Origin of the sequence: Microbacterium sp. NPDC078428 (assembly GCF_044542535.1) — a bacterium.
GTDB classification, from domain to species: Bacteria; Actinomycetota; Actinomycetes; order Actinomycetales; family Microbacteriaceae; genus Microbacterium; species Microbacterium limosum.
Genome location: NZ_JBITUP010000003.1, coordinates 338,390 through 436,628, shown reverse-complemented (window position 1 = coordinate 436,628; position 98,239 = coordinate 338,390). Strand labels below are relative to the sequence as shown.

At 70.9% G+C, this 98,239-nt stretch carries 82 protein-coding genes, 3 tRNA genes, 1 other RNA gene and 3 pseudogenes (1 of these 89 only partly in view); 57 read left to right on the top strand and 32 right to left on the bottom strand.

Annotation, left to right across the window (positions count from 1 at the left end; translation table 11 throughout):
- Nucleotides 1-704: 704 nt before the first annotated feature.
- Nucleotides 705-1,016: a putative quinol monooxygenase gene (locus ACIGCK_RS08465; protein ID WP_003941073.1), complete on the bottom strand. Its 312-nt coding sequence runs from the start codon at nt 1,014-1,016 to the stop codon at nt 705-707.
- 107 nt (nt 1,017-1,123) lie between these two features.
- Here ACIGCK_RS08465 and ACIGCK_RS08460 point away from each other — a divergent pair, with 107 nt between their 5' ends.
- From ACIGCK_RS08460 to ACIGCK_RS08445, 4 genes and pseudogenes are all read left to right on the top strand, one after another.
- A complete protein-coding gene (locus ACIGCK_RS08460; RefSeq protein WP_396665297.1) occupies nt 1,124-2,065 on the top strand; it encodes a GlxA family transcriptional regulator in 942 nt (313 codons plus the stop codon).
- A gap of 197 nt (nt 2,066-2,262) precedes the next feature.
- A pseudogene (locus tag ACIGCK_RS08455) lies at nt 2,263-3,575 on the top strand (ISL3 family transposase).
- Nucleotides 3,576-3,689: 114 nt separating this feature from the next.
- Nucleotides 3,690-5,519, top strand: a complete 1,830-nt coding sequence (nhaA, locus tag ACIGCK_RS08450; protein WP_396665315.1) for a Na+/H+ antiporter NhaA — start codon at nt 3,690-3,692, stop codon at nt 5,517-5,519.
- Nucleotides 5,516-5,962, top strand: coding sequence for an MFS transporter (locus ACIGCK_RS08445; protein WP_396665314.1), 447 nt, complete (start codon nt 5,516-5,518; stop codon nt 5,960-5,962). The genes nhaA and ACIGCK_RS08445 overlap by 4 nt, the downstream gene beginning before the upstream one ends.
- A 297-nt stretch (nt 5,963-6,259) precedes the next feature.
- Here ACIGCK_RS08445 and ACIGCK_RS08440 read toward each other — a convergent pair.
- Together ACIGCK_RS08440 and ACIGCK_RS08435 are read right to left on the bottom strand one after the other, a co-directional pair.
- Nucleotides 6,260-7,545 (bottom strand): IS3 family transposase gene (locus ACIGCK_RS08440; RefSeq protein ID WP_396665296.1). Its coding sequence is split into 2 segments (ribosomal slippage): nt 6,260-7,272 and nt 7,272-7,545, totalling 1,287 coding nucleotides; the frame shifts between segments, so codons are not numbered across the junction.
- A gap of 60 nt (nt 7,546-7,605) precedes the next feature.
- Nucleotides 7,606-7,815, bottom strand: a pseudogene (locus ACIGCK_RS08435) (integrase core domain-containing protein); the annotation flags it as partial.
- Nucleotides 7,816-8,080: 265 nt separating this feature from the next.
- On the opposite strand from ACIGCK_RS08435, the gene ACIGCK_RS08430 reads away from it, so the two are divergent.
- From ACIGCK_RS08430 to ACIGCK_RS08420, 3 genes and pseudogenes are all read left to right on the top strand, one after another.
- The gene (locus tag ACIGCK_RS08430; RefSeq protein ID WP_396665295.1) at nt 8,081-8,539 is read left to right on the top strand and encodes a hypothetical protein; all 459 of its coding nucleotides are present in this window, start codon (nt 8,081-8,083) and stop codon (nt 8,537-8,539) included.
- 112 nt (nt 8,540-8,651) lie between these two features.
- Nucleotides 8,652-9,244 (top strand): annotated as a pseudogene (locus tag ACIGCK_RS08425) (DUF305 domain-containing protein).
- Between the two features lie 73 nt (nt 9,245-9,317).
- Nucleotides 9,318-9,941 carry a CueP family metal-binding protein gene (locus tag ACIGCK_RS08420; RefSeq protein WP_396665294.1) on the top strand — a complete coding sequence of 208 codons (624 nt, stop codon included), beginning with the start codon at nt 9,318-9,320 and terminating at the stop codon, nt 9,939-9,941.
- Nucleotides 9,942-10,005: 64 nt separating this feature from the next.
- Here the strand turns inward: ACIGCK_RS08420 and ACIGCK_RS08415 are convergent, their stop codons facing one another.
- Genes ACIGCK_RS08415 through ACIGCK_RS08395 form a run of 5 tightly spaced genes read right to left on the bottom strand, consistent with a single transcriptional unit; the run spans nt 10,006 to nt 20,577 of the window.
- Nucleotides 10,006-10,407, bottom strand: a complete 402-nt coding sequence (locus tag ACIGCK_RS08415; RefSeq protein WP_396665292.1) for a type VI secretion system tube protein Hcp — start codon at nt 10,405-10,407, stop codon at nt 10,006-10,008.
- A gap of 27 nt (nt 10,408-10,434) precedes the next feature.
- On the bottom strand, nt 10,435-11,982 hold the full coding sequence (locus tag ACIGCK_RS08410) for a hypothetical protein (RefSeq protein ID WP_396665291.1): 1,548 nt from the start codon (nt 11,980-11,982) through the stop codon (nt 10,435-10,437).
- The gene (locus ACIGCK_RS08405) at nt 11,979-15,668 is read right to left on the bottom strand and encodes a hypothetical protein (RefSeq protein ID WP_396665290.1); all 3,690 of its coding nucleotides are present in this window, start codon (nt 15,666-15,668) and stop codon (nt 11,979-11,981) included. The genes ACIGCK_RS08410 and ACIGCK_RS08405 overlap by 4 nt, the downstream gene beginning before the upstream one ends.
- Nucleotides 15,665-18,280, bottom strand: coding sequence for a hypothetical protein (locus ACIGCK_RS08400; protein ID WP_396665288.1), 2,616 nt, complete (start codon nt 18,278-18,280; stop codon nt 15,665-15,667). Before ACIGCK_RS08400 ends, ACIGCK_RS08405 begins: the two co-directional genes overlap by 4 nt.
- 2 nt (nt 18,281-18,282) lie before the next feature.
- Entirely contained in the window at nt 18,283-20,577 is a 2,295-nt protein-coding gene (locus ACIGCK_RS08395; protein WP_396665286.1) for a DUF6603 domain-containing protein, read from the bottom strand.
- Between the two features lie 215 nt (nt 20,578-20,792).
- Here ACIGCK_RS08395 and ACIGCK_RS08390 point away from each other — a divergent pair, with 215 nt between their 5' ends.
- From ACIGCK_RS08390 to ACIGCK_RS08345, 10 genes are all read left to right on the top strand, one after another.
- Nucleotides 20,793-21,572 carry an IclR family transcriptional regulator gene (locus ACIGCK_RS08390; RefSeq protein WP_396665284.1) on the top strand — a complete coding sequence of 260 codons (780 nt, stop codon included), beginning with the start codon at nt 20,793-20,795 and terminating at the stop codon, nt 21,570-21,572.
- 145 nt (nt 21,573-21,717) lie between these two features.
- Nucleotides 21,718-22,725 carry a thiamine pyrophosphate-dependent dehydrogenase E1 component subunit alpha gene (locus ACIGCK_RS08385; protein WP_396665282.1) on the top strand — a complete coding sequence of 336 codons (1,008 nt, stop codon included), beginning with the start codon at nt 21,718-21,720 and terminating at the stop codon, nt 22,723-22,725.
- Nucleotides 22,722-23,780 (top strand): alpha-ketoacid dehydrogenase subunit beta, encoded by a 1,059-nt coding sequence (locus tag ACIGCK_RS08380; protein WP_396665280.1) that lies wholly within the window; start codon nt 22,722-22,724, stop codon nt 23,778-23,780. Before ACIGCK_RS08385 ends, ACIGCK_RS08380 begins: the two co-directional genes overlap by 4 nt.
- Nucleotides 23,777-24,010: a biotin/lipoyl-containing protein gene (locus ACIGCK_RS08375; RefSeq protein ID WP_396665278.1), complete on the top strand. Its 234-nt coding sequence runs from the start codon at nt 23,777-23,779 to the stop codon at nt 24,008-24,010. The genes ACIGCK_RS08380 and ACIGCK_RS08375 overlap by 4 nt, the downstream gene beginning before the upstream one ends.
- The gene (locus tag ACIGCK_RS08370) at nt 24,007-24,735 is read left to right on the top strand and encodes a biotin/lipoate A/B protein ligase family protein (RefSeq protein ID WP_396665276.1); all 729 of its coding nucleotides are present in this window, start codon (nt 24,007-24,009) and stop codon (nt 24,733-24,735) included. The genes ACIGCK_RS08375 and ACIGCK_RS08370 overlap by 4 nt, the downstream gene beginning before the upstream one ends.
- Before the next feature lie 125 nt (nt 24,736-24,860).
- On the top strand, nt 24,861-25,505 hold the full coding sequence (pdxH, locus tag ACIGCK_RS08365) for a pyridoxamine 5'-phosphate oxidase (protein WP_396665275.1): 645 nt from the start codon (nt 24,861-24,863) through the stop codon (nt 25,503-25,505).
- Nucleotides 25,478-26,089 (top strand): hypothetical protein, encoded by a 612-nt coding sequence (locus tag ACIGCK_RS08360; protein WP_396665273.1) that lies wholly within the window; start codon nt 25,478-25,480, stop codon nt 26,087-26,089. Before pdxH ends, ACIGCK_RS08360 begins: the two co-directional genes overlap by 28 nt.
- On the top strand, nt 26,086-27,630 hold the full coding sequence (locus ACIGCK_RS08355; RefSeq protein ID WP_396665271.1) for a polysaccharide deacetylase family protein: 1,545 nt from the start codon (nt 26,086-26,088) through the stop codon (nt 27,628-27,630). The genes ACIGCK_RS08360 and ACIGCK_RS08355 overlap by 4 nt, the downstream gene beginning before the upstream one ends.
- Before the next feature lie 33 nt (nt 27,631-27,663).
- The gene (locus tag ACIGCK_RS08350; RefSeq protein ID WP_396665270.1) at nt 27,664-28,749 is read left to right on the top strand and encodes a putative zinc-binding metallopeptidase; all 1,086 of its coding nucleotides are present in this window, start codon (nt 27,664-27,666) and stop codon (nt 28,747-28,749) included.
- Complete coding sequence (locus ACIGCK_RS08345) at nt 28,746-29,972, top strand: glycoside hydrolase family 3 N-terminal domain-containing protein (RefSeq protein WP_396665268.1); 1,227 nt, start codon at nt 28,746-28,748, stop codon at nt 29,970-29,972. Before ACIGCK_RS08350 ends, ACIGCK_RS08345 begins: the two co-directional genes overlap by 4 nt.
- Before the next feature lie 58 nt (nt 29,973-30,030).
- Here the strand turns inward: ACIGCK_RS08345 and ACIGCK_RS08340 are convergent, their stop codons facing one another.
- The 3 genes from ACIGCK_RS08340 to ACIGCK_RS08330 are packed head-to-tail and all read right to left on the bottom strand — an operon-like array spanning nt 30,031 to nt 32,543.
- Nucleotides 30,031-30,741: an SOS response-associated peptidase gene (locus ACIGCK_RS08340; protein WP_330171749.1), complete on the bottom strand. Its 711-nt coding sequence runs from the start codon at nt 30,739-30,741 to the stop codon at nt 30,031-30,033.
- A gap of 54 nt (nt 30,742-30,795) precedes the next feature.
- Nucleotides 30,796-31,860 carry a phosphatase domain-containing protein gene (locus tag ACIGCK_RS08335; RefSeq protein WP_330171750.1) on the bottom strand — a complete coding sequence of 355 codons (1,065 nt, stop codon included), beginning with the start codon at nt 31,858-31,860 and terminating at the stop codon, nt 30,796-30,798.
- Between the two features lie 5 nt (nt 31,861-31,865).
- Complete coding sequence (locus ACIGCK_RS08330) at nt 31,866-32,543, bottom strand: DedA family protein (protein WP_396665266.1); 678 nt, start codon at nt 32,541-32,543, stop codon at nt 31,866-31,868.
- Nucleotides 32,544-32,586: 43 nt separating this feature from the next.
- Between ACIGCK_RS08330 and pabB the strand changes: the two genes are divergently transcribed.
- From pabB to holA, 5 genes are all read left to right on the top strand, one after another.
- Nucleotides 32,587-33,891, top strand: coding sequence for an aminodeoxychorismate synthase component I (pabB, locus tag ACIGCK_RS08325; protein WP_396665265.1), 1,305 nt, complete (start codon nt 32,587-32,589; stop codon nt 33,889-33,891).
- A 69-nt stretch (nt 33,892-33,960) separates the two neighbouring features.
- Nucleotides 33,961-36,552, top strand: coding sequence for a leucine--tRNA ligase (gene leuS, locus ACIGCK_RS08320; RefSeq protein ID WP_396665263.1), 2,592 nt, complete (start codon nt 33,961-33,963; stop codon nt 36,550-36,552).
- Nucleotides 36,553-36,641: 89 nt separating this feature from the next.
- Nucleotides 36,642-37,253: a ComEA family DNA-binding protein gene (locus tag ACIGCK_RS08315; protein WP_330171754.1), complete on the top strand. Its 612-nt coding sequence runs from the start codon at nt 36,642-36,644 to the stop codon at nt 37,251-37,253.
- Nucleotides 37,250-39,610: a ComEC/Rec2 family competence protein gene (locus tag ACIGCK_RS08310; protein ID WP_396665261.1), complete on the top strand. Its 2,361-nt coding sequence runs from the start codon at nt 37,250-37,252 to the stop codon at nt 39,608-39,610. Before ACIGCK_RS08315 ends, ACIGCK_RS08310 begins: the two co-directional genes overlap by 4 nt.
- 9 nt (nt 39,611-39,619) lie before the next feature.
- Nucleotides 39,620-40,657, top strand: a complete 1,038-nt coding sequence (gene holA / locus ACIGCK_RS08305) for a DNA polymerase III subunit delta (protein WP_396665260.1) — start codon at nt 39,620-39,622, stop codon at nt 40,655-40,657.
- A 92-nt stretch (nt 40,658-40,749) separates the two neighbouring features.
- Here holA and rpsT read toward each other — a convergent pair whose 3' ends face one another.
- Nucleotides 40,750-41,010, bottom strand: coding sequence for a 30S ribosomal protein S20 (gene rpsT / locus ACIGCK_RS08300; protein ID WP_330171757.1), 261 nt, complete (start codon nt 41,008-41,010; stop codon nt 40,750-40,752).
- 111 nt (nt 41,011-41,121) lie between these two features.
- Complete coding sequence (locus ACIGCK_RS08295) at nt 41,122-41,865, bottom strand: alpha/beta fold hydrolase (RefSeq protein ID WP_396665258.1); 744 nt, start codon at nt 41,863-41,865, stop codon at nt 41,122-41,124.
- Between the two features lie 170 nt (nt 41,866-42,035).
- Here ACIGCK_RS08295 and lepA point away from each other — a divergent pair, with 170 nt between their 5' ends.
- From lepA to leuA, 12 genes are all read left to right on the top strand, one after another.
- Nucleotides 42,036-43,883: a translation elongation factor 4 gene (gene lepA / locus ACIGCK_RS08290; RefSeq protein WP_396665256.1), complete on the top strand. Its 1,848-nt coding sequence runs from the start codon at nt 42,036-42,038 to the stop codon at nt 43,881-43,883.
- A gap of 10 nt (nt 43,884-43,893) precedes the next feature.
- Nucleotides 43,894-44,541: a DUF1990 family protein gene (locus ACIGCK_RS08285; RefSeq protein WP_396665255.1), complete on the top strand. Its 648-nt coding sequence runs from the start codon at nt 43,894-43,896 to the stop codon at nt 44,539-44,541.
- 2 nt (nt 44,542-44,543) lie between these two features.
- A complete protein-coding gene (gene hemW, locus ACIGCK_RS08280) occupies nt 44,544-45,761 on the top strand; it encodes a radical SAM family heme chaperone HemW (protein ID WP_396665254.1) in 1,218 nt (405 codons plus the stop codon).
- Between the two features lie 83 nt (nt 45,762-45,844).
- On the top strand, nt 45,845-46,885 hold the full coding sequence (gene hrcA / locus ACIGCK_RS08275) for a heat-inducible transcriptional repressor HrcA (protein ID WP_396665252.1): 1,041 nt from the start codon (nt 45,845-45,847) through the stop codon (nt 46,883-46,885).
- Between the two features lie 43 nt (nt 46,886-46,928).
- The gene (gene dnaJ, locus ACIGCK_RS08270) at nt 46,929-48,041 is read left to right on the top strand and encodes a molecular chaperone DnaJ (protein ID WP_396665251.1); all 1,113 of its coding nucleotides are present in this window, start codon (nt 46,929-46,931) and stop codon (nt 48,039-48,041) included.
- Nucleotides 48,041-48,778 (top strand): 16S rRNA (uracil(1498)-N(3))-methyltransferase, encoded by a 738-nt coding sequence (locus tag ACIGCK_RS08265; protein ID WP_396665249.1) that lies wholly within the window; start codon nt 48,041-48,043, stop codon nt 48,776-48,778. Before dnaJ ends, ACIGCK_RS08265 begins: the two co-directional genes overlap by 1 nt.
- A 23-nt stretch (nt 48,779-48,801) precedes the next feature.
- Nucleotides 48,802-49,152, top strand: a complete 351-nt coding sequence (locus ACIGCK_RS08260) for a histidine triad nucleotide-binding protein (RefSeq protein WP_396665247.1) — start codon at nt 48,802-48,804, stop codon at nt 49,150-49,152.
- Between the two features lie 52 nt (nt 49,153-49,204).
- Nucleotides 49,205-50,233 carry a PhoH family protein gene (locus ACIGCK_RS08255; RefSeq protein WP_396665313.1) on the top strand — a complete coding sequence of 343 codons (1,029 nt, stop codon included), beginning with the start codon at nt 49,205-49,207 and terminating at the stop codon, nt 50,231-50,233.
- Entirely contained in the window at nt 50,230-50,700 is a 471-nt protein-coding gene (ybeY, locus tag ACIGCK_RS08250; protein ID WP_330171766.1) for an rRNA maturation RNase YbeY, read from the top strand. Before ACIGCK_RS08255 ends, ybeY begins: the two co-directional genes overlap by 4 nt.
- Nucleotides 50,697-52,040 carry a hemolysin family protein gene (locus tag ACIGCK_RS08245; protein ID WP_330171767.1) on the top strand — a complete coding sequence of 448 codons (1,344 nt, stop codon included), beginning with the start codon at nt 50,697-50,699 and terminating at the stop codon, nt 52,038-52,040. The genes ybeY and ACIGCK_RS08245 overlap by 4 nt, the downstream gene beginning before the upstream one ends.
- A complete protein-coding gene (era, locus tag ACIGCK_RS08240; protein WP_396665246.1) occupies nt 52,037-52,936 on the top strand; it encodes a GTPase Era in 900 nt (299 codons plus the stop codon). Before ACIGCK_RS08245 ends, era begins: the two co-directional genes overlap by 4 nt.
- A 200-nt stretch (nt 52,937-53,136) precedes the next feature.
- Complete coding sequence (gene leuA, locus ACIGCK_RS08235) at nt 53,137-54,897, top strand: 2-isopropylmalate synthase (RefSeq protein WP_396665245.1); 1,761 nt, start codon at nt 53,137-53,139, stop codon at nt 54,895-54,897.
- Nucleotides 54,898-55,047: 150 nt separating this feature from the next.
- Here leuA and ACIGCK_RS08230 read toward each other — a convergent pair whose 3' ends face one another.
- Entirely contained in the window at nt 55,048-55,734 is a 687-nt protein-coding gene (locus tag ACIGCK_RS08230) for a trimeric intracellular cation channel family protein (RefSeq protein ID WP_396665243.1), read from the bottom strand.
- Between the two features lie 36 nt (nt 55,735-55,770).
- On the opposite strand from ACIGCK_RS08230, the gene recO reads away from it, so the two are divergent.
- From recO to ACIGCK_RS08215, 3 genes are read left to right on the top strand one after another with little or no spacing between them, the layout of a single operon-like run.
- A complete protein-coding gene (gene recO, locus ACIGCK_RS08225; protein ID WP_396665241.1) occupies nt 55,771-56,499 on the top strand; it encodes a DNA repair protein RecO in 729 nt (242 codons plus the stop codon).
- Nucleotides 56,496-57,326, top strand: a complete 831-nt coding sequence (locus ACIGCK_RS08220) for an isoprenyl transferase (protein WP_396665239.1) — start codon at nt 56,496-56,498, stop codon at nt 57,324-57,326. Before recO ends, ACIGCK_RS08220 begins: the two co-directional genes overlap by 4 nt.
- A gap of 43 nt (nt 57,327-57,369) precedes the next feature.
- Nucleotides 57,370-58,053, top strand: coding sequence for a DsbA family protein (locus ACIGCK_RS08215; RefSeq protein WP_396665238.1), 684 nt, complete (start codon nt 57,370-57,372; stop codon nt 58,051-58,053).
- A gap of 4 nt (nt 58,054-58,057) precedes the next feature.
- Here the strand turns inward: ACIGCK_RS08215 and ACIGCK_RS08210 are convergent, their stop codons facing one another.
- On the bottom strand, nt 58,058-58,561 hold the full coding sequence (locus tag ACIGCK_RS08210) for a glutathione peroxidase (protein ID WP_396665236.1): 504 nt from the start codon (nt 58,559-58,561) through the stop codon (nt 58,058-58,060).
- 70 nt (nt 58,562-58,631) lie between these two features.
- On the opposite strand from ACIGCK_RS08210, the gene dusB reads away from it, so the two are divergent.
- The 5 genes from dusB to ACIGCK_RS08185 all read left to right on the top strand — a co-directional run bounded on the left by dusB (nt 58,632) and on the right by ACIGCK_RS08185 (nt 63,944).
- Nucleotides 58,632-59,786 carry a tRNA dihydrouridine synthase DusB gene (gene dusB / locus ACIGCK_RS08205; RefSeq protein ID WP_396665234.1) on the top strand — a complete coding sequence of 385 codons (1,155 nt, stop codon included), beginning with the start codon at nt 58,632-58,634 and terminating at the stop codon, nt 59,784-59,786.
- Entirely contained in the window at nt 59,731-61,107 is a 1,377-nt protein-coding gene (locus ACIGCK_RS08200; RefSeq protein ID WP_396665232.1) for a deoxyguanosinetriphosphate triphosphohydrolase, read from the top strand. Before dusB ends, ACIGCK_RS08200 begins: the two co-directional genes overlap by 56 nt.
- Nucleotides 61,107-62,978, top strand: coding sequence for a DNA primase (gene dnaG, locus ACIGCK_RS08195; RefSeq protein WP_330171777.1), 1,872 nt, complete (start codon nt 61,107-61,109; stop codon nt 62,976-62,978). The genes ACIGCK_RS08200 and dnaG overlap by 1 nt, the downstream gene beginning before the upstream one ends.
- A 52-nt stretch (nt 62,979-63,030) precedes the next feature.
- A complete protein-coding gene (locus ACIGCK_RS08190) occupies nt 63,031-63,816 on the top strand; it encodes an ATP-binding cassette domain-containing protein (protein ID WP_396665229.1) in 786 nt (261 codons plus the stop codon).
- A gap of 55 nt (nt 63,817-63,871) precedes the next feature.
- Nucleotides 63,872-63,944: transfer RNA gene (locus tag ACIGCK_RS08185), tRNA-Asn, on the top strand.
- Between the two features lie 101 nt (nt 63,945-64,045).
- Here the strand turns inward: ACIGCK_RS08185 and ACIGCK_RS08180 are convergent.
- Both ACIGCK_RS08180 and def read right to left on the bottom strand, forming a co-directional pair.
- Nucleotides 64,046-64,375, bottom strand: coding sequence for a tryptophan synthase subunit alpha (locus tag ACIGCK_RS08180; RefSeq protein ID WP_330171779.1), 330 nt, complete (start codon nt 64,373-64,375; stop codon nt 64,046-64,048).
- Between the two features lie 37 nt (nt 64,376-64,412).
- Nucleotides 64,413-64,979, bottom strand: a complete 567-nt coding sequence (def, locus tag ACIGCK_RS08175) for a peptide deformylase (protein WP_330171780.1) — start codon at nt 64,977-64,979, stop codon at nt 64,413-64,415.
- A 43-nt stretch (nt 64,980-65,022) separates the two neighbouring features.
- Between def and ACIGCK_RS08170 the strand changes: the two genes are divergently transcribed.
- Nucleotides 65,023-66,018: a DMT family transporter gene (locus tag ACIGCK_RS08170; protein WP_330172001.1), complete on the top strand. Its 996-nt coding sequence runs from the start codon at nt 65,023-65,025 to the stop codon at nt 66,016-66,018.
- A 66-nt stretch (nt 66,019-66,084) separates the two neighbouring features.
- On the opposite strand, the gene ACIGCK_RS08165 is transcribed toward ACIGCK_RS08170, so the two are convergent.
- Together ACIGCK_RS08165 and ACIGCK_RS08160 are read right to left on the bottom strand one after the other, a co-directional pair.
- Nucleotides 66,085-66,161, bottom strand: a tRNA-Ile gene (locus tag ACIGCK_RS08165).
- A 51-nt stretch (nt 66,162-66,212) separates the two neighbouring features.
- Entirely contained in the window at nt 66,213-68,213 is a 2,001-nt protein-coding gene (locus tag ACIGCK_RS08160) for a DUF262 domain-containing protein (RefSeq protein WP_330171781.1), read from the bottom strand.
- Nucleotides 68,214-68,469: 256 nt separating this feature from the next.
- Between ACIGCK_RS08160 and ACIGCK_RS08155 the strand changes: the two genes are divergently transcribed.
- Both ACIGCK_RS08155 and ACIGCK_RS08150 read left to right on the top strand, forming a co-directional pair.
- Nucleotides 68,470-69,243, top strand: a complete 774-nt coding sequence (locus ACIGCK_RS08155; RefSeq protein WP_396665226.1) for a hypothetical protein — start codon at nt 68,470-68,472, stop codon at nt 69,241-69,243.
- Nucleotides 69,244-69,438: 195 nt separating this feature from the next.
- Nucleotides 69,439-69,942 carry a DUF3145 domain-containing protein gene (locus tag ACIGCK_RS08150; RefSeq protein ID WP_396665224.1) on the top strand — a complete coding sequence of 168 codons (504 nt, stop codon included), beginning with the start codon at nt 69,439-69,441 and terminating at the stop codon, nt 69,940-69,942.
- A gap of 39 nt (nt 69,943-69,981) precedes the next feature.
- On the opposite strand, the gene ACIGCK_RS08145 is transcribed toward ACIGCK_RS08150, so the two are convergent.
- The 6 genes from ACIGCK_RS08145 to aceE are packed head-to-tail and all read right to left on the bottom strand — an operon-like array spanning nt 69,982 to nt 77,562.
- Nucleotides 69,982-71,220 carry a beta-ketoacyl-[acyl-carrier-protein] synthase family protein gene (locus tag ACIGCK_RS08145; RefSeq protein WP_396665222.1) on the bottom strand — a complete coding sequence of 413 codons (1,239 nt, stop codon included), beginning with the start codon at nt 71,218-71,220 and terminating at the stop codon, nt 69,982-69,984.
- 60 nt (nt 71,221-71,280) lie between these two features.
- The gene (locus ACIGCK_RS08140; RefSeq protein ID WP_330171785.1) at nt 71,281-71,529 is read right to left on the bottom strand and encodes an acyl carrier protein; all 249 of its coding nucleotides are present in this window, start codon (nt 71,527-71,529) and stop codon (nt 71,281-71,283) included.
- Nucleotides 71,530-71,589: 60 nt separating this feature from the next.
- On the bottom strand, nt 71,590-72,615 hold the full coding sequence (locus tag ACIGCK_RS08135) for a beta-ketoacyl-ACP synthase III (RefSeq protein ID WP_396665221.1): 1,026 nt from the start codon (nt 72,613-72,615) through the stop codon (nt 71,590-71,592).
- Nucleotides 72,612-73,544 (bottom strand): ACP S-malonyltransferase, encoded by a 933-nt coding sequence (locus ACIGCK_RS08130; protein WP_396665219.1) that lies wholly within the window; start codon nt 73,542-73,544, stop codon nt 72,612-72,614. Before ACIGCK_RS08130 ends, ACIGCK_RS08135 begins: the two co-directional genes overlap by 4 nt.
- Nucleotides 73,545-73,585: 41 nt before the next feature.
- On the bottom strand, nt 73,586-74,827 hold the full coding sequence (locus ACIGCK_RS08125) for a helix-turn-helix domain-containing protein (RefSeq protein ID WP_330171788.1): 1,242 nt from the start codon (nt 74,825-74,827) through the stop codon (nt 73,586-73,588).
- 8 nt (nt 74,828-74,835) lie between these two features.
- On the bottom strand, nt 74,836-77,562 hold the full coding sequence (aceE, locus tag ACIGCK_RS08120; protein WP_396665217.1) for a pyruvate dehydrogenase (acetyl-transferring), homodimeric type: 2,727 nt from the start codon (nt 77,560-77,562) through the stop codon (nt 74,836-74,838).
- Between the two features lie 148 nt (nt 77,563-77,710).
- Here aceE and ACIGCK_RS08115 point away from each other — a divergent pair.
- The 5 genes from ACIGCK_RS08115 to rnpB all read left to right on the top strand — a co-directional run bounded on the left by ACIGCK_RS08115 (nt 77,711) and on the right by rnpB (nt 81,109).
- Nucleotides 77,711-77,783, top strand: a tRNA-Val gene (locus ACIGCK_RS08115).
- A gap of 1 nt (nt 77,784) precedes the next feature.
- Nucleotides 77,785-78,516, top strand: a complete 732-nt coding sequence (locus ACIGCK_RS08110; RefSeq protein ID WP_330171790.1) for a C4-type zinc ribbon domain-containing protein — start codon at nt 77,785-77,787, stop codon at nt 78,514-78,516.
- Nucleotides 78,513-78,998 (top strand): reverse transcriptase-like protein, encoded by a 486-nt coding sequence (locus ACIGCK_RS08105; protein ID WP_396665215.1) that lies wholly within the window; start codon nt 78,513-78,515, stop codon nt 78,996-78,998. Before ACIGCK_RS08110 ends, ACIGCK_RS08105 begins: the two co-directional genes overlap by 4 nt.
- Nucleotides 78,979-80,715 carry a bifunctional 3'-5' exonuclease/DNA polymerase gene (locus ACIGCK_RS08100; protein WP_396665214.1) on the top strand — a complete coding sequence of 579 codons (1,737 nt, stop codon included), beginning with the start codon at nt 78,979-78,981 and terminating at the stop codon, nt 80,713-80,715. Before ACIGCK_RS08105 ends, ACIGCK_RS08100 begins: the two co-directional genes overlap by 20 nt.
- A 35-nt stretch (nt 80,716-80,750) precedes the next feature.
- Nucleotides 80,751-81,109, top strand: an RNA gene (gene rnpB / locus ACIGCK_RS08095) — RNase P RNA component class A.
- 56 nt (nt 81,110-81,165) lie between these two features.
- Here rnpB and ppgK read toward each other — a convergent pair.
- Complete coding sequence (ppgK, locus tag ACIGCK_RS08090) at nt 81,166-81,921, bottom strand: polyphosphate--glucose phosphotransferase (RefSeq protein ID WP_396665213.1); 756 nt, start codon at nt 81,919-81,921, stop codon at nt 81,166-81,168.
- Between the two features lie 72 nt (nt 81,922-81,993).
- Here ppgK and ACIGCK_RS08085 point away from each other — a divergent pair, with 72 nt between their 5' ends.
- The 3 genes from ACIGCK_RS08085 to ACIGCK_RS08075 are packed head-to-tail and all read left to right on the top strand — an operon-like array spanning nt 81,994 to nt 86,602.
- Complete coding sequence (locus ACIGCK_RS08085) at nt 81,994-82,218, top strand: SPOR domain-containing protein (protein WP_330171794.1); 225 nt, start codon at nt 81,994-81,996, stop codon at nt 82,216-82,218.
- A gap of 35 nt (nt 82,219-82,253) precedes the next feature.
- The gene (gene glnA / locus ACIGCK_RS08080) at nt 82,254-83,591 is read left to right on the top strand and encodes a type I glutamate--ammonia ligase (protein WP_330171795.1); all 1,338 of its coding nucleotides are present in this window, start codon (nt 82,254-82,256) and stop codon (nt 83,589-83,591) included.
- 11 nt (nt 83,592-83,602) lie between these two features.
- Nucleotides 83,603-86,602, top strand: coding sequence for a bifunctional [glutamine synthetase] adenylyltransferase/[glutamine synthetase]-adenylyl-L-tyrosine phosphorylase (locus ACIGCK_RS08075; protein WP_396665210.1), 3,000 nt, complete (start codon nt 83,603-83,605; stop codon nt 86,600-86,602).
- A gap of 30 nt (nt 86,603-86,632) precedes the next feature.
- Here the strand turns inward: ACIGCK_RS08075 and ACIGCK_RS08070 are convergent, their stop codons facing one another.
- On the bottom strand, nt 86,633-87,217 hold the full coding sequence (locus ACIGCK_RS08070; RefSeq protein WP_396665208.1) for a carboxymuconolactone decarboxylase family protein: 585 nt from the start codon (nt 87,215-87,217) through the stop codon (nt 86,633-86,635).
- A gap of 145 nt (nt 87,218-87,362) precedes the next feature.
- On the opposite strand from ACIGCK_RS08070, the gene ACIGCK_RS08065 reads away from it, so the two are divergent.
- The gene (locus ACIGCK_RS08065) at nt 87,363-89,060 is read left to right on the top strand and encodes a CocE/NonD family hydrolase (RefSeq protein ID WP_396665207.1); all 1,698 of its coding nucleotides are present in this window, start codon (nt 87,363-87,365) and stop codon (nt 89,058-89,060) included.
- A 62-nt stretch (nt 89,061-89,122) separates the two neighbouring features.
- Here ACIGCK_RS08065 and glnA (ACIGCK_RS08060) read toward each other — a convergent pair whose 3' ends face one another.
- Complete coding sequence (glnA, locus tag ACIGCK_RS08060) at nt 89,123-90,547, bottom strand: type I glutamate--ammonia ligase (RefSeq protein WP_396665205.1); 1,425 nt, start codon at nt 90,545-90,547, stop codon at nt 89,123-89,125.
- Nucleotides 90,548-90,682: 135 nt separating this feature from the next.
- Between glnA (ACIGCK_RS08060) and ACIGCK_RS08055 the strand changes: the two genes are divergently transcribed.
- On the top strand, nt 90,683-91,078 hold the full coding sequence (locus ACIGCK_RS08055; protein ID WP_396665204.1) for an RDD family protein: 396 nt from the start codon (nt 90,683-90,685) through the stop codon (nt 91,076-91,078).
- A gap of 1 nt (nt 91,079) precedes the next feature.
- Here ACIGCK_RS08055 and ACIGCK_RS08050 read toward each other — a convergent pair whose 3' ends face one another.
- Nucleotides 91,080-91,790, bottom strand: a complete 711-nt coding sequence (locus tag ACIGCK_RS08050) for a DUF4191 family protein (RefSeq protein ID WP_396665203.1) — start codon at nt 91,788-91,790, stop codon at nt 91,080-91,082.
- A 133-nt stretch (nt 91,791-91,923) separates the two neighbouring features.
- Between ACIGCK_RS08050 and ACIGCK_RS08045 the strand changes: the two genes are divergently transcribed.
- Complete coding sequence (locus ACIGCK_RS08045; RefSeq protein ID WP_396665201.1) at nt 91,924-93,243, top strand: hypothetical protein; 1,320 nt, start codon at nt 91,924-91,926, stop codon at nt 93,241-93,243.
- A 7-nt stretch (nt 93,244-93,250) separates the two neighbouring features.
- On the opposite strand, the gene sucB is transcribed toward ACIGCK_RS08045, so the two are convergent.
- The 3 genes from sucB to ACIGCK_RS08030 form a co-directional block, all read right to left on the bottom strand.
- Complete coding sequence (gene sucB / locus ACIGCK_RS08040; protein WP_396665199.1) at nt 93,251-95,023, bottom strand: 2-oxoglutarate dehydrogenase, E2 component, dihydrolipoamide succinyltransferase; 1,773 nt, start codon at nt 95,021-95,023, stop codon at nt 93,251-93,253.
- A 63-nt stretch (nt 95,024-95,086) separates the two neighbouring features.
- Nucleotides 95,087-96,460 (bottom strand): dihydrolipoyl dehydrogenase, encoded by a 1,374-nt coding sequence (lpdA, locus tag ACIGCK_RS08035; protein WP_396665198.1) that lies wholly within the window; start codon nt 96,458-96,460, stop codon nt 95,087-95,089.
- Nucleotides 96,457-97,914 carry a leucyl aminopeptidase gene (locus ACIGCK_RS08030; RefSeq protein WP_396665197.1) on the bottom strand — a complete coding sequence of 486 codons (1,458 nt, stop codon included), beginning with the start codon at nt 97,912-97,914 and terminating at the stop codon, nt 96,457-96,459. Before ACIGCK_RS08030 ends, lpdA begins: the two co-directional genes overlap by 4 nt.
- Before the next feature lie 106 nt (nt 97,915-98,020).
- Here ACIGCK_RS08030 and ACIGCK_RS08025 point away from each other — a divergent pair, with 106 nt between their 5' ends.
- Nucleotides 98,021-98,239: the start of a proteasome assembly chaperone family protein gene (locus tag ACIGCK_RS08025; RefSeq protein ID WP_396665195.1), read on the top strand. It continues 714 nt past the right edge of the window; only the first 219 of its 933 coding nucleotides appear in the window; it begins with the start codon at nt 98,021-98,023; the stop codon falls past the right edge of the window.

Genomic DNA, 98,239 nt, shown 5'->3' with positions numbered 1-98,239 from the left:
TCGTGATCTCGACACGCGCACCCATCGACAACTCACTTCCCATGCCCCGAGCGTCACCATTTCGCGGGCAATCTCAAATGAGGCACCGAGGGCGTTTCGCGGGCACTTTACGTGAGTCTCGTCGTCGTCTGTTCGGTTCTGGTGGTCGCGCGATACGCTGGCCTCACGGCTCTGCCCGACACCGACGTCGCTCTCCTCTGCGACGGACCCCCTCGCCCGCTGAGCGCTCGCGGCCGGCATCCTGTCCGTGTGCCGGTAGGCCTCGCTCCGCTTGGCAACGCGGCGGGGCGTTGTGTCGCGACCTGGCGTGCGAGGTGTCAACGGTGCGCCGGCGCAGTGATCGTTGTGTGCGCAGCGAGATGTTCCACGTCGCACGCGGCGCGCACGAACGCAACGGCCCCGGAACGCCAACGACCCGTCATCGCTGCGACGCGCAACGCGTCTCCCGTCACGGCCACGGATCGCAGCCAAGACCCGCCCGCAGCGCCTAGCGGGACGGAGGGCAAGTTGCCACAGTTGCGCTGCCATGGAACCGCGCTGGCTCTCTCGATGGCCACCGGTGAACCAGTGCCGCTCCAGGCTTGCGCCTGGTGTTGGCTGGCCTCCGCGTGATCGGCCCGTCGGGGATCGTCAACGTGGTACGGGTGTCGAGGCGGTCGGGTCCTCCGGCTCGGCGGGGCGCGATCGTCTCGTGCGTTGGCGGACTACGGGAGCTTGGACGCGAGGACGTCGGCCGCCAGGATCTCGGGTGCTGCGCCGAGGAGGTGCTGGTTGGCCATCAGGGCTGCGACGATGGCGCCGTTGGCGTGGGCGTCGCGAGCGGCCTCGTCGGGAAATGCATCGAAGATCCAGAAGGTGTCGGCGTGGGTCCTGACCGCGAACCAGACAATCGTTCCTACTTCTTCGTTGGCGAGTGCGACAGCGCCGGCGAGCAGATCGGCGAGCGCGTCGTGCTGTCCATCGGCCGCGACGATCTTGGCGACGAAGGCATACGGAAGTGATGCGGGTGTGGACATGAGGGACTCTCCTTGAGGTCGGGGTTCTTCGTGGGACGAGTTCAGCGTATGACGGACAAGGGCCGGTGGGGAGTGGCGTATACGGCAGTATTGCTATTGTTTACGTCATGCGTATCGGACTGATCGTGATCGACGGCTGCTTCGGTTCGGCTATCGCGTCGATCATCGACATCGTGCGGGTGGCGGACGGAGCCCGCGGCGATGTCGACCCGCGGATCGACCCGATCGAACTCGCCATCCTCGGACCGAAACGGCGAGTGACCACGACGGCATCGATGACCCTGTCGGTGGACCACCCGCTGTCGGAGTCCGGAGAGTTCGACGTGGTCGTCGTCCCTGCGCTTGGAACCCTTACGGCCGCCGCTACCAACGACGCCCTCCAGAGCCGAGATGTTCGTTCGGTCATCGCCTCGCTCGGGCGCCTCAACGAGGCGACCACCCGGATCGCCGCGGCGTGCACCGGCGTGTTCGCCGTCGCCGAGACCGGACGGATGCATCATCGGCGGGCGACGACCAGCTGGTTCCTGGGGCCGGAGTTCCTGAAGCGCTATCCGACCGTCGCCCTCGATCTCGACACCATGGTCGTGGTCGACGGGAACCTCGTCACCGCCGGCGCCGCCTTCGCCCACATCGACCTCGCGCTCTCACTCGTGCGATCGATCAGCCCCGACCTGGCCCAACATGTCGCCAAGCTCCTCATCATCGACGAGCGCCCGTCGCAGGCGGCCTTCGTCGCCTACGAACATCTCCGGCACGAGGACCCGATCGTCGTCGAGTTCGAACGCTTCGTGCGCGCCCGCCTGGACGAACCGTTCAACGTGGCCTTCGTCGCGCAGTGGCTCGGCACCAGTCGGCGCACCCTCGAACGACGAGTCCGTGCGGCGCTCAACCTCACTCCGCTCGGCTTCGTCCAACGGCTTCGCATCGAACGAGCTCGGCACCTCTCAGCAACCACGGACCTCACCTCCGCCGAGATCGCGCTACGGGTCGGCTACGCGAACGCCGAGACTCTGCGCTCCCTCCTGCGCAGGGAGCGACGCCGTTCCTGACCTATCGCCATGCCTTAGAACCACCTCTCAGCACGTCGCGTCGACGCTCCTGCGTCGCCCCCGAACGACCCACTCGACACGCCCGCAGCACAGGCCATGCGACGTGTCCCGGCTTCCCGGACGGTCGGGGTTGGGTGGCTGTGATGTCGCTGTGTTCTCGTCGAGAGGATCAGCAGACCCGATCAGGGGCGATTGGGATGAGACGCGAAGGCGCTACCTTCGCGACCCCTGACCTGGCCACGTTCTGCCGCCTCGACGAGCTCGGCCTAGAAGTGGTCGGGCAGCGCCTCTAGCCGGATCGGACGATGTTGGAGTGCCGGCTGACAGAGGCCGACCCGTGGTGCCGGGGCTGCGGCGCCGAGGGCGTGCCGCGAGGCACGGTGACGCGCCGGTTGGCGCACGAGCCTTTCGGTCACCGGCCGACGACGCTGCTGCTGCGCGTGCGCCGCTACCGCTGCTCACCGTGCGGGCGCACTGGCGCCAAGACAGCACGGCGTCGTCGGCGACGCGAGCGAAGCTGTCGCGGGGTGGGCTGCAGTGGGCGCTGGAGGGGATCGTGATCGATCACCTCTCGATGGCTCGCGTCGCGGCCGGGCTGGGCGTGGCCTGGCGCACGGCCAACGATGCGGTGTTGGCCGAGGGGCGGCGGCTGCTGATCGACGACCCGGCACGGCTGGAGGGCGTGACGCCGCTCGGCGTTGACGAGCACGTCTGGCGCCACACCAGGCACGGCGACAACGACGTGACCGTCATCATGGACCTCACCCCGACCCGCGAGAAGACCGGCCCGGCACGCCTGCTCGATAGGGCTCCTGCCGCTCGAAGCAGGCGTTCAAGACGTGGCTCTCGGCCCGCACGAAAGCATGGAGGGACGCGCTCACGGTGGTGGCGATGGATGGCTTCGCCGGTTTCAAGACCGCCGCCGCGGAAGAGGTGCCGGACGCGGTCGCGGACATGGATCCGTTCCACGTCGTCCGCCTCGCCGGCGACGCTGGACGACTGCCGTAGGCGCGTGCAGCAGCACATCCACGGCCATCGTGGCCGCAAGGGCGATCCGCTCTACGGCGCCCGCCGCACCCTGCACACCGAGATGTGCTTCCTCACCGAACGGCAAGGCGCGCGACTGGACGCGCTGTTCGCCGACGAACGGCATGGCGCGGTCGAGGTCACGTGGGAGTTCTATCAGCGGCTCGTGACCGCCTACCGCGAGCCCGACAGAGTCAAGGGGAAGCAGCTCATGCAGGCGCTCATCGACGCCATCGGCTCGCGCGTCCCGCAAGCGCTCAAGGAGATCGGCAAACTCGGGCGGACACTGAAACGACGAGCCACCGACGTGCTCGCCTACTTCGACCGGCCCGGCACTTCGAACGGCCCGACCGAGGCGATCAACGGCCGCCTCGAGCACCCCCGCGGCTCCGCCCTCGGCTTCCGCAACCTCACCAACTACATCGCCCGATCTCTCCTCGAAACCGGAGGATTCAGACCACTGCTACACCCTCAAATGCGATGAGCCCCATAACCCGCTTCGTCTCCATTCCGCCTTGCGCGCTGCACGATTCAACAAGTCTCGCCGCCGGGCGCTGCCCTTAGGTCCCGATATGCTTCCCGCATGACGAATGGGCCGATGGAACGGCGCACTAGTTGGCGAATGATTCGCACGGAGTCGGGTTCGGCTCTGCTCTTGGTCGTCGTCGCAGCGGTCGCCTTGCTCTGGGCGAACTCGCCACTCTCCGAGGCCTACTTCGGGCTGTGGGATGTCGAGATCGGGTTCGATGTCGGCGAGTTCGGACTGCACATGAACCTACACCACTGGATCAACGACGGCCTCATGGTGGTCTTCTTCTTCGTCGTTGGCCTCGAGGTGCGACAGGAGTTCGCGCATGGGTCGCTCCGAGACGCCAGCCGCGCGCGTCTCGCGTTGATCGCCGGCGTCGCCGGCGTGGCACTGCCCGCAGTTTTCTACATCCTGATCGTGGCCGCCGCGGGCGGCGACGGGCTCGGTGGATGGGGCGCGGTGGTCGGTACCGACACCGCGTTCCTGTTGGGTGCCCTCGCGCTCGTCGGCCCGAAACTCTCCGGCCAGTTGCGGGTGTTCCTACTCACCCTCACCGTCGTCGATGACTTCCTCGCCGTCTCCGTCATCGGCATTGTCTACAGCGACGAGATCCGGCTCGTTCCGCTGCTGATCGCAGTTGCCTGCGTCGCCGGGTTGTGGCTTCTGGGTCGTTCGCGGCAATGGAGCGCCACACCGTACGTGCTGATTGTCATTGTGCTCTGGTTCGCGACCGTTGATTCCGGAGTCCACGCCTCCCTCGCGGGCATGGTCGCAGGACTCCTTATCCCCGCCTACCCGACGCGTCGGCACAAGGTGGTCGCGGCTCGTCAGCTGTTCCGCGACTTCTGGCAGTCGCCGAGCGCGGCATCGGCCCGTGCAGTCGATCGAGGCTTGGCGCTAGGTATCTCGGTAAATGAACGCATGCACGAGGTCTTGCGCATGCCGACCGCGCTCGTCATCGTCCCGATCTTCGCGCTCGCGAACGCTGGCGTCGACCTGCGCGGCGGCGTGCTCGTTGATTCCTTCCAGTCCTCCGTGACGTGGGGAGTCATCGTGGGTCTCGTGCTCGGCAAACTTCTCGGCATCGGTCTCGCCACCTTCGTCGCTGTGAAGCTTGGAGCCGGTCGGCTACCCGAAGGTGTCGGGATGGGCAGCGTGTTTGGCGGCGCGGCGCTTTCGGGGATCGGGTTCACCGTGTCGCTCCTGGTGATCGGCCTCGCGTTCGGCTCGACGTCCGACCTGGGTCGGCAAGCGACCGTCGGAGTGTTGGTCGCGATGGTGCTCGCTACCGCGCTTGGTTGGCTGATTTTCCGGGTTGCTGCGAAACGCTGGGGAGAGGAGACGGCAGATCTGCCGATGGTGCTCACACCACCCGTTGATCCTGAAGTTGACCACATCCGCGGACCAGAGGACGCCCAGCTCACGCTCGTCGAGTACATCGACTTCGAATGCCCCTATTGCGCGCACGCAACGGGTTCCTGGGAGGACCTTCGCAGCCGGTTCGGGGACGATCTCCGGTATGTCGTTCGCCAGCTGCCACATCACCCTCACGGCCCCATAGCCGCACGAGCGTCGGAGGCGGCATCGAATCAGGGGATGTTCTGGCCGTGGCTGGACTTCGTCTTCACGCGGCAAGATGCGCTCGAGCGCGAAGATCTGATCCGCTACGCCGAAGAGCTGGGCCTGGATGTCGCCCAGTTCACGGCTGACCTCGATAGTGCCGCCGTACGTGCCCGTGTGGAGCGGGATCTCGAAAGCGCCGATGCAAGCGGGGCGCACGCCACCCCGACGTTCTTCGTAGACGGCCGACGGTTGCTGGGAGGCTACGACGCTCGAACGCTCACCTCAGCCCTCGAAGCTAGCCGCCGAGGCACACGAACCCAGGAAGTGCGCTCCTGAGTCGTCAGGCGTCGCGGGGCGCGTCGGTACACCTGCCCGAGCGAACAAGAACACCCGGTGGCAGCGCGCTCGTCGCCCTCGACAGCGCTGGCGCGGGAATGTACCTCCCCGTTGCGGCACTCTTCCTCATCCAAGTTCGCGGATTCTCGGTTGCGGACGCGGGCCTCGCATTGGGCATCGGGGCAGGCGTCGGACTGCTGTTCCCGGTGCTCGCCGCGACGCTGGTCGACCGAGTTGGCCCTCGCAGGGTGATCGGCACCGGACAGTTGCTCCGAGCCATCGCGATGCTCGTCTACCTACTCGTACCCGGTTGGCCCCGGGGCGATTGCCGGGAGCGCGATCTGCGCCGCCGGGATGCAGCTGCACTACGGATCGCTATACGCCTTCCTGACAGCATCGCGTCCCAGCGACGGCTCTCACGATGCGCAGTCCGCTCGCGTTGAGATGGTGCGTTCGGCTGGCTACGGTGCTGGCGCGCTCCCTGCCGTGCTGCTGGCCTGGGACCCCGCCATGTCGCCTTGGCTGCTGGCGGTCAGACTCGTCACGTCGAGGATGGCAGCCATACTTGTGTTCACGATGCGGATGCCGCCGCACACGCCATCTCGCTCGGTGAAGGCTACGTCCGCCGCACCAGGAGTGCTACGGAACCGCCCGTTTCTCGGGCTCATCCTTCTGGGCTTTCTCGTTACCCTGGTGATGGAGTTCTTCCCGGTTGAAGCGCCCCAGGTTTCTTGCCGCTCCTATGCGGGTTGCGGCTCTCGGTTGAGAGTCGCGTAGTGGGCTTGCTCGAACTCGGCGGGTGGGACGTAGCCGAGGCTCGAGTGAAGCCTACGAGTGTTGTACCAGTCGACCCAGCCGGCGGTCGCGAACTCGACGTCGCTGAGGGTCCGATAGGGGCCGTCGTGGAACACGGTGGTGCGGATGCACTCGGCCTTGTAGAGCCCGTTGATCGTCTCCATGAGCGCGTTGTCGAGCGCGTCGCCCACGGACCCGATCGACGGGGCGATGCCGTCGAGCGCGAGCTTGTCGGTGTAGGCGAGCGAGACGTACTGAGACCCCGCGTCCGAATGTGCTCGCAGTTGATCCGGTTGAATGGGGTGGCCTTGCCGGCCGCGTTCCCAGAGCGCCATGCGCAGCGGGATCATCACGAGCTCGACGTGCTTGGTGGTCTGTGCATGCCAGGCCACGATGCGCTGCGAGTAGACGTCGACGATGAACGCGACGTACACCCAGCCGGCCCAGGTGCGGCAGTACGTGAAGTCCATCACCCAGGTGTGATCCGGCGTGGGGGCGGTGAAGTCGCGGTTCAGCAGGTCGCCGGCCCGGACCCCGTCCTTCGCGGGAATCGTGGTGCGGATGCCCTTGTCGCGGCGGATACCCGACAGGCCGAGCACGCGCATGGCCCGGTCGACCGCGCCGCGCGACGCGGCCGGGATCGTGGTGCGGCGGATTAGGGCGGTCATCTTCCGCCGCCCGTAGAGTCCTTCCGGGGTCAGCACCCGACGTTCACGCCCGCCAACCTGGACGATGGTCCAGGCGGCCTCACGGACGGCATCGACGACTCGAGCGTCCGACACGGTGCGCGCCGCGACGAGGCCTTGCCGGTGGGCTCGGTAGGTGCGCGCGGCGATCTGGCAGCCCTGCTCGCGCAGGACCCGGCAGATCGACTCGACCGCGTGACCCTCAGCTCTCATCGTGTCGATGAAGCCCAGCATCAACGGTTGCGGGGGTCGAGTTCCCCCACGAAGAAAGTCGTCGCCGCACGAAGGATCGCGACGTCTTCCCGGAGTCGCGCGTTCTCGGCCTTGAGCCGCTTGATCTCAGCGTGCTCACCCGACGTGACGCCGTCGCGGGTGCCGTCGTCGATATCGGCTTGCAGCACCCACCGCCGCACGGACTCGTGGCCGACTCCGACCTGGCGGGCGACGGCCGCTGACGCGGCCGTGAGCGACGGGTACTCCGACCGGTGCTCCCGCACCAGCCGCACCGCCCGGTCACGCAGCGCGGGATCGATCTTCTTCGGCATGACATACATCCTTCCAACTCAAAAGGATGCGGCATCAAACCTGGGGCGCTTCAGCCCGGCGGGAGCGGCTTTCGGAGCTGCGGCGTAGGCCGCGGCGGGGGTGGTGCCGCGGGCGCGATGGGGGCGGGTGGTGTTGTAGTGGTCCCGGAACTGGTCGAGCTGCCCCTGCAGCTCGGGGATGGTGAGTGCGCGGGGCCGGACGCCCAGCCAGCGCTTGAGGGTCTGATGGAACCGCTCGATCTTTCCTTGCGTCTGCGGGTGGTTCTGTCGGACACACCCTCCTTGCGGGCAGCCTCCGCAACGGTCAGCTCGCCCGCGAGCACCGCGAGCACGATCCTGGTCTTCTTCTCCGGCGGAATCACCGGCGGTCCGGGCATCACGGCCTCCTTCAGCTCAGCCGTTCAAGCCTCCCTCAAACAGCAGTGCCAGAACCGTGACACGGGACACTCGGCGGGACACGGAGGCGGTCGATCTCGGCCGAGCCGATCACTCTCGCCGTCGGCGGACGCACATCGGGGCCGGTAGACTGCGGTGTATGGCGGAGACGGCGGCAACGCGATCCGGGAAAGGTCTTCAGGGCTTCCTCCGGCGCGTCGTGCTCGGAGGGCTGCTAGTGGCAGCGGTCGTCATCGGGCTGCTGGCCATGCATACGTTGAACCTGCACGGCACCGCGGCAGCCCACGCGCCCGCCGTGATCTCGGTCTCTACAAGCGCCGCCGCGGGCGCTCATCACGGCGCGGCAGGCACGCATGAGTCCAGCGGCACTGCCAGTGATCCCGGTGGTACATGTATGGATTGCGGGGCCGGCACCCATCTGGGCATGGCGATGGCATGCGTGCTCGCACTACTGCTCGTCCTTCTCATCCTGGTGCCACCTCGACTTCTGCCCGGATGGATGCACACCGCACCCCGGCCGTTGCTCGTGGCGCGGTCCATCGACCGGCTGCTGCCTCGGGCGCCGTCGCCGCACGTTCTCTGCATCAGTCGCACGTGATGGGGCGGTGAACCCGGCGCGCACCAGCGCCGACGGTTCCCCCTCACTCATTCACGCGGTGCCCTCTCAGGTGTCGCGCCAGTGAAGCGACTGTTGATACTGGAGAACACTCATGAAGTTTCGTACCGCGGCGACCGCCGCACTCGCCCTCATCGCTGCGCTGGTCCTGGCCGGATGCTCGGCCGGAAGCGACGACGAGGGCTCGATGCCGGGCATGGACCACGGCTCGTCCGCGCAGGCAGCCGATGCCAACGACGCGGACGTGAAGTTCGCCTCGATAATGATCGTCCACCACGAGCAGGCCATCGAGATGAGCGACATTGTCCTCGCCAAGGAGGATGTCAACCCCGAGGTGGTCGAACTGGCCGAGGCGATCAAGGCCGCCCAGGGACCTGAGATCGAACAGCTCCAGGGCTGGCTGGACGCCTGGGGCGTCGACCCGAGGAACAGCAGATGGACGGCATGGACCACGGCGACGGCATGATGACCGAGGACGACCTGACCGCCCTCGAATCGGCCGACGGCCCCGAGGCATCGCATCTGTGTCTGGAACAGATGATCGCCCACCACGAGGGAGCGGTAGAGATGGCCCAGACGCAGGTCGATAACGGCAGCAACCCCGACGCCATCGAGCTCGCGCAGACCATCATCGACGCGCAGAACACCGAGATCCAACAGATGCAGGACCTCCTGGCGACCCTCTGATCGACCATCCGGGTCGGTGCCGCGGCGAGAGCGCCCGGCACCGACCCATCCGACACTCCTGAAGGATCACACCATGCCCCACCCCACCACGCCCCGGCGGCGGAAACTGATCGTCGCCGCCACCGCGACGCTCGCCGCCACGCTCGTTCTCGCCGGATGTGCCACCGCGTCCTCGCCCGAACCCGCGTCGACCTCGACCAACAGTCATGCCGTCGACAGCGACTTCCTGGCAGCTCACGATCTGGCAGGTCTCGATACCCCGGAGGTCATCGAGCGGCTCGACACGATGCCCGTCGCCGACCGGCCCGCTGATCTGATCGCATCCGTGCAGCCTGATGCGCTCGTGCTCACCGACGACCAGGAGCGCGAGACACAGCTGCCGATGCCCAAAGACAAGGTATACATCTCAGTTGCTCCCTACCGGGAGCAGACCCATGACTGCTACTTCCACAGCCTGACCACCTGCCTCGGTGAACTCGCCAACACGAAAGTCCAGGTCACCCTCACCAGCGAAGACGGAGACGTGCTCCTCGACGAAGTGCGGCAGACCTACGACAACGGGTTCGTCGGCATCTGGGCGCCACGCGGCATCGAGGCAACGCTGACGATCGAGCACGAGGGTCAGACGGGAACCGCGACCATCTCTACGATGAACGAAGACGATCCGACATGTATTACGACCTTGCAGCTAACCTGACTCGTCCTCGACGGCACCTTGCGGCTCATCGCCAGCACCGAGTTTCGCCTGCTCCCACGCGGAACTAAGCCGCTCGAACCTCTGCCAGGTGTTCGGTTTGAGTCCGCCCGTGTCCACCATAATTCCCGGTCAAAAGCCGAATCTTCGCTCCCTGATCAGGGAGCTTGGACGTCACGACCCGCGGAACCGCCTGCTGCGGCCTCACCTCTGTGCGCGCCCCCCGATCGAGACGGATGCTGCGGGCACAGGCATCGAACAGCTTCGGCGTCGCCTTGTCCAAGCGCAGCGCCAGTGCGATATCCGCGATGGTCGGCTTGCCGACGCGCCCCGCGCCTGCACCCTGACCGGCGAGGGTGGTGTTCGACACCGCCCAGCTCCAGCTGAGGACGTCGATCGCACCCGGATGCCGGTCGCCCACGACCTCGCCCGGGATCGAGGGGATGGAGAGGAACTGGTCATCGGCCATGGCCGGCTTCCCTTCGCTCGATGGCGGTCACGGGTTCGGCTCCGATTTCGGCGCCTCCACCATCACGTCCCAGCGCAGGTGCGAGACCGGCGGGCCGGCCGCCGGCGCTGCGCTGCGCTCGATCCAGAGCACGGGCGCGCCGTTCGTGTCGCGGGCGAGGCGCGCGCGGCGCTGCACCCGCACGCCCGCGCTCGGAATGGCCCGGAGGTCGAGCTCGTGACCGCTGCCCGCACCCGTCCCCGAGGGGCCGCCCAGCAGTCGCGACACCGGTCCCGGCCGCGGCACCGGCACGGATCCGGTGAGGTCCGCGAGGATCGCCTGCCGCCAGACCTCCTCGGTCGCGCCGGCGCCCGGTTGTTCGCGCGTGTAGGGATGCCAGTGCGCTGGCAGGGTCGTCATCGGCGTGTAGTGGAACCGGCGCGTGCCGGTGCGCGTCGCCTGCGCGATCGCTTCGCCGGTGGTCGTGTCGGCGAGCAGCTCGGCGCCGTCAGCGCGCAGCTCGGCCGCCCACGCCAGGTTGGCGTCCTCGTCGACGCCGATCACGATGTCGTCGAGCACCGGGCCGCTGTGCGCCGCCACCGCGACCGGCCAGACCACGAGATCCGTCGCCGCGAGGTTTTCGACGGAGTACAGCGACCACTCGGCGGGTGGCGGTGCCGCGAGGTCGTGTTCGTCGCCGAACGAATCGGTCACGCGCACCACCGAGCCGAGGCTCGCGAGCACACCGGCGGTGGGGGGCGCGATGCCGTTCTCCGGATCGGATGCCGCGGGCACGGGGAAGACGAACCAGTCCTCGGCATCCGCGACCGCGAGGTCTGACAGGAGCATGGTCGCCAGGTGCGACCGATCGGGGGCGAACGCGCCGAGATCGACCGCCACATCCTCGATCTGCCACCAGCGGGGATGCGGCGCCCCGGGGAAGGTGAGCCGCGTCGGCACCACCTCCGCAGCCGCCGGCGGCTTCCCCACGGCGGCGGGGAGGATCGGTGCCGTCCCGGCCTCGACGCTGAACCAGTCGACGTCGCCGCCCCGGTGCTCGCGCACGTCGAGCCCGGTGTCGCCTGCGGAGAAGCTCGCGGTGTACGACAGGTCGCGCCGCGAGAAGCGGTCCGGCGGCGGGGACGGAACCCCCAAGTCGCGCCAGACGGCGTGCCCGGCGAGGACGCCGGCGACGAACACGGCCCGGCCGTCCACGTCGCCGGCGAGGTCCTCGTACGGGGCGGGAAGCGCCCCGAACCGGAATCCGTCGAGCTCATTCGCCCCGAGGAGCGGTGCGATGACGCGGCCCGCGCGTGCGCGCCGCCCGATCGTCCACCAGTCGCCGGGCTCGGCTTCGATGAGCGCCTCACCGGGCACCACGGTCGGGTCGAGATGCGGCCGGGTCGTGTCGTAGCTCAACGGCACCTGTTGCGGCGTGAGGGTCACCCGCACCGGCGACGAGGCATCCTCGCCCTGGAACTCGCCCAGCTCCCACTGGCGGGCGAGGAACCACACCGGGTCTGCCACCTCGGCGCGGAGCCCGAGCTCGGGGTCGGTGCGGCCGGGTTCGAGCCATGCTCGGCGGAGGTTCGTCATGACGGCCACCCCTGCCTGATGTCGACGGGCGCCTCCGCCTGCACGATCGGGGAGGGTGTCGCCCACGGCAGCCCGTCGCGGTCGGTGGGGCGCGCGGCGCGCGCAAGGGTGAGTCGTCGCACCTGCATCACGACGCGCAGCAGAGCCTCGCCCTCGAGGGCGAGGCCGGTGTCGGGCGGCACGGCGACGAGCACCGCATTCGGCGCGCGGGTCTTCGGGGCGTTGAAGCCGAACGCCGCCTGCGTCACATGGTGCTGCGACGGCACCGAGTCGGCCCAGCGGTCGAGGAGCGCGACGCCCACGGAGCCCGGACCACCCGTCACCTCGGGCCCGTAGGCGATGTGGACGGGGCCCGCCGTGCCCCACGGTTCGCCGGCCGGAGCGAGGATCGCCGCCGGCCACGGCGGCGAGGCGGTGAGCTGGTGCGCTTCGAGCGCGGCGACCCGGGGCCGCACCGCGGCGACGATCTCGAGCCACTCGGTGTCGAGCTTGCCTGGGGCGACCCCGACCCAGTCCGGCAGCACCGCGCGGTCGACCACGGGCACGACGGGCAGGTGCCGGCGGCCCACGAGGGCGCGCAGCTGATCCTGGAGTGCCGGGATCGCCTCGGGCTCGGCGTCGCCGATCTCGTCGATCCGTGCGGCGAACGCGGCGGCGGCCTCCGCCCGCCGGTCTTCGGCAGTCCAGTCCTCCGCCACGTCGTGCAGGCCCAGCTTCCAGTCTCGATCGAGCGCCGTGAGCGCAGCATCCGTCACGACGGGCTGTTCGTCGAGCAGCGTCGCCACCAGCGCCCGCGCGCGGTCGAGGAGCGTCGCCCTGCGGACCTTGAGGCTCTGCGCCATCGCGGGCACGAGCTTCTCGTGCTCCTGCATCGCGTCGGGCGCGGCCTCGGTGCCGCCGAGCAGCCGGACGGCACGGACGACGGCGGGGTCGGCGGCATCGTCGATCGCGCCTCCGACCTGGGCGAAGAGCACCGGGTCGGCGACGGCGACGGGGTCGGTGCCGGCATCCGCGGTGGGGCCGGCCGGCAGCACGAGCCAGCACGCGACAGAGACGGTGGTCGCCTCGCGCGGGGTGCGGATGCCGAGCATCTCCACGGGGGTCGACAGGCCTGCGGCCGCCTCCATCGCGGCGCCGCCGGCCTCGGGGCTGCGCGTGACGAGGGAGTGCACGCCGTCGACGAGGAGAAGGTCGGCGTAGGTGTCGAGCACGTCGTTCAGGTGCCCGAGTCGCATCGCGAGATCGGCGGGCAGCGTGGGTGGAAGGGTGCCGCCCGCCCGTAGGACGTCCAGAACCGCGACGCCGTTGCACACGCGGCGGGTGCGGTCCTCGGCGCCGGCGGTCTCCGCGGTCGTCGGGAACTCCTTCCGAAGGGTTCTCACCTGGTCGGGATCGCCCGCGATCGCTTCGACTTCGAGGCCGAGCGCTTCGTACGGATGCAGCCCTAGGCGCACGCGGTCGTTCAGTCGGATGGCGGCGCGCACCTTCCCGGCGGTCAGGTTCAGCTCCCAGCGGCGTTCGGTCCTGGTGCGCACGGCCGCATCGCGCAGCAGCGCGGCGACCTGCGCCTGGGCGAAGGAGGGCGCGTGCAGCAGGCCGGCCTCCGTCGGCCCGGCAGGGAGGCCCGGGCGTCCCGGCGTCCACGGCTGCGGGCGATCGACCCAGCCGTACGCGCCCAGGAGGAAGGGCGTCTCCGAACTCGCCATGAGCGCGGCCCGACGGGCGGCCATGCCCAGCAGCCACGGGTCGGCGCGGAAGGAAGAGGCGTCGAGCACGGCCTTGATCGACCGCAGCGTCGACGGGGGATCGGCGGCGTACTCGTTGATGAGCTCTTCCAGCGAGCGACGCACCTCCTCGAACCGCTGGACGATTCGCTCTCCCTCGATGCCCGAGTCGGAGATTTTCTGCAGGACGTCGTCGGATCCCTGCTGGACCACGTTCTGGTACCGGTCGTCGAGCGGTATCCGCTTGCTCGGGTCGGGAGTGAGCTGCAGATCGATGTCCATCGACGCCCGCCCGAGGGTGGCGCGGGCGATGATGAGCGACTCGCGCAGGAGGTGCCCGAGGAGGCCGAGCTCGTGACGCTGTTCGAAGTAGAGCGGCTCCGGGTGCATCGTGAGCATCTCGAACAGGAAGTCGATGTCCGGATCCTCGTCGCGCGTCGGGCCGGGAAGGTGTCGCCGCACGCCGGCCGCGGTGAGCGGCGCGAACGGCACCCCCGTGTCGTGCCACGCGGTCGCCGTCGCCCGGTCGTACGCGGTCGCGCGGCTCATCACGTGCCCCTGTGTGAGCTGCTGGGCCTGCACGATCGGCAGGTCGTCGACGCGGCGCACCCGCCAGAACATCGAGGGGGCGTGCCGCCCGTGCAGGCCGAGGAGAGTCGCGGCGTCCGCGCCGACGACGGGCGAGGCGCCGGGCACCGTCGTCGCCCCCGCGGTGGCGCGCGCCGCGCCGTCGCGCCACGGCACAGCCCCCCGTACGACCCCGTGCTCGACGTCGGGCGCGAGGAGGCCGTCCTCGGGGGCCTCCTCCCAGCGCACGTCGAGGTCTCCGGGGTTCGGCTCGTCGGCGTCGCCGAAGTCCGAGGTCGGCAGAAGGCCGTACGGCTGGTCGCCCACCCGGATCGCGGGCCAGGGGCCTTCCACCGCCAGGAACCGTGCGGCCCATTCGGCGAGGTCGGGCTCGGTCATCGTCCCCGGGGGTGTGCCGACGACGTCGCGGATGGTGCGGCCCCACAGCACCGGCCAGAGCCCCTCCACGGCGAGGCGTGCGACGCGGCCGTGCGGCAGATCCCCGCCGGGAAGCGGAAGCGTGGCGTCGCCGGTGCCACCCCCGACGGCGCCGCCACCGGGGTCGAGCACCCCGAAGGCGCGGAGCACCCCGGCCGTCCCCGGCTGCTGCGTCGCGTCCCGGTCGAGCAGCCGGAGCCACGTCTCGGTGTCGTCCGCGAGGGGCGCCGCGGCGTCGCCCGCGACGGTGTTGGTCGGCGCCCCCTGCGCCACCACGCCCAGGCGGCCGGCGGCCGCGTGCGCGGTGAAGAGGTCGAGCGCGTGCGTGTCTCCGGTACCCACGACGACGAGGGCCTGGAGCGCGTCGACCTCGCTCTGGCTGAGCGCGATCTCCGTCGCGAGGCCGACGTCCGCGGCCCGCTGGTAGTCGAGCCACCACAGGCGCGGGAGCGTGCGATTCTGCGGCTGGAGCGGTCCGGCGCCCAGCTCCGCCGCGATCTGCTCGCGGTTCACCGACAGCGTGTCGGCGAGCCGCGGCGGCCCGCCGTCGAGCACGAGCCAGACGTCCAGCGCCTCGGGCAGACCGAGGGGCGTCCGCGCCTCGGCGGTCTGCGCGGCGGCCGTGACCGCGTCATCCACCATGCGACGCGGAAGGCCCGCAGCATCCGTGTCGGACTTTGTCGCCGTGCGCCACAGCCACCACGCCCGCCGGCCGCCGAGCGCGGCCGCGATGGACCGGAACGCCGCCTCACCGGCGGTCTCCGGGTCCGCCTCCGGGTCGATCGCCGCGAGCGCGTGGTGGAGGATCTCGAGCTCCTCGGGCTGCGGGGCCGCAGGCGATCGCGCGAGCGAGAAGTCGTCGGGGTACACCCGCACCCGCATCGTCCACCCGCCGGCGCCGTCCTCGTGGAAACGCGTCTCGATGCGCAGCGGCGCGAGCATTTCGACACGGGTCATACGAGCGGTCCCATCAGCACGCGCACCGGCAGTGCGAAGCGGCGGTGGGCGAATTGACCGCCGTGGTTCTGCGTCTCCGGCACCTGGTCGAGGGGAGCCGTGGCCTGTGTGAAGCGGTAGCCCGCCGGCGGCTCCTCGAGCACGACCCAGTGATGGGCGAGCTGGGTGATCGTCCTGGGGAAGCCGAAGAACGTCACATGCGGGCCGATGGTGCCGGTGAACGTGAAGTCGACGCGGCGCGGCTCCGCGAGCGTTGCATCCTGGCCGGGCGGATCGTCCCAATCGGGTGGGGCGCCCGCGGCCGGCCGCGCGTCGTACAGGTACACGACGGTCGTCGGGTAGCGCGTGAAGAGCGGGGAATTGAAGACCACGACCGCCTCGCTGCTGCGCGCGTCCGGGGTCAGGGCGGGGTCGCCGAGCGCTGACGCGTCGGGCCACAGGCGGATGGGCCGGATGTCGTGCACCGCGTCGGGCTTCCCTGCCAGGGCGCGGTCGGTCCGCTGCCAGAACCGCCGCAGGGGCGAGCTCCGCGGCCGCATCGGCACGTTGCGCCAGCGCAGCTCCTCCGTCGTCTGCTTGTTCGCGCCCACGAGCAGCGCCTCAACGAACAGCGGGTTGGTCTCGACCGCGATCACCTCGTGCTTCGCGAGGTCGCCCACGCCCGGCAGCATCCAGTCCGGCGAGGAGGTCGAGAGGAAGCTCCACAGCGGGATGTCGAGCTCGGGCTCGACCTCGAGGGGGCGCATCGACCGCACGCCGGGCAGGGTGGCGAAGACTCGGATCGCGGCGGGCGGCTCGGGCACCATGGGGTTGATCGCGCCGACGACGAGACCTCCCAGCCGCCCCACATCGACGGGTGCGCACTCGGGCGCGAACTCGTCCAGCGTCTCCTCCCAGGCGCCGTCGGGTTCGGGCAACGGGGGGAAGTCGCGGCTCTCCAGCAGGCGACCCAGCGCCTCGTGGTCGATCCGGCCGTCGGGCCCGGGCTGCATCGCCAGCAGCACGGCGGCGACGGCGTGCGGCTCGACCTCCCGGTCGACGAACAGCCGGTCGACGATGCTCTCCGCGAAGGAGGGATCGTCCGTCGCGGAGCGGATCGCCTCCACCGCGCTCCGCAGCGGATCGAATTGCGGATCAGGATGCTGCTTCTCGAGCACATCCCCGCGGTCCGTGGCATCGGGGCACCCGGCTGCGACAGCGACGAGCGTCGCGACGCCCGATTGTCCGGAAGCGGCGAGCGAGGAGCGGGCGGTGCCCGGCCGCAGCGCCCGGCGTGCGGCCGACGAGAACAGCGCCGGCGCGAGCTGCGGTGACGACGGGCGACCCGGGGAATCCGACGAATGGCGCGCCCGGATCGCGCGCAGCACCGTCGTGCTGCCGACGCCATCCGCGGGGAGCCGGCCGAGCACCGGCGCGAGCACCAGCAGCGCCTGCTCGGAATCCCCCGGGATGCGACGGTGCCACAGCGAACGGGTGGCCGCGACGCCGAGCGCCAGTGCGCGGATGCGCTCAGCCGCCGACGTCGTGTCGCCGAGCCGCACCGCGGCTGCGTCGGCGATGCGGTCCTGCCAGGCGATCGCCGTCCACGCGCCGAGACCGGCGGCGCCGCGCAACCGCGGGTCCTCGGTCAGCTGCGCCGGCCAGGTGCCGGCAGCGGGCGGCGGCGCATCGAGCGGCCGGAACGCCCCGGGATAGTCCGGCGCCGTGATCACCCTGCGGCCGTCGGGCGACAGGATCTCCGTCTGCAGTGCCGCGACGTCGGCCGCGATCTCGGGCGGCGGCGGCGCGTCGGCGGGGTCGGGCGGAGGGTCGGCGGGCACGCGCAGGGCGCCGGCCGCCGAGAGCGTGACGGCGGGGGCGCCCGTGCGCGGACGGTATTCGAGGTCGGCCCGGCCGAACGGGCGCCCGCCCCGCAGCGCGAGATCGGCGAGGTCGGCCTTGCGCAGCTGCCGGGCGAGATCCGGGAAGTCACCCAGAAGGCCGGTGCGGAACTCCCAGCGGTCGTAGCACGGCAGGGTGAGAGGCGCCGCACCCGACCACGCCCGCTCGCCGTCCGGTGCGAACGCCGGGACGACGACCGCGATGTACGAGGTGTCGGCCGTGAGCGCGACAGGGCTCAACAGCCGCGAGCGCTCGAATGTACCGACCTTGTGCACATGCGCCCACTGCCACGAGTCGCCCAGCGCGTGGGCGTTCTGCACCGCGGTCGACAGGCGCACCGAGCCGTCGGGGCGCGTCGAGATCCCGTCGGCTCCCCGCACCCCCACGACCAGCGCGAGCCAGGGGTCGAGCTGCTCTCCGGACGGCCGATTCGGCGTGTACCTCCACGGAAGGTCGCGTTCGGCGAACTCGACGTGGGCGAGCTTCTCCTTCTCCGCGTCGCCGGCGCCGGGGGCGGGGAAGCGGCGCAGGATCGCCGCCGACGCGAGGCGTGCGACGTCGCCCGGCCCCATCAGCTGGAATTCGGCCTGCACCGTCCGCGGGTCCGACCCGTCCAGGTTGGCGATCCCGATCGCGACCTTCGCCGACAGCCGCCCTCCTTCCGGCTCGCCGGCGTCGACCCGGAGCGCCCGGTCGAAGCGGCTGAAGTACTGCCCCGTGGTGTCGGCCATTCCTACAGCACCCCCACCAGGACGACCGGGGCCAAGAGGTCGGCGCTCGGCACTGCCGTGGTGCCCATGGCGCGCGCCCACTGGTGGGCCTCTGTCGCGGACTCGTGCACCTGCCCCGCACCGAGCACGGTCCACTTCTCGGCGACGGCCGAGAGCACCGTCGTACGGTCGGACAGCGCGGGCTCGGAGCGCGCGGCCGACACCATCGCGAAGGCCGCGCTGAGGTCGAGGAACGCCGAAGAGGGGACCTTGCGCTCGACCCCGGTTCTCGTGTCGATCACGATCTGCTCGAGCACGCGCTTCTCGTCGGCGTGCGGGAAGGTGCCGAGGTCCGGCTCGGCGGGGCTGAGCACCTTGCCGGCCGGCAGCAGGTCGAACGGGGGGCGGTTGACCAGTTCGGCGTCGGTCAGCGTGAGGAAGACGCCCGGCGCGAACGAGTCGCGCACGTCGGCGCCCGCGCCGGTGATGCGCGCACCGACGAGGCCCGTCAGCGGAACGCCCTTGAGGCGCGAGATCGGCAGGCCGAGCGGGAGGACCTTCTGCTGCACGAGCAGCGTGCCGGTGGGAGGCACCAGCGCTTTTCCCGGAACGGGCTTCCGGGGGGCCAGCACGACCAGCCGATCGGTCGTGTTCTCGGCGTGGAGGTTCTCCTTCCTCGCGACCTCCGCGGCCAGCACGTCCAGCACCGCCTCGGCGACCGGTAGCGCGTCGGCCGGGCCGGCGCCGAGCGTGAACGTCTGGTCGAACTCCAGCTCGAACAGGAACACCGACACCGAGAGGGAGCCCCGCACGACGATCGGACCCGGTCCGGAGATCTGCCCCGACAGCTGCACCGACGCGAAGTCGAACCCGCCGGCCGAGACCGAGAAGCCGGCCGCGATGCGCGCCTGGAATCGGAAGGGCCGCAGCTGCAGGATGGCGTCGGTCTCGATGAAGCCGCGGGCGTCGAGCACCGCGACGCTGATCCCCGCCTCGATCCGACCGCCGAGCTGCACCGTGTTGGCGGTGACGGCGAAGTAGCCCTCGACCCGCAGCGTGATGCCGCTGCCGGGCACCGACTGCGCCATGCCCACTCGCCGCAGGGCCGGCAGCTTCGCGGGCTTCGGGTCGAAGCCGGGGAAGAATCCGCCGATCGACACGACGACGTACGCCTCGCTGCCCCAGCTGAGCCGCAGCGCGGCGTCGCCGTAGATCTCGAAGATGCCGAGGACGTGGCTGTCGACGAGGCTCGCGTCGATCGACACGAGCTTCTCGACGGGGTCGACGAGACCGAGCATGTCGATGCGCAGGTTCAGCACGCCGGGCAGTCCGGGAATGCCGATGCGCGCGACACCGAGGATCGCGACGCGGCCGTCGGGGATCTGCACGACCATGACGAGGTCGAGCGACACCATGCTGCCGGAGGGGCCCACCGAGAGCCACGTCAGCCGCATCGACGGGCCGATGACGTGCACGGCGGTGCGCCGCGGGAAGATCCGGTCGAGGGTGCCCGCGACGGCGAGCGGGTCGTCCGGAGGCCGCACCTGCAGCAGCACGTCGCCGGCGGCTCCGGTGCGGACCGCGACCCTCAGCGCGTCGGTGTCCATATTGCGGTTGACCCCGACGATGCCCCCGACGCGATCCAGAGCGAACCCGAACGACAGTTGGATGGGAGGGAGGAATTGGATGCCGAGCACGGCGAGGAAGCTCGGGTCCGAGCCGTCGACGGCCAGCAGCGCGGACGCCGTCACGAGCACAGGAGGGACCGGCACCGAGATGGAGCCGCCCCAGCCACGCTCGGCTGCACCCGCCGTCCCTCCCGGCAGACGCACCAGCGATCCGCCGCCGGGGAGCGAGACGCCCCCTCCCGAGTTCGGCGGTGCGAGCGATGCCTCGATCGCGCCGAGCGCGAACGGTCCGATCGGCACGGGCGGCAGCTCGACGCCGGGAACCGCAGGCGGGTCGACGTAGAGCACCGCGGTGCGGACGGCGACGTGAACGGGGCCGATGTCGAGATCGGCGTTGATACCATTCGTCACCAGCTCTGCGTCATCCGTCAACTCGTTCAGAACCGGGATCTGCGCGAGGGTGCCCAGCGTCGCCTTGCGGAGTGCGTCGATGACCGCCGCGCGGGCGCTTTCCCATTGGGCTACCGCGGCACGCCATGCCGCCTCGGTGACGGTCTCGGGGTGGTCGATGAGGTCGGCGATCGTCTGCGCGGCGGTGGCGAGCGCGCCGAGGGGCCCCGGGTCGACGCCGAGCGCCGCCAAGCGCGCTCGGAGCGCGTCGACATACGCGCGCAGTTCGTCGGACGCCATCGCCCGTTCCCCATCCGTTTCCGCGATTGCCCCGGCCGCGCGATCGAGCGCACGACCGAACCCAGAGATACTCCCCACGGCCCGCACTTTCAAGGGGTGTGCCGCGCCTCCCGCCTCAGGTACCCCGGAGCCGGCCCCTCTGCAGAACGTCCGGATCCCTCGATGACAGCTCCCTTCCGGACCCACGTATCATGGGGGCATCGTGGAGGTCGACGATGTCCTCAGAGCCGCACGCACCCGGTGAGACGCTGATCGCGTCGGTCCAGCGCGCCCTGCGGCTGGTGGACGTCGTGGCCAACTCCTCCCGGCCGGTGACGGCGAAGACGCTCGCCCATGCGTCGGGGCTGACGCTGGGAACGACCTACAACCTGGTGCGAACTCTGATCCGTGAAGGCTACTTGGCGACGGAGCCGGACGGACTCGTGCTCGGTTCCAGGATCCCCGGGCTGCGCGACAGGGATGACTCGGGGGTGTTCCTCGCTCGGGTGCGCGAGTCGCTCCACGAGGTGGCGGACGGCCTGGGCGCGACGGCGTATCTCTCGCGCTACGCCGACGGCGAGGTGCACCTCATCGATATCGTCGACGCCAAGTCGAGCCCGCGGGTCGAGTTGTGGGTGGGGCTGCACTCGAGCGCTCACGCGACCGCGCTGGGCAAGCAGATCCTCGCCGAGCTCTCGCCGGATGAGCGGCGCGACTACCTCTCGCGTCATCCGCTGGACGAGCTGACGCCCCACACGATCAGGGACCGCCGGCTCCTGCTGGAGCAACTGGAGCGGGCGGGGCCCGTGGTCCTCGACCGGGAGGAGTATGCGATCGGGTACATGTGCCTCGCGGTGCCGGTGCAGACACCGGTGGTGACGGCATCCCTCGCGGTGTCGATTCCGGCGCACGCCGAGGGAATCGACACGGACGCGCTCGCGCTCCGACTGCGCAGGATCGCGAACCGGCTGTCGATGCGCCTGGCGGCGGACCGTTTCGGACAGTTCGCGCGCTGACCACCCGCCCGCGGATGACGGACGCCCCTACTTCACCATCTGAAATCCGGCATCTGTCGCAGTTCCGGACGACCTGTCTATCGTGGCCCCGACGGCGGCATACCCGTCCGCCCCGACAGTGCTGTCACCACCAAGGAGGGTTGCAATGACGCCATCCCCACGGCTCGATGACGCGACGCGTCGCGAGCTGCTGAACACGATGCTCCTCATCCGCACGTACGAAGAGGCCATCCTGCGCGAGTATCACGCCGGCAAATCGCCGGTGTTCGACATCGGTGCCGGCCTGGTGCCGGGCGAGATGCACCTGTCTGCGGGGCAGGAGCCCGTCGCCGCAGGTGTCTGCGCTCATCTCACCCCCGACGACGCGCTCACCGGCACGCATCGACCGCACCACATCGCGATCGCGCACGGCGTGGACCTCCGGGCGATGACGGCGGAGATCTTCGGCCGGGAGACCGGTCTCGGGCGCGGCCGAGGCGGACATATGCACCTGTTCGACCCGGCGACGCACTTCTCGTGCTCGGGCATCATCGCCGAGGGGCTACCGCCGGCTCTCGGCCAGGCGTTCGCGTTCCAGCGACGGGGCACCGACCGCGTCGCCGTCGCGGTGACGGGCGAGGGGGCCGCGAACCAGGGTGCTTTCCACGAATCGCTCAACCTCGCGGCCGTGTGGAACCTGCCGGTCGTCTTCGTCGTGGAGGACAACGACTGGGGCATCTCGGTGCCCCGCGCCGCCGCGACGGCGGTCGCTTCGAACGCCGACCGCGCGGCCGCATACGGCATCCCCGGCATCCGTGTCGGAGACAACGACGTCGAGGGCGTCTACCGTGCCGCGGGCGAGGCGATCGCGCGAGCGCGGGCCGGCGAGGGACCCTCTCTCATCGAGGTGCACACGCTTCGACTGTGGGGTCACTTCGAGGGAGACGCGCAGGGGTACCGAGCCGACATCGAGGGCGTTCCCGGGCGCGACCCGATCCCCACCTACGTGGCGAAGCTCGTCGCCGACGGTGTCATCGAGGAGGCGGATGCCGCGGTCATGCGCGCCAGCGCCTCCGAAAGGGTCGAGGACGCCGTCGCCTACGCGAAATCCTCGCCCATCCCCGACCCCACCCACGCACTGGACTACGTGTTCGCGGAAGGAGCACGCTCATGAGCACGACAGCGGATGCCGCATCGAAGGCGGTCGCGGTCGAACCCGCCCCCGGCAGCCGCAAGCTGTCGACGGCGAAGGCGCTTCAGGAGGCGATCGCACAGCAGATGCGCGCCGACCCCTCGGTGTTCGTCATGGGCGAAGACGTCGGCCCGTACGGCGGCATCTTCTCCTCCACGACGGGGCTCATCGACGAGTTCGGCCCCGAGCGGGTGCTCGACACGCCGATCTCCGAGACGGCGTTCATCGGCCTCGGAATCGGCGCGGCGGTCGAGGGCATGCGGCCGGTCGTCGAGCTGATGTTCGCCGACTTCTTCGGTGTGTGCATGGACCAGATCTACAACCACATGGCGAAGATCCACTACGAGTCCGGCGGCAACGTGAAGGTGCCGATGGTGCTGATGACGGCCACCGGCGGCGGGTACTCCGACGGCGCGCAGCACTCCCAGACCCTGTGGGGCACGTTCGCGCACCTGCCGGGAATGAAGGTCGTCGTCCCTTCGACGCCCTACGACGCGAAGGGGCTCATGACCGCCGCCATCCGCAGCGACGACCCGGTCGTGTTCATGTTCCACAAGGGGGTCATGGGACTCGGGTGGATGAAGAAGAACCCCCGCTCGATCGGCGCGGTGCCCGAAGAGGCGTACGAGGTGCCGATCGGCAAGGCCCGCGTCGCGCGGGAGGGGACCGATGTCACGGTCGTGACCGTTTCCCTCTCGGTCCATCACGCGCTCGATGTGGCCGAGAAGCTGGAGGGGGAGGGCGTCAGCGTCGAGGTGATCGATCTCCGCTCCCTGGTGCCGCTGGACCGGGAGGCCATCGTCGCGTCGGTGTCGAAGACGGGACGACTCGTCGTCGTCGACGAGGACTACGAGTCGTTCGGCATGACGGGGGAGGTGATCGCCTCCGTCGCCGAACGCGATCCGGCGTTGCTGCGCCACGTGTCGCGCGTGGCGGTGCCCGACGTCCCGATCCCGTACGCGCGGGAGCTCGAATACGCGGTGCTGCCCACGCCCGCCCGCATCGAGGCGGCGATCCGTGAGGCGGTGACGGGGTGACGGATGTGCGATTCCCGTCGATGTCCGACGACGCGAATGCCCTGGGCGTCGTCGCGACGTGGTTCGTCGGTGACGGCGAGGAGGTCGCCGAGGGCGCCCTCATCGCCGAGGTCGCGATGCAGAAGGTCGACCAGGAGCTGTATGCCCCGGCATCCGGCGTCATCTCTCTGCTCGTCCCGGAAGAGCAGGCCGTGTCGCAGGGGGGCGTGATCGCGACCATCGAAGGATGACGCGCTCCAGTCCGCCGGCGCCCGCCGGCACGCTGATGATCCGTGAGCCGCCGTCGACGGGCGGCACGCTTCCCGGCACGCCGGTCGCGGCTGCCGACGCCGAGCTGAAGCGTTCGCTCGAGCTGCTGCGCGCGGTCGCGGCGGGCAAGATCCCGCACCGTCGCGTGGTGCGAGTCTCGACACCGCCCCCGATGGTCGCGATGAGTCGGCGCGAGAGCCGCATGCCCGGATTCGAGGAGGCTCGTCGGGCGTGCATCGCTCACGGCTTCGTACCCGTCATCCGCCACACCGGCGGCCGGGCGGTCGCATACGACGAGACCTGCGTTGTCTTCGACGTGATCCTGCGAGAAGCAGGGGGCCCGATGGATCAGGCGCTGTTCTTCCGCGACGTCGGCGATCGGCTCGTCGCGGCGCTACGTGCTCTCGGAGTCGACGCGCGGCTCGGCGAGGTGCCGGGCGAGTACTGTCCCGGCCAGTTCAGCGTCAATGCGCGAGGCGCCGTGAAGCTGATCGGCACGTCGCAGCGCGCGGTGCGGGGCGCCAGACTGCTGAGCGGAATGCTCCCGCTCGGTCCGGTCGACAGGTTCGTGCAGGTGCTCGTCGCCGTCAACAGGGCGCTGGGGCTGGATTGGGACCCGGTCACCTTCGGCACGCTGGGGCACGAGAACCCGGGCCTCCCGCGCCGGGCCGTGGAGGACGCGCTCGTCGCAGCCCTCGACGAGTGAACCGGCGCCACGCGGCCGGGCGCGCGCACTCGCGGACGGCGACCTCGATGCGTGCATCCGGTCCTGCTTCCCGATTCGTGCGGTGAAATGGGTTGCTGTACCGATCGCGTCCCTCCGGAGGCACCATGGACCCGCTCTCGCACCGCGCCGAGTACGAACTCGACGCCCTCGACGAGGCCGACTTCGCGCCCGAACCGCTCGCACAGTTGGCTCAGTGGCTCGAGCGCGCCTCCGACGAGGGCCTCGTGGAGCCCAACGCGATGGTGATCAGCACGATAGATCCGGGCGAGCAGCCCTCCTCGCGAACCGTGCTGCTGCGCGGCATCGACGAGTCGGGTCTTCTCTTCTATACGAATCGCCAGTCCCGGAAGGGCCGGGCGCTCGCGCACCGGGCCGCGGCATCCGCCCTCTTCCCCTGGTACGCACTGCAGCGCCAGGTGATCGTGGCGGGCCGCGTCGAGCTCGTGGACGACGCGGCATCCGACGCGTACTTCGCCGCGCGCCCCCGGGCATCGCAGATCGCCGCCCGGGCGTCGCATCAGTCCGAGGAGATCGGCAGCCGGGACGAACTCGAGGCCGCCTTCGCGCGCGAGGCCGCGCGGTGGCAGCACGAAGAGCGGGTGCCCCGGCCCGACTTCTGGGGCGGCTACCGGCTCGTCGTCGACGAGGCGGAGTTCTGGCAGGGCCGCCGCTCGCGGCTGCACGACCGGATCGTCTACCGGCGCGGTGCCGGCGAGCAGACGTGGGAGCTGCACCGCCTGCAGCCCTGAGCGGCCACGTCGACGCATACGGCGAGTTCAGCACGGGGGCGGATGCCGGTTCCTGCCACAATCTCGATGTGTTGACCGAGAGCCGCCGTCGTGTGCTCGGCGTCGTCGTGCTCGTGGTGGTGCTGACCGGGATCGTCGGCGTGGCGTGCGTCGTCGTCGTTCCCCAGGTGTGGGCGGCGTCGCTGACGACCGTCTCGGAGGAGCCCCGCACGGTCGAGCTCTCCGCTGGGGATCATCGGGTCGGTGCGCGGGTCCCCTCGGGCTGGGCACTGCGCCCCGTGCCGACCGACGCCTCTCGCCTCGAGTTGTGGTCTCCCGACGGAGTCCTGCACGTCGAGCTACGGCTCACGGATCCGGGCGATCCGGAGGCCCTCCTCGCCGAGACCGCGGCAGGGCACGGGCCCGTGAGCACGGAGACGACCGCGGCGGGCGGCATCTTCGTGCACGCCGAAACGGCGGACGGCTCGGGGATCGCCGGTGTCGTGACGGCGGGCGGGAGCAGGGTCGTCGTCGTCGCCGATGAGACGGAGGGCTACCGTGCGGAGGTCGCGATGCTGGTCGCGGGGATCGGGGCCGCCGCATGATCGGGGCACGCCGTCGCGCTCTCGCCGCTCTCGCCGCTGCGGCGCTCGTGCTGACGGCGTGCGCGCCGGAGACCGACCCACGGTGGCAGCCGCAGGCGTGGCCGGAGTCCGGCCGGCTCGTCGAGGCGCTGCCTGCCGGGTCTACGTCGCCCCCGGCAGCGGGGGAGGCCGCCGCGATCGGCCAGCGGATCCGCAACGACGCGACGGGAATCGACGCGCGATGGGCCGTCCTGCCGGGGGACCACGCCGTGAACGGGGCGATCGAGGAGGTCGTCCGACGCGCCATCGAGGCGCAGTCCTCGCTGTCGGGGCAGGCGTACCGGCCGCAGGCGCAGGACCCGGGCGCGGGCTTCGCGAGCCGCGGCTGCGAGGCGGGAGCCTCGACGCGGGCGGCCCGGGAAGTGCTCGGTGCGGGGGACGCCCCGCGCACCGTCGTCGTCTGCGAGATCGTGCACGCCGCGGAGACCCTGTGGGGTCAGAGCGTGCGCATCGTCACGGGCGTGGGCGGTGTCGTGACCTCCGACACGACGACGACGCTCTACGCCGACGTCGCGAGCGGAGACGTCGTCGATGGGTCGGAGATCGTGGGCGATGCCGCCGGGCTCTGGAGCGATGTCGTCGAGATGCTCCGCCGACAGGCGGGCTCGCTGAGCACGGCGCCGGTGACCGCGCCGGACGAGGCGCAGCGGGCCCTGCTGCGCCGGGCCGTCGCCGATGCGGTGGTTGCCGACAGCGAGCTCGTGCTGCCGTTGCCGTCGGGCTTCAGCGCGCGGGAGCTGGAGGGCCTCGCGCGGTGGCGGGTGCCCGATGCCGATCACCCCGTCTCGGTGGCGCTTCCCGCGGAGATCTACACGCCGCTCCTCACCCCCTTCGGACGTCGGCTGCTGGCCGATGCCGGGCCCTTCGTCGGCGCCGGCTCCCGGGGTGCGGGCTTCGAGCGGGTGCCGTGCGACCTCGTGCCCTGCATGGCGATGACGCTCGACGACGGACCGGGCGGCCTCACGGGGGAGATCCTCGACGCACTGCGGGAACGAGGCACGGCCGCCACCTTCTACATGCTCGGCCAGAACGCCGCGCGGCACCCGGACCTCGTGCGCCGCGCCGCTGCGGAGGGCCACCAGGTCGGAAACCACACCTGGAACCACCCTCGGCTTCCGATGCTGGATGACGCGGGGATCGGCGAGCAGCTCGCCGACACGGCCGCGCTGCTGCGCCAGCTGTCGGGGCAGCCGGTGTCGACCTTCCGGCCGCCGTACGGCGATGTCGACCAGCGCGTGCTGCGGGTCGCGGGGCAGCCCGCTGTCATGTGGAGCATCGACACGCGCGACTGGGAGGGTGCGGAGGACGCGACGCTGGCGCAGTACACGGTGTCGGCCCCGCGGCCCGGATCGATCGTCCTCATGCACGACATCCAGGCGGTCACGGCGCGCGTGCTCCCCGGTATCCTCGACGGCCTTCTCGACCGCGGGTTCACGCTCGTGACGGTGGAGCAGCTCTTCGGCGGAGCGGTTCCGGGAGGCATGGTGCGCAGCGCTCGCTGAGCGCGGGCACGAGCCGACGGGTACGGTGTGCAGGTGAGCTCCACCCCGCGCTGTCCCCACTGCCGGCACTTCGTCTATCTCGACGCCCTGACCTGCCCGCAGTGCGGCGGCGAGCTGGGGTTCAACCTGCTCGATCGGCGCTTCCACGGCATCCGCGACGGGTACACCGTGATCGAGGGGGTCGCCTGGTATACATGCTCGAATCGCGGGTGGGGCTGCAACTGGCTCGTGCGCGACGACGCTCCGGCGGGGCAGTGCTTCTCCTGCCGGCTGACGCGGCGTCGTCCGGCAGCCGACGACACGATCGCGCTCGAGAAGTGGGGGAAGGTCGAGGAGGCCAAGCGCCGGCTGCTGCTGCAGCTGGGGAGCCTGGGGCTTCCCATCGTCCCGTGGGACACGAAGCCGGGGGGCCTCGGATTCGACCTCATCTCGAGCCTTTCGGGCGGCGAGCGCGTCGTCATCGGACACGCGAACGGCATCATCACGATCGATCTCGCGGAGAGCCTCGACGACCGGCGGGAGGCGCTGCGGGTCAAGCTCGGCGAGCCGTACCGGACGATCCTCGGGCACCTGCGGCACGAGGTCGGCCACTACTACCAGAGCGTCCTCCTCACCGACGACGCCGCGTGGGCCGCGTGCCGCGACCTCTTCGGCGACGAGCGCACGAGCTACCAGGACGCGATAGCGCGGCACTACTCCCTGGGCGCTCCGGAGGGGTGGCAGCAGACGCACATCTCGGAATACGCCACGATGCACCCCTGGGAGGATTTCGCGGAGACCTTCGCGCACTACCTTCACATCACGGGAACGCTGGGCACGGCCGCGGCGATCGGCATCCACCTGGATGCGAGCGCGACGAACCTGCGCGACACGGACGTGGTGCCCCGGGACAGCTACCGAGACGAACCGGTGCAGCGGCTCCTGAGCGACTGGGACTGGATGAGCGAGGCGTTCAACCGCATCAAGCGGTCCATGGGCTTCGGGGACCTGTACCCGTTCGACCTCGTCGCGACGGTGAGGCGCAAACTGGGTTTCGTGCACGACATCGTCACGCACGCCCCGTTGACGCTCGAGGAGCAGATCGCGGCGGCCCGGCCCGAGGTCGAGGAACGGACGTGACGGCGGCCCCGCGGTGGGTGCCCCGAAACCTGGGGCGGGCAGCCGTCCTCGCCGCGATCGCCGTGCCGTTGGCGGTCGCGGCCCCCGCGGCCGCCGCCCCTCCGCCCGTGCCGACGGCACAGGGCGAGGAGGCACCGCCGATCCGTGTCGAGCCTGCGGCGGCGCAGGACCGATCGGATGCCGCGGCCGCTCTCGTGGCGGCCTTGTCGACCCGAGAGCGTGCCGCCGCGATCGTCATGGCGCACACCCCCACGACCGACCCGGGCGCCGCGGCGGACTTCGTCGCGCAGACGGGCATCGCCGGGTTCATCCTCATGGGCGCGAACATCGGTGGCGACGAGGCGGCCGTGCGCGACCTCACGGACGCGCTCACCCTGGACGCCGCCCTGCCTCCGCTCATCGCGGTGGATCAGGAGGGCGGTGATGTGCGCCGCCTGCGATGGGACGATTTCCCCGCCTCCACGACGCTCAAGCGGACGGACGCCGAGGCGGCACTCGACGCCTTCGCCGCCCGCGGATCGCTGCTGGGCCGCGTCGGCATCGGCGTCAACTTCGGAGTCGTCGCCGACTACACCGACGACCCGGGATCGTTCATCTACCGCCGGTCACTCGGGACGGATGCCGCAGGGTCGGCCGAGCGCGTCGCGGCCGCGGTGGAGGGTGAGAGCCCCTTCGCCGCCTCGACGCTCAAGCACTTCCCGGGCCACGGCGCGACGCCGGGCGACTCGCACCGCGTCATCCCCGCCACCGACATGAGCCTCGAGGCCTGGAGGTCGGGCGAGGCGGTGCCGTTCCGCGAGGGCGTCGCCGCGGGCGCGGAGCTGGTGATGTTCGGGCACCTGGCCTACACCGCGGTGGATGCCGCTCCGGCGTCGCTCTCCGCCGCGTGGCACGACATCCTGCGCGACGAGCTCGGCTTCACGGGGGTCGCGGTCACCGACGACATGGCGATGCTCGAGGCATCCGGCATCCCCGCGTACTCCGACCCCGTCGAGAACGCGATCGCGGCGGTCGTCGCGGGCAACGACCTGGTTCTGGGCGTCGCCTATACGACACCGGGGCGGGTGACGGCCGTCGTCGACGGGATCGTGCAGGCCACAGAGTCGGGGCGGATCGCGCCCGAGCGCCTGCAGGAGGCGGCGACGCGCGTGACCGCGCTGCGTCTGGCCCGGGGCGGCTCGTCCGGTGCGGTGCCCTGCGGCGAGTGCGCGCCCGTGGGCTGAGCGCGCGTCGGCGCTCGGACGGTCGTCGTCTCGGGCACCCCTCGAGGATGCGCGGGGCTCAGGCGGCCGGCTCGATCAGGGAGGGGTCGTTGTTGCGCACGTTGCCCACGGCTCGGCCGACCACGCGAGCCTCGAGCTCGGCCGCGACGCTCGGCGCCGCGTCGATCGCGGCATCCAGCACATCGCCCACGTTGGCGACCGTGGGGTCGAGCCACGCCTCGGCGTGGTCGAGATCGAGGAAGAGCGGCATGCGATCGTGGATCGAGCCGAGGGAGCCGACGGCGTCCCGCGTGAGGACGGTGAAGCTCAGCATCCAGCGGGCGGGGTCGTCGTCGGGGCGCGCGGGATCGCGCCACCACTCGTAGAGACCCGCCAGCAGCAGCGGTGCGTCGTCGGCGGGGTGGACGAAGTGGGGGGTCTTGCCATCCGGCGTCGTCTGCCACTCGTAATACCCCGAGGTCGGGACGATGGCGCGGCGCTTCTCGAGCGCCGCGCGGAACATCGGCTTGTGCTCGGCATCTTCGGCCCGCGCGTTGAAGGCGCGGGAACCGACGGAGGGATCCTTCGCCCAGCCGGGGACGAGTCCCCACCGCGCCGCTTCGAGGCGCCGGGTCGGCGGCTCGGTCTTGATCGAGTCGAGCACGATCGCGGCGCGATCGGTGGGGGCGACGTTGAACGACGGGGCGGGGAGATCCTCGCCGATCGTGTCGACGTCGAGGAAGTCCACGAGCTCTGTCGATGGCCGGGCCACGACGAAACGTCCGCACATGCACGCCACCCTACGCGGGCGTGCCGACATCGGCGCGGGCCGGGGCCGGGGCGGTCAGCGTCGCGGTGCGTCGGCGGAGCCGCCGGGGCCGACGAGACCCGCCTCGTCGAGGCGTTCGAGAAGCCCCGCACCATCCGACGCCGATACCCACGGAGCGGCGCCGGAGTGATCGTCCACGACGGTGCGGCCTCCGGCCAGCACGGCCTCGGCGGTGGACAGCCTGCGGATGGCGACGCCGGCGACGCGGTCGGGGTGATCACGCGTGAACTGCGTGTAGATCTCGTCGTCGTGCTGTCCGTCGTCGCCGATCAGGATCCACGTGATGTTCGGGAACTCCGCGGCGAGGCGGCGGAGGTTCTCCGCCTTGTGATCGCGCCCGCTCCTGAACCAGCGCTCGTGCGTCGGACCCCAATCCGTCAGCAGCATCGCCCCCGGCGGGAACAGGTGTCGGGTGAGGAAGCGGGTCAGGGTGGGGGCGATGTTCCACGCCCCCGTTGACAGGTAGATCATCGGCGCGCCGGGGTGGCTGCGCACGAGGCGCTCGAGGAGCACCGCCATGCCGGGCACGGGCAGACGCGCGTGCTCGTCGACGACGAAGGAGTTCCAGGCGGCGAGCAGGGGTCGGGGGAGCGCCGTGACCATGACGGTGTCGTCGACGTCCGAGAGCACCCCCACCTCGACATCCGGCGCGACGACGAAGATCCTCGCCTCGACCGGTTCGCACCCCTCGACCGAGAAGGACACCGGCTGCCACCCCGGCTCGAGCGATGCGTCGATCACGGCATCCACGACGCCCCCTCGATCGGCGACGACCTCGTGCCGGCGGCCCGCCACGGTGACCGTGACACGGGCGTTGCCGACGGGGATGCCGAGGAAGCTGCGCCAGCCGCGCACGCTCGCGAGCTCGCCGTTCTCCGTGCGCCGAGGCGGCCGGACGATGAGCACCCGTCCGACGACGCGGATCCAGCCGTCGCCGCCGTAGCCGGGGAACGCCGCGACGGTCGGCCGCATGCCGCGACGCCGCGCCCGGCGTTCCCGCCAGGCGTGGAATCGGCGCTCGAGGCGCGCGAGCCAGAGGATCTTCCGCGGTTCGGCCGGGGGCTGGGTCGACGTGGGCATCGTCCTCAGTCTTCCACGTCGGCCGGTTCGGCGCCGTCCGGGCCTTCGTCGTGGAAGTGGCGGCGCTCCACCCGCTCGATGACCTTCTTGCCGATGTAGGCCAGGAACAGGAAGACGACGATGACGCCGACGAAGACGTAGCCCGCGGTGTGGACGGTGTCGGCGAGCTCGCGATACGTGCCCGCCGCGGCCGCCGCCACGGAGATGTAGAGCGCCGCCCACAGGATGCACGCCGGCGCCGTCCACGCGAGGAACCTGCGGTAGGGGTATCCGCTCATGCCGACCGTGAGCGGCACGAGCGAGTGCAGCACGGGAAGGAACCGGGAGAGGAAGATCGCCGGGCCGCCGCGGCGCCGCAGGTAGCGCTCCGACTTCGCCCAGTTGGCCTCGCCGATGCGCCGGCCCACCCGCGAGAGCCGGATCCTCGGTCCGAGCCACCATCCCAGCCAGAAGCCGATGCTCTCGCCCACGAGCGCACCGACCACGACCGCTACGCCGAGCAGGATGCCTTCGAACGGCGTCGAGACGGCCGTCGAGGCGACGATGACGATCGTGTCGCCGGGCACAACGAGTCCCACGAGAACGCTGGTCTCCAGCATGATCGCGACGCCGGCGATCAGGGTCCGCAGCACCGGGTCCACGCCCTGAACGAGATCGAGCACCGCCGACAGGAAGTCGTTCACCCCTTGAGCCTAGGGCCCGGCGCGGCCCCGTAGCCTGGGAGTCATGCCCCACGACATCGTCGCCGTGTCGCTGCCCGCGGGCGCCGACCCGGCGCGCATCTTCGCGGCCATCGAGCCGCGGCATCCCGAGGTGTTCTGGCTCGACTCGGGGACGAACGCCCGAGAAGGCTTCAGCTACGTCGGCGTCGGCGACGCCGTGCCGGCCGAGGTGGTGCACGACGTCGCTCTCGGGGGGAGCGCCGACGGCGGGGATTCCGGGTGGTCGGTCCCCGGCCGCTTCCGCGGCGGGTGGATCGGCTGGTTCTCCTACGAATCCGGCGCTCACGGAATGGGAGCCCCGGCGGCGGGCCCCGCGGACGACCGATGGATGCGTGTGCGCCGCTGGGTCGCCTTCGAACACGCGACGGGTCGCGCGTGGGCCGTCGCCCCGGCATCCGACGCACCGGAGTGGCACGCGCGGATGACGGATGCCGCGGCATCCCCGGCGCCCGAGCCGCTGCCGCCCACCGGATCGACCGAGGCCCGCGCGCGCCACACGGCCGAGCACTATGCGGTCATGATCGAGCGCTGCCGCGACGCGATCCGCGAGGGCGACGCCTACCAGCTGTGCCTCACGACGCGATTCGAGGCGCCCGCGGCGGATGCCGCCACCGTCTACGCTCGGCTGCGCGCCGGCAGCCCCGCCCACCACGGCGCCTTCGTGCGCATCGGGGACACGGCCCTGCTGAGCGCGAGCCCGGAGGAGTTCCTCGCCGTCGGCGACGGGATCGTGCGGACGCGCCCCATCAAGGGCACGCGGCCGCGTGCGGCGGATGCGGCGGCGGATGCCGCCCTGGCGGGCGATCTCATCGCGAGCGAGAAGGAGCGCGCCGAGAACGTGATGATCGTCGACCTCATGCGCAACGACCTCGCCCGCGTGTGCGAACCGGGAACCGTGCGCGTGGACGCGCTCCTGGCGGTGGAGAGCTATCCGCACGTGCACCAGCTCGTCAGCACCGTGTCGGGGCGGCTGCGGCCCGGGGTGCGAATGAGGGACCTGCTGCGCTGCGCGTTCCCCGCCGGCAGCATGACGGGCGCGCCCAAGCTCTCCGCGATGGGGATCCTGCACCGTCTCGAAGGAGCGCCGCGCGGTGTGTACGCCGGGTGCTTCGGCTGGATCGGGGACGACGGCGGCGCCGATCTGGCGATGGTCATCCGCTCCATCGTGCTGCGCGGCGAGACCGCCGTGGTGGGCGCCGGCGGCGGCATCACCTGGTCCTCCGTCACGGCCGACGAGGTGCGCGAGGTGGGCATCAAGGCATCCGCGCCGCTGCGGGCGCTGGGGGCGAGGCTGCCGTCGGGATGGTGAGGCGTCGCGGACGGTAATCTGGAAAGAGCGCCTCGCGCACACCCGCACCCCCCCACGATTGGCCTTTCCATGTCCCACATGGCTTCCTCCGACAGCGCGCCCGCCGACGAGCAGGTGTATGACGCCGCCTCGATCCAGGCGAAGTGGCAGGCGGTCTGGGCCGAACACGACCCGTTCCGCGCCGGCGGGGACGAGGATCGCCGTCCGCGCAAGTACGTGCTCGGCATGTTCCCCTACCCGTCGGGCGACATGCACATGGGGCACGCCGAGAACTACGCGTACGTCGACGTCGTCGCGCGCTTCTGGCGCCACCGCGGCTACAACGTGCTCAACCCGATCGGGTGGGACTCGTTCGGACTGCCGGCGGAGAACGCGGCGATCCAGCGCGGCGCGGACCCCCGCGAGTGGACGTACTCCAACATCGAGCAGCAGAAGACCAGCTTGAAGGCGTTCGGCACGTCGTACGACTGGAGCCGGGTGCTCCACACGAGCGATCCCGAGTACTACCACTGGAATCAGTGGCTGTTCCTGCGCCTGCACGAGCGGGGACTGGCGTACCGCAAGGAGAGCCCGGTCAACTGGTGCCCCCACGACCAGACCGTGCTGGCGAACGAGCAGGTCGTCGACGGCCGGTGCGAGCGCTGCGGCCACGAGGTCGTGAAGAAGAAGCTCACGCAGTGGTATCTCCGGATCACCGACTACGCCGACCGCCTGCTCGACGACCTCAACCAGCTCGAGGGCTTCTGGCCGCAGAAGGTCATCCAGATGCAGCGCAACTGGATCGGGCGCTCCGTGGGCGCCGACATCGATTTCGAGATCGAGGGCCACCCCGAGAAGGTCACGGTCTTCTCGACGCGCCCCGACACGTTGCACGGCGCGACCTTCTTCGTCGTCGCGCCCGACTCCGACCTCGCCGCCGAACTGGCGGCAGGGGCGGATGCCGAGGTGCAGGCGCGCTTCGGCGAGTATCTCGAGAACGTGCGTCGCTCCACCGACATCGAACGCCAGAGCACCGACCGCCCGAAGACGGGTGTGTTCCTCGGGCGCTATGCGATCAACCCGGTCAACGGCGCCCGCCTGCCCATCTGGGCCGCCGACTACGTCCTGGCCGACTACGGACACGGTGCCGTCATGGCCGTTCCCGCACATGACCAGCGCGACCTCGACTTCGCTCGGGCGTTCGACCTGCCTGTGACGGTCGTCGTCGACACGACCGCACCGATCACGGGCGCCATCCCCGTGATCGAGCTCGACGACGACGGCGAGCCGATCGAGCCCGAGGGCGAGAGCCTCGACAGCATCGACCCGGCGCGCACCGGCGTCGCGCTCACCGGCGAGGGTCGCATGATCAACTCGGGGTCGCTCGACGGACTGTCCAAGCGCACCGCGATCGCGCGGATGATCGAGCAGCTGGAGGCCGCCGGCACGGGCCGTGCGTCCAAGTCGTACCGCCTGCGCGACTGGCTCATCTCGAGGCAGCGCTTCTGGGGGACGCCGATCCCCATGCTCCACACGGAAGACGGCAGGATCGTGCCCGTCCCCGACGACCAGCTGCCGGTGCGGCTGCCGAGCGTGGAGGGCCTCGACCTCACGCCGAAGGGCACGTCTCCGTTGGGGGCCGCGGCATCCTGGGTCGAGACCGTGGACCCCGAGACGGGCGCGGCGGCACGGCGCGACCCCGACACGATGGACACGTTCGTCGACAGCTCGTGGTACTTCCTGCGCTTCCTCTCGCCGGGCGACTCCGGTGAGGCGTTCTCGCCGCAGGAAGCGTCCCGGTGGGCGCCGGTGGACTCCTACATCGGCGGCGTGGAGCACGCCATCCTGCACCTGCTGTACGCGCGTTTCATCACCAAGGTGCTCTTCGACATGGGCCTGGTGGACTTCACCGAGCCCTTCTCCACGCTCATCAACCAGGGCATGGTGCTGCTCGGCGGCTCGAAGATGTCCAAGAGCAAGGGCAACCTCGTCGAGTTCGCGGCGAGCATGCAGTCGCCGGGCGCCGACGCCGTGCGCGTCGCGATCGCGTTCGCCGGCCCCGTCGAGGACGACATCGAGTGGGAGGATGTCTCGACCACGGGGGCGCAGAAGTTCCTCGCTCGGGCATGGCGCATCGCGAAGGACGTCGACAGCGAGACCGGTGTGATCTGGGCCGAGGGCGACCCCGCCCTTCGCCGCGTCACGCACCGCCTGCTCGCGGATGCACCCGGCCTGGTGGAGCAGACCAAGTTCAACGTCGTGATCGCGCGGCTCATGGAGCTGGTCAACGCCACACGCAAGGCCATCGACACGGGAGCCGGCGCGTCCGACCCCGCCGTGCGCGAGGCGGCCGAGGTCATCGCCATGGTCCTGGACCTCTTCGCGCCCCACACCGCGGAGGAGATGTGGGAGATGCTCGGATACCCGCCGTTCGTCGGCCTGGTGCCGTGGCGTCAGCCCGACCCGACGCTGCTCGTGGACGAGTCGGTCACCGCGGTCGTCCAGGTGGACGGCAAGGTCCGGGCCACGATCGAGGTGCCCGCGCGGATCGGCGCCGGTGAACTGGAGGAGCTCGCGCGCGGCGATGCCCGCGTCCTGCGGTCGGTGGGAGAGCGCGAGATCGTGAAGGTCATCGTGCGGGCGCCGAAGGTCGTCTCGATCTCCACGCGACCGGCGGCCTGAGGCTCCTCCCCGACGGGGCACGCGACGGGGGATCCCCGACGGGGCGTCCGGGGGAGAGCGCCGCGCGCGCGGATTCGTAGCGTGGGGCGGTGCCCTCGCCCCCGTCCGCGCCGCTCGACGCCTACGAGCGTGCGCCGCGCCGATGGCGAACAGGCGTCGGGGCGATCGCGCTCGTCATCCTTCTCGCGCTCGCGGTGACGGTCGGGGTCACCGTCGTGCGCTCGGCCGGCGACCCGGGCGAGGTGCTGCCGCTGTCGACGCCGGAACCGGCCGAGCAGGCGACGGCGGCGTCGGTGTACGTGCACGTGTCGGGAGCGGTGCGTGCGCCCGGGCTCTACCGGCTCCCCGCGGACTCGCGCGTCTTCGATGCGGTCGCCGCGGCATCCGGATTCACAGAGGAGGCCGACCGCGGTGCGGTGAATCTGGCGCGCGTGCTCGCGGACGGTGAACAGGTCGTCGTCCCGACGCCCGGAGCGACGGCGGAGGGTGGGGCCGCGGTTCCCGGCGATGGGCGGGTCAGCCTGAACTCCGGCACGCTCGCCGACCTCGACACGCTTCCCCGTGTCGGGCCGGCGATCGCCCAGCGCATCATCGAGTGGCGGGAGGCGAACGGGCCCTTCACGAGCGTCGATGACCTCCTCTCCGTCCCGGGCATCGGGGAGAAGATGCTCGAGGCGATCCGCCCGCTGGTCGTGCTGTGACGGCGCCGGATCGCGCCGCCGTCTGGTCTGCGATCGCGGTGACGGGGGCGGTGTGGGCGGCCGCCTCCCTGGCGATTCACGTCGAGGATGCCGGCGTCGTGCTCGCGGCGGCGTGCCTGCCCGGTGCGGTGCTCGCGCTGGCCGGAGCGTGGTGGTCGTCGTCGAGATCGCGCGCACCGGCGGGCGTCGTGCTGCTGGTCGCCGCGCTGGCCCTGGCCCCCGCGGGAGCCGCGGGGGCATCCGTGGCCATCGGGGAAGGGGTGCGGGGGGCGGCGCAGGAGCTCGTGAACGGCAGCGGCAGAGCCGTGGAGCTGCGCGCGACCGTCACGACGAAGGTCGAGCCGACCGAGCACGGCGGTACCCGGTTCGACGCTCGCGTGTCGCGACTCCGTGTCGGCGATCGCGCGATCTCGGCCCCCCTCGCGGTGCGTGTCATCGCGGGTGCGGATTCGGGCGAGCACGCCGATGCGGTCGCGGGGTGGGGCGCGGTCGTCGATGTCCGCGGGCGGGCGATCCCGGCGGGGCCGGGGGAGCGGGCGGTCGTCATCGTCTTCGCCGACGAGGTCGAGCTCCGTGAGACTCCCGGCGGGCTTCTGGGGACGACGGCCGACCTGCGCGCGGGCCTCCGCGAGGTGGCCACGGCCCTGCCCGGTCCCGGAGGAGGGCTCCTGCCGGGCCTCGCCATCGGCGACACGGCGGGCGTCGATCCGTCGCTGCGCGATCAGATGCAGGGAGCGTCCCTGACGCATCTGACGGCCGTCTCGGGGGCCAACTGCGCCATCGTCGTCGCACTGGTCTACGGAGCGGCTCGAGCGCTGCGGGCTCCCCGCGCGCTGCGGCTGTCCGCCGCGGGATTCGCCCTGGCGGGCTTCGTCGCGCTGGTCACGCCCGAGCCGAGCGTCGTGCGTGCCGCGACGATGGCGGCGATCGCCCTCATCGCGCTCGCGTGGGGGCGTCCGGCGGCGGGGCTGCGGGCGCTCGTGCTCGCAGTGGTGGTCATCCTCGTCCTCGATCCCTGGCTGGCTGCATCCCTCGGATTCGCCCTCTCGGCCGCCGCCACCGCCAGTCTCCTTCTGCTCGCGGCCCCGCTCACCCGCGGACTCGCCAGGTGGATGCCGCGGCCCCTCGCCGCCGCGCTCGCCATACCGCTGTCGGCGCAGCTCGTCTGCGGGCCCCTCGTGCTGCTGGTCGACCCGGTCGTTCCGATCTACGGGGTACCGGCGAACCTGTTGGCGGGCCCCGCGGCGCCCCTCGCGACGATCGTCGGGCTCCTGGCATGTCTCGCGCAGCCCGTTCCGCCCTTGGCCGTCGCCCTGGCGTGGGTCGCCTGGGTGCCGTCGGCGTGGATCGCGGCAGTCGCCGAGGTCTTCTCCGCCCTGCCCGGCGCCCGCGCCCCGTGGCCGCTCGGCGCGGCGGGGATGATCCTGCTCGCCGCGATCGGGGCGACGATCGTCGTCGCGATCGGGCCGACCCCCCGGCGCGCACCGCGCGTGCGCGCGCTCGCCGGGATCGCGACGGCGATCCTCGTCGGTACGACGGCGGGCTGGGTGCTGCTTGCCCGGCCCCTCGCTCCTCTGACGGTGCCGGAGGACTGGAGCGTCGCCCAGTGCGATGTCGGGCAGGGAGACGCCGTGCTCCTGCGCTCCTCGGATCGGATCGCCCTCATCGACACGGGCCCCGATCCGTCGGCGCTCCGCGGCTGCCTGGACCGGCTGGGCGTCGGGCGCATCGACCTCCTCGTGCTCACCCACTTCGACCTCGATCATGTCGGCGCTGTCGATGCGGTCGAGGTCGGCGCGGCGACCCACGTCCTGCACGCTCCCGCGTCGGAGGACGACGAACGCCGCCTCCTCGCGCGTCTGGCCGCCCGGGGTGCGACGCTGCAGGAGGGACGCAGGGGGGCGCGGGGAGCGCTCGGCGCGGCATCCTGGCATGTGCTGTGGCCCGAGGCCGGCCGCACCCGGTTCGACCCCGGGAACGACACGAGCGTCGTGATCGAGGTCGAGCGCGACGGCGAGGGGATGCCTCGCGGGCTCTATCTCGGGGATCTGTCGGCCGAGCCGCAGCGCGCCCTCGAGCCGTCGTTGCGCGGGGCGTACGACATCGTCAAGGTCGCCCATCACGGCAGCGCCGACCAGCAGCCGAGCCTCTACGAGCGCGCGGGCGCGACGCTCGGGCTGGTCGGCGTCGGTGCCGACAACGACTACGGGCACCCGCGGCAGGAGATCCTCGACATCCTGCACGCGACGGGAACGACCGTCGCGCGCAGCGACGTAGACGGGCTCGTGCTCGTGGATGTCGAGGCGGACGGGGTGCGGGTGTGGCGGGAGCACGTCGGGGTCGGTGGGGATGAATAGGCTGGAGCCATGGCCACGCGCACCCGTCGACCCGCCGGCGCCCGACCGGCCTCGAAGATCCCCCAGCTGCCGTGGCGGTCCCCGCAGCCCGCGCCGATCGTGCTCGTCTCCGGCCCGGAAGAGGTGTGCGCCGAGCGGGCGATCGCGGGGCTGCGCGACTACCTCCGGGCGGAGGACCCCTCGCTCGAGGTGTCCGACGTGCGCGCAGACGCCTACGCGCCGGGCACGCTGCTCTCGGTCACGTCGCCCTCCCTCTTCGGCGAGCCGCGGCTCGTGCGGGTGGCGGGGGTCGAGAAGTGCACAGACGAGTTCCTCGCGGAGGCGATCTCCTACCTCTCGCACCCGCAGGAGGGGGCGACGGTCGTGCTCCGGCACACCGGTGCGAGCGTGCGCGGCAAGAAGCTGCTCGATGCGATTCGATCGGGAACGGGTGGGGGAGTGGAGATCGCGTGCGCCGCCGTCAAGCGCGACTCCGATCGGTACGACTTCGCAGCCGGGGAGTTCCAGGCGGCGAAGCGCCGCATCGCCCCCGCGGCCCTACGAGCGCTCACCTCCGCCTTCGCCGACGACCTCACCGAGCTCGCGGCGGCCTGCCAGCAGCTCATCGCCGATGTCGAGGGCGATGTCACGGAGGCCGTCGTCCAGCGTTACTACGGCGGTCGCGTCGAGACCTCGTCCTTCGTCGTGGCCGACACCGCGATCGCCGGGCGCTACGGCGAAGCGCTCATCGCACTGCGGCACGCCCTGGCATCCGGCGCGGATCCCGTGCCGATGGTCGCGGCCTTCGCGATGAAGCTGCGCACGATGGCACGCGTCGTCGGCGTGCGCGAGGGATCGGCATCCCTGGCCGCACGGCTCGGCATGAAGGACTGGCAGGTCGATCGTGCCCGCCGCGACCTCGTCGGCTGGACCGAGGCTCAGCTGGGCCTGGCGATCCAGGCGGCTGCGCGTGCCGACGCGGAGGTCAAGGGCGCGTCTCGAGACCCGGTGTTCGCTCTCGAGAGGCTTGTGACGGTGGTGGCGACGCGCTCGCCCTTCGGGTCCTGAGTCGCCGCGGCGACGAGGGGGCCCGGTCGGCCCGCGGCCACGAAAAAGGCCCGCTCCGAAACGGGAGCGGGCCTTTCTCGTGTGCAGGCGGGTCAGAGCGACGCGACCTGCTTGGCGATCGCCGACTTGCGGTTGGCGGCCTGGTTGCTGTGGATGACGCCCTTGCTGACGGCCTTGTCGAGCTTCTTCGTCGCCTTCGCCAGAGCGGCCTCGGCCGTGGCCTTGTCGCCCGAGGCGACGGCCTGGCGGGTGCGGCGCACGGCGGTGCGCAGCTCGCTCTTCACGGCCTTGTTGCGCTCGCGCGCCTTCTCGTTGGTCTTGTTGCGCTTGATCTGCGACTTGATGTTTGCCACGTGTGGGTCTTTCGGTCGAGGTGTCTGCCTGTGGAAGTGCCGGCGACAAGAGAGGGCTGTCGCGCAGCGGTCGTGAGGGTGGGAAGCCCACACGCAAGCCAATCAAAGAGTCTAGCAGGTCCGCTCGGGCTGATCCGCTCCGGGCGAGACCGTCGCGATCGCGAGATCGAGGAGCGCGTTGAAGACCCGTGGCCGCATCGCGGTGACCAGGTGGCTCGTGCGCGGGACGACGATCAGCTCGGCGTGCGGAACGAGCCGGCGGAACAGGCGTTCGTTGATGCGGAGCTGGTCGAACTGCCCGTTGATGAACCACGTGGGCACCGAGATTCGGCGGAGGGCGCGGGTGAGATCGAGCACCGACAGCGAGCGGAGCGCGATGTCCTGTGCGTCGAAGGCGTACCCGCCGGCGCCGAAGTCGTCGCGCGTCTCCTCCGGGAGGGTCCGGGCGAGCACCATCTCCGTGAGGCGCATGCCTCGATCCGGCAGGCTGTCGAAACGCCGCGCGAGTGCCCGGTAGGTGGCGAGACCTGGTCCGCGGGGAACGGCGGTGCAGGATGCCGCGACGAACGCCGCGACGGGCGGGGCCTCCGGTGCGCCGACGTACTCGCAGCTGACGAGCCCGCCCATCGAGTGGGCCGCGAGCACGACAGGGCCGTGGCGGGCCGCCTCGCGCACCGCGGCGTCGATCGTCTCGAACGCGCCGTCGATCGTGAAGTCTTCGCCCATCCGGGTCCCGTGTCCGGGCAGGTCGAGCGCGTGCGCGTCGATGCCGCGTTCGGCGAGATGCGCGATCTGCGCCCGCCACATCGTCGCTGACGTGCGGATCCCGTGGACGAGGACCACCTGCACCGTCATTCCCTCAGCCTAACTTCGCCTCCGTGACGTCGTCCCCGCCCGTTCGCGGGCGGGTAGGCGCGAGCGCGGACCGGCGGGTGCGGGTCCTGGAAGAGCTGGCGTGTCGCCGGAACGTCGTGTTTGATGCACCCCCAGATCGGGTGGCGGAGACTGCGTAGAATCGAGCGGACATGTCTCCCCGCGCCGCTACGCCTCCTCAGCCCGCCGCGACTGCCCCCGAGCAGCTCCGCAACTTCTGCATCATCGCCCACATCGATCACGGCAAGTCGACCCTGGCCGACCGCATGCTTCAGATCACGGGAGTCGTCGCGGACCGCGACATGCGCGCGCAGTACCTCGACCGCATGGACATCGAGCGCGAGCGCGGTATCACGATCAAGAGCCAGGCCGTGCGGATGCCGTGGGAGGCGGGCGGCGAGAACTTCGCGCTCAACATGATCGACACGCCCGGACACGTCGACTTCAGCTACGAGGTCTCCCGCTCGCTCGCGGCGTGCGAGGGGGCGATCCTCCTGGTGGACGCGGCGCAGGGCATCGAGGCGCAGACGCTCGCCAACCTTTACCTCGCGCTCGAGAACGACCTGCACATCATTCCCGTGCTCAACAAGATCGACCTGCCCGCTGCTGACCCGGAGAAGTTCGCGCTCGAGCTGGCGAACCTCATCGGCGGCGACCCCGACGACGTACTCCGCGTCAGCGGCAAGACCGGCGCGGGCGTCGAGGAGCTGCTCGACCGCATCGTCCGCGACATCCCGGCGCCCCAGGGGGATGCCTCGGCGCCCGCTCGCGCGATGATCTTCGACTCGGTCTACGACCCCTACCGCGGCGTCGTCACCTACGTGCGCATGGTCGACGGCAAGCTCGAGCCCCGTGAGCGCATCCAGATGATGTCGACGCGGGCGACCCACGAGCTGCTCGAGATCGGTGTGTCCAGCCCGGAGCCGACTCCGACGAAGGGCCTCGGCGTCGGCGAGGTGGGGTACCTCATCACGGGCGTGAAGGACGTGCGCCAGTCGAAGGTCGGCGACACGGTCACGACCGCGCGCAAGCCCGCCGATGAGGCCCTGCCGGGGTACACCGACCCGAAGCCGATGGTCTTCTCCGGCCTCTACCCGATCGACGGCAGCGACTACCCGGACCTGCGTGAGGCGCTCGACAAGCTCAAGCTCTCGGATGCCGCCCTGGTCTACGAGCCCGAGACCTCCGTCGCTCTCGGCTTCGGATTCCGCTGCGGATTCCTCGGCCTCCTCCACCTCGAGATCGTCACCGAGCGTCTCGCCCGCGAGTTCGACCTCGACCTCATCACGACGGCACCGAGCGTGGTCTATCGCGTCGTCACCGACACCGGAGCCGAGGTGATCGTGACCAATCCGAGCGAGTATCCCGACGGCCGCGTCGCGACGGTGTCCGAGCCGGTGGTCAAGGCGGCCATCCTGACGCCCAAGGACTACGTCGGCACGGTCATGGAGCTGTGCCAGTCGCGCCGCGGGACCCTTCTCGGGATGGACTACCTGAGCGAAGACCGCGTCGAGCTCCGCTACAACGTCCCGCTCGGCGAGATCGTGTTCGACTTCTTCGATCAGCTCAAGTCGCGCACGCAGGGCTATGCGAGCCTCGACTACGAGCCGGCGGGGGAGCAGGAGGCCGACCTCGTCAAGGTCGACATCCTCCTGCAGGGCGAGAAGGTCGACGCGTTCAGCTCGATCGTCCACCGCGACAAGGCGTACGCGTACGGGCTCCTCATGACCGAGCGGCTGAAGAAGCTGATTCCGCGCCAGCAGTTCGAGGTGCCCATCCAGGCCGCGATCGGCGCGCGCATCATCGCCCGCGAGAACATCCGCGCGATCCGCAAGGACGTGCTCGCCAAGTGCTACGGCGGCGACATCACCCGCAAGCGCAAGCTGCTAGAGAAGCAGAAGGAGGGCAAGAAGCGCATGAAGATGGTGGGCCGCGTCGAGGTGCCGCAGGAGGCGTTCATCGCCGCGCTCTCCGGCGACGTCGAGACCGGCGCCAAGTAGGGTTGGGCGCATGCGGCGCGGGACTTTCCGAGACGACACCGTCGATTACGCGGCGGTAGGCGCAACGCACTCACCGGATCTGATGCAGTATCCGCCTGAGCGCAGCATCGCGGCCGAGCGGACAATCCGGATCGGATCGGGTCAGGAGCGCTTCGCCTCCGCGGGCGAGGCCCTGCTGTCGTGGACGGCCCAGAAGGGCGCCGGCCTGCAGCTGGGCGATGTGCGCCCGGCATCCGGCCCCATGTACGCGGGGGTGGGGTTCGACGACGAGGGAAACCCCGTCGCCCCCGCCAGCACGGAGGCCGAGCAGCGCTTCGACGCCGAAGGCACACCGTTCGCCGGCGCGGGCACGACAGTGACGGTGCACGGGCGCGTGGCGGGCCTGCGGGCGGACGCCGAGCTGCGCGTCATCTCCGTGACCGAGGAGCCGCGGCGGATCGCCTTCACGATCGGCACCGTGAGCGGCTCCGTCGTCAGCGGTGAGGAGTGGTTCCTCATCGAGTGGCGGGGCAACGATGAGGTGTGGTTCACGGTGCGCGCCTTCGACGCACCGGTCGCGCTCGCATACCGCCTCATCCGCCCCCTCGTGCGACGCCGTCGGCGGGCGCTCTTCGACGGCTACGTCCGCGCGATCTCGCCGATGTACACGACCGGCTGATCGTGGCCGGACCGCTCCCGCTCGGCGATCCCGCACCGGTCGACGGCGCCCTGCCGGGCGACCTCCCGCTCGACCCGACCCGCGCCCTCGGCGTGTACCTGCACGTCCCCTTCTGCCGGGTGCGGTGCGGCTACTGCGACTTCAACACATACACCGCCGGCGAGCTGCGCGGCGCCACCGCTGAGGACTACCCGTCCGAGGCGGGTCGGGAGGTGCGCCTGGCGGCGCGCGTGCTCTCCGACGCCGGCGCGCTGCGGGCGGCATCCACCGTGTTCTTCGGCGGCGGCACGCCGACGCTGCTGCCCGCCGGATCACTGACGCGGATGCTGGAGGACGTGCGCGCGCACATCGGCGTTGAGCCGAACGCCGAGATCACGGTGGAGGCCAACCCCGACACCGTCACGCAGGTCGTCGCAGACGAGCTGGCCGCCGCGGGGGTCACGAGGCTCTCGATCGGCATGCAGTCGGCCGTGCCGCACGTGCTCGCGGCGCTCGACCGCACGCACGACCCCGCCGCCGTCGCGCGCGCCGTGGGAGCCGCGCGCGGGGCGGGCCTGGCCGTCAGCCTCGACCTCATCTACGGCGCGCCCGGGGAGAGCCTCGCGGACTGGGCGGCGTCGCTGGCGCAGGCGGTGGAGCTCACGCCCGACCACGTGTCGGCGTACGCCCTCATCGTCGAGGACGGGACGGCGCTGGCGCGGCGCATCCGCCGGGGCGAGCTCGCCGCCCCCGACGACGACCTGCAGGCCGACATGTACGAACTGGCCGACCGCGTCCTCGCCGACGCGGGCTTCGGATGGTACGAGGTGAGCAATTGGGCGCGGGACGACACCCACCGCTCGCGGCACAACCTCGCCTACTGGCGCGGCGATGACTGGTGGGGCGTGGGGCCCGGCGCCCACAGCCACGTGGCAGGAATGCGCTGGTGGAACGTCAAGCATCCCGCCGCCTACGCCCAGCGCCTGCAGTCCGGCGCCTCGCCGGCGGCCGGGCGGGAGAGGCCGGATGCCGCCGCCACACAGCTGGAGCGGGTGCTGCTGACCTCCCGCATCCGTGAGGGACTTCCCCTCGAGATGCTGGATGCCGGCGCGCGCCGCTCCGTCGCGGGGCTCGTCGCCGACGGGCTCGTCTCCGGCGAGGACGCCGTGCGGGGGAGGGTCGTGCTGACCCTGCGCGGGCGGCTGCTGGCGGACGCCGTCGTGCACGCACTGGCGGGCTGAGCGGCCGCTTCCGGAGCGCACGCGCCGCGAACCGGTAGAATTGGCACTCGATCTGCCGGAGTGCCAGGACGGGAGGAGAGGCCATGGTCTCGGAACGGGGGCTCCAGGTCCTTCGCGCCATCGTGCAGGACTACGTCGCCACCCACGAACCGGTCGGCAGCAAGTCGATCGTCGAGCGTCACGCGTTCGGGGTCTCCGCCGCCACGATCCGCAACGACATGGCGCAGCTGGAGGACGAGGAGCTCATCGCGGCGCCTCACACCTCCTCCGGGCGGGTGCCGACGGACAAGGGCTACCGCGTCTTCGTCGACCACCTCGCCGACATCCGGCCGCTCTCTCCCGCGCAGCGCAGCGCCATCACGGCCTTCCTGGGCGACCCGGGCGATCTCGACGACCTCCTCGCGCGCACGGTCCGGGTCCTCTCACAGCTCACCGGCCAGGTGGCCATCGTGCAGTATCCGTCCTTCGCGCGTGCCAATGTCACCCACGTCGAGCTGGTGGCGATCGCACCCGCGCGCATGCTCATCGTCCTCGTGACCGACACGGGCCGGGTGTCCCAGCGCATCGCCGCGCTCACGGCGCCCCTTGAGGACGAGGACCTGCCCGCGCTGCGGGCGCGCCTGGCGGCGCTGATCGTGGGTCACTCCGTGCGTGACGCGGCCGACCGGGTCGAGGCCTGCCGCACCGCCGGGACGGCCGAGGCCGTCGGAGTGGACGCGGCCCTGCTCTCCCTCTGCCATGTGGTCGCCGAGGAGCTGGACGAGTTCCGCCAGGACCGCCTGCTCATGGCGGGAGCCGCCAACCTCGCTCGACGCGAGTCCGACTTCCGCGGCAGCATCTACCCGCTCCTCGAGGCGATCGAGGAGCAGGTCACCCTCCTCCGGCTCATGGGGGAGATGGTGGCCGACACCCAGGGTCTCGCGGCCAGCATCGGCCGCGAGAACGATCCGTGGGGGCTCGGCGAAGCATCGGTCGTGACGAGCGACTACGAGACATCGGGGGCGGTGGCACGCGTGGGCGTGCTCGGACCGACCCGAATGGACTATCCCAGCAACCTCGCCTCGGCGCGGGCCGTTGCGCGATACCTCTCGCGTCTGCTCGACGAGGACGAGAACCGCCGCTGAGGCGACCCCTGCCCCGCACGACGGGGCGTGAAGAAAGGCGAATGTGGCAGACCATTACGACGTCCTGGGCGTGGCGAGAGACGCGTCACCCGACGAGATCAAGAAGGCGTACCGACGCCTCGCGCGCGAGCTGCACCCGGATGTGAACCCGGGTGAGGATGCCTCGGAGCGCTTCAAGCTCGTCACCCACGCATACGACGTGCTCAGCGATCCGGAGCAGCGCCGGCGCTACGACTCCGGCGGAGACGCGTTCGGCGGGGCCGGAGCGGGCTTCGGCGGTTTCAGCGACATCTTCGAGACGTTCTTCGGCGGGGGCGGCGGGGGGTCGCGCGCGGCGCGCCCGCGCTCGCGCCGGGAGCGCGGGCAGGACGCCCTCGTCCGAGTGAACCTCGACCTTCGGGATGTCGTCTTCGGCACGCACCGCGACCTCGAGGTCGACACGGCCGTGCTGTGCGATACCTGCCAGGGCTCGTGCTGCCAGCCCGGCACGCAGCCCGTCACGTGCGACATCTGCCGCGGCGCGGGACACATCCAGCGTCAGGTGCGCAGTCTGCTCGGCAACGTCGTCACGAACGTGCCGTGCCCCACGTGCCAGGGGTACGGCACGACGATCCCGTACCCCTGCTCGAGCTGCCAGGGTCAGGGCCGCGTGCGCTCCCGGCGCACCGTCTCGATCGACATCCCGGCGGGTGTGGAGACGGGGCTGCGCCTGCAGCTGCCTGGTTCCGGCGAGGTCGGCCCCGCGGGAGGGCCCAACGGTGATCTGTACATAGAGGTCAGCGTGGCCGCCGACGACGTCTTCAGCCGGGACGGCGACGACCTGCTCGCAACGCTCGAGGTGTCGATGCCCGATGCGATCCTCGGCACCGAGACGACGATCGAGAGCCTCGACGGCCCGGTCGATCTGGAGATCCGCCCCGGTGTCCAGTCGGGCGACATCCTGACGATCAAGGGGCGCGGCATCACTCCGCTGCGCGGGAGCCAGCGCGGCGATCTGCGCGTCGGCGTGCAGGTCGTGACGCCGTCGCGCCTCGACGCGAAGGAGCGGGCCCTCGTCGAGGAGCTGCGCAAGCGCACCAAGGCGCCCGCGCCGGCGCTCTCCCACTTCCACCAGGGCGTCTTCGCGAAGCTGCGCGACAGGTTCCGGAACCACTGATGCCGCTGCACTTCGTCGTCGACGCGGCCTCGACCGCGCATGTCGGCGACGTGGTCGCACTCACGGGCGACGAGGCGCACCACGCGGCGGCCGTCCGCCGCGTGCGGGTGGGGGAGGAGATCACCCTCGGCGACGGACGCGGAGCGTGGCTGACCGGCGTGTGCGAGGCGGTCGCGCCGCGGGAGGTGCGCGTGCGGGTCCGCGACCGCACCCTCGTGCCGGCCGCGGCACCGCGGATCGTGCTCGTGCAGGCGCTCGCGAAGGGCGACCGCGACGAGCTCGCCGTCCAGGCGGCCACCGAGCTCGGGGTCGATGAGATCGTCCCGTGGCAGGCGTCCCGTAGCGTGTCGCGGTGGCAGGGGCCGAAACTCGTCAAGGGCGTCGCCCGATGGAGCACCATCGCGCGCGAGGCCGCGAAACAGGCCCACCGCGCGTGGATACCGCCCGTCGCCACGCCGCTCGGGACCCCCGGCGTCATCGAGCGCGCCGCCGACGCCCGTGTCCTCCTGCTCGAGCCGACGGCCGAGCGAGCGCTGACGGCGCTTGACTGGCCGCGGGGCGAGGCACGCGACATCCTGCTGGTGGTCGGCCCGGAGGGCGGCATCGACGGCGCCGAAATCGATGCATTCGAGGCGGCCGGCGCGGAGCCGGTGAGGATGGGGGCGAGCGTGCTGCGCACGTCCACGGCCGGACCCGCGGCGATCGCGGTGCTCTCGGCCGCGCTGGGACGCTGGTGAGGGGCCCTCGATACACTGGGACGGTGTCCGACGAACCCTCGATCTTCACCCGTATACTGCGAGGCGAGATCCCCGCAGAGATCATCGCCGAGACCGAGGGCGCCTTCGCGATCCGCGACATCGCGCCGCAGGCGCCCGTGCACGTGCTCGTCATCCCGAAGTCGCAGGAGTACCGCAACGTCGTCGAGCTCGCAGCGGGGGATCCGCAGCTGCTCGCCGAGGTCGTCGGGCTCGCGAACACGCTGGCGGCCGAGCTCACCGGTGGCGACTTCCGTCTGGTCTTCAACACGGGGGCGGATGCCGGGCAGACCGTCTTCCACGTCCACGCCCACCTGCTCGGCGGCGGACTGACGGAGAAGAGCGTCGGTGCCTGACGGAGAGACCCCCGACACCACGACCGAGCGGGTCTACGCCGACGGTGTCGCGATGGTGCAGCTGCTCGGTCCGCAGGACCGCCTCCTCCGCGTGCTCGAGAAGGAGCACCCGGAGGTCGACGTGCACGTGCGCGGCAACGAGATCACGCTCTCGGGCGCGTCCCGGGCCGTCGAGGCCGCACGAGACCTCGTCGACGAGCTCCTGGCCATGACGAAGGCCGGGCACGCCCTCGCGCCCGGAGACGTCTCCTCGTCGGCGCGCATCCTCGAGGGGGACGCCGGTCGACGTCCGTCGGAGGTGCTGGGTGAGGCGATCCTCTCCACCCGCGGCCGCGTGATCCGACCCAAGACGCTGGGCCAGAAGGAGTACGTAGACGCGATCGAGGAGCACACGATCGTGTTCGGGATCGGTCCCGCCGGAACGGGGAAGACGTATCTCGCGATGGCGAAGGCCGTGCAGGCTCTCCAGCGCAAGGAGGTCTCGCGGATCATCCTGACCCGGCCCGCCGTCGAGGCCGGCGAGCGCCTGGGGTTCCTGCCCGGCACGCTGAACGACAAGATCGACCCGTACCTGCGACCGCTCTACGACGCGCTCAACGAGATGATGGACCCCGAGCTCGTGCCCAAGCTCATGGCGACCGGGACGATCGAGGTCGCGCCCCTGGCGTACATGCGGGGCCGCACGCTCAACGACTCGTTCGTCGTGCTCGACGAGGCGCAGAACACGACGCCCGAGCAGATGAAGATGTTCCTCACGCGGCTCGGGTTCAACACCAGGATGGTCGTGACGGGCGACATCACGCAGGTCGACCTCCCGGGCGGCAGCTCGGGGCTGCGCCTCGTGACCCGCATCCTGAACGACGTCGAGGACATCCACTTCGCGCGTCTGACCAGCGACGACGTCGTGCGTCACAGCCTCGTGGGCAAGATCGTCGACGCCTACAGCGCGTACGACGAGCGCCGTACCGCCGCGCGCCACGAGCGCGAGCAGGCGAGCGAGTTCGCCAATCGCGCCGAGCGCCGCTCGTCGACCCGACCGCTCGGTCCCCGCGACCGCCAGCCGAAGCGAGGCAGCCGATGACGATCGAGATCACGAACGAGTCGGGCGTCGCGGCCGACGAGACGAAGCTGCTGCGCCTGATGGAGCACCACCTGGCCGAGCTGCACGTCAGCCCCGAGGCCGACGTCGCGATCATCCTCGTCGACGAGGGGGCGATGGAGGCCCTCCACGTGCAGTGGATGGACGAGCCCGGTCCGACCGACGTGCTGAGCTTCCCGATGGACGAGCTGCGCCCCGGGACCGAGGAGTCGCCCACCCCGCCGGGGCTCCTCGGCGACATCGTGCTCTGCCCGCAGGTGGCCGAGACGCAGGCCCGCGACAATGGCGTGTCGACCGAGGACGAGATGCTCATGCTGACCACGCACGGCCTTCTGCACCTGCTCGGGTTCGACCACGCCGAGCCCGAGGAAGAGCGGGAGATGTTCGGCCTGCAGAGGGAGCTGCTCACGTCGTTCGCTCTGCGCGAGCGCCGACGGCGCCGTCCATGACCGCCGTCCTGCTCCTGATCGGCGGCGGGGCGCTCGTCGCCTTCGCCGGCCTGATGGCGGCACTCGAAGCCGCGCTGGGGGTCACCTCCCGCGGTGATCTGCTGGACTGGTCGCTCACCGCCCGGGCCAAGAGGTCGCTGCGCGCCATCGCCGACGAGCCCGAGGCGCACACCAACGCCGTCGTCTTCGTCCGCATCCTCGCCGAGACCTCCGCCGCCGTGCTCGTCACGGTCGCCCTGACGATCCTTCTCGACTCGATCTGGTGGGCGATGCTCGCCGCCGCCGTGCTCATGACGGGGGTGTCGTTCGCCCTGGTGGGCGCGAGCCCCCGCACGGTCGGCCGTCAGCACGCGACCGGCCTGCTGCGGGCGTGCGCGCCGATCATCCGGTTCGTCCGCGTCCTCCTGGGGCCGTTCGCGAGCGCCCTCGTGCGCGCCGCCGCGCGTGCGACACCCGGGGGCGGCCGCGCGGCGCCGTTCGCGACAGAGGATCAGCTGCTGTCCATGGTCGACGAGGCCGTGGAGGCCGACCTGATCGAGGACGAGGACCGCGAGCTCATCCACTCCGTGTTCGACTTCACCGACACGTACGTGCGCGCGGTCATGGTGCCGCGCACCGACATGGTCACGATCGAGGCCGGGGCGACGACGGATGCCGCGATGGAGCTCTTCCTGCGCACCGGCGTATCCCGCGCTCCGGTCGTGGAGGGCGACGACGACGAGATCGTCGGGATGCTGTACCTCAAGGACCTCGCGCAGTTCGCGTTCGGTGCGCCCGAGGGCTGGCGCCAGGCCGGTGTCCGCGGCATCCTGCGCCCCGTCGTGTACGTGCCGGAGTCGATGATGGCGTCGGCGCTGCTGCAGCAGATGAAGGTCGACGCCGTGCACGTGTGCATCGTGGTCGACGAATACGGCGGCGTCGCGGGCCTGGTCACCCTCGAGGACCTCATCGAGGAGCTCGTCGGCGACATCGCCGACGAGTACGACCTGCCTCAGTCGGAGGTCTCCGAGCTCGAGCCCGGGCGTTTCCGGGTCAGCGCGCGGCTCTCGCTCGACGACCTCGGCGACCTCTTCGGCATCGAGATCGAGGACGACGACGTCGACACCGTGGGCGGCCTGTTCGGCAAGGCGCTCGGCCGCGTGCCACAGCCCGGTGCGCACGCGGAGGTGTCCGGGATCGTCATGACCGGCGGCGCGTCGCGGGGCCGGGGCCGCGGTCTTGCGACCGTGTTCGTCGAGGCGAGCGAGGAGCTGCGCGCGGTGCAGGAGTCCTACGCCGCCGAGACGGGCGAGATCCCGGTCCAGGGCGAAGGCCGACGACGGAGAGTGGAGTCCTCATGAGTGACAGCGGGTTCCGGTGCGGGTTCGCGACGTTCGTCGGCCGCCCGAACGTGGGCAAGTCGACGCTCACCAACGCCCTCGTCGGCGAGAAGGTCGCGATCACGAGCGACAAGCCGCAGACCACGCGACGCGCGATCCGGGGGATCGTCAACCGCCCGGACGGGCAGCTGATCATCGTCGACACCCCCGGCATCCACCGCCCCCGAACGCTCCTCGGCCAGCGGCTCAACGACCTCGTCGAGCAGGTGCTCGGCGACGTGGACGTCATCGCGTTCTGCGTCCCGGCGACGGAGAAGGTGGGCCCCGGCGACCGCCGCATCGCCGAATCCCTCGACGGCTACCCGCGCGCCGCGAAGGTGGCGCTCGTGACCAAGACGGATGCCGCGAGCCGCGACCAGATCACGGAGCGCCTCATCGAGGTCGACTCGCTCCGTGAGGACTGGGCCGCCGTCATCCCGCTGTCCTCGCTCGCGGGGGATCAGCTCGACGTGCTCGCCGCGGAGCTGCTCGCCCTCATGCCCGAGGGTCCGGCGCTCTACGACAGCGACATCTCCACCGACGAGTCGGTCGAGGACCGCGTGGCCGAGATCATCCGCGAGGCCGCCCTCGAGGGCGTGCGCGACGAGCTTCCCCACTCGATCGCCGTGACGATCGCCGACATCGCCCCGCGTGAGGGCTCCGACCTGACCGACGTGTACGCCGACATCGTCGTCGAGCGCGACAGCCAGAAGGCCATCATCATCGGGCACCGCGGCTCCCGCTTGCGGGACGTGGGCGCCCGCGCCCGCGCCCAGATCGAACCGCTCCTGGGCACCCGGGTCTTCCTCGGGCTGCACGTGCGGGTGGCGAAGGAATGGCAGCGCGACGCCAAGAAGCTCGGCCGGCTCGGGTTCTGACGCCGCGCGTATCCGCCAGCTCGCGTTCGAGGCCGCCGGAGCCGCGCCGGGGCGCCGCACCGGCGGACCCTGCTAGCATGGCGGCATGCGTCTGGGTGGATTCCTTCTCCTTATCCGCCGCGACGAGGCCTCGATCTAGGGCCTTCCTCGTCGCGGAGCTGATGGCGTGCCCGCCCCTCACGACGAGAGAAGCATTCATCATGGAGAACACCCAGAAGACCTCGGGGATGCCGGTGCACAAGTACCGCCCCTACCACGATCAGATCCGCGTCGACCTGCCGGACCGCACCTGGCCCGACGCCCGCATCACGGCCGCGCCGCGCTGGTGCGCCGTCGATCTGCGCGATGGCAACCAGGCGCTCATCGACCCCATGAGCCCCGAGCGCAAGCGCATCATGTTCGACCTGCTCGTGCGGATGGGCTACAAGGAGATCGAGGTCGGCTTCCCCTCGGCGAGCCAGACGGACTTCGACTTCGTGCGCCACCTCATCGAGGACGACGTCATTCCCGACGACGTCACGATCCAGGTGCTGACCCAGTCGCGCGAGCATCTCATCGCCCGCACGTACGAGGCGATCGCGGGTGCGAAGCGCGCCATCGTGCACCTCTACAACTCCACGAGCGTGCTCCAGCGCGAGGTCGTCTTCCGCACTGACAAGCAAGGCATCATCGACATCGCCCTGGAGGGCGCGCGGCTCTGCCGGGAGTTCGAGAAGCGCGTGCCCGAGACGCGGGTCTTCTACGAGTACTCGCCCGAGAGCTACACCGGCACCGAGCTGGAGTTCGCGGTCGACATCTGCAACCAGGTGCTCGAGGTGCTCGAGCCCACGCCGGAGCGCAAGGTCATCATCAACCTGCCCGCGACGGTCGAGATGGCCACGCCCAACGTGTACGCCGACTCGATCGAGTGGATGAGCCGGCACCTGAACCACCGCGAGAACGTCATCCTGTCGCTGCACCCGCACAACGACCGCGGCACCGCCGTCGCGGCGGCCGAGCTCGGCTACATGGCGGGGGCGGACCGCATCGAGGGGTGCCTCTTCGGCAACGGCGAGCGCACGGGCAACGTCGACCTCGTGGCCCTCGGCATCAACCTGCTGACGCAGGGCATCGACCCGCAGATCGACTTCGGCGACATCGATCAGATCAAGCGCACGGCCGAGTACTGCAACCAGCTGCCGGTGCCCGAGCGCAGTCCGTGGGCCGGCGACCTCGTGTACACCGCGTTCAGCGGATCGCACCAGGACGCGATCAAGAAGGGCTTCGAGGCCATGGAGGCGCGCGCCGCCGCCGAGGGGGTCTCGATCGACGAGCTCGAGTGGGCGGTGCCGTACCTGCCGATCGACCCGAAGGACCTGGGCCGTTCGTACGAGGCGGTCATCCGCGTCAACTCCCAGTCCGGCAAGGGGGGAGTGGCCTACCTGCTGAAGACCGACCACTCGCTCGACCTGCCGCGTCGCCTGCAGATCGAGTTCTCGGCGGTGGTTCAGGCCAAGACCGACGAGGACGGCGGGGAGGTCACCAGCGAGCAGATCTGGTCCGTGTTCCGCGACGAGTACCTGCCCTCCGACGTCGACGACGAGCGCTGGGGGCGGTTCGAGCTGCTCGGCACCCGCACGGCGAGCGACATGACCGGCGACGTCGAGCTCCACGTGCGCCTGCGCGACGGCGACGAGGTCGAGGATGCCGCGGGCCACGGCAACGGGCCTATCGCCGCCTTCCTCGAGGTGGTTCGCGCCCGCGGCTTCGACATCTCGCTGTACGACTACGTCGAGCACACCCTCAGCGCCGGCGGCGATGCGCAGGCCGCCGCGTACGTCGAGCTTCAGATCGACGGCGAGCGCCTGTGGGGCGTCGGGATCGACGGCGACATCTCCACCGCGAGCCTCAAGGCCATCGTCTCGGGGGTCAACCGGGCGATCCGCGCTCGTCAGCCCGCCCTCGCCGCCGCGGCGGTCTGAGCGGCGCCCCGCACGAACCGGGGCAGGTTGCGTGCTGTGGGGCAGGTTCTGCCGTGCCCCACAGCACCGCACGTGCCCCACTTCGGCCCGGAGCAGGCGCGCGGGAATGATCTGTCCCCGCATCGCCGCTCACCGTCTTCGCGGGCGCCGCTACGGCTTCACGATCGGCAAGGCGCCCGTCTCGGCGGCGACGCGGCGGCGGTAGAGCATGCGCTGCTCCGGCAGCGAGAGGTCGAACACGACGGCGAGCACGCGGATGACGGCCGTGACGGCGATCCCGGCGATGGCCGCGGGCACGAGCGGTGCGCCGAGTGTCGCGGCCACCGCGAGCACGGTGGAGCCGGCGCCCGCGGCGACGGCGTAGAGCGACCCGACGTGCATGATCGCGACGGGAAGGCCCATGATGACGTCGCGGAGCACGCTGCCGCCGACGGCGGCGCAGACGCCCACGAAGACGGCGGGCACGGGAGGCACACCGAGGGTGAGCGCCTTCGAGGTGCCGAACGCCCCGAACATGCCGATGACCACGGCATCCAACCCGACGATGAGCGCGTTCAGTCTCTGGAACACCCCCGCCAGCAGCATGCCCAGCAGCGCGGCGCCCGTCGCGGTCAGGAGGTACTCGTTGCGCTGGAGGGTGGCGGGGGCAACCCCCAGGAGCAGGTCGCGGATGAGGCCGCCGCCCATCCCGATGAGGATGCCGATGATGGCGACGCCGAGGAGATCCAGCCGGCGCTGGCCGCGGAACCCGGAGGCGAAGAGCGCGCCTTGGATGCCGCCGAGGCCGACGGCGGTGAGGTCGGCCCAGAGGGGGATGACGAAGGTCGGCACGTCCACGCATCCATTCTCCCGTGACGCGTCGATAATGGACCGATGCCCACCTACCGCGACGAGGTCGTGGTCCTGCGCACCCACAAGCTGGGCGAGGCCGACAGGATCCTGACGATGCTGAGCCGTCGGCACGGCAAGCTCCGCGCGGTGGCGAAGGGGGTGCGCCGCACGTCGTCGCGCTTCGGGTCGCGACTGGAGCCCTTCATGGTCGCCGACGTGCAGCTGTACGCCGGGCGATCGCTGGACATCGTGCAGCAGGCCGAGAGCCTGGGGGCCTACGGCGCCGACATCGTCGTGCACTACGACCGCTACACCGCCGCCAACGCGATGGTCGAGACCGCCGACCGGTTGAGCGAGGCCGAGGCCACACCCCAGCAGTACCTGCTGCTCGTGGGCGGCCTGCGGGCGCTGTCCCGCGGCGATCACGCGTCGCGGGCGATCCTCGACTCCTACCTGCTGCGCGTCATGGCGCTCTCCGGCTGGGCGCCGAGCCTGTCCGAGTGCGCGCGCTGCGGCACGCCGGGGCCGCACACGGCCTTCGTCGCCCAGCTGGGCGGGATGGTGTGTCCCTCGTGCGCACCGACCGGCAGCGCCCGCATCGGCGCGGGTGCGGTGCAGACGCTGGAGGCGCTCATGGCGGGGGAGTGGGCCGTCGTGGACTCCGCCCAGGCGGCGGACATCGCCGCGGCATCCGGTGTCATCGCCGCGTACACCCAATGGCACCTCGAGCGCGGAATCCGATCCCTGTCCCACCTGGAGGCCCCCCGGTGACGCCCAAGCCCTACACCCACCAGGACGCCGTCGCGTACCGCCCCGTCGACTGGACGGGACAGTATCCCCCGGCATTGCCCACGCGGGGCGTGCCGGAACACGTGGCGATCGTGATGGACGGCAACGGGCGGTGGGCCAACCGGCGCGGCCTGTCTCGCGTCGAGGGCCACCGCGCCGGGGAGGCCGCCCTGCTGGACGTCGTGGCGGGCGCCATCCAGGCGGGCGTGAAGCACCTCAGCGTCTACGCCTTCTCGACCGAGAACTGGACGCGCTCTCCCGACGAGGTGCGCTTCCTGATGGGCTTCAACCGCGACGTCCTCCACCGGCGCCGCGATCAGCTGAACGAATGGGGAGTGCGGGTGCGGTGGGCCGGTCGCAAGCCGCGACTGTGGGGGTCGGTGATCAAGGAGTTGCAGTTCGCCGAGCGGCTCACGGCCGACAACGACGTGCTGACGCTGACGATGTGCGTCAACTACGGCGGTCGCGTCGAGCTCGTCGACGCCATGCGCTCGATCGCCGACGACGTCGCGGCGGGGCGGATGAAGCCCTCCGCCGTGTCGGAGAAGGCCATCCGCCGGCGGCTGTACGTGCCCGACATGCCCGACGTGGATCTCTTCGTGCGCTCCAGCGGGGAGCAGCGCACGTCCAACTTCCTGCTCTGGGAGTCGGCGTACGCCGAGATGGTCTTCCTCGACACCCTGTGGCCGGACTTCTCCCGCGTCGATCTCTGGCGGGCCATCGAGCTCTACCACCAGCGCGACCGGCGCTTCGGCGGGGCGGTAGACCGCCCCGCCGAAGAAGCGCCCTCCCTCGCCGCGGAAGGATAGCCGCACGGGAATACATCAGGAGCGACCGTCGTTGCGCACAGATGTGACGGATGCCATCAAGATCGACGTGTGGAGCGATATCGCTTGCCCCTGGTGCTACATCGGCAAGCGCAACCTGGAGCGCGGGCTCGCGCAGACTGCAGCGGATGACGACGCGCCGAGGGTGGAGGTGGTCTTCCACTCGTACGAGCTGTCGCCCGACACCCCGGTCGACTTCGAGGGATCGGAGACCGACTTCCTCGCCGGGCACAAGGGGATGCCCGCCGAGCAGGTGCAGCAGATGCTGGACCGCGTCACGGGCATCGCGGCCCAGGCCGGCCTCACCTACCGCTTCGACCTGCTGCGTCACACGAACACCGTGAAGGCGCACGAGCTGCTGCACGCCGCGAAGGCCCAGGGGCGCCAGGCGGAGATGGCGGAGCGGCTCATGGCCGCGTACTTCGAGGAGGGCCGCCACGTCGGTCGCATCGACGACCTCGTCGAGCTCGCTGCCGAGGCGGGGCTCGACGCGGACGATGTCCGCGACGCCCTCGACACGCAGCGATACCTCTCCGACGTGCGCCAGGACCAGGAGCAGGCCCGCGCCTACGGCATCACCGGCGTTCCGTTCTTCGTCATCGACGGAACCTACGGCGTCTCGGGCGCACAGCCCCCGGAGGCGTTCGCGCAGGTCGCGCGGCAGGTATGGGCCGAACGCCGCACCGCGGCGGCCGAACCATCGGCCTGACGGGTCAGCCGGGCAGGTTCTCCTCGATCACCGCGACGATCTCCGGATCCTCGGGGATCACCGAGGGGCGGAAGCGGTGGGTGCGTCCGCCGGGCGTCAGCACGAACTTCTCGAAGTTCCAGAGCACGGGCCCGCGGGCGCCCTCCGCGTCGTCGGAACGCTTCAGCGCCTTGTACAGCGGCGCCGCGGATGCCCCGTTGACCTTCACCTTCTCGAAGATGGGGAAGCTCACGCCCCACGTCGTGGCGCAGTACTCGAGGATCTGCTCCATCGATCCGGGTTCCTGTCCGAGGAACTGATTGCACGGGAAGCCCAGCACAGTGAAGCCGCGATCGCCGTACCGTCGCTGCAGGTTCTCGAGCTGCTCGTACTGCGGGGTCAGGCCGCACTTCGAGGCGACGTTGACGATGAGGAGTACCTTGTCACCGAAGGCCCCGAGGGTCGTCTCCTCACCCTCGGCGGTGCGGAACGGGATCTCGCGAAGGGACAGGCCGGCATCCGTCGTCATCCGTCCACCATAATTCGCCGCCATCGCGCGAGGGCGGCGCGGAGGCGATCGGGTCTGGGAGAATGGGGGAGTGCCTGCCCCGACCGCTCTCGCCCCCGCGCTCCGCATCGGGCCGCTCGACCTGCAGGTCCCGGTCGTCCTCGCCCCGATGGCGGGCATCACCAACACCGCGTTCCGTCGTCTCTGCCGCGAGTACGGCGCCGGCCTCTACGTGAGCGAGATGATCACCTCCCGTGCGCTCGTGGAACGCAACGAGACGACGATGCGCCTGGTCACGCACCACGAGTCGGAGACGCCTCGCTCGATCCAGCTCTACGGCGTGGACCCCGCGACGGTCGCCGAGGCGGTGCGGATCGTCGTCGCGGAGGACCTGGCCGATCACGTCGACCTGAATTTCGGCTGCCCCGTGCCGAAGGTCACCCGCAAGGGCGGAGGCTCCGCCCTGCCCTGGAAGCTCGGCCTGTTCACCGAGATCGTGCGGCGGGCGGCGAGCGCCGCCGGCGACCTGCCGCTCACCGTCAAGATGCGCAAGGGCATCGACGACGACCACCTGACGTACCTCGAGGCGGGGCGTGCGGCGGAGGACGCGGGCGCTGCGGCCGTGGCGCTGCACGCGCGCACCGCCGCGCAGTTCTACTCCGGGACGGCCGACTGGAGCGCGATAGCGCGCTTGAAGGAGACGGTCACGTCGGTGCCGGTGCTGGGAAACGGCGACATCTGGTCGGCCGACGACGCCGTCCGCATGATGTCGGAGACGGGATGCGACGGGGTCGTCGTGGGACGCGGATGCCTCGGGCGGCCCTGGCTGTTCGGCGAGCTGGCCGCGGCATTCGGCGCCGACGCCTCCCGCGTCGACCCGACCCTCGGTTTCGTCGCGGCCGCCTTCCGGCGCCACGCCGAGCTGCTCGTGGAGTTCTTCGATGACGAGGGTCGCGGATGCCGGGACATCCGCAAGCACGTGGCCTGGTACTTCAAGGGATACCCCGTCGGCGGCGACGTGCGGGCGAGTCTCGCGACGGCATCCTCGCTCGCCGAGATCGACGCGCTGCTGGCCCAGCTCGATCACGACGCACCCTACCCGGGGGCCGCGGCCGAGGGGCAGCGGGGCCGCGCCGGCACCCCCAAGCGCCCCGCGCTGCCGGAGGGCTGGCTCGAGCACCGGGAGCTGGATGCGACCTCGTCGGGCGATCTCGCGGCCGCCGAACTGGATCACAGCGGTGGGTGAGGCCGCGGTGACCGCCGCGGGCTACGGTGCGGACGACGTGCAGCGTTTCCATCCGGAGCGCCACCGTTCGGAGAGGGACGACTTCGCGCGCGACCGCGCCCGCGTGCTGCACTCGGCGGCGCTTCGCCGGCTCGCCGCGAAGACGCAGGTGCTGAGCCCCGCGAGCCCGGCGGATTTCGCGCGCAACCGCCTCACGCACTCCCTCGAGGTCGCCCAGGTCGGACGCGAGCTCGCCACGCAGCTGAGCCTCGCCGCCGACGTCGTCGACACGGCATGCCTCAGCCACGACCTCGGGCATCCCCCCTTCGGCCACAACGGCGAGCGGGCGCTGAACGACTGGGCCGAGGGAATCGGCGGATTCGAGGGCAACGCGCAGACTCTGCGCATCCTCACCCGTCTCGAGCCCAAGGTCGTGGGATCGGACGGCGAGACGTTCGGGCTCAACCTCACGCGCGCGAGCCTGGATGCCTCGTGCAAGTACCCCTGGACGTCGGATCGTCCCATGCCCGATCCCGGCGGGCGCCTGAAGTACGGCGTCTACGCCGACGACGCAGAGGTGTTCGCCTGGATGCGGCAGGGCGCCCCGGGGCGGGTGCGCTGCCTCGAGGCCGAGGTGATGGACCTCTCCGACGACATCGCCTACTCGGTCCACGACTTCGAGGACGCCGTCACGAACGGATACCTCGATCCCCGGCGGCTGTCGTCGGTCGCCGAGCACGACGCGCTGGTCACCGCGATCCAGACGTGGGTGGGCTACGACTTCGCGCGCGACGAGCTGGATGACGCGCTGTACCGGCTCACCCGCATGGGCGAGTGGATCCCGTCGTTCGACGGCTCGCGGGCCGACCTCGCGAGGCTGAAGAACCTCACCAGCGACCTCATCGGCCGCTTTGCGCGCGCCGCCACGACGGCCACCCGCGAGGCGTATCCGTCCCGGTCGCTGACCAGATACGGCGCCCATGTCGTCGTCCCGCGCGTCGTCGAGGCCGAGGTCGCGGCGCTCAAGGGGATGGTCGGTGCCTTCGTCGTGTCGATCGAGGGCCGCAAGGAGCTCTACAAGGAGCAGCGCCGCATGCTCAAGCGGCTCGCGAGCGCCGTGTGGGAGGCGGGGCCGGGTCATCTCGCTCCGGTCTTCCGGCAGGACTTCGACGCCGCGACGGACGACGCGGCGCGTCGCCGTGTGGTGCTCGACCAGGTCGCGAGCCTGACCGACCAGGACGCGATCGCGTGGCACATTCGTCTCGTGGGCGATCTCGATGTGGCGGCCCTCGGCATCTGGACGCCGAGGGCCTACGAACCGGTATCCGTCGAGGCCCGGTGATGGCCGGGCTCATCCGGCAGGCCGACGTCGAGGAGGTCAAGGCCCGCACGAACATCGCCGACATCGTCGGCGAGCGCGTCGCACTCAAGCCGGCGGGAGTCGGATCGCTCAAGGGCCTGTGCCCCTTCCACGACGAGCGCAGCCCGAGCTTCCACGTCCGCCCGCAGCTGGGCTACTACCACTGCTTCGGGTGCGGGGAGTCGGGCGACGCGTACACGTTCCTCCGCAAGATGGATCACATGTCCTTCGCCGAGGCCGTCGAGCGCCTGGCCGCGCGGATCGGCTTCACGCTGCACTACGAGGAGGGCGGCGGTCCCTCACCGGCATCGAGCGGGCGTAGCCGCCTCTACGAGGCGAACGCGGCCGCGGCGGCGTACTTCCAGGGGCAGCTGACATCGCCAGAGGCCGAGGCGGGGCGCCGCTTCCTCGGCGAGCGCGGCTTCGATGCCGCCGCCGCGGCGCACTTCGGCGTGGGCTACGCCCCGCGGGGGTGGGAGGGGCTGACCAAAGCGCTGGGCGCGCAGGGATTCACCCGCGAGGAGCTCACATCCGCGGGGCTCGTCTCGCAGGGGCAGCGCGGGGTGTACGACAGGTTCCGGGGCCGCGTGGTGTGGCCCATCCGCGACGTCACGGGGCAGACGATCGGCTTCGGCGCGCGGCGCCTCTACGACGACGACAACGGCCCCAAGTACCTGAACACCCCCGAGACCCCGATCTACCGCAAGGCGCAGGTCCTCTACGGTCTCGATCTGGCCAAGCGGGACGTCTCGCGCGAAGACCGCGTCGTCGTCGTGGAGGGGTACACCGACGTGATGGCCTGCCACCTCGCGGGTGTCACGACGGCGATCGCGACGTGCGGCACCGCCTTCGGCACCGACCACATCTCGGTGCTGCGGCGCGTGATGGGGGACGACTCGGCCTCGGGTGAGGTGATCTTCACCTTCGACCCGGATGCCGCGGGCCAGAAGGCGGCGCTGCGCGCCTTCGCGGAGGAGAAGCGGTTCTCGGCCCAGACCTACGTGGCCGTCGCCCCCGACGGGCTGGATCCGTGCGACCTCCGCCTGGCGAAGGGGGACGGCGCCGTGCGCGCGCTCCTGAGCGGAAAGCAGCCGATGTTCGAGTTCGTCATCGACCAGCGGATCGCCAAGTTCGACCTGTCCTCGGTGGAGGGACGGGTCGGCGCGCTCCGCGCCGCGGCGCCCATCGTCGCCGAGATCCGCGACCCGTCACTGCGACCCGGCTACACCCGCGTCCTGGCCCGCAGGCTGGGGATGGACCTCTCCGAGGTGCGTCCGGCGGTCGAGCGCGCGGCGCGGGGGGAGGGGCGCGGGTCGTCCCGGTCCGAGCCTCCCCGCCGGGTCGGGGGGGCATCCGGCGGAGCGGAGGGAAATACCGCGCCGCCCGCGGTTCGGCTGCGCACGCTCCCGAACCACCCCGATGTCGCACTCGAGCGCGACGCGATCATGGCGCTGCTGCAGTACGGCCACTCGGTCCCCGAGGAGCTGCGGGCCCGTGCGCTCGGGATCGCGATGCGGCATCCGGCCCTCGACGCCATCCGCGAGGTGCTGCGGGATGCCGATCCGGCTCGACCCGGCTGGGCGCCGACGGCGGTCGACGCCGTGCGGGAGCCCTACCGGGCACTGGCGGCCGATCTCCTCGCGCAGCCCTTCCCCGCGATGGACGAGAGAGGAGCCCACGCGTCCGCGGTGTCGTTGGCGCGCCGCCTCGTGCTGCGGGAGTTCGACCGGCAGAAGGCCGAGCTGCTGGGCGCCGTGCAGCGGGTCCCCGCCGATTCGCCCGAGGGCCGTACTCTGCGCGTGCGGCTGCGCGACGTCGACGCCGAGCGCCACGCCTGGGCCGTCGAGGAGTGACACCGCTCGCCGGGAGTGGCACGTCCCCCCGCGGGAGGGCATGATGAAGAGTATGGTTCGTCGCCGCGAGACTCCGATGGCGGTCCTCGCCGATGATCTGTCCATCGACCACACCGACGGTTCGCGCCCGGGCGGGGGTCGCGCCGTCGACGGTGTCAGCTTCGCGCTGGAGCCCGGCGCATCGCTCGTGGTGCGCGGCGCGACCGGTTCGGGCAAGTCGAGCCTGCTCGCCGCCGTCGCGGGCCGGGGCGGTCCGGGGCTGAAGATCGTGGGCGGCGACGCCTGGGTGACCGGCATTTCCGTGCGTCGGCCGGGGCGGGCGCTGCGTCAGCTGACCTACTACACGGGATACCTCCCGCAGGGGGCCGGAGCCTCGCTGCCGCCGCGCCTGAGCGCCCGCGACATCATCGTGGATCCGCTCGTGAGCCGCGACAAGCGGGTGGCGCCGCGGGTGCTGGATCTGCGGGTCGCGACCCTTCTCGACGAGCTGCGGCTGCCGCTGGGCGCCGCGGATCGCTTCCCGTACGAACTGAGCGCCGGCATGCGGCAGCGCGTGGCGATCGCCCGCGCGCTCGTGCTCGACCCCCGGATCCTCGTGGCCGACGAGCCGCTCGCCAACCTCGACCTCGACGCGCGATCCGCCGTGCTCGGGGCGATCGAGCGCCGCCGCCGCGGTGCCGGCATGGCCTGCCTCGTCGCGACGAATGAGCCGGAGACCGCTGCGGCGCTGGATGCCGAGGTCCTCGTGCTGCGGCACGGGCACACGATCGCCCGCGGACTGCACACGGCGGTGAAGTGGTCGCCCCTCACCGATGCGGAGGCCGTGACCGTGTCGTGAGGTGTCCCCGGTCTTTGCTAAACTAGTCGGGTTGCCCGGAGCGATCCGGGCATGATCCTCCATAGCTCAATTGGCAGAGCAATCGGCTGTTAACCGATAGGTTCTTGGTTCGAGTCCAAGTGGGGGAGCTTTCTTCTCCGGTGGTTCGCGGCCCCTGCGGCGAGTACGCCGCACGTCGTACCGGATTCTCCCCGTGCGATACCGCGCCCTGGGACTGCTGCGCGCCGTCTCAACCCGCGGCGCGGCGTCCCTGCTGGGCGAGCGGGTCGTCGCCGATCATCCGCCACACCGTACGGGTGAGAGCGGGGTGCTCGATCGCGATCTGGCGCAGCACGCGGTAGTGGCGCACGTGGGAGGGCATCCGTCCCCCGTCGGCGATGATCGCGTCGGCCCTCAGCGTGTGGACGACCAGCTCGTCGACGGTCGGGATCTCCTCCATGAAGGCCCACGGATCCTGGCCTTGGCGCAGGCGCTCCTCGATCACGACACTGAGCTCCTCGGATGCCTCGGCGCGCAGCAGCTCGAGGCTGGCGCGTCGCTCGATCCGGATCTCGGTCATCAGAAAATCCTACGTCGCGATCCACACGGTCGCACCGTCACGCGTCCAGGTCGTCGATCCCCGGCATCCACGAGTTGCCCGGACGCCCCCAACCCCGTTTGCGGGCGATCTTCTGCGCGGACTTCCCGTCGGAGTCGCCGAGGCGGTCGACGTAGAGCACGCCGTCGAGGTGGTCGAACTCGTGCTGGAGGATCCGCGCCCGCCAGCCGTCGACCTCGATGCGCACGGCACGGCCCTCGAGGTCCTCGCCGAGAAGCAGGGCCCGGTCCGCGCGCCGCAGCGGGTATCGCTCGCCGGGGAACGACAGGCACCCCTCGCTCTCCGCGTCCGGGTCCGGGGCTCCCGGCTCAAGGGGAGAGATCCACAGGACGGGGTTGATCACCACGCCGCGCCAGGGCGCGCCCTCGTCGTCCTCGTAGCTGTAGACGAAGACGCGGGCGTCGACGCCGACCTGGGGCGCGGCGAGCCCGACGCCGGGCGCGGCATCCATCGTGTCGAACATGTCGTCGACGAGCCGGCGGATGTCGTCGTCGACGGTCGTGACGGGGGAAGCGGGGGAGTGCAGGACGGGGTCGCCCATGATCCGGATCGGGAGTACGGCCACGTCAGAAGCCTAACCGCCGCCCGCCAGGTAACCTCGTTCCGTGATGTGGGCGGGGTCGGTCGAGGACGTCGGAGAGCAGCTCGTCGGCGCTTTCCAGAACCCGGGCCTGCTGCTCGGCATCCCGCTCGCCCTCGCCGGAGCGGTCTTCATGTCCTTCGGCGCGCAGTACCAGCACCGCGGCGTGATGAAGGTCGAGCGCCTCTCGGGCCGGCCAGGCGCATCGGGTCTGACGATGCAGCAGCTGCGGCGCCTGCTGACCCGCCCCTCCTGGGTGGTCGGGAGCCTCATGCTCGGGATGGCGATCATCTGCCAGCTGGGTGCGCTCTCCGTCGCCCCGCTCATCGTCGTGCAGCCGCTCGGCGCGATCGCGCTCGTCGTCACGACCCTTCTCAACTGGCGCGTGAGCGGACACGCCCCCACCCGCCGGTCGCTCACCGCGATCATCGCGTGCGTGGGGGGCATCTTCGTCTTCGTCCTCATCGCCGCGATCTTCGCCACGGAGCGAACCCTCTCGCAGAGCGAGCTGGTCACGGTGCTCGTCATCCTCGGAGCCGTGACGCTCATGCTCCTGGTGCTGTGGCTGTGGCTGCGGCGCCGGATGCGTGCCCTCTTCTACATCCTCGCGGCGGGCGTGGTCTACGGCTTCGTCGCGACGCTGGCCAAGGTCGTCATCAAGCGTGTGCAGGCGGGTGACTTCGAGTGGCTCACGCTCCTGTGCCTGATCGCCCTTCTTGGCGCCACCGCCATCGGCGCGTACTTCGTGCAGACCGCGTATTCCGCGGGTCCGCCCGACCTCGTCATCGCCGGGCTCACCGTGATCGACCCCATGGTCGCCGTGCTGATCGGTCTTCTCGTGCTCGGCGAGGGAGCCGCGGCACCCCTGTGGGCGCTCATCGGCTTCGGGGTCGCTGGTGCCGTCGCGACGTGGGGGGTCATCTCCCTGGCGCGATTCCACCCGCAGATCGTCAGCGACTCGCAGGAGCTCCCGCTGCTGCGCGGCGGCGCCTCGGACGCCGTCGACCGGGACCTGCCCGGCTAGCACCGGGAGACCCGCTCGGCCGGATGCGAGAAGGAGGCGGGCCGCTCTCCGGCGGCCCGCCTCCCGTGGTGGGGCGGGTGGGACTTGAACCCACGATCGTCGGGTTATGAGCCCGCTGCCTTGACCAGCTTGGCCACCGCCCCGTTCGCGACACCGAGCCTACCCGGCGCGAGGGGAGGGCGTCGGCGGCACGATCACATCGCCATGCCGATGTAGGAGTACTTCACGAAGACCTCCGGCTCGAGCCCCGCCTCCTCGAGCACACCCTGCACGGCGGTGAGCATGTACGTCGAATCCCACCCGAGGTAGAGGTGGTGATCGTCATCCAGCGCCTCCCACTCCCCGTTCCAGGCCTGAGCCGGATACACCGGGCCTCCCCGGCGCTGCGTGTAGTTCAGCACGTCCTCCCGCGCGTCGGCCCACAGGCGCGTGAAGACGCGGTGGAAGAGGGCACGGACGTCGTACACCTCCCAGTGCTCGCCGCAGTACTCCGTGTACTCGAACTCGCGCTGCCATCCGCGCGGCCATCCGCGGCGTCGCTGGGCGTCGAGGATCGGGGTGAGGTCGTCGTCGTCGATGGCGGCGTCGGTGGGTCGCGGCCACACCTCGACGAACCGCGCCGCGAGCGCCGCCGCCCGCTGCGAGATGGCGGCGGTGCCCCACGCCTCCTCGCGCGCCACGTCGATCGTGAGGGGCACGCCGCTGCGGGCGTAGATCTTCCTCTTCTCCGGGAAGGACGCGTCGAAGGCCCGCTCCGCGAGGTCCTCCTCGAGGAGCGTGAGGTTGCCGAGCGTCGATGCGAGCGCCCGGTGGCTGTTCTGCTCGTCCTCCGTGTAGTCGGCCCAGCGACGCTGCCCGTCCCCGCTCCAGCCGTCGCCGGGGGAGAGCGGCACGATGTGATCGACCTGCAGGCTCGCTCCGGCCGCAGTGCCGGCCATCCGCGCCAAGACATAGGCCGCGTGGGGCAGGTCGGTGAACTTCAGGGCGACCCGCACACGCTGGTCGGACGGCGTGATGCGCGAGGCGGCGCGGCGCAGCGAGGCCTCGCCCTCCGCGCGTGCGCGGCACAGGCGTGCGACGAGCCGCCGGGAGTCCAGGCCGACCACCGCCCGGCGGATCAGCAGAGACTGCACGAGCTCGAGCGTGGAGAGCAGCGCCTGCCGCGACGTCACCCCCGCGTCCTCGTCGTGCAGCGCGCTCATCACCAGCGGCCGCATGGCCGGGCCGAGAGTCGCGAGCGCCGCGAGGTGGCGGCCCACCTCGGCATCCTTCGCCCTCTCGGGCTGCAGCAGCATCCCGTACATCCGGGAGTACTGCTGCCACTCGCCCACCACGCCCCGGAGCGTGACGACGTCGAGCCGCGGGAACACCTGCCGGAACGCGTCGTAGACGCTGTGCTCGCCGGGGACGCTGAACTCCCGGCCCGTCTTCATGACGAGATAGTCCCGCCAGAAAGCGCCGATCGACTCGCCCGTGTTGCGCTCGATCTCCAGCCACGAGCCGTCCTCGATCTCGCTCTGCTCGGCATGGGAGAGTCCCATCAGCACGTAGTTGTGGATCAGCTCGTGATCGCGCAGCGGCTCTCCGGTGGAGTTCAGGCTCGCGAAGATCTGCTGCGCATTCGCGGCGGCGCCGAGGGTGATGGCGACGTGCTCGAGCTTGCGCAGCCCCTGCCAGATGCGCGGCACCTCTTCGGCGTTGATCTGACTGCGGAAGAAGGCGTAGTTGTCGGCGAAGCGCGACGCTCCGCCGTCTCCCTGCTCGCGTGCGAGCACGAGCGTCTCGAAAGCCTCCTGCCACGCGCGATGGGGCTGCAGCTTGGTGCGCCCGCGATCGCCGGCGTGCATCAGCACGCGCTCGAGCTCCCCCGCGAGGGCCGGGTCGTCGTCGCCGATCGTGTGACGCAGCGCGGCAACGAGGAGCATGAGCGTCGTCACGCGCTGCTGCCCGTCGATCAGAACGAGGTCGGATGCCGCGTCGGTGCCGTCCGTCGAGGAGAGGACCGACCCGATGAAGTGCATGTGCCGCTCATCGGTGTCGGACACCGCGCGGATGTCGGAGAGAAGCTGCTCGCAGCCGCCGATGTCCCAGCGGTACTGGCGCTGGTAGACGGGGACGACGATGCGGGCGGGAGTCTGCTGGAGCCACGCCACGGTGTTGACCGCCGTCGCGTGGATGTTCGTCGCCGATGCCATGTGTCCTCGCTCGCTCCTCGCGGCGCACCCGACCCGGGCGGACGCGGACGCGGGCCCGCGCATCTCGGCTGCGCGGAGGACCCAGGCCCCCGGCATCCGGGCACACCGCGCTCGATCTTAATCGACGGCGATCCGCGGACGCGGCAGCGGATATTCACGGCCCGGGCTCCGGGGGTCGTTCAGGCGCCGGAGGTAGGCTTGCCTAAGTTGGGCCTGTTAAAACGTGCTGGCCCTCTGACGAAAGGCATGTCACCTCATGGGTTACATCAAATCCGCCGCCCTCGAAGAGACCGGCTATGTGGTGCTCGACTCCTACAACCAGGAACTCGACCCCAAAGAATGGCTCGATCTCGAGTACAACGATTGGAAGTCCTCCGGGGACACGCGTTTCGCGCCCCTCGCGAGCGCCTTCGGCGACATCGAGTGCAACGGGTTCTGGAACCACAAGCCGCCGCGCACCGACAAGGACGGCGTCTGGATCGACTCGCAGGTCGCCAAGGCTCCGAACCTCACCCGCCGCGCCCAGGAGCCGGGTGCCAACGTCGGCCGCTGCCGCGTGATCGAGCTGCAGCCCAACACCTACGCCGACTGCCTCTACAACCTGCACCAGGACGACAACAACCGCCTCAACCCCGACGGCACGGGCTGGGTCGTCCGAGGCTTCTTCAACCTCACCGACGACAAGGACAGTTACTTCGTGCTGCGCCACAACCGCACCGACCCCGAGGGCGAGGTGCGCATCGCACTGCCGGCCGGCGCGCAGCTGATCGTCGACACGCAGCGCCTGTGGCACGCGGCCACCCACCCCGGCGCCGAGCCCCGCTACTGCCTCATCACGTCGTGGACGTCCGGCCCCGAGCTCGACGCTTACATCGAGAAGTACAACGGCCGCTCGCACGTGCCGAGCGTCGAGGTGCCGCAGGACGAGCTCGACGCAGGTCAGGCCGAGCAGGCCCGCCGCCTCGCCGCCCGCGCCGCGTACTACGCCGCGAAGGGACAGGCCGAGAAGGTCGCGATGAGCGAAGCCTGAACCGGCCGCTTCGAACGCTCCCGGTGCGACGGGTTCCCCGAGAGGGGCCTGTTGCGCCGGGGGGCGTTGCGCTGTCGGCGTGGTGTTGTGATCACGCGCCCGCGCGGGGCATAATGGCGGCACAAACGCATATCCGTCGCTGATCCACATCCGCAGGTCGTAGGGGAAGACGCACCTGAAGAAACGGAAGTGGAAATGGCGACATCATCGGCGCGCGGAGTGATCTTCATTCACTCGGCGCCACGCGCGTTGTGCCCGCACCTCGAGTGGGCGATCGGCCGTGCCCTCGGACGAGCCGTGAATTTCGAGTGGGCGGAACAGCCGGTACTGCCCGGGTCCCGTCGTGCCGAGTTCTACTGGGAGGCCGCCGCCGGGACGGGCGCGGCCCTGGCCAGCGCGATCCGCGGGTGGGAGCACCTGCGCTTCGAGGTGACGGAAGACCCCACGCCGCGCTCCGACGGCGGGCGCTGGCTGCACACGCCCGACCTCGGCATCCACTTCGCCCAGACCGACTCGGCCGGCAACGTCGTCATCGGCGAGGATCGGTTGCGCTACGCCATGGAGATCGCGGCGGGGGATGCCCGGGAGCTCCAGCGGGAGCTGCAAGTCGCCCTCGGCTCCTCCTGGGACGAGGAACTCGAGCCCTTCCGCCACGCGAGCGACGACGCGCCCGTCGTGTGGCTCCACAAGGTCGGCTGAGCGCACCCGAGGGCATCCCCGCGAACAGGCGGCCCCGCCTCAGGCGGTCGCGAACGCCACGACGGCGTTGTGTCCGCCGAAGCCGAACGAGTTGCTGATCGCCAGCTGATCGCCCGCACCGAGATCCTGCGGGGATCCGGAGATGCGGAACGGCACCTCGGGGTCCTGCGTGGTCAGGTTGATCGTCGGCGGCGCCTGGCGCTGCCCGATGGCGAGAATCGTGAAGATCGCCTCGAGCGCACCCGTGCCGCCCAGGAGGTGTCCGGTCGAGGCCTTCGTCGCCGACACCGGGATCTCGTCGATGCGGGCGCCGAAGACGGCCCTGAGGGCCTGGTATTCGTTGGGGTCGCCCACGGGTGTGGACGTCGCGTGAGCGTTGATGTGCGTGACGTCTTCGGGCGACGCGCCCGCCATGTCGAGGGCGAGCCGCACCGCGCGGGCCGCTCCCTGCCCCTCGGGGTCGTTCGCCGTGATGTGGTAGGAATCCGCCGTGACGCCGCCGCCGACGACGTAGGCGTAGATCTTCGCGCCGCGCGCCTTGGCGTGCTCCTCGGTCTCGAGGATCAGGGCTCCGGCGCCCTCGCCCATGACGAAGCCGTCGCGGTCGACGCTGCACGGTCGCGATGCCGTCGCGGGGTCGTCGTTGCGACGGGAGAGGGCCTGCATCGACGCGAAGGACGCGACGGTGATGGGGTGGATGGCCGATTCCGTGCCGCCCGCGATGACGATGTCGGCGAGGCCGTCCTGCAGGTGCTCGACCGCGTTGACGATCGATTCGGTGCTCGAGGCGCAGGCGCTGGCGACGGTGCGGGCGAAGGCGCGCGCACCGAAGTGGAGCGAGAGATTACCGGCGGCGGCGTTCGGCATGAGCATCGGGACCGTCATCGGCATGACGCGCCGGGGTCCCTTCTCGCGAAGCGTGTCCCACGCGTCGAGGAGCGTCCACACGCCGCCGATCCCGGTGGCGAAGTCGACGCCCAGCCGCTCGGGCTCGACGTCGGGGGCGCCGGCATCCTCCCACGCCTCCATGGCGGCGACCATGGCGAACTGCGAAGCCGGATCGAGCCGCTTGGCCATGGGGCGTGCGAGGACCTCCTCCGGGCGCACCTTCGCCTCGGCGGCGAAGGTCACCGGAAGCTCATACTTGGCGACCCACTCGTGCTCGAGCGAGCGCGCGCCCGACTCTCCGGCGAGCAGGCCGCTCCAGCTCTCGGGTGCGGTTCCGCCCAGGGGCGAGCTCGCGCCGATACCGGTGACGACGATGCGGGGGGTGGTCATGACACGTAACCTCACGGGGAAAAGCGTTCTCCCGGGGGCGGGGCCCCCGGGAGAGACGACTCAGGACTGGTTGCTCGTGATGAAGGTGACGGCGTCCCCGACGGTCTTGAGGTTCTTGACCTCGTCGTCGGGAATCGTGACGCCGAACTTCTCCTCGGCGTTGACGACGATCGTCATCATGGAGATGGAGTCGATGTCGAGGTCGTCGGTGAACGACTTCTCGAGGGCGACCTCGTCGGCCGAGATGCCGGTCTCGTCGGTGATCAGCTCGGCGAGGCCCGCGAGGACCTCTTCCTGGGAAAGGGCCATTGTTTCTCCTTCTTTCGGGGAATCTGTGGGGTTGTGGCGTGTCAGGAGCCGCAGATCAGCCTAGTGCTCCGGTGCGGCGGCACCCGGGAGCACCACGACCTGGGCGCCGAAGACGAGCCCGGCTCCGAATCCGATCTGCAGCGCGAGCCCCCCTGCTACGTCGGGGTGCTCGGCGAGCAGGCGATGGGTGGCGAGCGGGATCGACGCGGCGGAGGTGTTTCCGGTCGTCTCGATGTCGCGCGCGACGACCACCGTCTCGGGGAGGCCGAGCTGCTTGGCGAACTCGTCGATGATGCGCATGTTCGCCTGGTGCGGCACGAACGCCGCCAGATCGGACGCCGTGACGCCTGCGGCATCGAGTGCCTGGCGTGCGACCTTGACCATCTCCCAGACGGCCCAGCGGAAGACGGTGGGGCCCTCCTGGCGCAGCGTCGGCCACGGCGCGGACCCGTCGCGGAACTCGATGAGCGTGTGGTTCATGCCCACGGCATCCGCCTTGGAGCCGTCGGATCCCCACACGGTGGGCCCGATCCCGGGGAACTCGCTCGGGCCCACGACCACGGCGCCGGCACCGTCGCCCAGCAGGAACGAGATGCTGCGGTCGGCGGGGTCGACGATGTCGCTGAGCTTCTCGGCGCCGACGACGATCGCGTACCGGGCGGCGCCGGCACGGATGAGAGCGTCGGCCTGCGCCACGCCGTACGCGAATCCCGCGCAGGCGGCGTTCAGGTCGTACGCGGCGGCGGGGTTCGCCCCCACGCGGTCGGCGACGATCGCCGAGACGGAGGGTGTCTGCTTCGGATTGCTGATCGTCGCCACGATGACGAGGTCCACGTCGGATGCGGGGATCCCGGCGCGCTCCACCGCTTCCGCGGCGGCGGCGGACGCGAGATCGATCGCGTCGGTCTCCGCCACCGCGCGTGTGCGCGTGACGATGCCGGTGCGTTGACGGATCCACTCGTCGCTCGAGTCGATCGGGCCGATCAGCGCCTCGTTGTCCACGACGTTCTCCCCGCGGGCTGCGCCGTAGGAGTAGATCCGCGTGTGGGCGGCGCCGGTGGGCTGGGTCAGGATGGGTGCGCTCACGCGGTCTCCTCCGCGAGCATCGCCACGGCGGGCTCGAGATCTTCGGGTGTCTTCACCGCGACGGCGGGGGTGCCGCGCAGTCCTCGCTTGGCCAGGCCGGTCAGCGTCCCCGCGGGTGCGAGTTCGATCATGCCGGTGATGCCGGCGGCAGCGAAGCCCGTCATGCACAGGTCCCAGCGCACGGGCGAGGCGACCTGCCCGACGAGGAGATCGAGGGCACCGCGGCCGGTGGTGACGGGCGCGCCGTCGCGGTTCGACCACAGCGTCATGGCGGGATCGGCGGGCTCGACGGCGGCGGCGGCCGTCCGCAGCGCCGAGACGGCGGGCGCCATGTAGGCGGTGTGGAACGCGCCAGCGACCTGCAGGGGCACGACGCGCGCGCCGCGGGGTGCCGATGCCGCGAGTTCTGCGAGGGCGGCGAGCGCACCGGCGGCGACGATCTGACCCGACCCGTTGTAGTTGGCGGGCGTGAGCCCGAGGCTCGTGAGCAAGGCGAGGACCTCGTCCTCGTCGCCCCCGACGACGGCGCTCATCCCGGTGGGCTCGAGGGCGGCGGCATCCGCCATCGCGCGGCCGCGGACTCCGACGAGCGTCATCGCGTCACGCGGGGCGAGCACTCCGGCCACGACCAGGGCGGCGATCTCACCGACCGAGTGACCGGCGGCACCGGTCGGCCGGGCGGGCGCTTCGGCGCCGAGGCGGTCGCTGAGCGCGCCCCACGTCAGGATGCCGGCGGCGACGATGAGCGGCTGGGCGATCTTCGTGTCGCGGATCGCATCGGCATCCCACTCGGTGCCGGCGGCCACGAGATCGACACCGGCGGCGTCGGAGAACGCCTCGACGTGCTCGCGCGCGCCGGGAAGGTCGAGCCAGGGGGAGAGGAAACCGGGGGTCTGTGAGCCCTGTCCCGGGCAGGCGATGACGATCACTGGACCAGTCTGCCAATCGGTCGGAGGAGGATTATGGACATCTACGACGAAGAAACGCCGGATCGCTTGTGGGATGCTGCAACCTGGGGCCTTCTGCGGGCCCCGTCGAGCGAGGTTACCTGACCGAGGATCAGGGCCGACTGCAGGATCAGCGCCTCCCGTGGACCGGTCGCGTCCCAGCCGATGACCTCGCTGACCCGCTTGAGGCGGTAGCGGACGGTGTTCGGGTGGACGAACAGTTCGCGCGCCGTCGCTTCCAGGGAGCGGCCGTTGTCGAGGTAGCTCCACAACGTCGTCACGAGATCCGCGGAGTGGGCCTGGAGGGGCCGGTAGATGCGCTCGACGAGCGTCTGCTTCGCCAGCGCGTCGCCCGCGAGGGCGCGCTCGGGAAGCAGGTCGTCCGCCTCGACGGGACGGGGGGCGTGCCGCCACGCGCGGGCCACGGCGAACCCGGCCAGGGCGGCGCGCGCGCTGGCGCTCGCATCCACGAGCGCGGGCACCGGGGGCCCCAGCACGAGGTGCCCGGGCCCGAAACCCGCCTCGAGCCGCGATGCGATATCGGGGAACGCGAGCTCCGCGGCGTGTTCCTCGCCGCGGTCATCCGGCTCAGATCTGCCCATGACCACGACGAGACGGGAGCCCTGCACCCCGATCAGCACGTCGACACCCAGCTTGCGGGCCGCGCGCCGGAGGTGGTCCACATCGAACTGCGGGGGAGTCGTGCCCACGAGCACGCATACCTCGCCGTGACCGTGCCAGCCCAGAGCCGCGATCCGGCTCGGCAGCTCGGCGTCGGCCTCGCCCGAGAGGATCGAGTCGACAACGAGCGCCTCGAGCCGCGCGTCCCACAGGCCGCGGGCCTCCGCCGCGCGGGCGTAGACGTCGGCGGCGGCGAAGGCGACGTCGCGGGAGTACTTGAGGATCGCCTCGCGCACGCGCCCTCCTCGCCCCGCGACGCGCTCCTCCGTCACCTCGACCGTGACGCGGATCAGCTGCAGGGTCTGCTGCAGGCTCACGCTGCGCAGCAGCTCACGCGGAGCGGCCGCGAAGATGTCCGCGGCGATCCAGGGCGTGGCATCCGGGTCCTCGTACCACTGGATGAACGAGGAGATGCCCGCCTGGGCGACGAGGCCGACGGCCGATCGTCGCCCAGGCGGCATCTCCCGATACCAGGGGAGCGTGTCCTCCAGCCGCTTGAGGGTCGCGGTGGCCAGATCCCCCGAGATGCGCCGCAGCCAGGCGAGCGTCTCGGCCTTCTGATCGGGCTCCGCAGTTCCCGTCACGATCGGGCTCAGCTCTCGCCGCCGGCGTTCCCGGTGGTACCGGCGGTGACATCGTGCAGGCGGTACTTCTCGATCGCCTGTCCGATGAGGGCACGGTCGACGGCGCCTTCCTGGGCGAGCGCCTGCAGCGCGCGCACCACGATCGACGGCCCGTCGATCTTGAAGAACCGGCGTGCCGCGGCACGCGTGTCGGAGAACCCGAAGCCGTCCGCGCCGAGCGTGAAGAAGTTGTGCTTCACCCAGGGGCGGATCTGGTCCTGGACGGCGTGCATGAAGTCGCTGACCGCGACCACGGGACCGGGGGCGCCCGCGAGCTTCTGCGTGATGTACGCCTCGCGCGGCTCCTCGTCGGGGTGCAGGTAGTTGTGCTCGTCGGCTGCGAGACCGTCGCGCCGGAGCTCGGTCCACGACGTCACCGACCACACGTCCGCCGCGATGCCCCAGTCCTGGCGGAGAAGCTGCTGGGCTTCGATCGCCCACGGCACTCCGACGCCGGACGCGAGGAGCTGCGTGCGCGGTCCGTCGCCCTCGCCGACGGAGACGCGGTGGATGCCGCGGACGATGCCCTCGGCATCCACGCCGTCCGGCTCGGCCGGCTGCACGATCGGCTCGTTGTAGACCGTCAGGTAATACATGACGTTCGGGTCGGGGTGCTCGCCGCCGTACATACGCTCGATACCGGAGCGCACGATGTGGGCGATCTCGTACCCGTAGGCCGGGTCGTACGACACGGTGGCGGGGTTCGTGGAGGCCAGGAGCTGCGAGTGGCCGTCGGCGTGCTGGAGGCCCTCGCCCGTGAGCGTCGTGCGGCCCGCCGTGGCGCCGACGACGAAGCCGCGCGCCATCTGGTCGCCCGCCGCCCACTGGGCGTCGCCGGTGCGCTGGAAGCCGAACATCGAGTAGAAGATGTAGACCGGGATCAGGGGCTCGCCGTGGGTCGAGTAACTCGTGCCGATGCCGGTGAACGCCGCGACGGCGCCCGCCTCGTTGATGCCGACGTGGAGGATCTGGCCCTGCGGGCTCTCCTTGTACGCCAGCAGCAGCTCGCGGTCGACCGACGTGTAGTGCTGACCGTGCGGGTTGTAGATCTTCGCCGTCGGGAAGAACGCGTCCATGCCGAACGTGCGCGCCTCGTCGGGGATGATCGGCACGATCCGGTGACCGAAGTCCTTCGCGCGGAGGAGGTCCTTGAGCAGGCGCACGAACGCCATGGTCGTGGCGACCTCCTGCGTGCCGGAGCCCTTCTTGGGCAGGGCGTAGGCCTTGTCGTCCGGCAGGGTGAGGCCCACGTGCGTGGACCGCCGCTCCGGGATGAACCCGCCGAGGTCCTTGCGACGCTCGAGGAGGTACTGGATCGTCTCGTCCTGTGTGCCGGGGTTGTAGTACGGCGGCAGGTAGGGGTTCTCCTCGAGCTGGGCGTCCGTGATGGGGATGTGCATCGCGTCGCGGAAGAGCTTCAGGTCGTCGAGGGTCATCTTCTTCATCTGGTGCGTCGCGTTGCGCCCCTCGAAGTGCGGACCCAGGCCGTAGCCCTTGATCGTCTTGGCGAGGATCACGGTGGGCTGGCCCTTGTGCTCCATCGCCGCCTTGAATGCCGCGTAGACCTTGCGGTAGTCGTGGCCGCCGCGCTTGAGGTTCCAGATCTGCTCGTCGCTGTAGTCCTTCACGAGCGCGAGGGCCCGCTCGTCGCGGCCGAAGAAGTTCTCGCGCACGTAGGCGCCGTCCTCCGCCTTGAACGTCTGGTAGTCGCCGTCGGGCGTGACGTTCATGAGGTTCAGCAGCGCACCGTCGGAGTCGCGGGAGAGCAGATCGTCCCACTCGCGGCCCCACACGACCTTGATGACGTTCCAGCCCGCGCCGCGGAAGAAGCTCTCGAGCTCCTGGATGATCTTGCCGTTGCCGCGCACCGGCCCGTCGAGCCGCTGGAGGTTGCAGTTGACGATGAAGGTGAGGTTGTCGAGCCCCTCGTTGGCGGCCACCTGGAGCTGACCGCGGCTTTCGACCTCGTCCATCTCGCCGTCGCCGAGGAACGCCCAGACGTGCGAGTCGCCGACATCCTTGATGCCGCGGTTGGTGAGGTACTTGTTGGTCATCGCCTGGTAGATCGCGTTGATCGGTCCGAGCCCCATCGACACGGTCGGGAACTGCCAGAACTCCGGCATCAGGCGCGGATGCGGGTACGACGGGATGCCGTTGGGCGCCGCGGACTTCTCCTGGCGGAAGCCGTCGAGCTGCGCCTCGGACAGGCGCCCTTCGAGGAAGGCGCGGGCGTACGTGCCCGGCGAGGCGTGGCCCTGGATGAAGATCTGGTCGCCCCCGGAGGGGTGGTCCTGGCCGCGGAAGAAGTGGTTGAAGCCCACCTCGTACAGCGCCGCGGACGACGCGTAGGTGGAGATGTGGCCGCCGACCCCGATCCCGGGACGCTGCGCGCGGTGCACCGTGATCGCGGCGTTCCAGCGGATCCACGCGCGGTAGCGCCGCTCGATCTCCTCGTCGCCGGGGAACTCCGGCTCGTTCTCCGGGGCGATCGTGTTGATGTAGTCCGTCGTCGGCACCATCGGCACGCCCAGGTGCAGATCGTGCGACTTCTTCAGCAGGCTGAGCATGATCTCGCGACCCCGGCCGTGGCCCTTGGCGTCGACGAGCTGCTGCAGGGACTCCTGCCACTCCGAGGTCTCTTCCGGATCGCTGTCGAGCGCGTCCTGCGAGTACGGGTCCTGGTCGTGAACAGTCACGCGGTGACCTTTCTGCGTGCCGGCAGGTCATGCCGGGGAACCGGGTCGGTGGCGTGGGGACCTTTGTCGGCACCCCACAAAAAGCGCACCGCGAACAGCCTAGCCAGTTCCGAATGCCCCGGGGTGCACGGGCCTAGACTGAACGGAGGGGCCTTTAGCTCAGCTGGTAGAGCGCCACGTTTACACCGTGGATGTCGTCGGTTCGATCCCGGCAGGGCCCACGTGAATGCCGCACCCGCCGACCAGCGTCGCCTCCTCGAGATCGCCGACGCGGACGCCCGCACCCGGCAGGCCGAAGCCCTGCGCCGCACGCCGCCGCAGGCGGCCCGTGTGCAGGAGCTCCTCGCCGCCCGCCAGACCCAGTCCCACGAGCTGGCGCTGCGCTCCGGTGCTCTCGACGACCTTCGCGCCGAGCTCGCGCGCGTCGAGAGCGACGTGCGCGTGGTCGATGCACGGCGCTCGCGGGACGCGGAGCTGCTTCGCACCGTCTCCAACCCGAAGGATGCCGCGGGGCTCGAGCATGAGCTCGCCTCCCTCACGAAGCGCAAGAGCGACCTCGAGGACGCCGAACTCGCACTCATGGAGCGTCTCGAGGCCGCCGAGTCTGCGGTCGCCGAGCAGGAGGCGCTCATCGCCGAGACCAACGCGGAGGGCGCGCGTCTCTCCGCGGAGGCGAAGGCCGTCGTGGCCGAGACGACCGCGCTCCTCGAGCAGCTCGCGCGGGACCGCGCCGCCGTCGCCGGCTCCGTTCCCGCCGCGTTGCTCGCCATGTACGAGCGGCTCGCGGCGCGTGGATCGGGCGCAGCCCTCCTGCGCGCCCGCACCTGCGGCGGCTGCCACATGGTGCTCTCGGGCACCGACCTGCAGGCGATCCGCGCGATCCCGGTGGACGAGGTGGCGACCTGCCCCGAGTGCGGGTGCATCCTCGTGCGCACGGAGGAGTCGGGTCTGTGACCGACGCGTTTTCCGGCACGGACGGCGCTCCGGCGGCGGCGTCGACCCCGGCCGAGCTGATCGTCGAGGCGGACGGCGGCTCGCGCGGCAATCCCGGTGTGGCCGCGGGCGGCGCCGTCGTGATCGACGCCGCGACAGGCGCGGTTCTGGCCGAGATCGGTGTCGACGTCGGTATCGCCAGCAACAACGTGGCCGAGTACAGCGGACTCATCGCGGGGCTGCGCGCGGCCTTCGAGATCGCCCCGGCGGCGCGCGTGCGCGCGCGGATGGACTCGAAGCTCGTCGTCGAGCAGTTGTCGGGGCGCTGGAAGATCAAGCACCCCGCGATGCAGCAGCTCGCCCGCGAGGCCCACGAGGTGATCGCGGGACGACCGGTGCAGCTGGAGTGGGTGCCGCGTGCGGACAACGCGCGCGCGGATGCTCTGGCCAACGAGGCGATGGACCGGCGTGAGAGCTTCCGCCGTGACCTCGCCGTCGACTGACGCCGCCCGATTCCTCGTCGTCGGACTCACGGGGCGCGACCTCGTCGCCCTCGTGTCCCTCGATGGACGAGGTCGGGAGACCGGTCGGCGATCCGTCGCGCGTGACGACGTCGCCGACGTGCTCGGCGGCGCCGGATCGGGCGAGACGACGGCGCCCCGGATCGTCTGGGGGGACACGGCGCGCTGGTATCGCGACATCCTGGCCCGGGGGCGGCGCGTCGAGCGCTGCCACGACCTGCGGCTGTGCCACGCGATCCTCGCCGCGGCCGCGCACCGCCCCGGCGGCGTCCCCTTCGCCCCGGCTGCCGCCTGGAGCGTGGCGTCGCACGTGCCGCTGGAGGGTGCGCCCGACGCACTGTTCGAGATCGACGACGCGCCCGGGTCGGTGCCGCAGGGGATCGACGACGCCCTGGCCGAGTTCGCGCGTCAGCTCGACGCGCTGTCGATGCCGGGCGCGGGCGGGCTGCGCCGCCTCGTCGCCGCCGTGTCCGTCGGCGCGCTGATCGGTGCCGAGATGACCGCGGCAGGTCTGCCCTGGGACGCGGTCGCACACGACGGCATCCTGCGCACCGTCCTCGGTCCGCGCCCTCCGGCCGGAGGCGTTCCCTCTCTGCAGGCCGCGCTCGGCGCGCGCGTGCGTGAGCTGCTCGGCGACCCCGCCGTGAGCCTGGACTCCCAGCCGAAGCTCCTGCGTGCGCTGCATCGTGCGGGGGTTCCGGTGCAGTCCACCGGACGATGGGAGCTGCGTGAGCACCGGCATCCCGCGATCGAGCCGCTCATCGAGTACAAGAAGCTCGCCCGTCTCGCCTCGGCGAACGGGTGGGCGTGGCTGGACGAGTGGGTGCACGACGGGAGATTCCGACCCGCGTACGTGCCGGGAGGCGTCGTCACCGGGCGGTGGGCGTCGAGCGGGGGCGGCGCACTGCAGATCCCGCGATTGCTTCGGCCCGCCGTCCGTGCCGACGAGGGGTGGCTGCTGGTCTGCGCCGACGTCGCGCAGCTCGAGCCCCGCGTGCTGGCCGCGATGGCGGGCGATCGGGCTATGGCGGATGCCGCCCGGGGCGCCGATCTGTACGCGGGCATCGTCGAGCGGGGCGCCGTGACGACGCGCGACGAGGCCAAGGTGGCGATGCTGGGAGCGATGTACGGGGCGACGAGCGGCGAGAGCGGGCGCCTCGTCCCCCGGCTGCGGCGAGTGTTCCCCCATGCCATGGCGCTCGTCAACGCCGCGGCGGCGACGGGGGAGCGGGGCGGCGTCGTCACCACGTGGTGGGGTCGCACATCGCCGCCGCCCTCCCACGAGTGGCGTGCGTTGCAGTCTCACGCGCACTCCGCCGATGCGGGCCCGGCCGAGGAGGCGATCGCGCGCCGCGCCGCGCGTGATCGCGGGCGGTTCGCGCGCAACTTCGTCGTCCAGGGCACGGCTGCCGAGTGGGCGCTGGTGTGGCTGGCCGACCTGCGCGCGCGACTGCGACTGCTCACCGCGGCGCCCGGCACACCGTCCGCGAGCGCCTCCGGGCCGGCCTTCGCGCACGTTCCCCACCTCGTGTTCTGGCTCCACGACGAGGTCATCGTGCACACCCCGGAGGCGCTCGCGGAGCCCGTCGCCGGCGCGGTGAGAGAAGCCGCGGCATCCGCGGGTCGGCTGCTCTTCGGCGATTTCCCGATCGACTTCCCTCTCGATCTGCGGGTGTCACGCACGGCGGGCAAGGGGTGACGACGACGGCGGGCGGCTAGACTCGCACCTGCGAATGGGTCGGCTGGACGGTCGCGTGGCGCGCGAGCGCACCGAGGAACGTCCGGGCTCCACAGGGCAGGGCGGTGGGTAACACCCACCCGGAGCGATCCGCGAGACAGTGCCACAGAGAGCAGACCGCCGGGGGAGACCCCGGTAAGGGTGAAAGGGTGGTGTAAGAGACCACCGGGGCCGTGGTGACACGGCTCGCACGGTAAACCTCGCCCGGAGCAAGGCCATACAGGGGATGTTGACGCGGCCCGCCGAGTCCCCGGGTAGGCCGCTGGAGCGGCACGGCAACGTGTCGCCGAGAGAGATGACCGTCCACGGGGCGCGAGCCCCCGGACAGAACCCGGCGTACAGGCCGGCCCATTCGCCCGACCTCATCGATCGGCCTCGGCGCGTCGGTACGGGCTGCTCGCCGCGCGAGCGTCAGTCTCCCGCGAGGGAGGCGGCGCCGATGATGCCGGCGCTGTTGCGGTGCACGGCCGGGACGATCGGGGTCGTCAGCTCCAGCAGCGGCAGGAAGCGATCGTGGTGCTTCGAGACGCCTCCGCCGACGACCAGCAGGTCGGGGGAGAAGAGGAAATCCACGTGGTCGTAGAACTTCTGCAGCCGCTTCGCCCACTTCTCCCAGCTCAGCTCGTCGCGCTCCATAGCGGAGTACGCCGCGTACTTCTCGATCGAATCGCCCTTGTAGCTGAGGTGCCCGAGCTCGGTGTTGGGGATCAGCATCCCGTCGTAGATGAAGGCGGAGCCGATGCCGGTGCCGAGCGTCGTGAGGATCGTCAGCCCGTCCTGTCCGCGGGCGGCGCCGTAGCGCACCTCGGCGATGCCCGCGGCATCGGCGTCGTTGACGAAGTGGATGCCGCGGCCCAGACCCTTCTCGAAGAACTTCTCGGCCTCGAATCCGATCCACGCATCCGACACGTTGGCGGCGGACATCGTCGTGCCGCGCTTGACGATGGCGGGGAACGCCACGCCGAGGGGCAGGTCTCCCTCGACGCCGGGGAGACGCTCGAGCACCTCCTGGACGGCGGTGAGCACGTCGTCCGGGGTCGCGCCCTCGGGCGTGTCGACTCGGATACGATCGCTCGTGAGCTCGCCCCGCTCGAGGTCGACGATGCCTGCCTTGATCCCGGTTCCGCCGATGTCGACGCCGACAGCGCGGCTCACCTTCTTGGCCATGCGTTCCAGCCTATCGGGGGTCGCACGCGTGATCAGTAGGATCGAGACCATCACCGATCGAAGGGGAGCCGCGTGTCCGACAGCGATGAGAAGTACTGGTACAACCTCACCACGGGCCAGGTGGAGCGGGGATACGTCTCGCCCGCGGTCGATCGCGCGGGGCCGTTCGATTCGGCCGAGGAGGCTGCGAGGGCCCCCGAGCTGCTGAAGGAGCGCGCTCGCGCATGGGCCGAGGACGAAGCCCGCGACGACGCCTGGGGCTCAGGGTCGACGAACGAATCCGACGCGCCCCGCTAGGCTGGGAGCGGCATCCGGACGAGTAGTAGGGAAGCATGGACAGGCAGCGCGATTTCGTCTTGCGGACGATCGAGGAGCGGGGCGTCAAGTTCGTCCGGCTGTGGTTCACCGACGTCATCGGCACCCTCAAGTCGGTGGCGATCGCGCCCGCCGAGGTCGAGGGCGCCTTCTCCGAAGGGCTCGGCTTCGACGGGTCGGCGATCGAGGGCCTGACCCGCACCTCGGAGTCGGACCTGCTCGCCCTGCCCGATCCCTCGACCTTCCAGATCCTTCCCTGGCGGGGCGAGATCGATCCGACCGCCCGCATGTTCTGCGACATCGCGACGCCCGACGGACAGCCGGCCGTGGCCGATCCCCGCCATGTCCTCAAGCGCGCGCTCGCCCGGGCGGCCGAGCGCGGCTTCACCTTCTACACGCACCCCGAGATCGAGTTCTACCTCCTGAAGTCCTCGACCTACGGCCAGGGCGGGCCGGAGCCCGTCGATTCAGCCGGCTACTTCGACAACGTCCCGGGCGGCACCGCCCACGACTTCCGCCGCCGCAGCGTGCGCATGCTCGAGGATCTCGGCATCTCCGTCGAGTTCAGCCACCACGAGGGCGGGCCCGGCCAGAACGAGATCGATCTGCGCTATGCCGACGCGCTTGCGACGGCCGACAACATCATGACCTTCCGCACCGTCATCAAGGAGGTGGCGATCGAGCAGGGCGTGTACGCGACGTTCATGCCCAAGCCCCTCTCGGGGCAGCCCGGAAGCGGCATGCACACGCACATGTCGCTCTTCGAGGGCGATGTGAACGCGTTCTACGAGGAGGGCGCGGAATACCAGCTCTCGAAGGTGGGGAGGCAGTTCATCGCGGGCCTGCTGCGGCACGCCAACGAGATCTCCGCGGTCACGAACCAGTTCGTCAACTCCTACAAGCGCCTGTGGGGCGGTGACGAGGCGCCGAGCTTCATTTGCTGGGGCCACAACAACCGCTCCGCGCTCGTCCGTGTGCCCCTGTACAAGCCCAACAAGAGCCAGTCGTCGCGAGTGGAATACCGCGCCGTGGATTCCGCGGCGAACCCCTACCTCGCGTACGCGCTCATGCTCGCCGCGGGCATGAAGGGGATCGAGGAGGAATACGAGCTGCCTCCCGAGGCCGAGGACAACGTCTGGTCGCTGACCGACGGCGAGCGTCGCGCGCTCGGCTACGCGCCGCTTCCCGCGAGCCTCGATCAGGCCCTGTCCTACATGGAGGAGAGCGAGCTCGTCGCCGAGACCCTCGGCGAGACGGTGTTCACCTATGTGCTGAAGAACAAGCGGCGCGAGTGGCAGCAGTACCGTGCGCAGGTGACGCCCTTCGAGCTGCAGAGCAACCTCGAGATGCTCTGACCCGCGGCACCATGTCGCAGCTTGCGCGCTCGTCCGGCCTCACGCATCTCGCGCGGCTGGGGTTCAGCGATCTGTCGCGCGCGGACGAGGCCCTCGCCGAGCTCGAGGAGGCCACGGGGGTCGACCGGTCGGTGTGGCTCGCGGACACGGCACGCGCCGCCGACCCCGACGAGGCCGTCGCCTGCCTGAGGGATGTCGCGCGGCGCGACGCGGGACCGGTGCGTCGCGCTCTGTCCGATGACGCGCGGCGCCCGGCGGTGTGGGCGCTCTTCGGCGCCTCCCAGGGGTACGGCACGTTCTTCCTGCGCCATCCGGCCGAGCTCGACGAGGTGCAGGCTCCCGGGCCGCTGCCGACGGCGGAGGAGATCACCGCCCAGATGCGCGAGGCGATCGGCTTCTCGGACGGCTTCGCCGCCGACGGCACGGAGAGCGCCTGGGTCGCGCTTCGCGTGCGCTATCGGCGCATCGTGGCGCGTGTCGCGGTGCACGACCTCCTCTCGCCCGACCCGGTCGAATCCGTCCGGGCGGTGTCGGCGGTGCTGGCGGATGCCGCGGGCGCCGCTCTGGACGCGTCTCTCGCCGTCGCCCGCACGCGCATCAGCTCGCGCGGGACGGGGGCGGCGCTGTTCGCGCGGGAGGACGTCGCGGCGACGCGGCTCGCGATCATCGGGATGGGCAAGACCGGAGCGCGCGAGCTGAACTACGTCTCCGACGTCGACGTGATCTTCGTGGGCGGAGCCGAGGACGACGACCGCGAACGTCTCGGGGAGAGCCGCGTCGTCGACATCGCAACCCGCCTCGCCGTGCAGACGATGCGCGGGATCTCGGAGGTCGAGATCGAGCCGCCCCTATGGGAGGTCGACGCGAACCTGCGCCCCGAGGGTAAGCAGGGTGCTCTCGTGCGCACGCTCGAATCCCACGTGTCGTACTACGAACGCTGGGCCAAGACCTGGGAGTTCCAGGCGCTGCTGAAGGCGCGACCGATCGCGGGCGACGCGGACCTGGGTCGTGCGTATGTGGATGCCGTGGGCCCCAAGGTATGGACCTCGGCCGCCCGCGAGAACTTCGTCGACTCGGTCCAGCGCATGCGTGAGCGCGTGACGGAGCATATCCCGCCCGGCGACGTGGCGTACCAGCTCAAGCTCGGGCCGGGAGGCATCCGCGACATCGAGTTCACCGTCCAGCTCCTGCAGCTCGTGCACGGACGGGACGATGAGCTCATCCGGCAGCGGAGCACACTCGACGCGCTCGATGCCCTCGAGGCCGGCGGCTACATCGGCAGAAGCGACGCCACCGTCTTCGCCCATGACTACCGGCTGCTGCGTCTGCTCGAGCACCGGCTCCAGCTGGCCCGGCTCTCCCGCACCCACCTGATGCCGCGCGACGACGAGGCGCGGCGGGTCCTCGCGCGGGCAACGCGACTGGCGGACTCCGGGGAGGCGGTCTGGCAGCTCTGGGAGTCCGTCAAGCGCGAGGTGCGCGAGATCCACGTGCGGCTGTTCTACCGGCCGCTGCTGTCGGCGGTGGCGGCGCTCCCCGATGAGGAGCGGACGCTGTCGACGGCTCAGGCGCACGACCGGCTGGCCGCCATCGGCTTCCGCGACCCCGCCGGTGCGCTGCGCACGATCGGGACGCTCACGAGCGGCATAAGCCGCAAGGCGTCAATCCAGCGCCACCTCATGCCCGTCATGATCCGGTGGTTCGCCGACGGCGTCGATCCCGACTACGGGCTGCTCGCCTTCCGTCGGATCAGCGAACGACTCGGGGACACTCCCTGGTTCCTCGCGACGCTGCGCGACTCGGCCGGCGCCGCCGAGCGGTTGACCCGCGTGCTGTCGGGGTCGCGATACATCGGCGAGCTGATGGAATGGATCCCCGAATCCGTCGCATGGCTCGACGACGACGCAGCTCTCGTCCCGCGCACCGGTGTCGCGCTGCAGCAGGAGGCCCGAGCGATCCAGACCCGGCACGCGACGATCGACGACGCGATGCGTGCCGTACGCGCCTTGAGACGCCGCGAGCTGCTGCGCACGGCGATGGCCGCGGTGCTCGGGGTGCTGACGATCGAGCAGCTGGCGGCGAGTCTCACGACGATCACCGAGGTCACGATCCAAGCCACCCTCCGCGCGGTCCGGCGCGAGGTCGTGCCGCCCGAGGACGACGACCTCGACTTCGCGATCATCGCGATGGGGCGGCTCGGGGGAGCGGAGCTGGGGTTCGGCTCCGACGCCGACGTGATGTACGTGTACCGCCCCGAGTCCGTCGACCCCGAGCGGGCGAGCGCGCTTTCGCTCAAGATCGTCCACGAGCTGCGCCGCGTCTCGGAGGATCACCGGCTGCCGCTGGACCTCGACGCCGATCTGCGGCCCGAGGGGCGCAACGGCCCGCTGGTCCGCTCGCTCGAGGCCTACGCCGCCTACTACCGTCGCTGGTCGGTCTCGTGGGAGGCGCAGGCGCTGCTGCGCGCGCGGGGGATCGCGGGGTCGGTGAAGCTGATCCGCGCCTTCATGGATCTCGCCGACGAGGTCCGCTACCCCGAGCACGCCGATCCGCAGGGTATCCGCGAGATCAAGCGCATCAAGGCCCGCGTGGAGACCGAGCGGCTCCCCCAGGGCGCGGACCGGGCGCGGCACCTCAAGCTCGGACCGGGGACGCTGAGCGACGTCGAGTGGTTCGTGCAGGTGCTCCAGCTGCAGCACGCCCACGCGTACCCCGGCCTGCGCACGACCTCCACTCTCGCCGCCCTGAGCGCGGCGGTGGATGCCGGCCTCGTCCCGGCGTCCGCCGGGGAGCGGCTGGCCGAGGCCTGGCACCTCGCGACACGACTGCGCTCCGCCAACACGCTGCTGTCGGGGCAGACGAGCGACGTGCTCCCGACCGACCGACGCCAGCTGGACGGAATCGGACGGATCCTCGACTACCCGCCCAGGTCGGCGAGCGCGCTCGAAGAGGACTATTTCCGCGCGACCCGCCGTGCGCGTCGCGTCTTCGAGCGCCTGTTCTTCGGCTGATGCCTCGGGCGCGGGGAGGACGGGGCGCCGTCACGCAGCCGAGTGCGCAGCATCCACCAGCAGGCTCGTCGTCGCGTCATCCAAGCGCGGCATCGTGTCGACGGGAACCGCGAGCGCCTGGAGCGCACGGCTCAAGTAGTTGCGCACCGACGCGGCCAGGGTGATGTCGACGATCTGTCGATCGGTGAAGCCCGCGCGACGCAGGCCGGCCGTGTCGTCGTCCGTCATCGATGCGGAGTCGGTGGACAGCCGGTAGGCATAGGCGAACACGGCGATGTCGCCGGCGGGCAGCACGCCATCCGCTTCTCCGCGCAGCAGCAGTCGGAGCTGATCTCGGTCGAGCAGACCGGCGTCGAGCGTCTTGCGCCCGTGGGCGAGCAGGCAATGTCGAGAACCCAGACCCAGAGCGGCGCCCAGGGTGGCGATTTCGTAGGTGCGGAGTCCGATGGAGGAGACGATCGTCTTCACCAGCCCCTCGAAGGCGCGGTACGCCTCCGGGTTGACGGCCATCGCGCGGGTGTGCGCGAATACGAACCCGTCGGCGGAGACGTCGTCGGCGTAGATCTCTGCGACGAGTCCGTCGGCGTCCTCCGGAGACGGGGTGTCGATGATCACGGCATCCTCCTCTGACGTGGTGTGCGCGGTGCCGAAAACTCTAGGGCCATCGCCGTGCAAAGGCGATCCGTCGGAACGGAAAGGCCGCTCGTTCGCGGCGAAGACGTGCACCTGCCATAGCGTGGGTGGGGACGAAAGGACGACGATGTCTGCACACCCCCTGCCCTACCCGCTTCGCGATCCCCGCAGCACACCCGAATCACGCCACGGAGCACCGCCGGCCCCGCGGCAGGAGACCCGGCCCGGGATGCTGATCGATCGCGACGTCGAGGTGCCCACACGGGCCGGGCGAACGGTGCAGATCGATGTCTACCGTCCCGAGACGGGGGATCCGGCCGGCGTGCTGATCGCCTGGTCGCCCTACGGCAAACACGACCCCGCGCCGATCGGCCAGATATACCCGGCCAGCGGCGCGAAGCCGGAATGGATGAGCGATCTCACGACCTTCGAGGGCCCCGACCCGGTCTTCTGGGTGCCCCGCGGCTATGCGGTCGTGATCGCGGACATCCCCGGCACGTGGTACGCGAAGGGTCCGGCATCCTATGTCTCGCCGGAGGAGGCGGAGGACTTCGCCGACCTCGTCGAGTGGGCGGGGATCCAGCCCTGGTCGAACGGTCGCGTCGGCCTGACGGGCGTCTCCTACCTGACGGTGGCGCAGTGGCGCGTCGCCGGCCTCAATCCGCCCCATCTGGCGGCGATCAACCCGTGGGAGGGCTGGTCGGACACGTACCGGGAGGTCGCGCGCCACGGCGGCATCCCCGAGACATCGTTCTGGCCCTACATCTGGGAGCGGTGGGGAGCCTCGACCGGGCCGATCGAAGACCTGGAGAGGGAGGACCGCGAGCACCCCTTCTTCGACGACTTCTGGGCGTCGAAGGCCGCCGACCTCGAGGCCGTGACGGTTCCCGCCTTCGTCGTCGCGTCGTGGACGGACCAGGGACTGCATACGCGGGGCACCCTCGAGGGGTTCCGCCGCATCTCGTCGCCGCAGAAGTGGCTGTACGTGCACGGTGCGAAGAAGTGGGCCGAGTACTACAGGCCTGAGATGGTGGAGATGCAGGCGGCGTTCTTCGACCACTTCCTCCTCGGCCGCTCGACCGAGGTCACCGACTGGCCGCCCGTGCGGCTCGAGTTGCGCGAGCGGTACGGGCGGGGCACGTTCGTCGAGGGGACGAGCTGGCCGCTGCCCGACGTGACGTATCGCACGTTCCACCTCGACGCCTCGACCGGAACGATGTCGACCCGACCCGTGCAGACTGAGTCGACCGCGACCTACCACGGCCTCGGTGATCCCTTCGTCCCGTCACGGGTGGTCTTCGAGCACCGGTTCGAGGAGGCGTCCGACATTGTCGGCCATGCGCGTCTCACGCTCTACGCCGAGGCTCCGGACGCCCCGGACATGGACGTCTTCGTCGGCCTGTTCAAGCGAGACACGGGGGGAGAGATCGTGCCCTTCGCCTACTACGCGCAGTTCGAGGACGGACCTGTCGCCCTCGGCTGGCTCCGCGCGTCGCACCGGGAACTCGATCCCGAGCGCTCCACCGACTACCTGCCCGTGCTCGCCCACCGGCGCGGTCTGCCGCTCGAGGCTGACGGGGCGACCCGGCTGGACATCGAGATCCTTCCTTCCGGAACGCGCTTCGCGGCGGGGGAGAGCCTCGTGCTCGTCGTGCAGGGTCACGACATCAAGCACTATCCGAAGCCTCTCGTGTACGCCCGTCACGAGACCGACATCAACCGCGGCCCGCAGGTGCTGCATACGGGCGGGCGCTTCGACGCGCGGCTGACCGTTCCGGAGCTGCCGGCGGACGCACCGGTCACGCGGCGGCGCGACGGCGCCTGACCCTCACACGAGCACAGCCCCTCCGAACCGGCGGCTCGGAGGGGCTGTGCGTTCTCGTCAGGTCAGACCCCGAAGTACAGCTCGTACTCGAAGGGGTGCGGGCGCTGCGCGATGGGCTGGATCTCGTTCTCGATCTTGTACTCGATCCAGGTCTCGATCAGCTCGGGCGTGAAGACGCCGCCCGCGAGGAGGAACTCGTGGTCTGCGCGGAGCGCCTCAAGCGAGTCGAGCAGCGAGTTCGGAACCTGCGGGATGTTCTTGGCCTCCTCGGGGGGAAGTTCGTACAGGTCCTTGTCGACCGGCTCGTGCGGCTCGATGCGGTTCTTGATGCCGTCGATGCCGGCCATCAGCTGAGCCGCGAACGCCAGGTACGGGTTGCCCGAGGCATCCGGCGCACGGAACTCGATGCGCTTCGCCTTGGGGTTGGTGCCCGTGATCGGGATGCGGATGGCCGCCGAGCGGTTGCCCGCCGAGTAGACCAGGTTGACCGGCGCCTCGAAGCCCTTGACCAGACGGTGGTAGCTGTTGAGCGTGGGGTTGGTGAACGCGAGCACCGCGGGAGCGTGGGCGAGGATGCCGCCGATGTACCAACGGGCGATGTCGGACAGCCCGCCGTAGCCCTTCTCGTCGTAGAACAGCGGCTTGCCGTCGTTCCAGAGCGACTGGTGGGTGTGCATGCCCGAGCCGTTGTCGCCGAAGAGCGGCTTGGGCATGAAGGTCGCGACCTTGCCCCACTCGAGCGCCGTGTTCTTGACGATGTACTTGAACTTCAGGATGTCGTCGGCCGCGTGGACCATCGTGTCGAAGCGGTAGTTGATCTCCGCCTGACCGCCGGTGCCCACCTCGTGGTGCGCGCGCTCGAGGACCAGACCCGCCTCGATCAGCTTGGTGCTGATGTCGTCACGCAGGTCGGCCTGCTTGTCGACGGGGGAAACGGGGAAGTAACCGCCCTTGTAGGGGGTCTTGTTGGCGAGGTTCCCGCCCTCCTCGACGCGGCCGGTGTTCCAGGCGCCTTCCTCGGAGTCGACGGAGTAGAAGCTCGAGTTCTGCTTCACCTCGTAGCGGACGTCGTCGAAGATGTAGAACTCGGCCTCGGGGGCGAAGAACGCGGTGTCGGCGATGCCGGTGGAGGCGAGGTACTTCTCGGCCTTCTTGGCGACCTGACGCGGGTCCTTGCCGTAGATCTCGCCGTTGCGCGGGTTGTAGATGTCGAACACCATGATGAGCGTCTTGTGCTCACGGAAGGGGTCGAGGTACGCGGTCGAGACATCGGGGATCAGCTGCATGTCCGACTCGTGGATGTTCGCGAAGCCGCGGATCGAGGAGCCGTCGAACAGCTGACCGACCGTGAAGAACTCTTCATCGACGGTCGAGGCCGGGATGTTGAAGTGCTGCTGCACACCAGGGAGATCCGTGAAGCGGATGTCGAGGAACTTGACGTCCTCGTCCTTGATGAACTTCAGCACCTCGGAAGAATCGCGAAACATTCAGACTCCAGAGGTTGGGCTTCGGGTACTGCCGCCCTCGTGACAGAGGGTCCCTTGGAACCTACCGAGGGGGCGTTGCCCGAGGGTGACACGTATGTTTCCGGCATGTTACACGGGGCTGGATACGCTGAGCGAATGACGACCTCCGACGCCGACGACTATCCGGGCCGCCGCCTGGGTCTTCCCCGCGAGGGTGCGGGCTCCATCGCTCGCCTCGGCCGGCGGGTCGGCGCCCTCTTCATCGACTACGGCGCCTCGTACCTGATATCCGGATTCTTCGCGTACGACCCGTTGGCGATCTTCGCGATCTTCGCGATGACGCAGATGCTCTTCATCCCGACGCTTCAGGGCAGCCCGGGACACCGCATCTTCGGTCTCCGGGTGCAGCGCGTGGGCGGCGGATGGGCCGGTCTGTGGCGGCCGATCCTCCGCACCGCACTGCTCATCCTCGTCATCCCGGCCGTCGTGTGGAACTCCGACCAGCGCGGCCTGCACGACAAGGCCGCGGGAACCGTGCTTGTGCGCGGCTGATTCAGCGAGGGCGGGGCGCTCGCACCTTGGTGGGGTCGATCCCCTTGGGGATCGGAAGCGACGCGAGTCCCTGCGAGACCGAATCCAGGCGCTTCAGCACGGCACCGATGGTCGCCTTGTCGAGCTTCTTCGGCAGCGACTTGACGGTCTTCGCGAGGTCCTTGATCGGCACCTCGCCCTCTCCGTGGCCGACGTAGAAGACGTGGACGGGCACGCCGTGGGCGACGCGGGCGATCTTCGACCTCTCCTCGCCCACGAGCCGTGCGAGGCGTCCCCTCGCACCCTCGCCGACGATCACGACGCCCCCGCGTCCGACAGCGCGGTACACGGCGTCCTGCGTCTTCGGGTTGATCCCGATGGGGGTGTCGGAAGCCGTCCAGCCACGTCCGAGGAACGTGGAGACCACGTGCCCGGTCGCCCCCGGCATCCCGTCGAGTTTCACGTACATGGCCTTCGTGGACAGGCGGGTCATCGTCATCAACGACGCGAGGATCCCCGCCAGCAGGCCCGTGATGGCCCAGAGGAGGACGGTCCACCACTGCACGGGCTGGATGAGCAGGCCCAGCAGCACACCCAGCCCGACGCCCACGACGAGGATTCCCACCAGGAGCCACGGAAGGAAGCGGAACTGCTGCTGGGTGAACGTGTAGAGACTGCGAATCTGCGAGAAGAACCCGGGACGCTTCTCGGGCGCGGTGCTGCGTGCTGCCATAGAGACAAGAATACGTGGCGGCGACTGCGGTGTCCGTCCCGCACCCTTCTGCGCAGCGCGGGCGTACGCCGGCTTTCCACCGGCTGGCCCGTCGGCCACCCGCGCCGCGGGTGCGATCGCGCACACTCGGCTCGTGGACTCCTCGACGCCTGACACCGCCGATCTGCTGGACGCGGGGTGGCGCGCCGTGCGCCGGGTGGCTCCTCCCGAGGCGCCGTTCCCGGCGGTCCTCGCGCGGCTCGGCGACGAGTGCGCGCATCTGGTCGACGCGCGTGCGCTCGACGGCTGGCGCGGGTGGGACGCCCGCGGCGAGCACGTGCTCCGCCCGATCGACGTCGTGCGCCGACGCGACGGCCACGACGTCGTCCTCCCGTGGTGCGTGGAGACCGTCCACGGCTTCCTCGACCGACGGGAGCGGGCCGGCGTCCCGTTGGCGGCCGGCGAGCAGGTCACGCTGGCAGTGGGCCTGCTCCGCGGTCATCGGGCGGCCGCCGCGCACGGCGGCCGCTGGTGGCTGACCATCGACGGCTGCCCGGTCGTCGTTCCAGTGCTGCCGTCGCAGGCGCCGGAAGAAGCCGGGACGCCCCGGCTGCTGGAGCGCATCGCCGACGGCGCCGGGACGGCGGCGGCGCGGTCGCTGCGAACCGTCGCGTCTGCGCTGGATTCGTCATCGCCGACCGAGCTGGAGGGGGTGCTGTTCGCCCTCGCCGACGGAGAGGCGCTGCGCCTGGATCCCGCCGTCCCCCGGCGGGTGCACGCGCTCGACGCCGTCATCGCCCGGCCGGAGCATCCCGCAGATGGGGCCGAGCCCTCGCCGGGGGTTGTGCGCGGCATCCTTCGTCGCTACGTGGACAGGGGCCTGGGCGATGCAGTGGGGTCGGCCTTCGACGACACGCGCACGGCGCTGACGCGCCTGGGACGGGCGCTGCGCCGCCCGTGGCTCGCGGCCGCGGCGGTGGCCGGTGTCATCGTCGTGGGAGGCCTCGCGTGGCCCGCCGCGGCCGGCCCCGAGCCGGGCACCGCGCATTCGGGGGACGACCCCACGGCCGCCGCCTCAGCGGCGGCGGCGCCGGATGTCGGGGCGGGCACAGGTGCCGACGCCGACGCGGATCGTGCGCCCGCGGATCCGGCGTCGCCCGGGGCGGGGGATGCCGGGGGCGAGGTCGTGCGGACGACATCCCACCTGCTCGAGACGCGTCTGTCCTGCCTGCGGGGCGGCGCCTGTGCCGTCTACGCGGAGGCGCCCGCCCTGTTGCCGTCCGACGGGGGAGCCGCCGATCTCGCGGAGGACGACAGGGAGCTGACGCTGCTCGACGATCTGGGCGGCGTCGCCGTCCTGCGCGTCGATCCGTCGGACCGGGGGAGCGACCGTCCGGGCGCCCTGATCGTCGTCGTCAGAACGACTCAGGGGTGGCTCCTCCGCGACATCCGCGCGGTGGAGCCACCCCCGTGACGTGCCGTCAGACGCCGAGCGACGCGGCGAAGTCCGCGGCCTCCAGACGGGCCTTGACGGCGCCGAGGAAGCGCGCGGCGTCCGCGCCGTCGATGATGCGGTGGTCGTACGACAGCGCGAGGTAGACGTACGAGCGAACCGAGATCGCCTCGACGCCATCGACCTTCACGATGCCCGGACGCTTCACGACGGTTCCGGTGCCGAGGATCGCCGACTGCGGCAGGAACACCACGGGGGTGTCGAAGAGCGCGCCGCGGGATCCGGTGTTGGTGAGGGTGAACGTGCCGCCCGCGAGCTCGTCGGGCTTCAGCTTGTTCTCGCGCGTGCGCGCGGCGAGGTCGGCGATCTCGTGCGCGATCTCGGCGAGGTTCTTGCTCGCGGCATCACGCAGCACCGGCGTCAGCAGGCCCCGCTCCGTGTCGACGGCGATCGAGAGGTTCTCGCTGGGCGGGTAGACGATCTTGTCGCCGTCGACCGTCGCGTTGATCACGGGGAAGGCCTGCAGGGCCTCCGCCGCGGCGAGCGCGAAGAACGGGAGGAACGAGAGCTTGTCGCCGGTCTTCTTCTGGAAGTCGGCCTTGACCTGGTCGCGGTAGGACGCGAGCCGGGTGACGTCGACCTCGACCACGGTCGTGAGCTGGGCGGTCGCCTGCATCGAGGCCACGGCGCGCTCGGCCAGCACCTTGCGCAGACGCGACATCGGCTGCGTCGTGCCGCGAAGCGGAGAGACCTCGAGGGCGGGGGTGGAGGGCGCGTCCTGCTCGGGGGCGGATGCCGCGGGCGCGGACGCCGCGGCGGCAGCCTGCAGGACATCCTCCTTGCGGATGCGTCCCCCCACGCCGGTGCCCTTCACGGTGGCGAGGTCCACGCCCTGCGACGCGGCCAGGCGGCGGACCAGCGGGGTCACGTACGTGGGGCCGTCTTCGTCGTTCGAGCTGTCGTTCGCGGGCGCGGCGGTGGCGGGGGTCTTTTCGGGCTCCGGCGCCTTCTCCGGCTCGGGGGCCTTCTCGGCCGCCGGCGCCTGCTCCGGCTCGGGGGCCTTCTGCGGGGCCTCGGACGCGGGAACGTCCTCGTCCACCGGCTTCTCGGTCGAGGGAGCCTCGGGCTCGGCCTCCGTCGGCGCCGACTCCTCGGGAGCGGCGGGGGCGGCGGGTGCGGGGGAGCCGCTGCCGACGCGGGCGAGGACGGCCCCCACGGCGACCGTCTCGTCCTCCTGGGCGACGATCTCCTGGAGGGTGCCCGCAACGGGTGAGGGGATCTCCGTGTCGACCTTGTCGGTGGAGATCTCGAGGAGCGGTTCGTCCACCGCGACGTCATCGCCGACCTGCTTGAGCCAGCGCGTCACGGTTCCCTCGGTCACGCTCTCGCCGAGCTCGGGGAGCACGATGTCCTTGGCGTCCGAGGATGCGGCGGAAGACGACTGCGGGGCCGGTGCATCTTCCTCCGCCGGAGCCTCCGCCTCGGCGGGGGCCTCCTGCGCCGGAGCCTCCTCCTGCGCCGGGGCTTCCTCGGCGGGGGCGGGCGACTCGGACGGCGCGGAACTGCCGTCGCCGATCTTGGCGAGCAGTCCGCCGACCTCGACGGTCTCGTCCTCCTGGACGAGGATCTCCTCGAGGATGCCGCTGACCGGGGACGGGATCTCGGTGTCGACCTTGTCCGTGGAGATCTCGAGCAGGCCCTCATCGGCCGTCACCTCGTCACCGACCTGCTTGAGCCAGCGGGTGACCGTTCCCTCGGTGACGCTCTCTCCGAGCGCGGGGAGGACGACGGATGTGCTCATGACGATGTCTCCTTAGGCGATGCTGTCGTGTCTAGCTTAGTGACGGGTCTGGGGCGCGAGGGGTCAGAGCGCATGGAGGGGGCGGCCCGCCAGGGCGAGGAAGGCCTCCCCGAGCGCCTCGCTCTGGGTGGGGTGGGGGTGCAGGAACGGGGCGATGTCCTCGGGATGGGCCTCCCACCCGACCACGAGCTGCGCCTCCGCGATCAGCTCGCCGGCGCGGGAGCCGATCATGTGGACGCCGACGACGGGACCGTCGACGCGCCGCACGACCCGGACCGACCCGGACGTGCCGAGGATCTCGCTGCGCGCGTTGCCGGCGAGGTTGTAGTCGTAGGTCTGGACGGCGTCTGCGCCATAGGTCTCGGCGGCCTGCGCGGCGGACAGTCCGACGGACGCGATCTCCGGCTCGCTGTACGTGATGCGCGGGACCGTGCTGTCGGGCACGACCGGAGGGTGGTGGCCCGCGATGCGCTCCGCGACGGCGATGCCCTGGGCGAAGCCCCGGTGGGCGAGCTGAAGGCCGCGAACGATGTCACCGACGGCCCACACATGGGGTGCGCTCGTGCGCAGCGTGTCGTCGACCCGGACGAAGCCGTCCTCCAGCTCGACGCCGGCCTGCTCGAAACCCAGCCCGTCCGTGGCGGGCGCGCGCCCGACCGATACTAGGAGGTAGTCGGCGCTCAGGGACTCGCCGGTCGCCAGCGTGACGGTGACGGCGTCGGAGGACGCGGAGCACTCCGTCACCGCGGAACCGACCGACATCCGGATGCCGCGGTGGCGGAAGGCCCGCTCGAGCCCCTTGCTCATCGCCTCGTCCTCGCCGGCGACGAGGCGAGGCAGCGCCTCGACGATCGTGACGTCGGCACCGAGAGAGCGCCACAGCGACGCGAACTCGACGCCGATGACACCGCCGCCGAGGACGATGACGCTGCGCGGGATCTCGGGCAGCTCGAGCGCGTCCTCGCTCGCGAGGATCCGGCCGCCCCGCTCGATACCCGGCAGGGTGCGGCTGCGCGCGCCGGTCGCGAGCACCACGTCGCGGCCGCGGTAGACGTCGTCGCCGACGCGGACGGACCGGTCGCTCTCGAGAAATCCCTCGCCGGCGACGGTCGTGATGCCCCGGGCCGAGAGCAGACCCTGCAGGCCCTTGTACTTCTTCGCGACGATCCCCTCGCGGAAGGACCGCACGACCGCGGCGTCGATGTCCTCGAGGTGGGCGGTCACCCCGGTCTGCGAAGCGCTGCGGACCGTGTCGGCCACCTCCGCGACGTGGAGCAGAGCCTTCGTGGGCACGCAGCCCCGGTGCAGGCACGTGCCGCCGACGCGATCCTTCTCGACGATCGCGACGGACGCGCCCAGTTCCGCGGCGCGCAGCGCGGCGGCGTACCCGCCGCTGCCGCCCCCGAGGATCACGACGTCGAAGGAGTGCTCGCTCATGCCGGTGCCCCTTCGAGGAGGGCGATGAGCGAACGGACCGTCGCGCCCGTCGGTCCCTTGTCGGTGACGCCGTAGGGCGCGCCCTTGTTCATCCCGACGTTCGCGATGTCGAGGTGCACCCACGGGATGCGGGCCGCGTCGTCCTCGTCGGAGACGGTGCCGACGAAGTGCTGGAGGAAGAGCCCCGCGAACAGGGTGCCGCCGGCGGGGTCGCCGATCTTGGCGTTGGCCAGATCCGCGATCGGCGAGTCGAGGTCGTCGCGCATGTGCTCGGGAAGGGGAAGGGGCCACGCGAGCTCGCCGGCACGCGCGGCGGCGTCCAGATACTCGCGGACGCTGTCGTCGTCGCCCATGACCCCCGCGTGCCGCGTGCCCAGGGCGATCGTGATGGCGCCGGTGAGCGTGGCGACGTCGACGATCAGGTCCGGCCGATCGCGGGATGCCGCTACCAGGCCGTCGGCGAGCACGAGGCGACCCTCGGCATCCGTGTTCAGCACCTCGATCGTCGTGCCATCCAGCGCGGTGAGCACGTCGCCCGGGCGGGTCGCGCGGCCGGAGGGCATGTTGTCGGCCACGCACAGGTAGGCGGTGACGCGGACCGGCAGGCGTCGCTGCGCCGCGGCCGCCAGCACGGCGAGCACGGTCGCCGCCCCGCACATGTCGTACTTCATGCCGACCATCGATGCGGCGGGCTTCAGCGACAGCCCGCCCGTGTCGAAGGTGATGCCCTTGCCGACGAGCGCCACGTGACGGGTCGCCCGCTCGGGCGCGTAATCGAGCGTGACGAAGCGCGGTGGCCGGTCGGAGCCGCGGCCCACCCCGAGGATGCCGCCGAAGCCGCGCTCGGCCATCTCGTTCTCATCGAGCACGGTGACCTCGACGGGCAGGTGCGCGACGGCCTCGCGAGCGCGCTCGGCGAGGTCGTGCGGGCCCAGCCGGTCGGCGGGGATCGAGACGAGGTCGCGCACGAGGGCCACGGCCTCCACCCCGGCGCGCGCCGCGGTGACGTCGGATTCCGCGACCGTGTCGGGGGCTACGATGCGGATCGATCGAGCGCGCCGCTTGGCATCCTTCTTGTAGGTCTCGAACGTGTAGCCGCCGAGTCCGGCGCCTTCGGCGATCGGGCGCCACCGCGCCCCATCGGCCCGTGGCGCGGCCAGCAGCACCTTCTCGACGGATCCGAGGGCGCGGATGCCGGCGGCGGCGGCATCCCGGAGCGCGCCGTCCCCGGGGTTCGCGCCCGTCCCGGCGCAGGCGATCGTGCCGGCCGACAGCGGCACGCGCACGAACGATCCGGATGCACCGGAGAAGACGAGTTGTCGAAGAGCCCCGGCCAGCCCCGGCCAGTCCGAGAAATCCTCTTCCGCCGACAGGGGCGGCAAGAGCAGGAGCAGGGTTTCCCCGGGTTCGGGGGAGACGGGCAGGCTCGCGGGCGAGAGGTCCGGCGTCGGCATCCCCCCAGCCTAGGCGCTGACCCGACGCCCCGACGCGGGGTGCCGGGCGTGTTCGCCTGGAGGGGAAGCCGCCTCGGCGAGCGCGCCGCACTCGTAGAGTGGACGCATGCCCTGGTCCGTAGATCTGCACGTCGACATCGGGGATCGACCCGAGATCCCCGCCGGTCTTCCGCTCGTCATCGCACTGACCGGCTTCACCGATGCGGGTTCGGCGGTGTCGCAGGTCGTGGATGCGCTGCGCGAGAGCGTCGACAGCCGTCCCGTCATCCGCTTCTCCAACGACGTCCTGCTCGACTACCGGGCCCGTCGCCCGGTCATCTCCTTC

Coding starts and splice junctions, on each gene's coding strand:
- ACIGCK_RS08465 (WP_003941073.1), bottom strand. CDS start 1,016: ATGTCCACACCCGCATCACTTCCGTATGCCTTCGTCGCCAAGATCGTC.
- ACIGCK_RS08460 (WP_396665297.1), top strand. CDS start 1,124: ATGCGTATCGGACTGATCGTGATCGACGGCTGCTTCGGTTCGGCTATC.
- nhaA (WP_396665315.1), top strand. CDS start 3,690: ATGGAACGGCGCACTAGTTGGCGAATGATTCGCACGGAGTCGGGTTCG.
- ACIGCK_RS08430 (WP_396665295.1), top strand. CDS start 8,081: ATGGCGGAGACGGCGGCAACGCGATCCGGGAAAGGTCTTCAGGGCTTC.
- ACIGCK_RS08420 (WP_396665294.1), top strand. CDS start 9,318: ATGCCCCACCCCACCACGCCCCGGCGGCGGAAACTGATCGTCGCCGCC.
- ACIGCK_RS08415 (WP_396665292.1), bottom strand. CDS start 10,407: ATGGCCGATGACCAGTTCCTCTCCATCCCCTCGATCCCGGGCGAGGTC.
- ACIGCK_RS08410 (WP_396665291.1), bottom strand. CDS start 11,982: ATGACGAACCTCCGCCGAGCATGGCTCGAACCCGGCCGCACCGACCCC.
- ACIGCK_RS08405 (WP_396665290.1), bottom strand. CDS start 15,668: ATGACCCGTGTCGAAATGCTCGCGCCGCTGCGCATCGAGACGCGTTTC.
- ACIGCK_RS08400 (WP_396665288.1), bottom strand. CDS start 18,280: ATGGCCGACACCACGGGGCAGTACTTCAGCCGCTTCGACCGGGCGCTC.
- ACIGCK_RS08395 (WP_396665286.1), bottom strand. CDS start 20,577: ATGGCGTCCGACGAACTGCGCGCGTATGTCGACGCGCTCCGAGCGCGC.
- ACIGCK_RS08390 (WP_396665284.1), top strand. CDS start 20,793: ATGTCCTCAGAGCCGCACGCACCCGGTGAGACGCTGATCGCGTCGGTC.
- ACIGCK_RS08385 (WP_396665282.1), top strand. CDS start 21,718: ATGACGCCATCCCCACGGCTCGATGACGCGACGCGTCGCGAGCTGCTG.
- ACIGCK_RS08380 (WP_396665280.1), top strand. CDS start 22,722: ATGAGCACGACAGCGGATGCCGCATCGAAGGCGGTCGCGGTCGAACCC.
- ACIGCK_RS08370 (WP_396665276.1), top strand. CDS start 24,007: ATGACGCGCTCCAGTCCGCCGGCGCCCGCCGGCACGCTGATGATCCGT.
- pdxH (WP_396665275.1), top strand. CDS start 24,861: ATGGACCCGCTCTCGCACCGCGCCGAGTACGAACTCGACGCCCTCGAC.
- ACIGCK_RS08355 (WP_396665271.1), top strand. CDS start 26,086: ATGATCGGGGCACGCCGTCGCGCTCTCGCCGCTCTCGCCGCTGCGGCG.
- ACIGCK_RS08340 (WP_330171749.1), bottom strand. CDS start 30,741: ATGTGCGGACGTTTCGTCGTGGCCCGGCCATCGACAGAGCTCGTGGAC.
- ACIGCK_RS08335 (WP_330171750.1), bottom strand. CDS start 31,860: ATGCCCACGTCGACCCAGCCCCCGGCCGAACCGCGGAAGATCCTCTGG.
- pabB (WP_396665265.1), top strand. CDS start 32,587: ATGCCCCACGACATCGTCGCCGTGTCGCTGCCCGCGGGCGCCGACCCG.
- leuS (WP_396665263.1), top strand. CDS start 33,961: ATGTCCCACATGGCTTCCTCCGACAGCGCGCCCGCCGACGAGCAGGTG.
- holA (WP_396665260.1), top strand. CDS start 39,620: ATGGCCACGCGCACCCGTCGACCCGCCGGCGCCCGACCGGCCTCGAAG.
- ACIGCK_RS08295 (WP_396665258.1), bottom strand. CDS start 41,865: ATGACGGTGCAGGTGGTCCTCGTCCACGGGATCCGCACGTCAGCGACG.
- lepA (WP_396665256.1), top strand. CDS start 42,036: ATGTCTCCCCGCGCCGCTACGCCTCCTCAGCCCGCCGCGACTGCCCCC.
- ACIGCK_RS08285 (WP_396665255.1), top strand. CDS start 43,894: ATGCGGCGCGGGACTTTCCGAGACGACACCGTCGATTACGCGGCGGTA.
- hrcA (WP_396665252.1), top strand. CDS start 45,845: ATGGTCTCGGAACGGGGGCTCCAGGTCCTTCGCGCCATCGTGCAGGAC.
- ACIGCK_RS08265 (WP_396665249.1), top strand. CDS start 48,041: ATGCCGCTGCACTTCGTCGTCGACGCGGCCTCGACCGCGCATGTCGGC.
- ACIGCK_RS08255 (WP_396665313.1), top strand. CDS start 49,205: ATGGTGCAGCTGCTCGGTCCGCAGGACCGCCTCCTCCGCGTGCTCGAG.
- ybeY (WP_330171766.1), top strand. CDS start 50,230: ATGACGATCGAGATCACGAACGAGTCGGGCGTCGCGGCCGACGAGACG.
- ACIGCK_RS08245 (WP_330171767.1), top strand. CDS start 50,697: ATGACCGCCGTCCTGCTCCTGATCGGCGGCGGGGCGCTCGTCGCCTTC.
- era (WP_396665246.1), top strand. CDS start 52,037: ATGAGTGACAGCGGGTTCCGGTGCGGGTTCGCGACGTTCGTCGGCCGC.
- leuA (WP_396665245.1), top strand. CDS start 53,137: ATGGAGAACACCCAGAAGACCTCGGGGATGCCGGTGCACAAGTACCGC.
- recO (WP_396665241.1), top strand. CDS start 55,771: ATGCCCACCTACCGCGACGAGGTCGTGGTCCTGCGCACCCACAAGCTG.
- ACIGCK_RS08210 (WP_396665236.1), bottom strand. CDS start 58,561: ATGACGACGGATGCCGGCCTGTCCCTTCGCGAGATCCCGTTCCGCACC.
- ACIGCK_RS08200 (WP_396665232.1), top strand. CDS start 59,731: ATGCGACCTCGTCGGGCGATCTCGCGGCCGCCGAACTGGATCACAGCG.
- dnaG (WP_330171777.1), top strand. CDS start 61,107: ATGGCCGGGCTCATCCGGCAGGCCGACGTCGAGGAGGTCAAGGCCCGC.
- ACIGCK_RS08190 (WP_396665229.1), top strand. CDS start 63,031: ATGGTTCGTCGCCGCGAGACTCCGATGGCGGTCCTCGCCGATGATCTG.
- ACIGCK_RS08180 (WP_330171779.1), bottom strand. CDS start 64,375: ATGACCGAGATCCGGATCGAGCGACGCGCCAGCCTCGAGCTGCTGCGC.
- ACIGCK_RS08170 (WP_330172001.1), top strand. CDS start 65,023: ATGTGGGCGGGGTCGGTCGAGGACGTCGGAGAGCAGCTCGTCGGCGCT.
- ACIGCK_RS08160 (WP_330171781.1), bottom strand. CDS start 68,213: ATGGCATCGGCGACGAACATCCACGCGACGGCGGTCAACACCGTGGCG.
- ACIGCK_RS08155 (WP_396665226.1), top strand. CDS start 68,470: ATGGGTTACATCAAATCCGCCGCCCTCGAAGAGACCGGCTATGTGGTG.
- ACIGCK_RS08150 (WP_396665224.1), top strand. CDS start 69,439: ATGGCGACATCATCGGCGCGCGGAGTGATCTTCATTCACTCGGCGCCA.
- ACIGCK_RS08145 (WP_396665222.1), bottom strand. CDS start 71,220: ATGACCACCCCCCGCATCGTCGTCACCGGTATCGGCGCGAGCTCGCCC.
- ACIGCK_RS08140 (WP_330171785.1), bottom strand. CDS start 71,529: ATGGCCCTTTCCCAGGAAGAGGTCCTCGCGGGCCTCGCCGAGCTGATC.
- ppgK (WP_396665213.1), bottom strand. CDS start 81,921: ATGGCCAAGAAGGTGAGCCGCGCTGTCGGCGTCGACATCGGCGGAACC.
- glnA (WP_330171795.1), top strand. CDS start 82,254: ATGGACAGGCAGCGCGATTTCGTCTTGCGGACGATCGAGGAGCGGGGC.
- ACIGCK_RS08075 (WP_396665210.1), top strand. CDS start 83,603: ATGTCGCAGCTTGCGCGCTCGTCCGGCCTCACGCATCTCGCGCGGCTG.
- ACIGCK_RS08065 (WP_396665207.1), top strand. CDS start 87,363: ATGTCTGCACACCCCCTGCCCTACCCGCTTCGCGATCCCCGCAGCACA.
- glnA (WP_396665205.1), bottom strand. CDS start 90,547: ATGTTTCGCGATTCTTCCGAGGTGCTGAAGTTCATCAAGGACGAGGAC.
- ACIGCK_RS08055 (WP_396665204.1), top strand. CDS start 90,683: ATGACGACCTCCGACGCCGACGACTATCCGGGCCGCCGCCTGGGTCTT.
- ACIGCK_RS08050 (WP_396665203.1), bottom strand. CDS start 91,790: ATGGCAGCACGCAGCACCGCGCCCGAGAAGCGTCCCGGGTTCTTCTCG.
- sucB (WP_396665199.1), bottom strand. CDS start 95,023: ATGAGCACATCCGTCGTCCTCCCCGCGCTCGGAGAGAGCGTCACCGAG.
- lpdA (WP_396665198.1), bottom strand. CDS start 96,460: ATGAGCGAGCACTCCTTCGACGTCGTGATCCTCGGGGGCGGCAGCGGC.
- ACIGCK_RS08030 (WP_396665197.1), bottom strand. CDS start 97,914: ATGCCGACGCCGGACCTCTCGCCCGCGAGCCTGCCCGTCTCCCCCGAA.